The organism is Streptomyces pimonensis (assembly GCF_041380215.1).
GTDB lineage: Bacteria > Actinomycetota > Actinomycetes > Streptomycetales > Streptomycetaceae > Streptomyces > Streptomyces pimonensis.
The window spans coordinates 1-110790 of sequence record NZ_JAHWZY010000003.1; the positions used below are offsets into that span (position 1 = coordinate 1).

Here is a 110790-nt window from a genome sequence, read left to right on the forward strand (position 1 = left end):
CTTCGGGGGGTGCTGCGTAGGCTTGGGTCGTCGCCACGGTGGGGTCCGCGAGAGTGGGCGAAGCCCTCCCTCTGCCACCTGACGGGGCGTCAGAGAAGTCAGCAAGTGGTCAGCATGAGTCCTGAAAAACCTGGGGAAAGCTGCCCGGACATGCGACTCGTTGTAGGGTGTCGAAACAGCCCTTGACCTGCAAAAACGCAGGCAGGGAGCCTACTTGTGGGAGTGCCCCGATGTTGCGTACAATGTTCAAGTCCAAGATCCACCGAGCCACCGTCACCCAGGCCGACCTGCACTACGTGGGATCCGTGACGATCGACGCCGAGCTGCTCGACGCCGCCGATCTGCTGCCCGGGGAGCTCGTGCACATCGTCGACATCACCAACGGGGCACGGCTGGAGACGTACGTCATCGAGGGCGAGCGCGGGTCCGGGGTGATCGGGATCAACGGGGCCGCCGCCCATCTCGTCCAGCCCGGTGATCTGGTGATCATCATCAGTTACGCTCAGGTGACCGACGCCGAGGCGCGGGCGCTGGAACCCCGGGTGGTGCACGTGGACGGCGACAACCGCATTGTGTCCCTGGGGGCCGACCCGTCCGAGCCGGTGCCGGGGTCGGACCAGGAGCGCAGTCCGGGGGCCGTCACCATGGCCTGACCGGCGCGGACCGAGGCAGGAGCGTGACGCGGTCATGGGCGACATCGAGATCCGTGACGAGCGGGCGGCAGGCCGCCTCGAGGCGGTGGCGGACGGCGAGGTCGTCGGGCGGATCGAGTGCTTCCTGCTCGACACCCCCGAGCATGCGCTCGAGCCCGTGCACACCGTCGTCGGGCCCGCCCACGAGGGCAGGGGCATCGCGGGCTCCCTCGCCCGCGGGCCCTACGCCGTTGCCGCCCGCGGGGACGGCGCCGTCGCCCTGCTCTGCCCGTACGTCGCCGAGCGGGTCGAGTGCCACCCCGACCGGGCCCCGGCGGCCGGGCCGGAGCCGGTCCGGGCGGCGAAGGAGTGGCCGGCCGCGTCTCCCGGGCGTCTGTGAGGTCCACGTGCTCGCACTGCTGCACACCTCACCGGTTCACGTGCCCGTCTTCGACGCGCTGCGCGACGAAGCCCACCCCGGGCTGGAGCTGCGGCACGTCGTCGCCGAGGGCCTGTTGGAACGCGCCCGCGCCGACGGCCCCGCGGCGGTCGCCGACGAGGTGCGGACGAGGGTGCGTGAGACCGCCGACCGCGGCGCCCGTGCCGTGCTGTGCACCTGTTCGACCATCGGCGGGGTCGCGGAGGCGACCGCCGCCGGCGCCGGTGTCCCGGTGCTGCGCGTCGACCGGCCGATGGCGGCCGCGGCCGTGGCCGCCGGACCGGGCGTCGTCGTCCTCGCCGCCCTGGAGAGCACGCTGCGGCCGACGGCGGCGTTGGTCGAGGAGGAGGCCGCTCGTGCCGGACGGTCCGTCGAGGTGCGGACCGTGCTGGTCGAGGGCGCGTGGGCACGCTTCGAGGCGGCTGACCCGGCGGGGTACGCGCGCCGGGTCGCGGACGCCGCCGACGCGGTCACCGGCGCCGACGCGATCGTCCTCGCCCAGGCCTCCATGGCCCCGGCCGAGCGGCTCACCACGACCCGGGTGCCCGTGCTGGCCAGTCCCCGTCCGGGACTCGCCGCGGCGGCCCGCCTGCTCCACCCGGCCCCGCGCCGTCACGCGGGCGGGTGACTGGAGAGGCGGCCGTCGGGTAGGCGGGGGAGTAGTCCAGAGCTCATGCCGAGCGACAGGCCGGAGGACCCGCGCCATGACGAACCCGTATCCGGACCCCGTCCCGCCGGATCCGACCCCGGGGCCCGCCCCGGACCCGGACCCCTCGCGCCCCGGGCCCTACCCGGACCCCGCCCCTCCGCCCCCGCCGCCGGGTCCCGGTCCGGAGCCGACCCCGCAGCCCCCGGGACCGGGGCCGCAACCGCCCCCGCCGCATCCGGGTCCCCCCGAGCCGTCCCCCTCGCCGATCCCGCCGGGCCCCGAACCGGTGCCGAACCCGGAACCCGGCCCGCCGCTGAGCTGATCCGGACGCGGGAGGGGAAGCGGGGCGGTGGACGGCCGGCCGGTCGTCCACCGCCCCGTCCGGGGGCCTACGCCGAGACCTCCGACCGGCCCCCGCCCCACAGCGTGTGGAACGAGCCGTCGCGGTCCGTGCGCCGGTAGGTGTGCGCGCCGAAGTAGTCCCGCTGGCCCTGGGTGAGCGCGGCCGGCAGGCGCTCCGCGCGCAGGGTGTCGTAGTAGGCGAGGGCCGTGGCGAAGCCGGGGGTCGGCACGCCCTGGCGGGTCGCCGCGACCAGCACCTCGCGCCAGTCGTCCTGGGCGTCGGCGATCTCCCGGGCGAACGTCTCGTCCGACAACAGGCTCGGCAGGTCCGCACGGGCGTCGTAGGCGGCGCGGATGCGGTCCAGGAAAGCCGCGCGGATGATGCAGCCGCCGCGCCAGATGGCGGAGACCGCGCCGAGGTCGATGTCCCAGCCGTACTCCTCGCTGCCGGCCGCGATCTCGTGGAAGCCCTGCGTGTACGACACGATCTTCGACGCGTACAGCGCCTGCTCCACCCGGTCGGCGAACGCCGCAGCCTCCGACTCGTCCAGCGGAGTCGCCTTCGGGCCGGCCAGGGAGCGCGAGGCCTCGCGCAGCGCCGCGTGACCGGACAGGGAGCGCGCGAAGACGGCCTCGGCGATGCCGGACACGGGCACGCCCAGGTCGAGCGCGATCTGTACGGTCCAGCGACCCGTGCCCTTCTGCTCCGCCTGGTCCACCACCACGTCCACGAACGGCTCGCCCGTGGCCGCGTCCACGTGCGACAGCACCTCGGCCGTGATCTCGATCAGGTAGGAGTCCAGCCGGCCGGTGTTCCAGGTGCGGAAGATCTCCGCGATCCGCGCGGGGGAGTACCCGGCGACATCGCGCAGCAGCTGGTACGCCTCACCGATCAGCTGCATGTCGGCGTATTCGATGCCGTTGTGCACCATCTTCACGAAGTGTCCGGCGCCGTCCGGGCCGACGTGCGTGACGCAGGGGGAGCCGTCCTTCGCCTTCGCGGAGATCCTCTCCAGCATCGGGCCCAGGGAGTCGTACGACTCCCTCGGGCCGCCCGGCATGATGCTCGGCCCGTTCAGCGCGCCCTCCTCGCCGCCGGAGACGCCCATGCCGACGAAGTGGATACCCTGTTCGCGCAGCGCCTTCTCCCGGCGGCGGGTGTCCGCGAAGTGCGCGTTGCCGCCGTCGATGATCATGTCGCCGGGCTCGAGGAGCGGGGCGAACTCCTCGATCACCGCGTCCGTCGGCTTGCCGGCCTTCACCATGACGACCAGCCGCCGCGGTCGCTCCAGTGCCGCCACGAACCCCTTGGCCGTCTCGGCCGCCACGAAGTCGCCCTCGTCCCCGAACTCCTCCACCAGCGCGTGCGTGCGCGCCGCCGTCCGGTTGTGCACCGCGACCGTGTAACCGTTGCGGGCGAAGTTGCGCGCGAGGTTGCGGCCCATGACCGCGAGCCCGGTGACGCCGATCTGCGCTGAACTGCTGCTCATTGGGTGGCTCCTCACGACCTTGGTATCGGTACTGCCGGGTGTCGGTGCTGCCGGTCGACGCCCGTCGGTCCTGCCGTCGACCATCCTGTCGCGCCGCGCTTGCGTGCGCACGCGCGGGTCGTACGACGCCGCTCGGACACATACGTGCGGACGCCCCTCGCGCACTCGGCGGGGGGCGCGCACCCGCGTGCCCCCGCGGACGGGGGCACCCGCCCGCGCACGCTCCCCAGGGAGCGCCAACGGGGTGCAACGGGCGAAAGGTCCCGGCCACCTGGCGCATCCGCGCGGCCGATAGCCGTCTTGTCACGGCTGGTTGGCGCCGCTTACTTTTGCCCCTCCTGACGCATTGTCGAAGGGGACTTCCATGGCCGTGCGCGGCCGGCACCGCCGGTATCAGCCGAACAGGATCAACCGGGCCTCGCTCACCGTCACCGCGGGCGGGGCCGGAATGGCGCTCCCGCTGCTGGGGACCGGCGCCGCCCAGGCGGCCGACGTGCAGACCTGGGACAAGGTCGCCGCCTGCGAGTCCACCAACGACTGGGACACCAACACCGGCAACGGGCACTACGGCGGGCTCCAGTTCACCCAGTCGACCTGGGAGGCGTACGGCGGTACCCGGTACGCGCCGCGCGCGGACCTGGCCGGCAAGGACCAGCAGATCGCCGTCGCCGAAAAGGTCCTCGACGGACAGGGTCCCGGTGCCTGGCCGGTGTGCTCGGCACGGGCCGGACTGACCCGGGGCGGCGACACCCCCGACATCCGGCCGGCCGCCGACACGTCCGGCGGGAACAAGAAGAGCGGCAGGAGCGACAAGAAGGCCGGCGGGCCCTCGGTCGAGGACGTCAAGCCGCACACCACACCCCAGTCCCGCGCGGGCCGCGCCGAAATGTACACCGTGGTGCGCGGCGACACCCTCTCCGGCATCGCGACGGAGGAACGGGTCGACGGCGGCTGGCGGAAGCTGTACGGCGCCAACCGCTCCACCATCGGCGGCGACCCCGACCTGATCGTGCCGGGCCAGCGGCTCGCCCTGCCCGACGGAACGGCTAAGGCAGCCCGGAAACCGGCCGAGTCGGCCGGGAAGAAGACCGAGAGGGCCGAGAAGGAGGCTGAGGAGAAGGCCGGGAAGAAGACCGGGAAGAAGACGTCCCCCCAGCGCACCGAGGACCGTGCGGACCGCGCCGCCAAGACCACCGGCGATCTGGTCTCCCCGGTCAGCGCCGCGCTCGGCACGCCGTACCACAAGGCCGGATCCGCCTGGTCGAAGGGCTACCACACGGGCGTCGACTTCCCCGTCCCCACCGGCACCTCCGTGAAGTCGGTCGGGGCCGGCACCGTCGTGAGCGCGGGCTGGGAGGGGTCGTTCGGCTACCAGGTGGTGGTCCGGCACACCGACGGCCGCTACAGCCAGTACGCGCACCTGTCGGCGATCTCGGTGAGGAACGGGCAGTCCGTCGGTGCCGGCCAGCGCATCGGCCGTTCCGGTTCGACCGGGAACAGCTCAGGCCCGCACCTGCACTTCGAGGTGCGGACGGGGCCCGGATTCGGAACGGACATCGACCCGGTCGCCTACCTGAGGGCGGGCGGCGTCAGGATGTGACCCGCGTCCTGCGCCGGTCCACCGTCGGCACGTACGGGCCGCCGTAGAAGGACGCGTACGACACCAGTGGCACCGGGGCGGAATCCGCGGCGTCCGACACGCCCCCCGGTGCCGGCGACCGTACGTCCCCGGGGAGTTCGAGTGCGGCCAGCAGCCGCTCGGCGGGGCCGGCGGCCGGACGGTCGCCGGCCGCCGCGGGAACCGTCTCGGGCACGGGCTCCGGCACGAGTGCTTCCGCCGCCCGCGCCTCCTGGTTCTCGCGCGTCAGCCGCTCCGTCGTGAGCAGGATCAGGCCGCCGGCCGCCACCACGCCGCAGCCCAGGGCGAGCGCCGTGCCCGCCGTGCCGTAGCGGAAGGTCTCGCCGAACATCGTGATGCCGACCGCGGCCGCCACCACCGGGTTCACCACCGTCAGCGTGGCCAGCGGGGCCGCCAGCCCGGCGCCCCGGTAGGAGGCCTGGGAGAGCAGCATGCCGGCCGTGGCCAGGACGCCGATCACCGCCAGGGACGGCAGGTTTGCCGCCGAGACCCCGCCGGTCCAGTCGACCGCGACGGTCTTGGTGAAGACGGAGGACATGCCGAACGCGATGCCGGACGCGGTGGCCAGCAGGATGCTGCGCACCGCGGGGTGCCGGTGCACGGCGCGGGCCGCGACCATCAGCGCCACGACCGCCCCGGCCGTCCCCAGCGCCGCCGCCACCCGCTGTGCGGTGTCCAGCGACTGGACGTCGGACGCGCCGACCAGGGAGAGCAGCCCCGCGAGGCCCACCGTCGCCATGACGGCACCGCGCCACGCGGTCGCCCCGGCCTTCCGGCCGAAGAACAGCGCGGCCATGGGCAGGGCGAACACGATGGTCAGCGCGCCCAGGGGCTGGACGAGGCTCAGCGGACCGTGGGCGAGCGCCACCACGTGCAGCAGTCCGCCGAGGCCGTTGAGCGCGACCGCCGCCCACCAGCCCGGCCGGCGCAGCGGTGCGAACTGCTGCGCGCCGGGTGAGTCCACCGCGACCTGCTCCTGCACGATCGCTCCACCGGCGTACGCCACGGCGGAGACGAACGACAGCAGCACGGACAACGCGAGGGCGCTCATCGGCTGCTCCTCTGCGCGGGGCCGGGGCGGTGCACCCGGCGCGGCGAACGGTCGGCTTCCATGACCAACACGATGCCGTGCCGGAGTGTTCCCGTCGTCGTCCCCGAGCACCCAATGAGTCCTACCGCCGATGGAGTACGACGGTGGCCCCGTCATCCTCAGGGTGGGCGCCCCCGGGCGCAGGGCCCCTGGCCGCCGTCCCCCAGGGGCCTGGTACTACTGCACGTCGTGGACCTCGACCCGTCTCTCACCGCCCTGCACCGCCTCGGTGGTTTCTTCGTGCTGCGCACGGCGGGAACGGCCGGCCGTTCCCTGCCCACGCTCGCCCAGGCGTACGGGCCGCGCCCCCTGGACGTCCGGGGCGACTTCCTGACCTCGCGGGTACGCCGGGTCGCCGGCGCCCTGGGCGCTCCCGAGGCGCGGGTCGCCGCGTCGGTGGCCCAGCAGGGGCTCGCCGCCCGCCTGTGGTCCGTGGCCCTCGGCTCCGCCGTCCTCTACGGGGCGGTCCCCGACCTCGCCCCGCCGCTGCTGCGCTGGGACCCGGAGGGCAGCGCCCCCGACGACCTGTGGCTGACCGAGGTACGGCCGCTGCCCGGCGACGCGGCGACGATCGCGGAGCTGGTGCTGCACGGCCACCTCGAACTCCTCGCCGCGGCCCTGCGCTCCCGCCACCGCCTCGCACCGGGCCTGCTGCGCGGCAACGCCGCCTCCGCGCTCGCGGGCGCCGCCCGGGAACTGGACCACTGGGGGCGCAGCCACGACCGTACGGACGTCGCAGCCCGCGCCGCCTCCCTGACGGCCGAAATCCTCGCGCACCCCCTGCTCACCGGTGCCGGGGACCTGGCGGGCACCGTCTTCCGGCGCCGCAGCTGCTGTCTGTACTACCGGGTGCCGGGCGGGGGCGTCTGCGGCGACTGCTGCTTCGCACGACCGCCCCGATCTTCCCCACGCGCCCCGTCCGGGTGACCATGAAGGTCGACGTCCGCTCAGACAGGGGGTTCACGGTGCGAGTGGGACTGCTGACGCGGGAGTACCCCCCGGACGTGTACGGCGGCGCGGGGGTCCATGTGGAGTTCCTCGCCCGGGAGCTGCGGTCCCTGGTGGACCTGGAGGTGCACTGCTGGGGCGAGGGCAGGACGGACGGTGTGCTGCGCCACCGCCCCTGGGCCGCGCTCGACGGAGCCAACGACGCGTTGCGCACCTTCTCCGTGGACCTCGCCATGGCCGCCGCGCTCCAGGGCCGCGACCTCGTCCACTCCCACACCTGGTACGCGGGCCTCGGCGGCCACCTCGCCAAGCTGCTGTACGGCGTTCCGCACGTGATGACGGCCCACTCCCTGGAGCCCCTGCGCCCCTGGAAGGCCGAGCAGCTCGGCGGCGGTTACGCCCTGTCGAGCTGGGCGGAGCGCACCGCCGTCGAGGCGGCCGACGGAGTGATCGCCGTCTCCGGTGCGATGCGCGAGGACATCCTCGCCTCCTACCCGGCCCTCGACCCCGCCCGGGTGCACGTCGTGCACAACGGCATCGACACCGACCTGTACCGTCCCGACCCCGGCGCCGACGTCCTGGACCGGATCGGCCTCGACCGCTCCCGCCCGTACGTGCTGTTCGTGGGCCGGATCACCCGGCAGAAGGGCGTGCCCCAGCTGCTGCGGGCGGTGCGCGGCATCGACGCGGCCGCGCAGGTCGTGCTGTGCGCCGGCGCCCCGGACACGCCCGGGATCGACCGGGAGTTCCGTGAGCTGTACGAGGAGCTGAGCCGGGTCCGCGCGGGCGTGCACTGGATCCCGCGGATGCTGCCGCGGCCCGAGGTGATCCAGCTGCTGACGCACGCCGCCGTGCTCGTCTGTCCCTCGGTGTACGAGCCGCTCGGCATCGTCAACCTGGAGGCCATGGCGTGTGGCACGGCGGTGGTCGCCTCCCGGGTCGGCGGGATCCCCGAGGTCGTGGCGGACGGCTCGACGGGGGTACTGGTGGACGCGGACGACGCCTTCGAGACGGGCCTGGCGCGGGCGCTCGACTCGGTCCTCGGCGACCCGGAGGCGGCACGGCGGATGGGTGAGGCGGGGCGGGAGCGGGCCGTCACCGAGTTCGGCTGGGAGGCGGTGGCCCGCCGCACGGCCGGGCTCTACGAGGAGATCCTCGAACAGGCTTAGTCCCGCCCGTCCGGGGCAGTCTTGGGGAAATTCGGCGTGAGGGGAGCGGCCATGCGTCGTGGTGGTCCTTCGGTCCTGGGAATCGTGCTGGCGGGCGGGGAGGGCAAGCGCCTGATGCCCCTCACGGCGGACCGCGCCAAACCGGCCGTCACCTTCGGCGGCACGTACCGCCTGGTCGACTTCGTGCTGTCCAACCTCGTGAACGGCGACATCCTGCGCGTCTGCGTGCTCACCCAGTACAAGTCGCACTCGCTGGACCGGCACATCACCACCACCTGGCGGATGTCCAGCCTGCTCGGCAACTACGTCACCCCGGTCCCCGCCCAGCAGCGCCTCGGCCCGCGCTGGTACCTGGGCAGTGCCGACGCGATCCTGCAGTCGCTGAACCTGGTCCACGACGAACGGCCGGAGTACGTGGCGGTGTTCGGCGCCGACCACGTGTACCGCATGGACCCGCGCCAGATGCTCGCCCAGCACATCGAGAGCGGGGTCGGCGTCACGGTGGCGGGGGTACGGGTGCCGCGCTCGGAGTCCTCCGCCTTCGGTGTGATCACGCCGGGCTCGGACGGACAGTCCGTGGACCGCTTCCTGGAGAAGCCGACCGATCCGCCCGGACTGGCCGACGACCCCGAGTGCGTGTTCGCCTCCATGGGCAACTACGTCTTCACCACCAAGACGCTGATCGAGGCCCTGCACCGGGACGCCGAGGACGAGGACTCGGTGCATGACATGGGCGGTTCGATCCTGCCCCAGCTCACCGAGCGGGGCGAGGCCGCGCTGTACGACTTCAGCGCCAACCACGTGCCCGGCGAGACCAGCCGCGACCAGGGCTACTGGCGGGACGTCGGCACGCTGGACGCGTACTACGAGGCGCACATGGACCTGATCGCCGAGCGCCCCGCGTTCAACCTCTACAACCGGCAGTGGCCGATCTACACCCACTCCGGCCAGCTCTCGCCGGCCCGGTTCAACGCGGGCGGCATGGCGAGCGAGTCGATCATCAGCGCCGGCTGCCTGATCCGCGGACAGGTCACCAGGTCCGTGCTGTCGCCGGGCGTGGTCGTCGATCCGGGGGCCGTGGTGCAGGGCTCGGTGCTGCACGACAACGTGCACGTCGGGCGGGGCGCGGTGGTGCGCGGCGCCGTGCTCGACAAGAACGTCGAGGTGCCGCCGGGAGCGACGATCGGCGTCAACCCCCAGCGGGACGCCGAGCTGTACACGGTGTCCGAGGGCGGGGTGATCGCGCTCGGCAAGGGGCAGCCGGTGCCGTAGACGCCGGTGCGCGGGCCCCGGCCGGCCGCGGCCACCGGGGCCCGCGTCATGTCATTGGGCGCATGACGGAATCCGTGCTGTCGTGTCGCCCCGTCCTCCGGACGGCCCTCCCCGACCAGGGCTTGCGCACCGCGCCCGCCGGTGAGGCCCTCGCGCACGACCTGAGGGCCCACAAGGAGCCCGGCTTCGACCCGGCCCGTGAGCACATCGAGGTCGAACCGGACCGTTGGCCGCACTGGGCCGGCCGGCTCGGACCGCCGGTGTGGCAGGACACGCCCGCCCCGACGGCCGGGAGGAACCCGAGCACGGAGGCCCGCGCCCGCTACGGGTGCGGGATGGAGCAGGCGCTCGACGGACACATCAGCAGCCCGTCGATCGTGATGCGGGTGACCTTCGACGAGGGCCGGGGTCAGTACGACCCCGGCCGCATCGCCGAACAGGCCGAGGCCGGGCCCCCGGACCGGCTGGTCGACAGCCGGTCCGGGCACGGCCTCGGCGCCGACGGGGACGCAGGCGACGTCATGGACGAGCACGCTCACCCCGGTCCCGCGCTCCGGCCCGCCCGGACGGCAAGCACGCCCCGGTCGGCGGTGAGTGCGGCGGCCCCGGCCCGGCGGCGTCCGGACACGCCTGGTCCGCGCAGCGGTCGTGCGTCGACGTCGCCCCGGCGACCTGCGCCGACGGCCACCTCACCCGGCCCGGCGAGGTGCGCGCCGGTGTGCCGGGGCGGCAGCGGAGCCGCGTACACCCCGCTCACAGGAGTCGAGGGCGAGCTCCACGGTCCGCTCACCCACGACGGCGAGTGATGAAGCCGGACGTGGCCCGGGTGAAGGCCGCCCACGAGGCCCTCGTCCGGGACGCCCCACGGCACCGCCCGCGGGCTGCCCGGTACCGGAGGGCGCCACGCGATGAACCGTTCCTCCGGTGGGCCGCGCCCGTCCGGGTGGCGTACGCCGCTCCGTCAGGCGGCGATCGTGCCTCAACAGCCCCTTCCCTCACCGCGGTCCCGCTCCTCCTGCCGCACCGGCGAAAGGAGTGAAGACATCACATGCTGTTAACTATGAGTAGCCAGATCGTACTTGACCGTAATCGGCCGGGAGCGATTGACTGCTGATCCATTCCCGTCGTCACGCGAGGCCCCGCCCATGACCGCAGATCCGCTCGCCCCTCTCGACCTGGCGTTCTGGAACATCGAGTCCGCCGGTCATCCCATGCACCTCGCGGCGCTCGGCGTCTTCGCCTCCCGCTCGCCCTCCGCGGGGGCCCACGCCGCCGATCTGCTGGCGTCCCGGGCCGCCGTCGTACCCGGACTGCGCATGCGCATCCGCGACACGTGGCAGCCGCTCGTCCTGCGGAAACCGCTGTCGGCGCTGCGCCGCACCTGGCCCGCGCCCGGCGAGCCGCTGGCCGCCGCGCTGCGGCAGCCGCTCGCCTCCGTCCTGCGTCGGTCCCTCGCCTTCGGCGGCGCCATCCGCGAGCCCGACCCCGGCTTCGACCCCCTCGACCACGTCCGGCTGCACCCGCCGGCCGCCGACTTCCACGCCGCGGCCGGCCGGCTCATGGGGTCCCCGCTGCAACGCACCCGGCCGCCCTGGGAAGCCCACGTGCTGCCAGGGGAGGACGGTCTCTCCTTCGCCGTCCTGTTCAAGTTCCACCACGCCCTCGCCGACGGACTGCGGGCCCTCACCCTGGCCGCCGCGCTGATGGACCCGGTGGACCTGCCCGCGCCCCGGCCCCGCCCCGCCGGGCCCCCGTGCGGCCTGCTGCCCGACGTGCGCGAGGTGCCCGTCCTCGTCCGGGACGCCCTGTCCGACGCGGGCCGGGCCCTGGACATCGGCGCCGCCGTCGCCCGCTCCACCCTCGACATGCGCTCCTCGCCCGCGCTGACCTGCGCGCCCAGCGGCACCCGCCGCACCGCCGGCACGGTGATCGACCTCGACGACGTGCACCGCATCCGCAAGAGCGCCGGCGGCACCGTCAACGACGTACTGATCGCGGTCGTCGCCGGCGCGCTGCGCCGCTGGCTCGACGAGCGCGGCGACGGCAGCGAGGGCGTCGCCCCGCGCGCCCTCGTCCCCGTCTCCCGGCGCCGGCCGCGCACCGCCCACCCGCAGGGCAACCGGCTCTCCGGGTACCTGATGCGGCTTCCCGTCGGCGAGCGGGACCCGCTCGCCCGGCTCACGCGGGTGCGCACCGCCATGGACCGCAACAAGGAGGCGGGCCCGCACCGGGGCGCGGGCGCCGTCGCCCTGCTCGCCGACCACGTGCCGCCGCTCGGTCATCGGCTCGGCGGACCGCTGCTCGGCCAGGCGGCCCGGCTCTGGTTCGACGTGCTGGTCACCAGCGTGCCGCTGCCCGGCTTCGGCCTGAGGCTCGGCGGCGATCCACTCGGCGCCGTCTTCCCGCTCGCGCCGCTGGCCCCCGGCCACTCCCTCGCGGTCGCGGTCTCCACCTACCGCGGGCACGTCCACTACGGCCTGGTCGCCGACGGCGCGGCCGTCCCGGACCTCGACCTGCTGGCCCACGCGCTGACCGAGGAGGTGGCGGCACTGACCGCCGTCTGCGATCGCTGAGGGACGCGGTTTGGTGCTGCGGCCCGGCGCTGAAGTAAAATCCCCCGTTCGACAGCGGACGCGAACGGAGCGCCGCGAGAAGCAGAGCGGGAAACGGCAGCGGCGATGACGGTGACACAGGACGGCCCCGGGGCCACGGACGCGGCGGCACACGGGCCCGGCATCGACCCGGAGCGGCTGGCCGTCTGTCTCGGCGTGCTCGAGGAACTCGACAAGCTCGACGTCGACCACCCGGACGCGATCCTGGTCCGCCGGGCCACCTCGCACATCTACCGCACGGTCAAGCAGCGCCGCCGCCAGGAGCGCCGGGCCGCGAAGACCGCCCACGACAAGGCGGTCACCGAGGCCACCGCCACGGGCTCCGCCGAGCGCATCGACGACGAGACGGAAGGCATCCTGCCCTCCTCCCGTGTCGAGCCCGGCAAGATCGCGGGGATACTCCAGCGCCCGCGCTCCTGCTACACCTGCAAGACCCGCTACGTCGAGGTCGACTACTTCTACCACCAGCTCTGCCCGGAGTGCGCCGCCGAGAACCGGCAGCGGCGCGACGCCCGCGCCGACCTCACCGGCAAGCGGGCGCTGCTCACCGGCGGACGCGCCAAGATCGGCATGTACATCGCGCTACGGCTGCTGCGCGACGGCGCCCACACCACGATCACCACGCGCTTCCCCAGGGACGCCATCCGCCGCTTCAAGGCGATGGACGACTCCGCGGACTGGATGGACCGCCTGGAGGTCGTCGGCATCGACCTGCGCGACCCCGCCCAGGTCGTCGCGCTGGCCGACCGGGTCGCGGAGCAGGGCCCGCTCGACATCCTGATCAACAACGCCACCCAGACCGTACGCCGGCTGCCGTCCGCGTACGCGGCGCTCGTCGAGGGCGAGAGCGCCCCGCTGCCGGCCGGTGAGCTGCCCGCCCACCACGTCATCGGCGCCTTCGGCTCCGGTGCGGTCGACGGGCTGACCGCGCTGCCCGTCGGCGTCAGCGGACTCGACGCGCAGAAGGTGGCCGACCTCGCCCTGGTCGCGGGCAACGCCAGCGTGGTCCGGCACCGGGACGGCACCGCCATCGACGCGGGCGGCCTGCTCCCCGACGTCGTCGACACCAACACCTGGGTCCAGACCATCGAGCAGATCTCCCCGGTGGAGCTGCTGGAGACCCAGCTGTGCAACTACACGGCGCCGTTCATCCTGATCAGCAAGCTGCGTCCGGCGATGGCCGAGGCCGCGCGCCGGGCGGCCGCCGGACGCGCCTACGTCGTCAACGTCTCCGCGATGGAAGGCGTGTTCGACCGCGGCTACAAGGGCGCCGGGCACCCCAACACCAACGCCGCCAAGGCGGCCATGAACATGGTGACGCGGACCAGCGCGCAGGAGATGTTCGACACCGACCGCATCCTGATGACCTCGGTCGACACCGGCTGGATCACCGACGAGCGCCCCCACTTCGACAAGCTGCGCCTCGCCGACGCCGGTTTCCACGCCCCGCTCGACCTGGTCGACGGCGCGGCCCGCGTCTACGACCCGATCGTGCGCGGCGAGGCGGGCGAGGACCTGTACGGCGTCTTCATGAAGGACTACGCGCCCGGCCGGTGGTGAGGGCGGCGGCCCGGGGCCGTCAGTCGACCATGCCCAGCCGGGAGCGGCGCGCCGCCAGCAGCTCCAGCACGGTGCGCCAGTCCTCCAGGACTCCGGCGTCGAAGCAGGCGGTGCGGGCCTCCTCGTCCGCCGCGCGCAGGGCGAGGAGGGCGTCGTCGGCAGGTAGGTCGTGCCGGGCGTGCCGGAGGACCAGGTCGGCCACCCGCTCGCCGAGCAGAGCCCGTACCGCGTCCGCCGCACGGCCGGCCGCGGCCGCCGGTTCGCCCGGCCACAGCAGCCGGCCGACGGGCCGTACCAGGCCCGCCACCTGGAGTTCCTTGTCCGCGGGCCGGCCGCGGCGCAGCAGTGCGGCGGTGCGCAGGGCGTGGTCGTGCGCGTCGGCCGGGGCGCCGTCACCGCCTCCGGCGTCCCACGTGCCCCGGCACGCGTACAGCAGGTCCATCAGCTCCTCGACGGTGCGCAGCTCCATGCGCCGGTCCTCCCGGGAGTAGGCCGTTGCCGTGCGGCAGCAGACCATGACGAGCTTGCGTACCGGTCAACAGGACCTGAACTGCGCCCCGACCACGGGAACCGGTCGAAAGCGCCGACGCCCGTGTAATTCGAACGAGTGACGACAGCCAGCCGCTTCGATACGGAAATAGGAGCATATTCCCGCCCGTCGAGCACTGTCCGACTCATGTTTGTTACCGTCGGTTTTCGGCGCCATCGAGCGGGGCCCCGCTCATTTGGTTAACCTGGTCCGGACGGACAGCAGGCAGGGTTCCATCCGCACCCACGGTCCGTCATGGGACCAGCCGGTTCACCACGGCCTGCTCTCCCTCGAGTCGCCGGCACCACGGCGTCCGAACGGTTCTCCATCCGGACCCGAACGGACGTCGGACGCCAGGCGCAGGGCCGACGCAGTACGTCCCGAGGGTGACCGACACATAAGGAGTGCGCGGTGACACCGGAGCAGACGAAGAGCGACCAGCGCCCCGAGGAGCGCGCGGAGCGCGCCGCCCGCCGGCCGGGGGAGCTCGGCTTTCTCGACGTGTGGGCCCGTTCGGCCCCGATCCGCCTCGCTGGCTACGAGGACGACCTCGCCGAGCCCCACATCCTGCCCGGCGTCGACTGACGGGGCGTGCGGGCGGGGCGCGCTGCCGTGGCTACGGCCGGACGTAGGGCCGGGTCATGATCTCCATGTTGTGGCCGTCCGGGTCGTCGAAGTAGGCGCCGCGCCCGCCGAAGAGGTCGTTGACCCTGCCGGGCTCGGTGTGGCCCGGATCCGCGTAGTAGGTGACCCCGGCCGCGTCGAGGCGCGCGATCATGGCGTCGAACCGCTCCTCGGGCACCAGGAACGCGTAGTGCTGGCTCTGGACCGGCTCGTCCCGCTTCTCGTAGTAGTCGAGGGTCACGCCGTTGCCCAGATCGACCGGCAGGAACGGGCCGAACGGGGCGCCGACCTCGAGTCCCAGTATCCCGGCGAGGAACTCGGCGGAGTACCGGCGGTCACTGGCGTAGACGGCGGTGTGGTTCAACTGGACGTGCTGTGCTGCGGACATGGCTGGAATCGTCTCCGGTGTCGGTTTCCATGGTGGGAGGGGACACACGGAGGGGGCGGGCCACGGGCCCCCGTCCGGCCGCGCACGCGCGGGGGCGCGCCCCGCACCGGCCTCACACCGAGGCCGGGAGCACCTTACGTGTACGGCCCACGGCCGACCCGGCAGTCATACGTCCGACCCTAGGCCCTCGCGTTCGATCACCGCAATGCCGTTCCGGTCAGGCCTGGGTGTGCTCGCCCCCGCCGTGGCGTGCGGTCGACTCGTTCTCCTGGGCGAGCCGGCGCAGGGCCATCAGCGCCGGTTCCAGGAGGAAGGTCAGGAGCACCGCCCGCTCGGCCTTCTCCAGGGGATCCGTGACCGTCTCCAGGTGGTCGAGGTCGTGCCGGGCCGTCCGCTCCGCGAGTTCGGCATAGGGGAGGAGTGTCTCCCAGTCGTACGCGATGCCCAGTGAGCGCAGGGTCCGCAGCGTCTCGTCGACGGCCTGCCGGGCCGGGTTCTGCTCGGAGACCGACCAGCCCATCGCATCGACCAGGGCGGCGGCCTCGGGGGCCGATCCCGCGGGGGGCCTGCCCTCGGCCGCATCCGGCGTGCCGCTCTCGGGAGGCCGGATGCCGAAGGCGATGCCGAGCAGTTGATGCAGGTCGGTCCGGTGCTCGGTCATGGCGTCCAGGACGCTTCTGGCCGAGGCGACGGACAGGCCCCGTACCCCTGTCAGCGCGCGGATCAGGCGGAGCCTTCTGAGGTGGGCCTCGTCGTACTCGGCCTGGGTCGCCGCGGTGCTCCGGCCGGGCGGCAGCAGCCCCTCGCGCAGGTAGTACTTGATCGTCGCGTTGGGCACCCCGCTGAGGCGGCTGAGCTCCGAGATTCTCACGTGTCCTCGCCCTCCCTCTGGAAAATGGATAGTTGTACTGTCTAATATAGATAGCCTGACTATCTAATTATGGAGGCGAGACTACCGTGCCCACCCTTCCCTGGATCACGCCGCATCCGGCGGGTCCCGACACCACCCACGCCTTCGTCATGGCCTCCCGCTTCGAGGTGCGGTCGTTGAAGGACGTCCCGCGCTTCTTCCTGAAGTCCCTCTCCGCCTGGGGCCAGGTCCGCAGGGCGCCCGGCGCCCTCGGCGCCTCCCTGGAGGCCCGGCCGTTCGGCAAGGTCTTCCACACGCTGTCCGCGTGGGAGAGCCGGGACGCGCTCCACGCCTACGCCCGGACCGAACCGCACAAGAGCATCATGACCGGCCTGCGCGCGACGATGCGCGACTCGACGTTCACCTTCTGGGAAGTGCCCGTCGACGCGCTGCCGGTCGACTGGGACGACGCCAAGCGCCGCATCGAGGCCCAGGCGCGGGCCGGCGCCCCGGGCGGGCACGGCACCGCCCACTGAACGGCGGCCCGCGCCTCGGGCACGGCCCCGGCACGCCGTGCCCGAGGCCCGGGCCGGGCGGACCGTGGAGGCGGTCGTCGGTCTAGGCTTCCTGAGGGGGCGGTGCGCGGGGCCGGTGAACCGGTCCCCCGAGCGACGGCCCACCGGGGCCGGCGGCGGCAGCGGTGACGTCGTCGGCCGCTTCCACGAGGTCCCCGCGTCCCCCGCTCGACGGCGGCCGGAGCGCCGTACGACTGCCCCCTTCCGGATGATGACGCCGCGGCCGGACGGGTCCCACCGGCTCAGTCCCTCAGCCGGCCGCGCAGCCACTCCTCCACCGCGTCCACGTGCGTGGCCGCCGCCGCCCGTGCCGCCTCCGGGTCGCGGGCGGCCAGGGCGCGGTGGATCGCGGCGTGTTCGCGCCGGGTGCGGGCGAAGGCGCCCTCCTCCTGGTAGCCGCGCCAGACCCGGGCCCGGAAGGTGCGCGAGGACAGGCCCTCCAGGATCGCGGCCATCGTCGCGTTCCCCGCCGCCGCCGCGATCTCGCGGTGGAAGGCCAGGTCGTGGGCGAGGATCTCCTCCGGATCGTCGGTGGCGTTCATCGCCGCCAGGTGCTTCCCGACCTCGGCCAGCCGTTCCGGGGTGATCCGCGCGGCGGCCAGCGCGGTCGCCGTCGACTCCAGGACGCGGCGCACCTCCAGCAGTTCGACCAGGCGCGGCCCCCGGGACAGATCGGCCACCACGCCGAACGTCTCCAGCAGGTCCCCGGCCTCCAGACGGGTGACGTAGATGCCCGAGCCGTGCCGGGCCTCGACCACGCCCAGCGCCGTGAGCGCTCGGATCGCCTCCCGCATCGAACTGCGGGAGATGCCCAGCCGGGCGGCGAGTTCCCGCTCGGTGGGCAGCCGCTCACCGGGCTCCAGCTCGCCCTCCCGGATCATCGCCGTGATCCGCTCGATGGCGCGCTGCGTCACCGTGCCCTTCCGCGGGGCCGTCTCCTCCACGCCACTCCTCCACTCGCCCGGTCTGCCGCAGTCTAACGACGAGAGTGGTCCGACCACTAAGGGCCGAAAGTCGCACGATTTATGTACAGGGGCTGTTGTGCTCGCCAAGTGGTCTGATAAATATGCGGCCGTGCTCCGGATTGACGCCCTACCGTCCCCGTCGCCCACCGAAAGGTCCTCCGTGCCCCCGCGACCCGCTCGCATCACCGCCGTCGACACCTACGACGTCCGGTTCCCCACCTCGCGCGAACTCGACGGCTCCGACGCGATGAACCCCGACCCCGACTACTCGGCGGCCTACGTCGTGCTGCGCACCGACGCCGCCGACGGACACGAGGGGCACGGGTTCGCGTTCACCATCGGGCGGGGCAACGACGTCCAGGTCGCCGCGATCGAGGCGCTCCGCGGCCATCTCGTCGGACGGTCCGCCGACGAACTCTGCGCCGACCCCTCCGTCCTGAACCGCGACCTGACCGGCGACAGCCAGCTGCGCTGGCTCGGACCCGAGAAGGGCGTGATGCACATGGCGATCGGGGCCGTCGTCAACGCCCTCTGGGACCTGGCCGCCAAACGCGCGGACAAACCGCTGTGGCGCCTGCTGGCCGAGGCCGACCCCGCATGGCTGGTCCGCCAGATCGACTTCCGCTACCTCACCGACGCCCTCACCCCCGAGGAGGCCCTCACCCTCCTGCGCCGCGGCCGGGAGGGCGCCGAGGGACGCACCGCCCTGCTGCTGGAGCGCGGCTACCCCGCCTACACCACCTCACCCGGCTGGCTCGGCTACGACGACGAGAAACTCACCCGGCTCGCCGTGCGGGCGGTCGCCGAGGGTTTCCGCCAGATCAAGCTCAAGGTCGGCGCCGACCTCGACGACGACCTCCGGCGCTGCCGGGCCGCCCGCGCGGCCGTCGGACCGGACGTGCGCATCGCGGTCGACGCCAACCAGCGCTGGGACGTGGACGAGGCGATCCGCTGGACCAAGGCCCTCGCGGAGTTCGACCCGTACTGGATCGAGGAGCCCACCAGCCCCGACGACATCCTCGGCCACGCGGCGGTCCGCCGCGCCGTCGCCCCGGTGAAGGTGGCCACCGGCGAGCACGCGCAGAACAGGATCGTCTTCAAACAGCTCCTCCAGGCCGGCGCCCTCGACATCGTCCAGATCGACGCCGCCCGGGTCGGCGGCGTCCCCGAGAACCTCGCCGTCCTGCTGCTCGCCGCCAAGTACGGCGTCCCGGTGTGCCCGCACGCCGGCGGGGTCGGCCTGTGCGAACTCGTCCAGCACCTGTCGATGTTCGACTACGTGGCCCTGACCGGCACCACCGAGGACCGGGTCATCGAGTACGTCGACCATCTGCACGACCACTTCCTCGACCCGGTGGTGATCCGCGACGGCCACTACACGGCGCCCCTCGCACCGGGGTTCTCCGCCGCCGTGCGCCCGGAGTCCCTGGCGCGCTACACCTATCCCGGCGGCGGCTTCTGGGCCGCCGACCCCGACACGCAGAAGGACGAGGAGCGGACCGCATGAGCGACTTCGAGGGCCTGACGGCCCTGGTGACCGGCGGCGCCTCCGGCATCGGCCGGGCCACGGCGGACCTCCTGGCGGAGCGCGGCGCCACTGTGGCCGTGCTGGACCTCGACCCGTCGACGGTCGACGGACCCCTCACCGGACACCGCGCCGACGTCACCGACGACGCCTCGGTGCGTGCGGCGGTGGCCGCCGCCGTCGACGGCCTGGGCGGCCTCGACGTACTGATCAACAACGCCGGCGTCGGCGCCCGGGGCACCGTGGAGACCAACTCCGACGAGGAATGGCACCGCGTCTTCGACGTCAACGTCCTCGGCATGGTCCGCACCGCCCGCGCCTGCCTTCCGCACCTGCGCGCCTCCGGGCACGCGGCGATCGTCAACACCTGCTCCGTCGCCGCCACCGCGGGCCTGCCCCAGCGGGCCCTGTACAGCGCCACCAAGGGCGCCGTGCACTCCCTCACCCTCGCCATGGCCGCCGACCACGTCCGCGAGGGCATCCGCGTCAACTGCGTCAACCCGGGCACCGCCGACACCCCCTGGATCGGCCGGTTGCTGAACGCGGCCGACGACCCGGCCGCCGAACGCTCCGCCCTGGAAGCCCGCCAGCCCACCGGCCGCCTGGTCTCGGCCACCGAGGTCGCCGGCGCCATCGCCTACCTGGCGAGCCCGCTGTCCGGCGCCACCACCGGTACGGCCCTCGCGGTCGACGGCGGCATGCAGGGACTGCGGCTGCGCCCGGAGCCCCGGTGAACCGCCGTCGGCTCGGCCGCAGCCGCGTCGAGGTCACCGCCCTGGCCTTCGGCTCCGCCGGAATCGGCAACCTGTACGCCGAGGTCGGCGAGGAGGCGGCGTACGAGGCGGTACGGGCCGCCTGGCAGCGAGGTGTCCGTTACTTCGACACCGCCCCGCACTACGGCATCGGCCTGGCCGAACGCCGCCTCGGCGCGGCCCTGCGCGAGCACCCGCGCGAGGAGTTCACGGTCTCCACCAAGGTGGGACGCCGTCTCGAACCCTCCGACGCCGGCGGCGACGACCTCGCCCACGGCTTCGCCGTCCCCGCCACCCACCGCCGCGTCTGGGACTTCAGCGCCGACGGCGTACGCCGTACCCTGGAGGCGAGCCTGGAACGCCTCGGACTGGACCGCGTCGACGTCGTCTACCTCCACGATCCCGACGACCACGCCGAACAGGCCTTCCGCGAGGGCTACCCGGCCCTGGAAAGGCTCCGCGCGGAGGGCGTCGTCGGGGCGATCGGCGCCGGCATGAACCAGACCGCGATGCTCACCCGCTTCGTCCGCGACACCGACGTCGACGTCGTCCTGTGCGCCGGCCGCCACACCCTGCTCGACCACAGCGCCCTGACCGACCTGCTGCCCGCGGCCCTGGAGCACGGCACCTCCGTCGTCATCGGCGGCGCCTTCAACTCCGGCCTGCTCGCGGACCCGAGGCCGGGAGCGACGTACGACTACACCCGGGCGCCCGCCGAGTTGCTGGACCGTGCCCTGCGGCTGAAGGAGGCCGCCGAGCGGCACGGCACCACCCTGCGCGCCGTCGCCCTGGCCCACTGCGCCGCCCATCCGGCGGTCGCGAGCGTGCTGGTCGGCGCCCGCTCGGCCGCCGAGGTCCACGACTGCGCCGACCGGTTCGCGGCCCCGGTGCCCGCGGCCCTCTGGCGGGAGCTGCGCACCGACGGCCTGCTGCCGCCCGAGGAGGAGCTGCCGTGACCGTCGACGCGCACCACCACGTCTGGGACCTGTCCGTCCGCGACCAGGACTGGCTCACCGGCCCCGGACTGCGGCCGCTGCGGAGGAACTTCGGCCTGTCCGACCTCGCCCCCGAGACGAGCGCGGCCGGTGTCGACCGCACCGTCCTGGTGCAGACCGTCACGGTCCCCGAGGAGACCCCCGAGCTGCTGGCCCTCGCCGAGGCGCACGAGCCGGTCGCCGGGGTCGTCGGCTGGACCGACCTCGTCCGCCCCGACATCGCCGACGAACTGGCCCGGCTGCGGGCGCTGCCCGGCGGACGGTACCTGAAGGGCGTCCGCCACCAGGTGCAGGGCGAACCCGATCCCGGATGGCTGCTGCGACCGGACGTCCGGCGCGGACTCGCCGCCGTGGCCGACGCAGGTCTGGCCTACGACCTCGTGGTCCTGCCGCACCAGCTGCCGGCCTGCGTGGCGGCGGCCGGATCGCTGCCCCGGCTCACCTTCGTCCTGGACCACCTGGGCAAGCCGCCCGTCGCCTCGGGCGCGCGCGAACCCTGGGCGTCCGACGTCCGCGCTCTGGCCGCCCTGCCCAACACGGTGTGCAAGCTCTCCGGCCTGGTCACCGAGGCCGACCCGGCCTCCTGGACGATCGACGACCTGCGCCCGTACGCCGACGTCGTGCTGGACGCCTTCGGCCCCGGCCGGCTGATGTTCGGCTCGGACTGGCCGGTGTGCACCCTCGCGGCGTCGTACGGCGACGTCCTCGCCACCGCGCGGGCGCTGACCGACGGCCTCGACGCCACCGAACGCCATCAGCTCTTCGAGACCACCGCCACCCGCGTCTACGACCTGTGAGTCGTCCCCGTCAGCCGGGTCGGCGGCAGGAACTCCCGCACGTACGTCCGCTCCCAGCACGCGCCCGTCTCCCGCAGCTCCCGCCACGTCGTGTAGCGGTAGCGGAAGAGGCGGGCGCGGATGTGCCGGGGCGGCGCGTCCGCGGGGAACGGGGAGCGGCGCAGCAGCCTCAGCGTGTCCCGGTCGCCCTCCAGCAGACGTTCCACCAGCGCTCCGAACCAGGGACCGGCGTACGCGGGCGACAGCGCGGCGAACCACATCAGCCAGTCGAGCCGCAGATGGTACGGCGCGAACTGCCGCGGCCAGCGCCGCGGATCGCCCGGCTTGCCCCTGAACTCGTACTCCCGCCAGCCGGAGTCCTTCCGGGGCACCTCGGCCGCCGTCCCCTCCACGACCACCTCGTACCGGATCCGGCTGACGCTGCCGAACGCCCCGTAGGTGTTGACCAGGTGCAGCGGGTCGAAGGAGCGGTTCATCACCTGGCGGCGGGAGAGCATGTTGCGGACCGGCCGGTGGCTGAGGCCGAGCAGCAGCGCGGACACCGCGAGGACGACCACCACGTACCACAGCGGCGCGTCGGACACCGCCGGCGGAGCGGAGGGGAACGCGACCGCCGGCAGGGCCAGCACGATCGTGATCCAGTTCAGCCAAGCGAAGTTGCCGGACAGCACCAGCCACAGCTGGGTGACGATCATCAGCGAGGCGGCGACCGTGGCGACCGGCTGCGGGGCGAACAGCAGGAACGGCACGACCAGCTGGGTGACATGGTTGGCGGCCACCTCGATCCGGTGCAGCGGCTTCGGCAGACGGTGGAAGAACCAGCTCAGCGGGCCCGGCATCGGCTGGGTCTCGTGATGGTGGTCCAGGCAGGTGAGTTTCCGCCAGCACTCGTCGCCGCGCATCTTGATCAGACCCGCGCCGAACTCCACCCGGAACAGGACCCACCGCAACAGGAACAGCACGACGACGGGAGGCGCCACCTCGTCGTTGCCGAGGAGGACGGCCAGGAACCCGACCTCGAGGAGCAGTGACTCCCAGCCGAACGAGTACCAGGTCTGTCCCACGTTGACGACCGACAGGTACAGCGCCCACGGCACCAGCCACAACAGCATCCCGCCCCACAGCGGAAGCAGCGAGTCGAGCCCCGCCAGCAGCGCCGCCGACACCGCGCAGCCCGCCCAGGCGCACACCGCGAAGAACCGGTCCGAGTAGTGCCGGTGGAACAGGCTCGGCGACCTCCTGAACGGCACCCGCTCCACGAAACGCGGCACCGGCAGCATGCCGCGCTCCCCGATCAGCGCGCGGAACTGCAGCGCCGTCGTCAGGAACGCGACCAGATACAGCCCGGCCAGCGCCCGCTGGAAGACCAGCCGGCCCGTCCAGTACTCGGGTGCGGTGAACCACTCCACGGCCGTGCTCCCTCTGCCTCGCCCCGCCGGGACCTCCGTGACTCTCCGTATACCACCGGGCGGGCCGTGCAACCCGCGGGCCGGGGGCGTCCAGCGGTCGAAGAATCGCGTGAACCCTGGCAAGGTGGGTCCATGGCTGATCGGGGAGCGAGCCCCCTGTCTCTCCCGGACGACTGGCCGGACCACCCGGACCCGATCCTGGCGCTCAACCGCATGGGCGGTTTCGACTGGGACCTGGACGCCGGGGTGATGCAGATGGACGCCCAGGCGCACGAGATCTTCGACGTGCGCCCCGACGAATACGACGACAGGCCCGAGTCCCTGAGGCGCAGGGTCCCGTCCGGCGAGGCCCTGCGCCTGGACACCGTCGTGTCACAGGCGCTGAAGGACGGCAGCGAGAACTACGGTGCCTACTTCCGCGTCCGCCGCCGCGACGGCTCCCTGCGCTGGACCCACACCCAGGGGTACATCCGCCGGGACGACAGCGGCCGGCCCCGCCGCATCATCGGCATCGTCCGGGACGCCACCCAGGAGCTCGGCGACAGCGAGGCCAGGCGCGAACAGGCCGCCCAGGAGGACGACCGCCGCCGGCAGACCAACGTCGTCCAGCTCACCACCGCCGCCCTCGCCCACGCGCGCACCGTGCAGGACGTCATCGACGTCCTCAAGGACACCCACGGCCTCGCCCATCTGGGTGCGACCAGCCTCGTGGTGGGTCTGCTCGAGGCGGGCAGGATCCGGCTCATCGCGGAGGGACCGGAGGGCAGCCTCATACCGGGCACCGAGGTCACCGGGATCGACGAGCCGTACCCGATGAGCGAGGCGGTGCGCACCCTCAGCCCGTGCTTCATCGATTCACCGGAGGAGTTCGCCGAGCGCTATCCGCAGCTGTGGCAGGGCCTCACCGGCCTGGACATCACCTCGGCGGCCTATCTGCCGCTGATCGTCCAGGCCCGTCCCATCGGCGCGATGGGGCTGCTCTACAGCGACCGGCACGGTTTCTCCGCGGAGGAGCGCAACATCCTCATCGCCCTGGGCAGCAGCATCTCCCAGAGCATGCAGCGTGCGATGTTCTACGAGCAGGAGATGGACCTCGCCCGGGGGCTGCAGCAGGCCATGCTGCCGCGCACCATCCCCAGCGTGCCCGGCGCCGATCTCGCCGTGCGCTACCGCGCCGCCACCGTCGGCGGCTCCCTCGGCCGCGACATCGGCGGCGACTGGTACGACCTGATCCCGCTGCCGGGAGGCCGGGTGGGCGCCGTCATCGGCGATGTCCAGGGCCACGACACGCACGCCGCCGCCGTCATGGGCCAGCTGCGCATCGTGCTGCGCGCCTACGCGGCCGAGGGCCACGCGCCGGCCACCGTGATGGCCCGTGCCTCCGTCTTCCTGGACGAGCTCGACACCGACCGCTTCGCCACCTGCCTCTACGCCGAGGTCGACCTGTCCACCGGTGTGCTCCAGGTGGTCCGGGCCGGCCACCTCGACCCGCTGGTGCGCCGCACCGACGGTTCCTGCCGGCGCGTTCCCGTCCCCGGCGGGCTGCCGCTCGGCCTGTCCGCGGAGTTCGGGCGGCTCGACTACCCGGTCGGCACGATGGAGCTCGATCCCGGCGACACCCTGCTGCTGTGCACCGACGGCCTGGTCGAGCAGCCCGGCGCCGATCTCGACGACGGCATGGAGACCCTTTCGGTGCTGATCGCCGTCGGCCCCGACGACGTACGCGACCTCGCCGACCGGCTCATCGACGTGGCCGAGGAACGCGATGGCGGCGACGACGTGGCGCTGCTCCTGCTGCGCCGCCGCGCCCTGGACGGCGCGCGGCCCGGCGGCCGGCTCAAACAGCGGGTGGCCCCCGGCGATCCGGAGGCGCTTGCCGAGACCCGGCACGTGATCCGCACGGCGGTGGGCGCCTGGGACGCGGGGGACCGTGCCGACGAGATCGAGCTGGTCGCCGACGAGATGATCACCAATGTGCTGATGCACACCGAGGGCTCCGCGATCGTCACCCTCCGGGTCCTCACCGGCGCCGAGCGGCGCGTGCGGGTGGAGGTCGAGGACTCCTCCAGCGCCCTGCCGCGCCGCCGGGAGGCGGGCGAGTCGGGCGTCTCCGGGCGGGGCCTGCTCCTGGTCGAGATGCTCACGGACGTATGGGGCGTGGAGGCGCGCGGCGGCGGCAAGTGCGTATGGGGCGAGTTCGTGGTGGCCAGGGGCCTCGACCGGGCCTGAGCACGCGCGGAGGCCGCACCGTGTGGAGGGCGTGCCGTCCCGGGGGCCGGAGGGACCCGGAGCGGCCCGTCCGCCGACGTCCCCGGCGGCGCTCCTGGCGCGCGCCGGAACTTCCCGGGGCGGCAGGAGCGGTCCGCCGGTGCACGGCCGCGCCGGCGAGGCCCGCCCGGTGCGTGGGGACGCCGTCCGCGGTCCTTCACCGGGGCTTCAGCGCCACCAGGCTCTCGTCCTGCGCCGTGCGCACCTCGTAGCGGGCGGATGCCCCCGGGGCGCATGGCGGAACCGCCGAGGATCGTGGTGGGGCGGGCGTCGTGACGGGGTACGCTCCAGCTGCTCGCCGTCTCCTCGGAGCCGTCCCGGCCGATCACCACCAGACGGCAGGTGCGGGGGCCTGCACCGTCCTTGACCCCGATCTCCAGGGCGCTGCCCCGGGCCTCGTCCCCCGTGGTCGCCCGCGCCCACACCCCGGACCGCTCGTCGGCCGCCGCGATGCGCACGGCACCCCCGCCGTCGGCCCGCGCCGTCATCGCGATCGCCGGCGCGGTCACCGCGAGCACCACCGAGGCGGCCGGCGCCGGCAGCAGCCGGCGACGCCCCGCGCGGTTGCGGGCCGCCACTTGTGACAGCAGCCGGTCCAACATCTCCGAGCCGGGCCCGGGCGGCGGGTGCACCAGCCGCGGAGCGGAACTCCGGTACAGCATCAACTGGCGTGCCACGGGCCCGGATCCGGTGGCCCGGACAGCGCACCGGGGGCACTCCACGAGGTGGCCCTCGAAACGGAACGCGTCCCCCTCGTCCAGCACGCCGGGCGCGTAGGCGCCGACGTCGCGATGCCTCTCCAGGGACCTCATGCCGAATCCTCGTGCCGTTGGGTACGGGTGGGGTTGCTCCTTGCCCCCACCGGTACGCACCGGGCAGCCGAATCACTCAGGCGACGTGCCGGATCGCAACCGGGGGATCCGGAGCCGAACGGCCCGTGGACCGGCCGGATCGGCGAGGAACCTAGAAGAGATGGATGGCGAGGTGACCGAGCGGCAGCCCGAGCTGCCACGCCGGCGTCCACACCTTGGGTCCCTCGTCCTCGCCGGTCACCGCGCCGCCGCCCGGCACCGCGTTCAGATCGGGCGCCAGCAGCTCCGTCTCGCGCAGCCAGCGCCACGCCTCCCGGGCCAGCTCCAGGCCGGGGTCCGGCGCGTTCCGGCCGGCCGCGGCGGCGTCCGCGGACAGGTCCCGCAGGCGCTCCTGCACCCACTCCTGCCACGGCTGGTCGTACGCGGTCAGCGACAGCCAGGTCTCCAGCCGGGTGACCACCCGGATGCCGGACAGCTCGCCGTCGGTGTCGGACAGGAACACGGTCAGCGCCAGCGCGTCCCGTCCCGCGCGGAACTCGAAGGACGTCGGCGGCATCAGATCGCCGCTGCGCAGCAGTTCGTCGGCGATGTACTCGGCGTACAACCAGGCCATGGGGACGGTCAGTCCACCGTCGCCGGTGCCGTCCGTGCTCTCTCGACCTCTGTGCAGCATCCCTTCCTGCCTTCCTCCGGTGCGTGCGCGTCGCCCGAACCCGGGCCCCCGGTCCGGAACACGGATGGGGACAGCCGATTACCCGACCGGGGTGGTCGGCAAGGCGCTTTACAGAGGTTTGACTCGACGGCCGGTTTCACCGCATGTCGGAGGCGTACCCGGGAAGCACCCGGCGCAGGGCGCGCAGCGCGTAGTACGCGCGGGACTTCACGGTACCGGGTGGGATTCCGAGGGCCGTCGCGGCTTCCGCCACACTCGCCCCCTGGAAGTACACGAGCACCAGGACTTCACGGTGCTCCGGAGTGAGTGTCTTCACAGCCTCGCGGACGTCGAGCGCGGCCGCGGCCCGTTCGGCGTGGTCGGAGATCACACGGGCGTTCTCCAGCACGGCGTCCCCGACCTCGGCCGGCCGGGCCTGCCGGGCCCGTCGTGCGTCGATGGCGAGTCGCCGCCCCACGGTGAGCAGCCAGGGCCGTACGGAGTCGAAGTTCTCGGCGCGCAGGGCCTCGGGATGCTGCCAGGCGCGCACCAGGGTCTCCTGGACCAGATCCTCCGCGCGCTGCCGGTCCCCGTCGCAGAGCCGGAGCAGCAGCGCGTAGAGGGGCCGGCCGTGCTCGCGCTGCAGTGCGGCGAGCTCGTGCTCGGCGGTCGTCCCGTTGATGAGTGTGGTTCCGGCCGTCATGGCCGTATGGCAGCGCACGGCGCGACGCGGGGACAGGGCGTGCGCAGGGACGTGCGGCGGACGGTCGATCGCGTCGACGAACGGTTCGACGAACGGTCGAGACGGCCTTTCACGCACACCGGACGGCCCGAAGAGCGTGTCGGAACGAGGCCGGGAGCGAGGCGGCTTCTCACCCGTTCGTCCATGAATGTGACCGCAGTGGGGTGAAATGATGATCACACGCAGCCGGTGGGCGGCCCTGTTCCTCACCGTCGTCCTCGCCGCGGCGCCGCCTGTCAGGCCCGTGACCACCGACCGCCGGAACCGGGGCGTCCGGCCCTTTCCGTGACGGGGCCCCGCGGCTTCACCCCGGTCACCCGGGGGACGTGCCGGCCCGCGACTCGATCACCGGACGCGCTCGCGCCGACGCGGGCGGTACCGGGTACGACTTCCGGCCGATGCTCTCCGGTGTCCGCTCCGTCGTGGACTTCGCCGATGTGGCGTCGTGTCCCATGGGGACCGTGTACGGCCCGGGCGGCGATCGCACCGGCCACCCCCTCCTCGCAGCCCTGCCCGAGGCGGCCCGCCGACTCGCCGCCACCGGCTACGACAGCCGCTCCACCTCCTCCGGCCACTTCCCGGACGACGGCGCCGAGGGCATCCGCCGCACCCTGCCCCTCTGCGGAACGGTCATCGGCCCGTCGCGGTGCAGCAGGGCCGGTACGGCGCGTACGCCCACGGACAGGCCCTCGGGACCTGCTCCACGCTGCGCCGGGCGCGCCGGTAGAGGGGTTGACCAGGTCCTACACCTCGGTGAGGCGACGGCCGAACTTGTCCGGGGGAGAGGGGGCCATGTCCTTCGTCCCGCCCCCATGACACCTTGGCCGTCATGAGGGCTCCTTCGGATCTGCGCTTCCAGGGTGCGCTCCAGCCGCGTGCCACGCCGACCTCCGCCGTCTCGACGCGGTCGACGGGCGTGCGGCAAAGGACACCCTCGCCCGCCCGGAGCCCGGGCACGCGCCTCACCTCCTCCCGGTCCGCACACGGCTGACGGCCGGTCACGATGTCCCCGGGGCACCGCCGGCGGAGGCCACCACGCGCACCGCGGACACACGCGTACGGGACTACGGCACCACCGTGACCGGCCACCGGCCGGCCTTCACCAGCCGTACCGCGACCGAGCCGACGAACCGGTGGCCCGCCTGCTCGGAGGCGCCCACCACCACCGCGTCCGCCCTGAGGCCGTCGGCCGCCTTCACCAGTCCGTTGTAGGGGTCGCCGCGAAAGGTGTGGAACTCCCAGCGGATGTCGAAGACGCCATCGGTCCGCTTCATCGCGTCCCTGACCTGCGCCACCAGGTCCTCGGCCACCTCCTCGGTGGTGTCGGCCACCGGCGCGCCGAGCGCCGCTCCCGCGGCCAGCACCGGCTGCACGTACACCAGGGCGAGCAGCGCGCCCTGGCGGCGGGCCAGACCGGCGGCGTACGCCGCCGCGCGCAGGGAGGAGACGGAGCCGTCCACGCCGGCCACGATCACCTTCGGACCGTCCGTGCCCCGTTCGAACCGATGGGACTGCTGTTCCGTCACAGCAGCGAGGCTATCGGAGTCCGGCGCCCCGGCCCCGACGCGTCCCTCGAGGTCCGTCGCCCGCACTGCGCCGGCCGGGTGAAAACATGCCGCCACGCCGGTGTCGCTGAGGTGGGTCGGGTCTCCGCGGGGCGACTGATGAGTCATGCAGAAGGATCATTTGCTGACCCGGCGCCGGGCGCTGCTCGCCGGCGCCGTCCCCCTGGGCGCCGCCGGTGTGGCCGCGGCGTTCGCGCCGGGCACCGGGAGGCGGACCGCGCCACCGCCGGCCGCCGGCGCCCGGGCGGCCCGCCGCCCGCTCAGGCCCTCCGAGTACCGTCTGAAACCCCTGACCGGCTACGGCCCGCCGCACCCCCCGCACGGCAGGACGCCGGTGCGGCACGAACCGCTGCTGCGCGTGCCCGGACACGGCCGCACCATGGTGCTGAGCTTCGACGACGGGCCCGACCCCCGTTACACCCCGCACATCCTCGACACCCTGGCCCGGTACGAGGTGCGGGCGATGTTCTTCGTGTGCGGGGAGATGGCGGCCGGCCACCGGGACCTGCTGGCCAGGATGGCCGACGAGGGGCACGTGGTCGGCAACCACACCTGGACCCACCCCCTGCTCACCCGGCTGCGGCGGGCCCGGATCCGCTCCGAGATGGAACGCACCAGCGACATCGTCGAGAAGGTCTGCGGCGAGCGCCCCGCGTGGTTCCGCGCACCCTACGGCGCCTGGAACCGCGCCGCCTTCCAGCTCGGCGCCGAACTGGGCATGGAATCGCTGGCCTGGACGGTGGACACCCTCGACTGGACCGAACCCGGCACCCGCACCATCGTCGAGCGGGTGACGGACGGCGCCGCCCCCGGCGTCGTGGTGCTCTCGCACGACGCCGGGGGCGACCGCTCGCAGAGCGTGCGGGCCCTGCGCACCTATCTGCCCGGGCTGCTGGACTCCGGTTACCACCTCACGGTGCCCCGCCGGCAGTACGTCTGAGCCGGTCCCGCCCGGACGCGGAACCGCTCAGCGGACCCCGGTCAGACGGGCGAAGACGACCACGTTCCCGTCGTAGCCGCTCTGCGGGGAGAAACCGCCGCCGCAGGTGATGACCCTCAGTTCCGCGGTCCCCCTGGAGGCGTAGACCCGGTCGCCGGGGAAGTCGTTCTTCGCGAAGACCTCGACGCCGTAGATCTCGAACACGGCGGTCCTCCCGTCCTTGCGGGCGATCTCGACGCGGTTTCCCTTCTGCAGCGCCCCGAGCCCGTAGAACACGGCCGGTCCCTGCGCGTTGTCGACATGGCCGACGACGACCGCCGTGCCCTTCTCGCCCGGTGAGACGACGCCGGTGAACCAGCCCGCCAGATTGGGGTCCTGGGGCGGTGGCGCGTCCACCCAGCCCTCCGCGTCCAGACCCACCGGAACGACGGGCGCGTCCACCTGGATCGCCGGGATCACGACCCGGTCCGGGACCGCGTACGGCAGCGGTCGCACCGCGTCGGCCGTGACGCCGCCGGACGTCCGGCGGCCGGTGGCGGCCGCGGCGGCCGGCTGCGGCGGGCCCTCGTCGAACTCCCCCGAGCCGTTCCGGATGAGCGCGAGGCCGGTGAGCAGGACCAGCGCTATCACCCCCCAGGGGGCGCGCCTTTTCCGCCGTACCTCCCATTCGGCTTCGGCCGGCTCGAAAGCAGACATTCGCCTTCCCCTCTCGACACGGCCGTCGCCGTACCACTCGCGCATGACGGAAACGCTAAATGCCGCACGCGCAACCGGCGACGGGTCGGCGGCGAACGGGTGGCTCCGGCGCGACCGGTGCGCCATCCGGGGCGGTACCGGACGAAGATTTTCTGACGGTCCGTGACCTGCGGTGATATCCCCTCTCGGGGTTTTCCGCACGGGTTCGCCTCACCGGTACGGACCATTCCCGAAATGCGGGTGTGCGCAGGGCAACTGAGGGTTTTTCCGGGAGGCGCTTTCTCGCCGATCGACCGGGAACGGGACCCGGGGCGTCTTCCGCGGAGGATCACATGCGCAATCCACGTGCCCTGGCGGCCGCCGGCGCCGCGGTCGCCGTCCTCGGGGTCGCCGCCCCGGCGGCCGTCGCGGACTCCGGCCGGGTGCCCAATCCGTCCAACATCGTCGCCCTGCCCGGCGTCATCGCCCGCGGCGGCCAGCTGACCATCACGGTCGACGGCTGCCCCAACGGCGGCACGGCGACCTCCAACGCCTTCCCCCGGACCAATCTGACGCCCATCAGTGGCGCCAACGACACCTCGAGGGGCACCGCCACCGTCGACGACGACGTCCGTCCCGGTCCCTACGACATCACGGTCCACTGCTCCGGCCGGAGCCTGACCCGGCCGGCGGCCTTCACCGTCATCGGCGGTGTCCGGGGTGGTATCGGCGGCAGCAGCACCAGCGGGGCGACCCCGACCGACGTGGCCATCGGCGGGGCCCTGGTGGCCGCCGCGGTCGTCGGCGGGGGCGTCTTCTGGACGCGTCGTCGCGCCGAGAAGCGGATCTGAACCGCTGTCTCCCTCAGGGCCGCCGTTCCGCACGAGTGCGCACGCCGCTCGCCCCGGATCCCGCGGGATCCGGGGCTGCGCTCCGCTCCCCGCGGGTGGTGTCAGCCCTCGATGTGCGGGAAGTGCCGCAGGAACGGGTCCGCCGACGCGGCGAGCCCCCGGCTGTAGGGGGCGTCGAAGTCCCAGATGAGGAAGAGCAGGAAGGCGATCAGCGCCGAGAACAGCCCGGCGAGGACCATCTCCCGGGTGGTGCGCCGGATCTGCAGCGCGAAGATCATCCCGATGGTGACGACGGCCCCGGTGATCAGCCCGAACCACACCACGCCCGGCATGGTCTCCCCGGTCGACTCGGCCCGGGCGCTGCGCGCCTGGTCGGCGGCGGCCACCTGGTCCACGAGCGGCTGGTAGGCCTGCGCCTCGAAGTCCGTCCGCGGCTGGTAGTCGGTGACGTCCCGGCGGACGCGGTCGAGGAGTTCGGCACCGCGTTCGGTGACCCGTCCGTCGTCGGCCATGGTCCGCCACTCGGTGGTGACGACGTGTCCGACATAGGCGTTGACATCGTCCCGGATGCGGTCACGCACCTCGGTGGGGTAGACCCGTACCCGCTCCGAGATCTCGTGCAGTGCCACCGCCTCCGCCCGTACGTGCTCCTGGGCGGCGCTGCGTCCCTCCCAGACGCCGGCGATGGCGAGACCCAGGACGATGGCGTACACCACGCCGATCCACATCGTCATGTACTCGATGACGTCCGGGGTCTCGCTGGGATCCTCGTCGTCGGCCGCCCTGCGGTGCCGTACGAGGGTGATGACCACCACGACGACACAGGCGGCGAGCATCGCGAGGGTGAGAACAAGCCATTCCGACAAGGGATGCCTCCAAGAGAGGTTCGGGGCGGTCCGGGGGCTCAGCGCGGACGCAGCGCGGCGACGGCGACGACAGCGGGCGTCGTGATGAGCAGGACGAAGGTGAGCGGCGACGTGGCGCCGCCGGAGGACCGCCGGACCGGGGCCGCGCGGTACCGCGGGTAGTGCACGGGCGTCACGGACGGCCGCGGCTTCGGCGTGACCGACGGCGTCGGGGCCGGTGAGGGCGGCGGCGAGGGGCGCGGTGAGGGGGGCGGCGAGGGGCGGGGGCGCGGCGGGGCAGGAGCCGGCGTCGGCCGGGCGACGGGCGGTGCCGGACGGGCGGCCGGTGGGGGCGGTGGCACGGTCGGCGGGGTCGGGCGGGGCTTCGGCGGAGGCGGTGGTGCGGTCGGCGTGGGCTCGGGCGGGGGCGGTTTCGGAGGGGGCGTGGGCGTGGGCGTGGGGGTGGGAGTGGGAGACGGCGGCGGTGAGCAGAACGGGGGGTCGGTCCAGGTGAGGTGACCCGCGACCGCCACCGCCTTTGTGCCGCCCGGCCCCGTCGAGGCGTACGCGCAGGCGTCGGCCACGGCCGTGCCGGGTGCGCCGACGACCGTCCAGATCAGCGTCGCCGCGGCCAACGCGCGTGCGGTGGTGTGGGATTGGGTCGGTACGTGTGCTTGCACGACGGAGATCATGAGTCGTGAGCCGCCGGGCCGCGCCCGGGATCCCGATGATTGCCCCGAAGGAGTTAACAAAAGAAATCCGGGCCACCGGTGAACACGATCCGTGCCTCCGTGCGTACCCATCGTCGAGCGGCGGCACAGCAGGGCGCTGCAGAACCCCTGCGACGATGTGGAGTCGACGATGAAGACCTCCTGGCGGACCGCCTCGTCGGCGGCGAGCGCCGCGGTGGTGCTGGCCCTGACCACGGCGTGCGGGCAGGAAAGCCCGCCGCCCGCCTCCAGCCAGAACGTCGGCACCACGGCCGGGGCCGGGGACGTCGGCAGTATCGGCGCGGGTCAGGCGGGGGTGGCGGCGCACGGGCGTCGGCGAACTCCTCCGGCACCGCGGGCGAGCCGGACGTCTCCACCAGCGCCAGGTTGGGCGAGGTGGTGACCGACAGCCTCGGGCCGACCCTGTACCGCTTCGACCAGGACACCGTCGAACCGCCTGCCTCCAACTGCGAAGGACGACTGCGCCAGGACCTGGCCGCCGGTGCCCGCCGACGACGCCACGGCCGGCGAGGGGATCGACGAGTCGCTGCCCGGGGAGGTCGTCCGGGCCGACGGCACCAAGCAGCTCACCGTCGCCGGCTGGCCGGCCTACCACTACGCCAAGGACGTCGACGCCGGTGACGTCAAGGGCCAGGGCCAGGGCCAGGGCGTGGGCGGCAAGTGGTACGCGCTGAACCCCGAGGGCGAGAAGGCGCAGGTGGCCGGCCAGCCCGGGCTGTCCACCCGTGAGGACCCGAAGCTGGGCGAGATCGTCGTCGACCGGAACGGCATGACCGTCTACCGCTTCATGAAGGACGAGGCCTGGCCGGAACCCGTCTCGGCCTGCGCCGGCGCCTTCTGGAGAAGTGGCCGGCGGTGCCGCCGGTCGACGTCGACGACACCGGGGGTATCCAGGAGAAGGGCTACATGACCTTCACCCGTCCGGACGGCGCCGAGCAGCAGACGATCAACTGCCGGCCCGTCTACACCTTCGCCGGTGACAAGGCTCCCGGCGACACCAATGGTCAGGGCGTCGGCGGCACCTGGTACGCCGTGCGGCCCGACGGAAAGCCGGTCGGCGCGCCGGAGAAGTAGCGGCCTGCCCGGGGCGTCGTCCACTCCGGACGCCGCCGGCCCCGTGCCCGCCCCTCCGCGAACTGCGGAGGGGCGGGCCTTTTTTGCCGTGATTCACCGGTACCCGTGGAATCATCGGAACCCTTCTCCGCGTACCTCTCGGCGTGTCGGGACTCTCCGGAATGCCGTGGACACATGTCGTCACGCTTTCCCGGGGGAGCGCCGAATGGGCACGTGCCCCTGGCAGTGACCGGGAACGGACGGTCAATTTCCGTTTGGGGTCGCTCCTTTGGCGGGCGATCAGTAGCCTCTGCTCGAACACCGGATCGCCTACGCCTGGAGAGATACATGGAGCGTCCCGCCTGGGCCCCGCGGAGCATCGACATCTCGGTGCCCAGCGTCTCCCGGATGTACGACTACTACCTGGGCGGTTCGCACAACTTCGAGGTCGACCGGGAAGCGGCCCGCAGGGCCATGGAGTTCATGCCGGGCCTGCCCAAGATCATGCAGGCGAACCGTGCCTTCATGCGGCGGGCGGTGCGTTTCGCGGCCGGTGAGGGCATCACCCAGTTCCTGGACGTCGGTTCCGGCATCCCGACGTTCGGCAACGTCCACGAGGTGGCGCGGGTCGCCGTACCGGACGCACGGGTGATGTACGTCGACCACGACCCGGTGGCCGTGGCGCACAGCCAGGCCGTTCTGGAGGGCGACGACGGCACGGGCGTCGTCGCCGCGGACCTCCGCAAGCCGCGGGAGATCCTCGGCAGCCCCGAGGTGCTGCGGTTGATCGATCTGAATCGACCAGTGGCGCTGCTTCTCGTTGCGATACTGCACTTCGTGGAAGACACGGACGACCCGTACGCGGCGGTGGCCGAACTGCGCCAGGCCCTCGCGCCCGGCAGCATGCTCGTGCTCACCCACGCCTCGTACGAGGGAGTCCCGCTGCCGGTGGAGCGGGCCGAGGGGGCGGTGGACGTGTACCGGGACATTCGCAACCCGCTGGTCATGCGCACGCGCGACGAGATCGCGCGGTTCTTCGAGGGGTACGACATGGTGGAACCCGGACTGGTGCCGATGCCGCAGTGGCGGCCGGACACCGCACCGGAGGACGAGGATCCCTACGCGTTCTCCGGTTTCGCGGGCGTGGGGCGTACGGCGTGAGCGCGGAGCCGGACGGGCCGGAGGACAGACTGCGCCGGTTCGCGACGATCTGGAGCCGGGCGGTCTTCCCGGTGACCTCGACGTCGGCGACCCGCTTGGAGTTCGAGGAGCTGCTGCTGCCGCTGGCCCGGCTGCTGAGCGAGGCGCTGCGGGCCCGGTCGTTCGACCCGGAGGCGGGCCGGGCGGCCGGCGCCGCGCTGGTGGAGGCGCACTGCACCGACCCGGAGGCGCTCAGCCGGACTCTGGACTGCGTGGACGCCTATCTCGTCCTGTACTGCGGCGGGGACGGCGACCGGGAGGACCTGCGGGCGCGCTCCGGCAGGCTCCAGAACGCCATGGCCGCCGGGTTCGCGCAGGCGCTGCGCGAGCGGACGCTGGCCGAGCAGGAGGCCGTCGCGCAGGCCGCGCTGGAGGCCCAGGGCGTGGTGGCGCAGGCGCTGCACGCCACCGAGGCCCGGTTCCGGGCGGTGTTCGAGGGCGCGGCCATAGGGATCGGCATCGCCGACCTGGAGGGCAACGTCCTGCAGGTCAACGGCGCGCTGCGGCGCATGTTCGGCCTGTCCGAGCAGGGCCTGCGCGTCCGCAACGTCAAGGAGTGGGTCCACCCCGACGACGCCCCGCAGACCTGGCGGCTCTACGACGAACTGGTGAGCGGCGAGCGCGAGCACTACCACCTGGAAAAGGCGTTCCACCGCCCTGACGGAACGGTCCTGTGGACCAATCTGACGGTGTCCCTGCTGCGCGACGCCGACGGCGACCCGCAGTACCAGCTCGCCCTCATGGAGGACACCACCGAGCGGCGGCTGCTCAACCTCCGGCTGCGCTACGAGGCCACCCACGACGCGCTCACCGGGCTGCCCAACCGGACGTTCTTCTTCGAGCGGCTGGAGAAGGCGCTGGGCGCCGGTGAGGGCCAGCGGTTCGGCCTGTGCTACCTCGACCTGGACGGCTTCAAGACCGTCAACGACAGCCTCGGCCACGCGGCCGGCGACCGGCTGCTCGTCGAGGTCGCCGACCGGCTGCAGGCCTGCGCCACCGCGTCCGGCGAGATGGTGGCCCGGCTCGGCGGCGACGAGTTCGTGGCGCTGACCACCGGCCCCGACACCGAGCGCACCGTCGACGAACTGGCCGCGCGCATCATGAACGCGCTGCTCGCCCCGATCAGTGTGGACGGCCGGGAGCTGACCGTGCGTGGCAGCATCGGCGTCGTCGAGGGACCCGCAGGGGAACGCAGCGCGGCGGAGGTGCTGCGCAGCGCCGACATCACCATGTACCGGGCCAAGTCGGCGGGCGGCAACCGGTTCGAGCTCGCCGACCCGGAGGCCGACGCCCGCGCCATCACCCGGCACGGGCTCACCACGGCGCTGCCGACGGCCCTGGACCGGGGCGAGTTCTTCATCGAGTACCAGCCGCTGGTGCACCTCGGCGACGGCAGCGTCCGGGGCGCGGAGGCGCTGGTGCGCTGGCTGCATCCGCAGCACGGGGTGCTGTCCCCGGACCGGTTCATCCCGCTCGCCGAGCACACGGGGCTGATCGTTCCGCTGGGCCGCTGGGTGCTGGAGCAGTCGGTGCGGCAGGCCCGTGAGTGGCGGGACCGGCACGGCGGTGAGGCGCTCGGGCCGCTGCGCATCAACGTGAACCTGTCGCCCTGCCAGCTCACGCATCCCGGACTGGTCCAGGACACGGTGGAGATCCTGGAGCGCACGGGTGTGGAGCCGGACGCCCTGTGCCTGGAGGTGACGGAGTCGGCGCTGATCGGCGCGGACGACGATCTGCTGAAGCCGCTGCGCCGGTTGGCGGAGATGGGCGTCGACATCGCGCTGGACGACTTCGGCACCGGCTACTCCAACCTGGCCAACCTGCGCCGGCTCCCGGTGAGCATTCTGAAACTGGACCGCTCCTTCACCCAGAGCATGCAGCAGTTCCCGGCCGACCCCGTCGACCTGAAGATCGTCGAGGGGATCGTCTCCCTGGCGCACAGCCTCGACCTGGCGGTGACGGTGGAAGGCGTGGAGACGGGGGCCCAGGCCGAACAGCTCCGCGTCCTCGGCTGCGACACGGCCCAGGGCTGGTACTACGCCCGCCCGGGCCCGCCCGACCGCCTGCACGAGCTGACCCTCGTCGACGCGACGGGCTAGCCGCCCGGCGGCTCGGGGCGGGCGGGCCGTGGCTGATCGCGCAGTTCCCCCGCGTCCCTGGGGAGGCTGCCCCCGCGGACGGGGAGGGGCCGGGAAACGGACCCGGAGTTCACAGAGGCGGGCGCCTCGGGCCGGTGCTGCGCGTACGCGGAGACGCCGCCGGGCTGTCCGGTCGCCCGGGCGGCCCGGTGAACGAGCCGTCGGAGACCACCGGCGTCCTCCTCGCGCCCGATGTGGTCCACCTCGTGTACGGGACCGGCTCCGACGGCCGGCGGGCCCGCCGCGGTTCCGTGCGGCGCAGCATGACGAGGGGACCGGCCGGCGCCCGCACCGCCACCAGGTCACCCCGGTGCCGCCGGGTGTCGCCCGCGCCCGGTGCGGGCGGCGTCGAGGGCCACTTCCGTGACTTCTCCCTGCCGCTGTGCGAGGTGATCGGCCGGCCGGGCGTCGAACGGGTCGTCGCCGTGTCCACCGTGGGACGCGGCGTCGCGAGGAACGCCGGGCCGGTGTCCGCCTCACTGGCCGTGGACGACCGGACCGCGGCGGCCGTGCGGTGCCCGGGGCGGCTCGCTCACCGCTCCAGCAGCATCCGCTGCAGCTCGCGGGCCGCGCGGGGCGGGGCCACATCGCTGCGGTGGGCCAGGGCGATGGCGCGGTGCAGGCCGGGGCGGGCCAGCGGGGTGACGCGCAGTCCGTGGCCGGAGCGGGCGGCCACCATCCGCGGTACCACCGCCACCCCCAGGCCCGCCCGTACGAAGCCCAGCACCGCGTCCATCTCGCCGCCCTCCACCGCGAATCCGGGCTCGAAGCCCTCCGCCCGGCACGCCGCCACGGTCAGCTCACGCAGGTCGTAGCCGTGCCGGAACATCACCAGGCGTTCGCCCTCCAGGTCGGCGATGCGCACGGTGCGCCGGCCCCGTCCCGGCCGCGGGGCGTCCGGGGAGGAGACGACCACCAGATCCTCGCGCAGCAGTTCCACCGTGGTGAGCGCGGGGGAGGGCGTCGGCAGCGGCAGGACCACGAGGGCGAGGTCGAGGGCGCCGCGGGCCAGCTCCCGTACCAGGTCGTGCGAGCCGCTCTCCTCGATCAGCAGCCGGACGCCCGGGTAGCGGTCGTGGAAGGCGCGCAGCACGTCCGGCAGCAGTCCGGTGCACAGGCTCGGCGTCGCGCCCAGCCGCACCCGCCCGCTGCGCAGCTGCGCCACCTCCTGCACCTCGTGCCGGGCGGTGTCCGTGTCGGCGAGGATCCGCCGGGCCAGCGGCAGCAGCGCCTCGCCCGCGTCGGTCAGCGTGATGTTGCCGCGCGCCCGCCGGAACAGATCCGCCCCCAGCTCCCGCTCCAGCGCCCTGATCTGCTGGGACAGCGACGGCTGCGCGACGTGGACCAGCTCCGCGGCCCGGGTGAAGTGCCGGGTCTCGGCGACGGCCACGAAGTACTGGAGCTGCTGGAACTGCATGCACCCAGCATAGGCTTTACCTATCGGAACAAGCCGGACCATGTCTTGGACCGATAGGGCCTTCAGGCCCTAGCGTCTGGTGCCATGGCTCTGGCAACGCGGACGGACCGGCGGCCGTCCATGGCACGCACCGTGTGGGACTCGACCGTCGGCAAGAAGACAGTGATGGCGGTCAGCGGCCTCATCATGCTGCTCTACCTGGTCGCCCACATGATCGGGAACCTGAAGATCTTCTTCGGGGCGGGCGAGTTCAACCACTACGCCCACTGGCTGCGCACGGTCGGCGAGCCGTTCATGCACGAGGAGTGGACGCTGTGGATCGTCCGTGTCGTCCTCGTCGTCGCCGTGATCGCCCACGCCGTCTCCGCCTACCAGCTCAGCCGCCGCAACCTCAGGGCGCGCCCCAGCAAGTACGTGCACAAGAAGGCACGGGCGAGCTACGCCACGCGCACCATGCGCTGGGGCGGCGTCATCCTCGCCCTGTTCATCGTCTGGCACCTGCTCGACCTGACCACCGGCACCGTGCACTCCGGCGGCTTCGAGACCGGCAAGCCCTACCAGAACGTCGTGGACACCTTCTCCACCTGGTACGGCAACGTCATCTACATCGTCGCGATGCTCGCCGTAGGCCTGCACATCCGGCACGGCTTCTGGAGCGCGGCCCAGACCCTCGGCGTCGGCAGCCGCACTCGCGACCGCGCCCTCAAGACCACCGCCAATGCCCTCGCGCTGCTGCTCACGGCCGGCTTCCTCGCCGTTCCCGTGGGCGTCATGACCGGAGTGGTGAGCTGACCATGACTTCCTACACCGAGTACACCACCGGCGAGCCGATCGCCGACACCAAGGCCCCCGCGGGACCGGTCCACGAGCGCTGGGACAAGCGCCGCTTCGAGGCCAAGCTGGTCAATCCCGCCAACCGGCGCGGCAAGACCGTCATCGTCGTCGGCACCGGCCTCGCGGGCGGTTCGGCCGGTGCCACACTCGCCGAACAGGGCTACCGCGTCGTCCAGTTCTGCTACCAGGACTCCCCGCGCCGCGCCCACTCCATCGCCGCGCAGGGCGGCATCAACGCGGCGAAGAACTACCGCAACGACGGCGACTCGGTCCACCGCCTGTTCTACGACACCGTCAAGGGCGGCGACTTCCGCTCCCGCGAGTCCAACGTCCACCGCCTCGCGCAGATCTCCGTCGAGATCATCGACCAGTGCGTCGCCCAGGGCGTGCCCTTCGCCCGCGAGTACGGCGGACTGCTCGACACCCGCTCCTTCGGCGGCGTCCAGGTCTCCCGTACCTTCTACGCCCGCGGCCAGACGGGCCAGCAGCTCCTCCTCGGCGCCTACCAGGCGCTCAGCAGGCAGATCGCGGCCGGCAACATCGAGATGCACCCGCGCACCGAGATGCTCGACCTGATCGTCGTCGACGGACGGGCCCGCGGCATCGTCGCCCGGGACCTGATCACCGGGAGGATCGACACGTACTTCGCGGACGCCGTCGTCCTCGCCAGCGGCGGCTACGGCAACGTCTTCTACCTGTCGACGAACGCCATGAACTCCAACGCCACCGCGATCTGGCGGGCGCACCGGCGCGGCGCCTACTTCGCCAACCCCTGCTTCACCCAGATCCACCCCACCTGCATTCCGCGCACCGGCGACCACCAGTCCAAGCTGACGCTGATGAGCGAGTCGCTGCGCAACGACGGCCGGATCTGGGTGCCGAAGGCCAAGGGCGACACCCGCCCGGCCGACCGGATCCCCGAGGACGAGCGCGACTACTACCTGGAGCGCATCTACCCCTCCTTCGGCAACCTGGTGCCCCGCGACATCGCCTCCCGCGCCGCCAAGAACGTCTGCGACGAGGGCCGGGGCGTCGGTCCCGGCGGACAGGGCGTCTACCTCGACTTCGCGGACGCGATCAAGCGGATGGGCCGCAAGGCGGTCGAGGCGAAGTACGGCAACCTCTTCGACATGTACCAGCGGATCACCGACGAGGACCCGTACCGGGTGCCGATGCGGATCTACCCCGCCGTGCACTACACGATGGGCGGTCTGTGGGTCGACTACGACCTGCAGACGACGATCCCGGGCCTGTTCGCGATCGGCGAGGCCAACTTCTCCGACCACGGAGCCAACCGCCTCGGCGCCTCCGCGCTGATGCAGGGCCTGGCCGACGGCTACTTCGTCCTCCCGGCCACCGTCAACGACTACCTGGCCCGCAACCCGCACCAGGACGAGGTCACCGACGAGCACCCGGTGGTACAGGAGGTGCTGGCCGAGACCGAGGACCGGCTCAACCTGCTGCTGGCCGCGGACGGCGACCGCACCCCCGACTCCTTCCACCGCGAGGTCGGCGAACTCATGTGGGAGTTCTGCGGCATGGCCCGCACGGACTCCGGGCTGCGCAAGGCCCTGGAGCGCATCCCGCAGATCCGCCAGGAGTTCTGGCGGCGCATCAAGGTCCCGGGCACCGGCGAGGAGTTCAACCAGTCACTGGAGAAGGCCAACCGCATCGTCGACTACCTGGAGCTCGCCGAGCTGATGTGCCTCGACGCGCTGCACCGCGCCGAGTCCTGCGGCGGCCACTTCCGCGAGGAGTCCCAGACCCCCGACGGCGAGGCCGCGCGCCGGGACGACGCGTTCTCCTACGCCGCCGCCTGGGAGTTCACCGACACCGGCGAGGCCCCCGTCCTGCACAAGGAAGACCTGGTCTTCGAGTACGTCCACCCCACCCAGCGGAGCTACGCATGAAGCTCAACCTGCGCGTCTGGCGGCAGAAGAACGCCGACGCAGACGGCGCCATGTCCACGTACGAGGTGGACGGCATCTCACCCGACATGTCCTTCCTGGAGATGCTCGACACCCTCAACGAGGAGCTCATCCTCAAGGGCGAGGACCCGGTCGCCTTCGATCACGACTGCCGCGAGGGCATCTGCGGCGCCTGCTCGCTCGTCATCAACGGCGACGCCCACGGTCCCGAGCGCACCACCACCTGCCAGCTGCACATGCGGTCCTTCGAGGACGGCGACACCATCGACGTCGAGCCGTGGCGGGCATCCGCCTTCCCGGTGGTGAAGGATCTGGTGGTCGACCGGTCCGCCTTCGACCGGATCATCCAGGCCGGCGGCTACATCACGGCGCCGACGGGCTCCGCGCCGGAGGCGCACGCGACGCCGGTGCCCAAGCCGGACGCGGACCTGGCGTTCGAGCACGCCGAGTGCATCGGATGCGGGGCGTGTGTCGCGGCGTGCCCCAACGGGGCGGCGATGCTGTTCACGTCGGCGAAGGTCAATCACCTCAATGTGCTGCCGCAGGGGGCGCCCGAGCGGGAGACGCGGGTGCTGGACATGGTGGCGCAGATGGACGAGGAGGGGTTCGGAGGGTGCACCCTCGCAGGGGAGTGCGCCACCGCGTGCCCCAAGGGGATACCGCTGACGTCCATCACCGGGATGAACAGGGAGTGGCTGCGGGCCACCCGCAAGGCGGGCAAGCGGTAGTACCGCGTGGTGCGCGCCGGGTGACGTACCCGCGGGTGCGTCGTGGCCTGTCGCGCCCATGCGGAGGAGCCCGCACGACGTCACGCCCCGCGCCCCCTCGGGGCGCTTCACCGAACGTTCGCCGAAAGGTGCGGACGGGCGGGGCCGGGAGAGGTGCTCCTTCCGGCCCCGTCTCGCTTCTCGCTCCTGGCATTCAGCAGCTCCACACCCGCACTCCCGGCTCCGGTCACGTACACGCCAACCCGGGTCGGAAGAACAGGAGTGTCCCCACTCCCGCTCCGGTGCGTGATCAGGAGAGAGCCATGACCGGCGTACTGACCGTCGACCACCCCCCGCGGCCCGCCACTCCCACCCGCTACACCGTCACCCTCGCCCGCGACGAGGAGGACGTGCGTGCCGCCCAGCGGTTGCGGCACGAGGTCTTCGCGGGGGAGATGGGTGCTCTGCTGGCCACCCCGCAGCCGGGGCTGGACGTCGATCCCTTCGACGCGTACTGCGACCATCTGCTCGTGCGGGAGGAGACCGGCGGCCAGGTCGTCGGCACCTACCGGCTGCTGCCGCCGGAGCGCGCCGGGATCGCCGGACGGCTCTACGCGGAGGGCGAGTTCGACCTGTCGGCCCTCGACGCCATACGGCCGTCCCTCGTCGAGGTCGGCCGTTCCTGTGTGCACCCCGACCACCGCGACGGCGCGGTCATCGGGCTCATCTGGGCCGGCATCGCCCGCTACATGACCGACCGCGGCCACGCCTGGCTGGCCGGCTGCTGCTCCATCCCCCTCGCCGACGGGGGCGTGCTCGCCTCCGCCACCTGGGACCGGGTGCGGGAGAGGCACCTCGCGCCGGAGGAGTACCGGGTGCGTCCGCTGCTGCCCTGGTCGTCGAGGACCTCGGTGCCCGCCGCCCCCGGTGAACTGCCCGCCCTGCTGCGCGGCTACCTCCGGCTCGGCGCCTGGGTCTGCGGCGAGCCCGCGCACGACGTGGACTTCGGTGTCGCCGACCTCTACGTGCTGCTGCCGATGAACCGGGTCAACCCCCGTTACCTGCGGCACTTCCTCTCCCTCGCCCCCGCCCGATGAGCGTCTGGCTGCCGGGCGCGCCCTGCACTCCGCGGGGCTGTGTGGAACCGACGGCGTCCGCGGGGGCCGTACCGCTGGCGGTGCTGCGGCTGACGGCGGTGGGTCTGCTGGTCCTCGCCGGGATCGCGTTGCTCCCGCTCGGGCGGCGGATCCCGGCGGGCGCGGTGCGCCGGTGGTGCCGGTGGATCGTACGGGCCGTCGGCGTCCAGGTCCGCGTCGACGGGGCCGCCGTGCCCACGGGCGGACTGCTGCTCGTGGCCAACCACATCTCCTGGCTGGACGTACCGCTGCTCGCGGCGGTCCGTCCGGCCAGGATGCTGGCCAAGACGGAGATACGGCGCTGGCCCGTGGCGGGGGCCCTGGCGGCGCGCGGCGGCGTGCTGTTCATCGACCGTGACCGGCTGCGCGCCCTGCCGGACACGGTCGCCGCGCTCGCCGGGGTCCTCCAGGGCGGCGCGGCGGTCGTGGCGTTCCCGGAGGGCAGCACCTGGTGCGGCCGGGCCCGGGGGTACTTCCGCCGCGCGGTCTTCCAGGCGGCACTGGACGCCCGGGTCCCGGTCCAGCCGGTGCGCATCGGCTACCGGGGTGTACGCGGAACCCCGGCCACCGCACCGGCCTTCGTCGGCGACGACACGCTCCTCGCCTCGCTGTGGCGCGTGGCGTCGGCCCGTGGAGTGGTCGCCGAGGTCGAGGTGGGAGCTCCCCTCCCGCCGGGCAGCCACCCCGACCGCCGCTCCCTGGCGCGCGCGGCGCAGCCGGAGGCGGTGGCGGCACACGAGGGCGGTCACCGCGAATGAGCGCTGTGGAAAATTAAGTACTTTTCATCATTTATGTACCGTTTCCGTCAGGTGATCCGGGAGAACCGGTGAGGGGCGACCTTCGAAAGGAGGGTGATGAAAGATGATCACCCGCGAAGAGATCTCCATGCTGCTGGACCACCCCGTCTACGACGGGGACGGGAACAAGGTGGGCGACGCGAAGCACGTCTTCCTCGACGACGCCAGTGGACGCCCCGAGTGGGTGACCGTCAAAACGGGCATGTTCGGCTCCAGCGAGTCGTTCGTCCCCATCCGCGACGCCGCCCTGGTGGAGGACCACCTCGAGGTCCCCTACCCCAAGGACAAGATCAAGGGCGCTCCCAGCGTCGACATCGACGCGGGCGGCCACCTGTCGACGGAAGAGGAGGACCGCCTGTACGACTACTACGGCATCGACTGGGGCTCCGTGCTGGCCGAGCCCGGCGAACGCGACCGGTCCCCCGGCATGGGCACGCCGGGAGCCGCCGGTGCGGCGGGCACGGCCGGCCCTCGGGGCGACACCTCCCGGACGACGCCGGACACCGCCACGACCGCGGGCACCGCGGGCCGCCGGAGCGAGGCCCGGACCCGGGGACACGGCGACGACGCCATGACCCGCTCCGAGGAGCACATGCGCGTCGGCGTCGAGCGACACGAGACCGGACGGGCCAGGCTGCGCAAGTACGTGGTCACGGAGGAGGTCCAGCAGACCGTGCCGGTGCGCCACGAGGAGGTCCGGGTGGAGCGCGAGCCGATCACGGACGCCAACCGCGACGAGGCCATGTCGGGTCCGGCCTTCAAGGAGGACGAGCACGACGTCACGCTGTACGAGGAGCGTCCGGTCGTGGAGACCGAGGCGGTGCCGGTCGAACGGGTCCGGATGACCACGGAGGAGAAGACCGCCGACGAGACCGTCCGCGGTCAGGTCCGCAAGGAGCGCATCGAGGCCGAGACGGAGCTGGACGAGGAGTCCGGCCGTCGTGGCCGTGACGTCCCCCGCCGGGGACGCGAGTAGTACCGCCCCCGATCCCGACGCGCGCCGGTGTCGTCTCACCGGCGCGTCGCCGTGCCGCCGTCCAGTCCGGCGATCGCGGCGAGCCGCCGGTAGGAGTCCAGCAGCGCCTCCCGGTCGTGAGTGCTGGTGGTGACGAGCACCTCCTGTGCGCCGGTCTCCTCCAGCACCGCCTCCAGCCGCTGCACCACCTCCTCCTCGGTGCCGGCCAGTTGACCGCCGAGCCCCGACTCGTAGAAGCCGCGCTCCTTGGCGCTCAGGGAGAGCGCCTCGACGCGCTCGGCGGGCGGCAGCGGCGGAAAACTGCCGTGGGTCCGGGAGTGCGCCGCCGACCAGGCCTCCGGGATCAGCAGCCGCCGGGCCTCCTCGGGGGTGCCGGCCACGGCGACCGTGCCGGAGACGACCACGTACGGCTCGCTCGCCCACTCCGAGGGACGGAACCGTTCGCGGTAGCGGTCGATGCCGCGCCGCATCCTGTCCCGGTCACGGAGGTCGCCGATGACCATCGGCAGGCCCGCGCGGGCCGCGATCGTGGCGCCCTCGCCCATGGCGAGCACGAACGGCGGCACGGCCAGACCCTCGGCGGGCCGGGCGCGCACCCCGGTGGGGGAGGCGCCCCGGAACCAGCCGAGCAGCTCGTCGAGCTGGGCCGCGAAACCCTCCGCGTCGTCCTTGCCACGCCCCAGCGCCCTGCGCACCCCGTCGGTGAAGCCGACCGACCGGCCCAGACCCATGTCGACGCGCCCCGGGAACAGCGATTCCAGCACCCCGAACTGCTCGGCCACCACCAGCGGCCGGTGGTTGGGCAGCATGACTCCGCCGGTGCCGACGCGGATGGTGCGGGTCGCCCCGGCGACGGCGGCCGCCAGCACGGTCGGCGCCGAACCCGCGACCCCCGGCACCCCGTGGTGCTCGGCGACCCAGAACCGGTGGTAGCCGAGCCGCTCCACCTCCCGCGCCAGGCCGACGGTGTCCCGCAGCGCCTCGGGGGCGGTGTGCCCCTCACGGATGCGGGAGCGGTCGAGGACGGAGAAGCGGGCCGAGCGGATCACGGAACTCATACCGGGTTCAACACCCGCCGGCCCCCAGGATTCCGCACGCCCCGTGGCTAGGCTGGGCGGTGTGACCGACCGCGACGAGCGGCCGCTGGCCGTGTTCGACCTCGACAACACCCTCGCCGACACGGCGCACCGGCAGCACTTCCTGGAGCGCAGGCCGCGCGACTGGAACGCCTTCTTCGCCGCCGCGCCGCAGGATCCGCCGCTCGCCGAGGGCGTCGCACTGCTCCGGGAGAGCGCGCGGGAGTGCGAGATCGTCTACCTCACCGGGCGGCCCGAGCGCTGCCGGCGCGACACGCTGGACTGGCTCGAGGCCCAGGGGTTGCCCGAGGGGGACCTGTACATGCGTGGCAACGCCGACCGCCGGCCGGCCCGCCACACCAAGCTGGCGGTCCTGCGCCGCCTCGCCCGCACCCGGGACGTCCGCGTGCTCGTGGACGACGACGAGCTGGTCTGCCAGGACGCCCGGCGGGCCGGCTTCACCGTCCTCCCCGCCCGCTGGACGGCCCCGTCCGGGGAGCTGGAGGACGCGCAGGAGCGGGAAGGGCGCACCTGAGCCGGCCCCGGTCCCGCGCCCGGCTCAGTCCGACTCCTCCAGCCGGAAGCCGACCTTCAGCCCCACCTGCCAGTGCGCTACCTGCCCGTCCTCGATATGGCCGCGCACCTGGGTCACCTCGAACCAGTCCAGATTGCGCAGGGTCCGCGAAGCGCGTTCGACGCCGTTGCGTACGGCCTGGTCGACGCCGTCGGGCGAGGTTCCGACGATCTCGGTGACCCGGTAGGTGTGATTCGACATGCGACTGCTCCTCTCACGTCACTCCACCGTGCCCCACACCGCGGCGGAGCGCGAGGCGTCGGTCCTGTTCGCCCGGCGGCCTTGACCCACGCATTGGTCCATACCAAGGTGCCGGGCTCCCGCCCGAGCACCACTCGCCCTCCACGCCGGGCCCCGTCCTGTCCGTCAGACAGAACAGGACCCTCGTGAGACGCCGTCTGCTCGCCCTCGTCTGTGGGTCCGCCTCCCTGCTCAGCGGCTGTGGACTGATGCCCGGCGACGCCGAACGGAGCACGGTCACCGTGTGGCCGATGCGGCACAGCGCCTCGCAGGAGTACCTGGACCGCTTCACCGAGGGGTTCGAGCGCGAGCACCCCGAACTCGACCCCGACCTCCGCGTCCAGGAATGGACCGGCATCGGTGAGAAGGTCCAGAAAGCACTGGCGACGGACGAGGAGGACGGTCCCGACGTCATCGAGGTCGGCAACACCCAGGTCGCCACGTACGCGGAGGGCGACGGACTGCTCGACCTCCCTCTGGAGTCCATGCACGACTGGGGCCGCGACGACTGGCTGCCCGGCCTCGCCGAACCCGGCCGGTGGGGCTCCCAGCAGTACGGCATCCCCTGGTACGCGGCCAACCGCGTCGTCGGCTACCGCAAGGACCTCTTCCGGCAGGCCGGCGTCACCGCCCCGCCGAAGACCCGCGACGAGTGGCTCGCCCTCACCGAGAAGCTCGACACCGGCGACGACCAGGGCGTCTACCTCGCCGGACAGGACTGGTGCGCACTCGCCGGCTTCATCCGGGAGGAGGGCGGAGACCTCGCCGAGGAACGGGGCGGGGTCTGGCGGGGCACGCTGGACGGCCCGGCGGCGCTGCCGCGGCATGGACTTCTACCGCAGGCTCCAGGCGCTCGGCGACGGACCGGTCGACGCCGACGAGGAGCATCCGCCGCAGGCGGACGTGTTCGCGCGGGGCGGGACCGCACAGATCGTGGCCGTACCGGGACTGGAGCGCGCCGTCGTCGAGCAGAACCCGCGTCTGGCGGACGAACTGGGCTACTTCCCCGTCCCCGGCAGGGCCGCAGGCAAGCCCGGTGCCGTCTTCACCGGCGGGTCCGTCCTCGTGGTCCCGGCCAGGACCGACGCCGAGGAGGGCGCCGTCGAGGGCGTCGCCGCGCTCACCGGCGCCCGGTGGAACACCGACCTGGCCCGCACGATGAACCACGTCCCCAACAAGGCGGGACTCGCCGGGTCGGTGGCGGGGGAGGAGGGGGTCGCGGCCATGGCGGCCGGAGCCGTACGGGGCCGGGCGACCCCCGGCACCCCCGGTGGGCCGCGGTCGAGGCGGACAACCCGATCAAGGAGTACATGACCGAGGTGCTCACCGGGGCCGACCCGGCCACGGCGGCCGAGCGCGCCGCGCGCCGCATCACCGGGGCCCTGGCCTTCGACTAGGGCGGCACGGCGCCTTCGTCAGCGTGCGACGCTCAGCGACAGCGCGAACCGTCCTTCCCCGTCCGTCCACCACCGGGCCGGTTCCAGCCCCGCGGCCGTCAGTTCCGCGCGCACTCCGTCCCGGCGGAACTTCGCCGACACCTCGGTGCGCAGTTCCTCGCCCGCCGCGAAGTCCACGGAGAGCCCCAGGGAGGGGATCTTCACCGTCTGCGCGGTACGGGAGCGCAGCCGCATCTCGATCCACTCGTGCCCGGCGTCCCACAGCGCCACGTGGTCGAAGGCGTCCGGGGCGAAGTCGGCGCCCAGCTCCCGGTTGACGACGGTCAGGACGTTCTTGTTGAACGCGGCCGTCACCCCGGCCGCGTCGTCGTACGCCCGGACCAGCACCCGTTCGTCCTTCACCAGGTCCGTGCCCAGCAGCAGGGCGTCGCCCGGGGCGAGCAGGGCGCGGACGGAGGCGAGGAACGAGGCGCGTTCGGCCGGCAACAGGTTGCCGATGGTGCCGCCGAGGAACGCCACCAGCCGCGGCCCCGGCGTGTCGGGCAGGGGCATCCCGGCGGTGAAGTCGGCGATCAGCGCGTGCACCTCCAGTCCCGGCCGCTCGGCGGCCAGCGCCTGCCCGGCCAGGGCGAGGGCGCTCCCGCTGACGTCGACGGGGACATAGGTGTGCAGCCCGGTCAGGGCACCGACCAGGTGCCGTGTCTTCTCCGAGGAGCCGGAGCCCGGTTCGACCAGGGTGCGGGCGCCGGACACCGCGGCGATCTCACCGGCGCGGGCGCGCAGGATCTCGCGCTCGGCGCGGGTCGGGTAGTACTCGGGCAGCGCGGTGATCTCCTCGAACAGCTCGCTGCCCCGGGCGTCGTAGAACCACTTGGGCGGCAGCGTTTTGGGGCTGCCGGTCAGGCCCTCGCGGACGTCGGCGCGCAGGGCGGCGCCGGTGGCGTCCTCGGGCAGGGTGCGGGTGAGACGGAACGGACTCACGTGCGGGGCTCCCTCGGAGATGCGGGTGCGTCGGCGGGCGTCAGGGGGTCGCCGGGCTCCTTGAGCGGGGTCAGCAGGACGTCGGTGCGGCTCGCCGCGAGCAGGGTGCGGTCGGGGACCTCGCGCCAGTGCGGATCGTCGTCGTAGGGCTCGGAGGCCACGACGGTGCCGCCGCCGGTCCGGGAGAGGTACCACAGCGTGTCGCCCCAGGCGGTCGCGGTGACGGTGTCGCCATCGGCGAGCAGCAGGTTGAGCCGGGCCCCGGGGGCCGCCGCGGCGACCTCCAGGACCGTGTCGGCCAGCGCCCGCCCCTCCTCGTCACCGGCCCGCAGCCGGGCGAGCACCAGCGCCCACACGAACGCGGAGTCGTTGCGGGCCTCCAGCGACAGCACGTCCCCGGCGGCCAGGGACGGGACCAGCGGCGCGAGCGAACCCGGCCAGCCCGGCACCGCCCCGTTGTGACTGAACAGCCAGGTCCCGGCGGCGAACGGTGCCGCCGCGGCCTCCGCGTCGGCGCCCGGCAGGGTCGCGTCCCGCACGGCCGCGAGCAGCGCCCGGGTCCGTACGACACGGGTGAGGTCCGCGAACGACGGGTCGGCCCAGACCGGCCCGGCCCGCCGGTACCGGGCCGGTACCGGATCGCCCTCCGCGTACCAGCCCACACCGAAGCCGTCGGCGTTGACCGTGCCGTACCGCTGCCGCCGGGGCGCCCACGACTGACGGTACAGACCGTGCGGCGGCCGCACGAGCAGCTCGCCCAGCGGCTCCCCGGGGCCCACGTACGCCACGTGCCGGCACATCAGGCCTCCTCCGAGCGTGCCGTGCGGAACCCGGAGAAGATCTGCCGCCGGACGGGCAGGTCCCAGTTGCGGAACGTTCCCCGGCAGGCCACGGGGTCCACGGCGAACGAACCGCCGCGCAGCACCTTGTGCTCCGGCCCGAAGAAAACCTCCGAGTACTCCTTGTAGGGGAACGCCCTGAACCCCGGGTACGGCAGGAAGTCGCTCGCCGTCCACTCCCACACGTCGCCGATCAACTGCCGCACCCCCAGGGGGGACCCACCCGCCGGATGGCTCCCGGCGGGCGCCGGCCGCAAGTGCCGCTGGCCGAGGTTGGCGTGCTCGGGGCCGGGGTCGGCGTCGCCCCACGGGTAGCGCATCGAGCGGTCGCCGACCGGGTCGTACCGCGCCGCCTTCTCCCACTCGGCCTCGGTGGGCAGCCGACGCCCGGCCCAGCGGGCGTAGGCGTCGGCCTCGTACCAGCACACGTGCAGCACCGGCTCGTCCGGCGGCACCACCTCGGTGACGCCGAACCGGCGTCGCAGCCACTGCCGGCCGTCCCGGCGCCAGAACAGCGGCGCGGTGAGGGAGCCGCGGCGGACGTGGGCCCAGCCCTCGGCGGTCCACCAGCGGGGCTCGTCGTAGCCGCCGTCCTCGATGAACGCCTGGTACGCGGCGTTCGACACCGGAGTGGTGTCGATGCGGAAGGGCGGCACCTCGCGCCGGTGCGCGGGGCGTTCGTTGTCCAGCGCCCACGGCTCGTCCGAGGTGCCCATGGTGAACGGGCCGCCCGGGACGAGGACTTCGGACGGGCCCGTGAACAGGGGCACCGGCTCCGGGTCCGGGGCGGACAGCGCCCGTGGTCCCTCCCGGAGCTGATGGGTGACCAGCATGGTCTCGTCGTGCTGCTGTTCGTGCTGCGCGATCATTCCGAAGGCGAAGCCCGCCTCGGTCAGCCGCGTCCCGTGGAACGCGGCGCCCTCCAGTACGTCAAGGGCACGGCCGCGCACGTCGGCCGCGTACCGGCGGGCCTCCTGCGGCGACAACAGCGGCAGGCCCGGTCGTTCGGCGCGCGGGTGCTCGAAGGCGTCGTACAGAGTGTCGATGTCGGGCCGTATCGCCTCATGGCCGGCGACGGCCCGCAGCAGCCACTGCTCCTCCTGGTTGCCGATGTGGGCGAGGTCCCACACCAGCGGCGACATCAGCGGCGAGTGCTGGGCGGTCAGCTCGGGACCGTCGACACAGCTGGTGAGCAGCGTGGTGCGGTCCCGTGCGGTGATCAGCGAGGCGACCGCGCGCTCGCGCAGGGCTTCGGAGTCGAGGGCGGGGCCGGTCATGAGGGGGCGTCCTTCCCGTACGGGTGCGGGGGGTGGGGGCGCGTGCCGCCGGCCGTCGTGTGCAGCTCGTCGAGCAGGTCGTCGGCCGGGCAGCGGCCGCGGGCGACATAGCGGTCCCGGTACGTCCCGACCGCGTCGACCACCTCGGTGGCGGCGCCGAGCCGGGGCAGGGCGCGCAGCGCCGCCGCGAAACAGCAGGCGGCCACCTCGCGCAGCTCCGGGTCGGCCGGTCCGGCGCGGGCCGCGTCCCGCCAGAGCGGATTGTGCGGGGCCGGCCTGCCGTGGGCCCGTTCGGCCAGCGGCTTCACCGCCCGGTAGGCGGTCTCGGTGGCCTCCGGGTCGTCGAACAGCGCCGCGACCACGGCCAGCGGCACGATCCAGCCGTCGTCACCGGGCTGCGCGTCGATCATGCGCAGTTCCAGGTGGCCGCGCGGCCGCACCGGCGGGAACAGGGTCGTGGCGTGGTAGTCGAGGTCGTCCCGGGTCGGCGGCCCGGGAGCGCCGGACCTGATCCACTCCCGGAAGGTGAGGCCCCGGGGAACGTCCCACGGCCCGCCGTCACGCCGTACGCACATCACGGGTGCGTCCAGGACGTGCCGGGCCCAGGCGTCGCGCGGGTCGGCGTCCAGCACGGGGGCGCCCGCCCGGCCGGTTCCGATCTGCGCCCAGCGCAGCTGGCGGGTGGACAGCCAGCCGGTCGGCCGGTCATCGGCGGCCGGGGAGTTGGCGAACACGGCGACCAGGACCGCGCCCAGCTGGTGCGCCAGCCACCAGCGTCGTACATGGCCGAGCGGGCCGCGCTCCTCGTACCCGGCGTCCACGCACACCTGCACGGAGGCGGAGGCGCACATCATGGCCCGGCCGGCGGGGCCGGTGCGGTCGAGGCAGGCCTCCATGGCGTCGTAACGCGGCTCGCGCAGGAACCGGCGGGGGCGGTGCCAAGGGTCGTGGCCGAAGCCGGCGAGGACCAGGCCGTCCTCGCGCAGCACCGCGCGGACCGCGTCCAGGTCGGCGGAGACGGTGCCGACGCACTCCATCAGGGAGGCGGCGGGCGGCGAGCTCAGTTCCAGCTGGCCGCCGGGCTCGATGGTGAGCGCCGACCTCAGGGGCACGGCCCGCAGAGCGGCGTAGGCCGCTTCGAGTCGTTCGGGTGACACGGGGAGCCGCGGGTCCCGCAGCTCGTGGACGAGCCATTCCACCTCGACACCGAGGAGGCGCGGCGGTCCGGTCTTGAAGCAGATGCCCCGGACCAGGGCCTCCGCCCCGGCTTCCGTGACAGGGGGAAGCGGCTCGGCACAGCCGCCTGCCGAATCGGACATGCGGGGATCCTCCTGAGGTTCCGCCATGCCACCGGCCCCGGGTCTTCGCGGCCCCGGCCGGCATCAACCCGTCCACCCAAAACCTTCGCGTCGGCGGGCACAAGGGCGCCTGGCGGGGCGCCCCGGTCCGGCCGTCCATCCGCCCGGCCTGTTCCCGGGGGGTTCTCCGCCCGTTTCCCGGGCCTTCCGGAGGCGGAAACTCCGTTGCGGCGCGTCACCAGCATCGCTCAGGATGCCTGCACGAGCACGACGAGCGAGACCGCGCTGTGCGTGGTCACGGCGGCTACGGGGGTGGCGCCGTGAGCACGCGCCTGCGCGGCACCGCCCGCGAGACGAACGGAGCGTAGCCGGAGCGAAGGGGGGCACCCCGGGCCCGAAGGGCTACGGGGGAGGATCGTGGCGGCGGGCGCCCACCGCGCACCCGGCGGCCGCCAGGTGTCCGTCGCGGCGGCGGCCGGGGAAGCTGCGGCTCTTTGTGATCGAGAAGGCTGCTGGCCTGTGCGAACGGCTGGGGCTTCGCCTCGTCGGGTCTGGCTGCCTTCACCGTGATCCCCTGTTGCTCCCCGCTCGATCCGGTGCGTTCGTGGTGCGCAACCGTCATCCCCGCTTCGGCCGTACCTACCGCCTCTGCGCCCTGGAGCGTTTCATCAGCGCAGTGATCCGTGCAGGATCCGCCTGACCGTTCAGCGCGGCCACGAGATCGTCAGGACACAGCTCGTAGAGGTCCCCCCACCATCGACGTCCTCGGTTGTCCCAGATCCGGTATCCACCCGGCACACCCCGGGCTACGTAGCGTCTCCTACTCACAGTCCCCCGGTTCCCGCCGTCGTTCCTGCCCTGCTTCCGTATGCACGCGCTGGCACGATGGCCTCGTGACTGACCTCGGGCACATCACGACAGAGATCATGGCGTACTACCGAGCACTCGATGAGAGGGCCCCCTGCGGCACCACTCCCGCCACGCCGACGAGGAGAGCGGCTTGTGGTACTTCGAGGCCGTATCCGACCGCGGCGAGTTGATCGTCCTGTGAAGCGGCAGCCACCCCCGCATCGTTCCTGCTCTGGGCAGGATCCGTTCGAGGACGGACCCCAGGTGCGTTCCGCCTGGTGGTACTTCGACGCCTCCGTCACGGCCCGACCGGCTCGCGCAGGGCGTGGCGGCGTACGAAGGGAGCAACAGCGAGAAGGGCGTCGGGCAGGCCCCGATGCCGCCGTTCGCCAACCCGGAGCCGGCCTCGGTTCCCGCCGGGGTACCGGGCTCTCTGGCGCGGACCGGCGGCGACCTGTATGCGGCCGTCACCAGCGTGGCCGTCAACGCCTGGATGGCCGGCCGCATCAGCGGCGAGGACGGCTGCACCGGCTGCGACGACAGCCGCGGCCCAGCCGGCGACTGGGAAGCCCGGATGCGTACCCTCACCGAGTTGCAGCCGAACATCACCAAGTGGTTCGACCGCGACGTGTGGATCCGCGCCGTCAACGACGCGGGCCACGCCGTCACCCGACGCTGACGTCAACGCGCAGGGACGGGCAGAACGCCAGGGACGACCAGCTGCCGTGCGTACGGAGTGGCCACGGGCTCCATCTGGATGCCGGTGCGCAGCGGCTTGGTCACGTCCGCTGGAGTGGTGTACCGACGGCCACTCGGTGATCTCCGTCTCGGCCTCGGGGCCGACGAGCTGGCACGCCGCCATCCGCGGCTGATCCCCTGCACGATCTCCGGGTACGGCACGAGCGGCCCCTGGGCCGGCCGCAAGGCGTACGACCTGCTGGTGCAGTGCCAGACAGGCCTGGTGTCGCTGACCGGAACACCGCAGGGGGCGGCCCGCACCGGCATCTCCGTCGCCGACATCGCCGCCGGGATGTACGCGTACAGCGGTGTGCTCACCGCCCTGTACACCCGCGCCACCACCGGCAGGGCGCACCCGGCGGAGGTGTCCCTGTTCGAGGCGCTCGCCGACTGGATGGGCCAGCCCACCTACTACACGCGCCACGGCGGCGCCCAGCCCCCGCGTCTGGGCACCCAGCACGCCACCATCGCCCCGTACGGCACCTACCGGGCCGCGGACGGACGCGAGGTGCTGTTCTCCGTCCAGGACGAGCGCGAGTGGGCGGCCCTGTGCGCGGAGTTCCTCGGCCGGCCGGAGCTGACCGACGATCCGCGCTTCGCCACCGGATCCGACCGGGTGGCCCACCGCGAGGAGCTGAACGCGGTCATCGCCGAGCGCTTCGCCCGCGCTGACACCGACGAGCTGCTCGAGGAGTTGGAGGGGATCGGCATCGCCTGCGCCGGGGTCGACGACGTCGCCGCGTTCCTCGCCCCCCCGGTGCTCGCCGCCCGCGACCGCTGGGCGAGGTGGCGGTACCGGGCGGAACCGTGGAGGCGCTGCTGTTGCCCGCGGGCCTCGCGGGTCTGCAGGCCCGCATGGACCCGGTACCGGCCGTGGGCGAGCACACGGAGGCGATCCTCATGGAACTGGGCCGCTCACCCGGGGAGATCGCGGCACTGCGCGCGGACGGGGTCGTCTGACCGTGGCTACGTCCGCCGTGGGTGCAGCGCGTCCAGCACGTCCTCGTCCGTCAGCTGGTCGAACTCCTCGTACCACTGGCCCACCGCCATGAACGCGGCCGGCTCGTGCGGACAGACCACCTCGTCGGCCTCGGAGCGCATCAGCGCGACGCCCTCCCTCGCGCCGACGGGAACGGCCAGCACGAGGTGTCCGGGGTCCTGTGCCCGCAGGGCGCGCAGCGCGGCGCGGGCGGTGGAACCGGTCGCCAGTCCGTCGTCGACGACGATCACGGTCCGTCCGCGCAGTTCGGGAGCGGGCCGGCCCTGGCGGTAGCGCTGTTCGCGGCGGCGCAGTTCGGTGCGTTCGCGTTCGACGACGGGCGCCAGGTCGGCCTCGCCGAGGCCCAGCCGCGACAGGGCGTCCTCGTCGAAGAGCGGAACCCCGTCGCCGGCCATCGCGCCGACGCCGAACTCCTCGTGGAAGGGGGCGCCGATCTTCCGTACGACGAGGACGTCGAGCGGGGCGTCCAGCGCCCGGGCGACCTCGACGGCCACGGCGACGCCGCCGCGGGGCAGCGCCAGCACCACGGGGTCGGGCAGGGCCCCCGCGTCCTGCCTCTCCCGCAGCCGTGCGGCCAGTTCGCGGCCGGCCTGCCGACGATCACGGAACCGCATGACGGATGCCCCTCCCTCCGCACCGGAGACGGCACCTGAGGCACCTGATCCGCACCCGTGTACCCCGCTCCCCGGCATCCGAAGCGCCCGGCGCCCGCATGGGTGCGCGGTCGTCGGGCACGCGGGTTCCATGGTCGGTGACACGGGCGGTTACGGGCAGGCGCGGCGGCCGGAGGAGAGCGGGCACCGGGCGGTGGTGCAGGAGGACGAGCTCCGGATCGAGGTGTGGGCGACGAGCCGGGAGAACTGTCTGGCGGAGGCGGTGGCGGCGATGGTGGAGTGCTTCGCCGACGTCTCCGGGGTGCGGCCGACGGGAGTGGGCCGCGTCCGGCTGGCCGGGGCCAGTGACGACGATCTGCTGGCGGCGCTGCTGGACGAGGTCCTGTACCGGTTGGAGGAGTACGGCCAGGTACCGGTCGACGTGGAGGCGGACGGGACCGAGGACGGTCTCGACGTACGCCTGGCGGTGGCCGCCCTGGCGGACGTACGGATCACCGGCCGGATGCCGACGGCAGTGGGCTGGGAGGACCTGCGGATCCACCCGGGGCCGTACGGCTGGACGTGCGCGCTCACGGTCGACGGATGACAGCCGTTCCGGAACGGCCGCTCCGGGGGCCCGAGGAACGAGGACCCGGGGCGCCGCCCCGGGCACGGACGGACAGGGCCGGCGGGGCGGGAACCCGGCCCGCCGGCGAGACCCCCGGCGTCGGGAGGACCCGCGCTCAGTGCGTGGGGGCCGCCGCGCTGATGTCCGCCAGGGCGGAGTGCGGGTCCTCCGTCGCGGCGAGGTCCCCGAGGCTCACCATCCCCACCGGACAGCCGCCGCGTTCCACCACCGGAAGCCGTCGCACGGCGTGCCGCCGCATCAGTTCCACGGCGTGATCGGTGGTGTCCTCGGGGTCGAGTGTCACCAGGGGCGGACGCGTGCACAGGGAACCGACCGTCGTGGCCTCCGGGTCACGGCCCTCCGCGACGCCCCTCAGCACGATGTCACGGTCGGTGAGCACACCGAACAGATCGCAGTCGTACGCGACGAGGACGTCGCCGATGTCCTGCTCGCGCATCAGGCGCGCGGCCCGCGCCACCGTCGTCATGGGCTCGACGGACGCGGTGTCCGCGGACATCACGTCCCGTATCCGTGTGGTCATGGGCACCTCCCGGTACGTGGCCGGCCTGGACTCCCCGTGCCGCCGCGTAGCCCGTTGCGCGGTGCGTAAACCAGCCGGGGCGAGGGCGGGCGCGGGGCACGCCCCCCCTCGCCCCGGCTGCACGGCTGCGGGAACCTCCCCGGTGACACCGTTCAGTGGTGAGCGCCCGCGGCGCCTCCGTGCCTCATCCGACCGGTGACCGGCGCGCGACGCAGCGCCGAGGGTCCTGGACAGCGGGCCGACGGTTGTCGAGCGGATGCCCGGGCGCACGGCCCGCCCGAAGGCGCCCCGTCAGGACGGGACGCCGTCCCCGCCCTCCGCCTCGACGGCCTCGTCCACGCGCCGGGCCGCCCAGGCCAGGAACTCCCGTACCGCCGCTCCGGGCAGCGTCGACACGGACTCGCGGGGGCGTCCGAAGCTGCGCAGCGCGTCCGTGACCAGTGGCCGGAAGTCCGCCTCCGAGGCGGCGACGATCCCGGCCGCCCCGCGCTTGGCGAACCAGCGGCCGGTGCGGCAGTACACCACGGAGCGGCAGCCGTTGAGCCCCCGGTTGTCGGCCGCGTGTCCCTCGCCCTCGGCGTGTTCCCGCACGGAGGCGTGGAGCGCGGTGAGCACGGCGGCCCGCTCCGGTGCGGCGATCACGTCCCGTACCGGCCCGCCGAACAGCGGGAGACCGGCCTGGTGGGTGACGGAACGGTCGAGGACGTACCAGAACGCGGGCGACTCCTCGGGGCCGTGGCTGACCCTTTCGGGCAGGGACGGTCCGGTGTTGAGGTCCATGAGGTACCCGGCCCCGCCGCAGGGACGGCCGGCGAAATCGGCCGGGTACACGACCAGTTCCAGTCCGGCCGCGGGACAGGGCGGGGTGGGGTGGGCCAGCGCCCCGGCCATTTCGGACAGGGCACGCCGGGAGAGCGAGCGGTCCACCACGACGGTCACGTCGACGTCGCTGCGCCCGTGCCGGTAGCCGCCGAGCGCGGGGGATCCGACGGCGAGGACGCTCACCAGGCGGGGGCCGCAGACGGCGCGCGTACGGCGGACCAGTTCGTCGAGGTAGTGACGGACCTCGGGGGGCGGGGCGGGAGTAGGGCTCATGGGGCCAGCGCCGGCCCGCGGGTACACGTCAGTTCCACAGTTCGTCGCTGTCGCACACCTGCGCGCCCATGTTGCGTTCCATCATCCGCAGGGCGGCGTCCGCGAGGTCGGCGTGGATGTGGGCGACGGCGTCACGGGGGACGGTCACGTCGAAGTGGCGGATGTGCGCGTCGAGCGACGAGTAGAGGACGCACTGCTCCGTGACCTGGCCGCACAGCACGAGCCGGTCGACACCCTGCTGGTTGAGCAGATAGCCCAAGGGGGTCTCGAAGAAGATCGAGTGCCGGGCCTTGACGACGAAGAGGGAGGAGTCGTCCGGCACCAGCGGTTTCACGAGGCGCGCGTGCGGTCCCGACAGGACCTTGTCGAGCAGCTCGCCGTGGTGGGAGCGCCACTCGCCGAAGTTGTCGTTGACGTAGATCACCGGCACGTCCCGGCGCCGCGCCCGTTCCAGCAGGGTGGAGACGACCGGTACGACCGACTCCGCGGAGGGGATCAGATGCTCGGCGTCCGGGTGGTCGTAGGTGTTGATCATGTCGATGACGATCAGCGCGCTCTTGCCCATGTTCCCAGGGTTCCACCCCCGGGGGAGATCAGACATGTTCACTCGCACACACGGCCACGGCGGCCTCCTTTGGTCCAGGGCCGTCCGGCCCTGGACCCGGCGGGATCCGCCGACGACGATGGAGGAATGATCCACAGCGAGGGCTTCCGGTCGCTCGGCCGCCAGGAGTGCCTGCGCCTGCTGGCCGAGGTGCCGGTCGGTCGCGTCGTCTACACCCGGCAGGCGCTGCCCGCCGTCCAGCCCGTCGGCTTCGTCCCGGACACGGATTCCTCCGTGGTGCTGTGCACCTCGGCCGCCTCCGGTCTGGTCCGGGCGGTCGACGGCGTCGTGGTCGCCTTCGAGGCCGACGCCTTCGACGCCGGGAGCCGGTCCGGCTGGAGCGTGGTGGTCACGGGCCGGGCGGCCGTGGTGACCGACCCGGCCGAGCACGAACGCCTGCTGCGGACCGGGCCCCGCTCATGGGTACCGACGCACGACGGGGTGTTCGTCCGGATCGAGGCCGAGATGGTCACGGGCCGGGAGCTCGTGGGACTGCCCGGGCCCGGCTGAATTGGTGCCCCGCCGGCGGGGCGTCGTCCCGCCGCCCCGCGGAGGCCGCGTTCGGCGGGCACGTCGTTTCAGGAGCTGCCCGAACGGCGCCGGACCGTGTCGCGGGGCCGACGGAGACCGTCCGTGCGTCGACCGCCGTCGTCGCGGCGGACCGGAGCCTTCGTGCTCGGCTCGGACGGCGCCGGGGCGGTGCGCATCCCGGCCTCCTGGACGCGCCCGGTCGGCTTCGAGCCGCAGCGCGGCCGGCTCTCCAGCCGGCCGCGAACCGCGCTCCCGCCGGAGCCGCCGCTCACCGCCGTGCCCGCCCGGCTGTGCTCCTGGACGCGCGCCCGGCTCGTCGGACCGGCCGGGAAACCGGCCCTGTCGGGCCGCATTCCCTCGGCGTGCCACGCGGAGGCGGTGCCGCGCCGGCGTATCGGCGGGTTCTCCACCGGCCGGCCGGTCCGGCTTCACGGAGCGTCCGCGGGCCTGCTGCGGGAGACGATGCGGGCGCCGCGGCCGTCGACGGCACGGACCTGGAGCGAACCGCAGCCGCAGCGGGTCCACACCGTGCTGCCCGTCGCGGTGCCGTGCCGGGAGACCACCTGGAACGGCTCGGCACCGTCCGGCCACCCGCAGTACGGGCAGAACGTGCCGGTCGTACCCGTGGTGCCGGTCGTGCTGGTCATGGTGACTCCTCGGATCCTCGATCACAGGGGTGCGCTGTCGATTGTCGCGACACAGCAAGGGTGCTTCGTACCTTCCGTACACGTCCAGGTTGACTTTGTGCACACCATCGTTAAGCGTGAACTTCATGATTGATCTGCGTCGGCTGCACGTCCTCAGGGCGGTCGCCCACTACGGCACGGTCACCGCGGCCGCCCGCGCGCTGCACTTCACCCCGTCCGCCGCCTCCCAGCAGATCCGTCAACTCGCCCGCGACCTGGACGTCGACCTGCTGGAGCCGCAGGGGCGGGGGGTGCGGCTCACCCCGGCCGCCGAGAGCCTGCTGGCGCACGCCGACGCGATCCAGGCGCGCTGGGACCAGGCCGAACGGGACCTGAGCGCCGACCAGGGCGCCCCGGCCGGGGTGCTGCGTGTCACGGGGTTCCCGGTGGCGATCTCGGTGCTGCTGGCGCCGATGGCCGTCCGGCTGGGCGAGCGTCATCCGCGGTTGTCCGTGCGGATCGCGGAGGCGGAGGTGACGCGGAGCTTCGACCTGCTCTTCGAAGGGGCCGTCGATCTGGCCGTCGTCGAGTCCACCCCGCGCAACCCGCCGCTGAGCGACACGCGGTTCGACCAGCAGCCGCTGCTGGACGACCCGTTCGACCTGGTGGTCCCGGCGGTGCATCCGCTGGCCGGGCACGAGCGGATCGACCTCGCCGAGGCGGCGCGCGAGCCGTGGATCGTGCCGGTGCCGGACAGCCCTTGCCGGCCGCACGTGCTGGCCGCGTGCGGTGCGGCCGGCTTCGCCCCGGACGTCGTCCACCACGCCTGCGACTGGAACGTCACCGCCCATCTCGTCGCCCACGGCCTCGGCGTCGCCCTGATTCCGCGCCTCGCCCGTCTCGCCCCGGACCTTCCGGTCACCCGTGTGCACTGCACCGGCAACCCGCGCCGCAGACTGCTGACCTGCACCCGCGGCGGCGGCCACGCCCGCCCGGCGGTGGCCGCCGCCCTGTGGGAGCTGCGCGAGCTGGCGCCCACGGCGGTCGCCTGAGAGCGGGACGGCGGCCGGCCTCCCCGACACGCGGGCGTCCGTGCGGGCCACCGGAGGCGGCGCCGGCGGCCGGGGCCGTGGCGCCCGCGTGGGGGAGGGCGGAGCCGACGGGTGGTCCGTCCACCGGCGGGCCGGCGTTCCTGCCGGTGCGCTACCGTCCCGGCGCCCCGGTCCGCAGGCCGTCCATGACCAGGTCCAGCAGCCGGGTGGCGCGCGGCTGCCAGTCCTCGGCGGGATCGAGCTGCCAGAGGCCGCCGATGGCGAGGACGAGGTCGTCCGCGGTCACCCCCGGACGAATGGATCCGGCCTCCTCACAGCTGCGCAGCAGGAGTTCCGCCGCCTCGGTCACCGAGCTGTGTCCCGGCTTCGCCGGGCTTCCCGGCCCGCTGGCGGCCTGTCGGATGGCGTCGGCCAGTCCGGCCTTGGCCATGGCGAAGCGGGCGAGTCCGTCCATCCACTCGCGCAGCGCGCAGTCGGGCTCCCGCGTGCTCAGCAACTGCGCCGCGCTGTCCGCCACCTGCTGCATCTCGTACCGGTAGATCTCCATGACGAGCGCCTCACGGCTGGGGAAGTTCCGGTAGAGCGTGCCCTGCCCGACGCCCGCCTTCTTGGCGATCACGCTCAGCGGGGTGTCCGCCGCGCGCGTGAGTTCGATGAGGGCCACCTCCAGGATGCGCTCGCGGTTGCGCTGCGCGTCCGAGCGCAGGGGCGGTGTCGTGCTCCGCGGTGTCCGCGCGCACGGGCGCGCGTCCTTCTCGTGCTCCACTCGTCCTCCTCCCGGACCGTGACCGAAACCCGTACTTGAGAACCGGACAGCTGTCCACTACGTTCTTGGGGTAACGGACAGCTGTCCGTTTCGTGTCCATCGTATCGGTGGACACGGACGGCGCGGGACGCCCGGTTCCATGTCCTCGACGACCGGTGCGTTCCCGGTGCCTCCCTTTCCTCCGCGCGGTCCCGAACACTCCACGTTCCTCACGGCCCACCCCCCCCATGTCATCGACTCGTCCGCCTTCCAGATCCCGAAAGAAGGCTGCCCATGGCCCCCTCGACGTCCAGCAGCGTCACCCTGGACATCAACGGCGAGAAGCACACGCTGTCCGTCGACCACCGCACCACCCTGCTCGACGCCCTGCGCGAGCACCTGGATCTGACCGGTACCAAGAAAGGCTGCGACCAGGGACAGTGCGGTGCCTGCACGGTCCTGGTCGACGGCCGCCGCACCGTGTCCTGCCTGCAACTGGCCGTCGCGTCCGACCGGCGCGAGATCACCACCGTGGAGGGCCTGGCCGACGGGGACCGGCTGCACCCGGTGCAGCAGGCCTTCCTCGACCTGGACGGCTTCCAGTGCGGCTACTGCACCCCCGGCCAGATCTGTTCGGCCGTCGCCGTCATCGAGGAGCACGCGGCGGGCTGGCCCAGCGCCGTCACCGGGGACGTGCGGCCCGAAGCGGGACCGCCGCCCCTGACCCCAGAGGAGATCGGAGAACGCATGAGCGGCAACCTGTGCCGTTGCGGCGCGTATGTGCAGATCGTCGAGGCGGTCGCCCGCGCTGCCGCGGAGCACCGCGGCGAGACCGGGGAGGCCGCAGCATGAGGGAGTTCGACTACCGGCGCGCCGACGACGTCCCGGGTGCGGTGGCGCTGCTCGACGCCGACCCCGACGCCCGCTACCTCGGCGGCGGCACCAACCTCGTCGACCTGATGAAGAGCGGTGTCGAGCGCCCGGCCCGGCTCGTCGACGTCCGCGCCCTCCCGCTGGACCGGATCGAACCGGCCGGCGACGGCGGGCTGCGCATCGGCGCCACCGTCACCAACAGCGACCTCGCCGCACACCCCGGGATCCGCCGGAACTACCCCGCCCTCGCCCAGGCCGTACTCGCCGGCGCCTCCGGGCAGTTGCGCAACATGGCCACCGTCGGCGGCAATCTGCTCCAGCGCACCCGCTGCGGCTACTTCACCGATGTGACCAGGCCCTGCAACAAGCGTGTCCCCGGCAGCGGTTGTCCCGCCGTCGAGGGCGAGCACCACAACCACGCCGTCCTGGGAGCCTCCGACCACTGCGTGGCCGTCCACCCCTCCGACATGGGTGTGGCGCTGACCGCGTTCGACGCGGTCGTCTCCTATGAAACCGCCGACGGACCGGGGGAGTCGCCGCTGGCCGACTTCTACCTCCCGGTGGGTGACACCCCGCACCGGGAGACCGCCCTGCCGCCCGGCGCGCTCATCACCCACGTCACCCTGCCGCCCGCGCCGGTCGCCGCCCGCTCGCGCTACCGCAAGGTCCGCGAACGCGCCTCGTACGCCTTCGCGATCGGCTCGGTCGCCGCCGCCCTCGACGTCGGCGGGGGAGTCGTGCGCGAGGCCCGCCTCGCCCTCGGGGCCGTGGCGTCCCGGCCCTGGCGGGCCCGCGCCGCCGAACGCGTGCTGAACGGCGCCCCGGCCACCGCGGAGTACTTCACGGCGGCGGCGGACGCCGAACTCGCGGCCGCCAGGCCGCTGCCCGACAACGGATACAAGGTGACCCTCATGCGCAACCTCGTGGTGGCCGTGCTGTCCGAACTGGCCGAGGAGGCCGCCCGATGACCACCGCGACGACGGCAGGCGCCGTCGGTACCGCGCACACCCGCGTCGAGGGCCGCGACAAGGTCACCGGAGCCGCCCGGTACGCCGGCGAGGTCCCCTTCGCCGGCCTCGCCCACGGCTGGTTGGTGCTGTCCACCGTCGCCCGCGGCCGGATCCTGTCCGTCGGGACCGAGCCGGTGCTCGGCATGCCGGGTGTGCTCACCGTCCTGCACCACGGGAACGCCCCGCGTCTCGACACCGACTACATCGGCATGCTGGGCGTTCCACCGGACCCGACGGCCGCGGTCTTCCAGAACGACCGGGTCCCGCATGCCGGCTGGCCCGTCGCGCTCGTCGTGGCCGAGACGCCGGAAGAGGCCCGGGAGGCCGCCGAGGTGCTCGTCGTCACCTACGAGCGGGAGCCGCACGACATCGGGCTCTCCGCCGGCCGCCCGGACGCCTACGCGGCGGACGGGCACCTGCCCGCGGTGACGGAGAAGGGTGACCTGGAGGCCGAACTCGCCACCTGCGCCCACGTGGTGGACGTGGAGTACACCACGCCCGAAGAGCACCACGCCATGATGGAGCCACACGCGGCGACCGCCCTGTGGGACGGCGGCCGGCTCGAGGTCGTCGACTCCAACCAGGGCACCACCTGGGTCGCCGACGAGATCGCGCGGATGTTCTCACTGGAGGCGTCCGCGGTGCGGGTGCGCTCCGAGCACGTCGGCGGCGGCTTCGGCAGCAAGGGCCTACGGGCCCACCAGGTGTCCGCCGTGATGGCCGCGACCGCCTTGCGGCGGCCGGTCCGCGTCGTCCTGACGCGACGACAGATGTTCTCGCTCACCGGCTACCGCAGTCCCACCGTCCAGCGGGTCCGGCTCGGCGCCGGCCCCGACGGCCGGCTGCGCGCCCTCGAGCACCGTTCGCTGAACCAGACGTCGACGGTCTGGGAGTTCGTCGAGCCGAGCGCCGGTGTGGCGCGTGTGATGTACGACGCCGACGCCCACCGCACCTCGAACGAGGTGGTACGGCTGGATGTGCCGTCCCCGACGTGGATGCGCGGGCCGGGCGAGGCGCCCGGGTCGTTCGCGCTGGAGGCGGCGCTCGACGAACTGGCCGAGCGGTGCGGCATCGACCCGGTGGAGCTGCGGCTGCGCAACGACCCCGAACGCGGCCCGGTCTCCGGGCTGCCGTTCGCCGGCCGTAACCTCGCCGCCTGCTTCCGCGAGGGCGCCCGCCGTTTCGGCTGGGCGGGCCGCGACCCGCGCCCGGGGACGCGCCGCGAAGGGCGCTGGCTGCTCGGCACCGGCACGGCCGCGGCCTCCTTCCCTTCGGGCGCCCTTCCGTCGACGGCCGCGGTGACCGCGGAGGCGGACGGCACCTACACCGTGCGGATCGCCGCGGCCGACGTCGGCACCGGGGCGCGCACGGCGCTCACCCTGGTGGCCGCCGACGCGCTCCGGGTGGCGCCCGACCGGGTACGGGTGCGCATCGGCGACAGCGACTTCGGCCCGGCGGGGATCGCGGGCGGCTCCACGGGCACCCGCTCCTGGGCCTGGGCGGTCACGGCCGCCGCCGAGGAACTGCGCGGCCGGCTCGTCCCCGGAGGCGCCGTGCCCCCGGAGGGCGTCACCGTACGGTCCGACACCACCGCCGCCCTCGGCGCCCTCGCCCCGAGGGAACGGCACTCCTTCGGGGCGCAGTTCGCCGAGGTGGCCGTGGACGTCGCCACCGGAGAGGTGCGGGTGCGCCGGATGCTCGGCGTCTTCGCCGCGGGCCGGATCGTCAACCCGCTCACCGCGCGCGGTCAGCTGGTGGGCGGCATGACCTGGGGCATCTCGATGGCCCTGCACGAGGAGGCGGTCCGGGACCGCGCCTTTGGCGGTCTCTACGGCGCCGATCTGGCCGGTTACCACGTCGCCACCCACGCCGACGTGCCGAAGGTCGAGGCGGACTGGATCGACGACCCGGACCCCGACGACCCCGTCGGCATCAAGGGCATCGGCGAGGTCGGCATCGTGGGCGCGGCGGCGGCCGTCGCCAACGCGCTCTGGCACGCGACCGGCGTACGCCACCGGAACCTGCCCATCCGTCCGGACCGGGTGCTGCGGGCGGGAGGAGCGGATGTTTGACATCGCCGGCGAGCTGCACCGCTGGCTGACCGAGGGCCGGGAGTTCGCCGTGGCCACGGTGGTGTCCGTGGGCGGCAGCGCGCCGCGCGGGCCCGGCGCCGCCCTCGCCGTCGACCGCGGGGGCGCGGCGATCGGCTCGGTGTCCGGCGGGTGCGTGGAGGGCGCGGTGTACGACCTGTGCGCCCAGGCCCTGGAGGACGGCGAGACCCGTGTCGAACGGTTCGGGTACAGCGACGAGGAGGCCTTCGCCACCGGCCTGACCTGCGGTGGAGTCATCGACATCATGGTGAGTCCGGTCGGCGTGCAGGCGCCTGTCCGGCCGGTGCTGGAGGCGGCGCTGTCGGCCGTCCTCCGGGGCGGACCGGGAGCACTGGCCCGGGTCGTCCGGGGCCCGGCGGAACTCCTCGGCAGGGCCCTGTTCGTCCACCCGGACGGGTCGTACGAGGGTGGCCTCGGCGGCGCTCCCGAACTGGACCGGACGGCGGCCGGGGAGGCCGGGGCGCTGTGGGGGGCCGGCCGCGCCGGCACGGTCGCCGTCGGGGAGGACGGGACGCGCTGCCCCGGTGGTCTCACCCTGTTCGTGGAGTCCTCGGCGCCGCCGCCCCGCATGATCGTCTTCGGGGCGGTCGATTTCGCGGCGGCGCTGGTGCGGGCGGGCAAGTTCCTCGGCTACCACGTCACGGTGTGCGACGCGCGGCCCGTGTTCGCGACCGGGGCCCGCTTCCCGGAGGCCGACGAGGTCGTGGTCGACTGGCCGCACCGCTATCTGCGGGGCACCGGGACCGACGCGCGCACGGTGCTGTGTGTCCTCACCCACGACGCGAAGTTCGACGTACCGCTGCTGAAGGCGGCCCTGGGCCTGCCGGTGGCGTTCGTCGGCGCGATGGGCTCGCGGCGCACCCACGCCGACCGCGAGCGCCGTCTGCGCGAGGCGGGCGTGGGCGAGCGGGAGCTGGCCCGCCTCCGTTCCCCGATCGGCCTCGACCTCGGCGCCCGCACCCCCGAGGAGACGGCGCTGTCGATCGCGGCGGAGATCGTCGCCACCCGCCGGGGTGGCACGGGCGTCCCCCTGACGGGCTCGGACACCCCGATCCACCACGAGGAGCGGAACGCGCCGGCAGTCGCCTGAGCCCACGCGGAGGGGGCCGGAGCGATGCGGCTCCGGCCCCCTCGCCGTGCGTGCCGGGCCGGGGCCGGAGGCGGTGCTCCGGCCCTCGCGGGGTGGGCTCAGACGGCTGCCGGCGCGTCGATGAGGCCGTGGAGACGGGTGATGACCTCGGTCAGCTGGCCGACGACCTCGCTGTCGTCGGCCGGGTGGGTCTCGGCGAAGCGGGTCACCGAGCCGGGGATGGAGAGCTTGATGTCCTCGATCACCTTGCCGCCGGCAATGCCCACGGCCTTGCGGGCCTCGTCCTGCGCCCAGACGCCGCCGTACTGGCCGAAGGCGGTGCCGATCACGACGACCGGCTTGCCGTTGACGGCGCCGGCGCCGTAGGGGCGGGACAGCCAGTCGATGGCGTTCTTCAGGACGGCCGGGACCGTGCCGTTGTACTCGGGCGTGAAGAGCAGCAGGGCGTCGGCGCCCGCGGCGGCCTCGCGCAGCGCGGCGGCGGCGGCCGGGACGCCGCCCTCGACGTCGAGGTCCTCGTTGTAGAAGGGGATCTCCGCGAGCCCCTCGTAGAGCGCCACCTCGGCACCCGCGGGAGCGAGCTTGACTGCGGCCTCGGCGAGCTGGCGGTTGTGCGAGCCGGCGCGGAGGCTGCCGACGAGGGCGAGGATGCGAACAGACATGGGAGAACTCCAGGGGGGATGCCGAAATACTGCCGAAACAATCCGGACCGAGGTCCGTTTATCCGTTGTAGCACTTGAACCGGACTGCGGTCCAGTTTCTTCCCGATGCTTTACGCTGGCTTCATGTCCGCCGCGCCGCCGCCAGCCCCGGCACCCCAGGACCCCGCACAGCCGCAGGAGTTGCTGCAACTCGGCACCGACCCCGACGAGCCCTGCCTGCGCGCCGACGCCGCACGCAACCGGGCCCGCCTGCTGGAGGCCGCCGCGCTGCTCGTGGCCGAGCGCGGGGCCGACAGCATCACCATGGAGGAGGTCGCGGCGGCGGCCCGCGTGGGCAAGGGGACGGTCTTCCGCCGCTTCGGCGACCGCACCGGTCTACTCACCGCCCTCCTCGACCACTCCGAGAAGAAGTTCCAGGCCGCCTTCCTCACCGGCCCCCCGCCGCTCGGGCCGGGCGCGCCCCCGGCCGAGCGGCTGCGCGCCTTCGGCCTCGCGACGCTCCGCCGCACGGCCGAGGAGCTGGAACTGCAACTGGCGGCCGAGCCGGGAGCGGGCCGCCGTTTCACCAGTCCGCCCCGCCGCGTACTGCGCCACCATGTGACCCTGCTGCTGCGCGAGGCGGTCCCGGAGGCGGACTGCGAAGTCCTCGCCCACACGCTGATGGCCCAGCTCGACCCCGCCCTGATCCACCATCTGATACGGCAGTGCGGCATGCCGCCGGAGCGGCTGGAGTCCGCGTGGCTGGACCTGGTCGACCGGGTGACGGGCCCGGCGGCCGTCCGCTGACGAGGTGTCAACTCCCCCGGATGATCGACCGGTTACGGCTTCTGCGAGGATGCCGTACGTCATGGTGCAGATAACGAACACGCCCGCGCCCCCCGCACCGGCACGCTCCGTACCCACGAGCGCCGATGTGGCCCGCCTGGCCGGCGTCTCGCGTGCGACCGTCTCCTACGTCCTGAACAACGCCGGTGCCGTCCGGATCAGTGAACCCACCCGTCGCCGGGTCCGCGAGGCCGCGAGGGAACTCGGGTACGTGCCGCACGCGGCGGCCCGCAGCCTGCGCGCCGGACACAGCCGCACGGTCCTGATGCCCGCGCCCGCCTTCCCCGTCGGGCCGCTCTACAGCCGGTTCATCAACGATCTCCAGGCCTCCCTCGCCCGCCTCGACTACACGGTCGTGCAGTACGGCACCGTCGGCCTGCACGACGACGAGGCCGCCCGCGCCTGGGCCGAGCTGAGGCCCGTGGCGGTCCTGGTGCCCGGCTCCGGGCTCGGCCCGCGCGGCGTCGAGGTGCTCAAACGCTCCGGGGCGCGGGCCGTGGTCACCCTCGGTCCCGAGCCCGTCGAGGGCGCGCACGCCCTGCTCATGGACCACGACGTCGTCGGACACAGCGCCGGCGCCCATCTCCTCGACCGGGGCCGCCGCCGGATCGGCGTGGTCGTTCCCGGGGAGCCCGGCCTGGAGGCGTTCTCCGCGCCCCGCCTGGCCGGCGTGCGCGCCGCCCTGCGCGGCACCGGCGCCACGGTCACCGAGCTGCCGCTCGCGCTCGACGAGGGCGCCGCCGCCCGGCTGGCCGCCCGCTGGCGCGCGCTCGGTCTGGACGCCGTGTTCACCTACAACGACGAGTACGCGATGCTGCTGATGCGCGCGCTCCAGGACGAGGGGGTCCGCATCCCGGAGGAGACCGCCGTACTGGGCGCCGACAACCTGATGCTGGGCCGGCTGCTGCGGCCCCGGCTGAGCACCGTCCACCTCGAACTGCCGGCCGGCCGCGAGCTGGCCGGACTGGTCGATCGCGCGGTGCGCGACCCGGCCGCGGCACCCGGGGCGCACAAGGTGCTGGGGGCCTCGGTGATACGGCGCGAGTCCAGCTGACAGGCGCGCGGGGCCGTGCCGAGACGCGGCTGCGCCATGGGGACGCGAAGGGGTACCGGGGCGAGCACCCCCGGTACCTCCGCCCGGGGTGCCGCCTCCTCCGGAGGCGCGGCCGCGGCCGTCTCAGGCGTCCGGCGTCTCGCCCTGCTGCGCCTGCTGCTCGGCGATCTGCTTGCGGACGTCGTCCATGTCGAGCTCGCGGGCCTGCCCGATGACGTCCGTCAGAGCGGCCTCGGGCAGCGCACCCGGCTGGGCGAACACGGCGACCTGGTCGCGCACGATCATCAGCGTCGGGATCGACTGGATGCCGAAGGCCGCGGCCAGTTCCGGCTGCGCCTCGGTGTCCACCTTGCCGAACACCAGGTCGGGGTTCTCCTCCGCCGCCTTCTCGTACACCGGTGCGAACTGGCGGCACGGACCGCACCAGGCCGCCCAGAAGTCGATCAGTACGAACTCGTTGTCCGTGACCGTCCGGTCGAAGTTCTCCTTGGTGAGCTCCACGGTGCTGCTCATCGCGCGTTCCCTCTTCCTGGGTCGGGTCGGTCCGTCGGCACAACACGGCCGGCCGGTCACGTATTCCGCGCCCCTACCCGTGTGGCCCCGGGGCACACCACCCACCAGACTGACGCCATGACGGAAACGCAATCGACGCAACCGGAATCAACCGCCTACGACGTCGTGGTGCTCGGCGCCGGGCCCGTGGGGGAGAACGTCGCCGACCGCACCCGTGCCGCCGGGCTGACCACCGCGGTCGTGGAGAGCGAACTGGTCGGCGGCGAGTGCTCCTACTGGGCGTGCATGCCCAGCAAGGCCCTGCTGCGCCCGGTCGTGGCCCGGGCCGACGCCCTCCGCGTCCCCGGTCCGAGCCGGTCCGTCCAGGGGCCCCTGGACGCCGACGCCGTACTCGCCCGCCGGAACTCCTTCACCTCCGACTGGAAGGACGACGGCCAGGTCCGGTGGCTGGAGGGCATCGGAGCCGACCTGTACCGCGGTCAGGGCCGGCTCACCGGTCCGCGCACCGTCGCGGTCGCCGGCGCCGACGGCGGCCGGCGGGTCCTCATCGCCCGGCACGCCGTCGCCGTCTGCACCGGCAGCCGCGCCCGGCTGCCCGACCTGCCCGGACTCGACGGGGTGCGGCCCTGGACCAGCCGCGAGGCCACCAGCGCGCAGTCCGTGCCCGGCCGGCTGGTCGTGGTCGGCGGCGGGGCCGTCGCCACCGAGATGGCCTGCGCCTGGCAGGCCCTCGGCTCACGGGTCACCGTCCTCGTCCGCGGCGGGAGCCTGCTGAACCGCATGGAGCCGTTCGTCGGCGAGATGGTCGCCGAGGCGCTCACCGAGGCCGGCGCGCAGATCCGCACCGGCACCTCCGTGAAGTCGGTGACCCGGGAGAACGGCACGGTCCTGGTCACCACCGACGGCGGTGACCGGATCGAGGCCGACGAGATCCTCTTCGCCACCGGACGCGCCCCGCGCACCGACGACATCGGCCTGGAGACGGTCGGTGCGGAGCCCGGCTCCTGGCTCGCCGTCGACGACAGCCTCCGCGTCACCGGCCACGACTGGCTGTACGCCGTCGGCGACGTCAACCACCGGGCCCTCCTCACCCACCAGGGCAAGTACCAGGCCCGGATCGCGGGCGCCGCCATCGTCGCCCGGGCCGCCGGGGAGCCCGTACAGGCGCAGGACTGGGGCGCGCACGCGGCCACCGCCGACCACGCCGCCGTCCCCCAGGTCGTCTTCACCGACCCGGAGGCGGCCTCCGTCGGCCTCTCCCTGGCCGAGGCGGAGCGGGCGGGCCACCGCGTCCGAGCCGTCGACGTCGACCTGTCCTCGGTCGCCGGCGCCGGTCTGTACGCCGACGGCTACAAGGGCCGGGCCCGCATGGTCGTCGACCTCGAGGAGGAGATCCTGCGCGGCCTCACCCTCGTCGGCCCCGGCGTCGGCGAGCTCATCCATGCCGCGACCGTCGCCGTGGCCGCCCGGGTGCCGATCGCCCGCCTGTGGCACGCGGTTCCGTCCTACCCGACGATCAGCGAGGTATGGCTCCGCCTCCTGGAGGCGTACCGGGACGCCTGAAGCGCAGTGGCTCAGGCCGTCGGGGGCCCGGCGTGCGCCGGAGTGGCCCCCGAGCGGCGCAGCAGCTCCAGTTCGGCCGTCCGCTGCCGCACGTTCACCGTCGGCGTGGAGGCGACGGCGAGGAACACCAGCAGCGTGCCGTATCCGCCGACCACACCGGCCGCCGTCCCCAGGGTCTCGGAGCTCACCGCGTCCACGCCCGGCCGGCCGGCCGTGTCGTGCATCGAGTGGAAGGTCATGATGATCACCACGCCCAGGAAGGCGGACAGCAGCGTCGCGAGGAACCGTCCGGGGCGCTGCCGGATCGACCGCAGGGCCAGTACGAACACGGCTCACGCCCTCGCCGTCATGTCGTCGCCCAGGTGCGCCAGCCGCTCGGTCACCGCGTCCATCCGGCCGGCGAGACGGCCGTCCGCGAGGAACAGCACGCTGTCGGCGCAGGAGGCGGCGACCGGGTCGTGCGTCACCATCACCACGGTCCGCCCGTGCACCCGCACCGCCTGCCGGAGCAGCGCCGGCACCTCTCGCGCGCTGCGCGTGTCCAGGGCCCCGGTCGGCTCGTCCGCGAAGATCACCCGGTGCTCGGCGACCAGCGCCCGCGCGATGGCGACCCTCTGCTGCTGGCCGCCGGACAGCTGGCCGGGCCGGTGCCCGAGCCGGTCGCCCAGACCGACGGCGGTCAGGGTCTCCCGGGCCCGCTTGCGGTCCACGCGCCTGCCGGCCAGCTTCAGCGGCAGCACCGTGTTCTGCGCGACGGTCAGCGTCTCCAGCAGGTTGTACTGCTGGAACACGAACCCGATCCGTCCGCGCCGGAACTGCGTCAGCTCCGTCTCGCTGCCACCCGTCAGCTCGGTCCCGTCCACCCGCACGATCCCGCTGTCCGGCCGGTCCAGACCCGCCGCACACTGCAACAGCGTCGATGTGCCCGAGCCGGACGGCCCCATCACCGCGGTGAACGTGCCCCGCTCCAGGCCGAGCGTCACCCCGTCGAGGGCGGTCACGCAACCGTCCCCCGTCCCGTAGGACTTGGTGACCTCGACCAGGCGCAGTGCCTCGGGGGCGGGTCCCGGGCCGTGGTCGTGTCGTGCCCCGCTGCGCACCATCGTCATCTCCTCCGTCCGGCACGTCCTGTGCCATGCCGACGACGCTACGGAGGAGAGGGCCGCACCACACGGGGCGCAGAACCCGTATCGGGGGGGGGTGGGGTCAGGGGCACCCCCCGGAGGGGTTCACCCGACCAGCACGACCTCCAGCGTGCGCGGGCCGTGCACGCCCTCCACCCGGTCGAGTTCGATGTCGCTGGTCGCCGACGGGCCGGAGATCCAGGTGAGCGGGCGGGCCGGGTCGAGTCGTTCGAGGGCCCGGGGGACGGAGGAGACGACCTGGTCCGGGACGCGCACCACACAGATGTGGTGGTCGGGGACGAGGGTGATCCGGCGCCGGCCCTGGTCGGGGGAGCCGTCCAGCACGATCGTGCCGGTCTCGGCGACGGCGACCGCGCAGGCGGTGACCACGCTGTCGACCCGGTCCAGCTCGTGCGGGGTGCTCTCCGCCCGGTCCGCGACCCGCGTCACCTCCGACCCGGCGAGCCACTCCTCGTCCAGACCGGGCGGAACGAGCACCGACGACGCGCCGCGCGCCGCGAGCAACCCGGCGACGACCCCGGCCAGCCCGGCCGCGTCCGTGCGGTGCACGATCGCCCGGTAGTCGGCCAGGTTCTCCGCGAGGAGGTCCACGGTCTCCTCGGCGGTGCGCTCACCGTGCTCGCGCAGATAGCCGCGGGCGACCGCCCGCTCGTACGGGGTGTCGTCCCCCGGCACGTCGGCGAGGGCACGCCGCACCCGGCCCAGGATCCGTTCCCTGCTGCTCACTTCGCCGCTCCCTTCCCGCTCTGCGTACGCTGCCACCAGTCCCGGAACGGTTCCGCCGGTACCGGCGGCAGATCCCGGGTGCCGCTCCACGCGCGGCCGGGTCCCGGCAGGGTGCGCGGATGGAGACGACGGGTGCGTGAGGCGAGGCGCTGGCCGGTGCGCAGGGCTCCGGGGTAGGTGAACGCCCAGCGGGCGGCGCGCATCGCGGCGCGCTCGGCGGCGTGCCCCTTGGCCGGCTTGAGCACCACCTTGTTGCCGCCCCGTGTCGCCTCTCCGCCCTGGACCACCCGTTCCCGCAGGTGCACCAGCACCTCGGGGATGTCGATGGCGACCGGGCACACCTCGTAGCAGGCCCCGCACAGCGAGGAGGCGTACGGCAGGGAGGCGTCGATCCCGCTCCCGGTGCCCCGTAGCTGGGGGCTGAGGATGGCGCCGATCGGCCCCGGGTAGACCGAGCCGTAGGCGTGGCCGCCGGCCCGCTCGTACACCGGGCACACGTTCAGGCAGGCCGAGCAGCGGATGCAGCGCAGCGCCTGCCGGCCCACCTCGTCGGCGAGCGTGTCGGTGCGGCCGTTGTCCAGCAGGACCAGGTGGAAGCTGCGCGGGCCGTCCTCGTCGGTGGTGCCGGTCCACGTGGAGGTGTACGGGTTCATCCGCTCGGCGGTCGAGGAGCGCGGCAGGGTCTGCAGGAACACCTCCAGGTCCTGCCAGGTCGGCACGATCTTCTCGATGCCGACGACCGAGATCAGCGTCTCGGGCAGGGTCAGGCACATCCGCCCGTTGCCCTCGGACTCCACCACCACCAGTGTGCCGGTCTCGGCGATCATGAAGTTGGCGCCGGAGACGCCGACCTTGGCGCGCAGGAACTTCTCCCGCAGGTGCTGCCGCGCCGCCTCGGCGAGTTCGGCGGGCGTGTCCGTCAGCCCCTCCGGGGCGGGGCGGCCCCACTCGCTCATCTCGCGGGCGAAGATCTCCCGGATCTCCCCGCGGTTGCGGTGGATCGCCGGCACCAGGATGTGCGAGGGCCGGTCCCTGCCCAGCTGCACGATCAGTTCGGCCAGGTCGGTCTCGTAGGCGGCGATGCCCTCCGCCTCCAGGGCCTCGTTGAGGCCGATCTCCTGTGTGGCCATCGACTTGACCTTGACGACCTCCGACTCGCCGGTCGCCTTCACCAGTTCGGCGACGATCCGGTTGGCCTCGTCGGCGTCGACGGCCCAGTGCACGGTGCCGCCCGCCGCCGTCACCGACTCCTCCAGCTGCTCGAGGTAGCGGTCGAGGTGACGGAGCGTGTGGTCCTTGATCCGCTTGCCGGCCTCGCGCAGCTCCGCCCAGTCGGACACCTCGGCGACCGCGGCGGCGCGCTTGGCGCGGATGGTGTGCGTGGCGTGCCGCAGATTGCCGCGCAGGGTGGTGTCGCGCACGGCGTCCCGCGCTGCCTCGGGAAACGCCGGGTGGGCGGGCGGGGGAAACACAGGCATTCCTACGAACGTTCCACTCATACGGCCGGCTCCTCCTCTGTGCTCGCCAGGATCTCCGCGATGTGCACCGGCCGCACGCCGGTCCGCAGCCTGGTCATCGTTGTGCCGATGTGCATCAGACAGGAGTTGTCCGCCGCGCACAGCACCTCGGCGCCCGTCGACTCGGCGTTGCGCACCTTGTCGGTGCCCATCGCCGCCGAGACGTCGGAGTTCTTCAGGGCGAAGGTGCCGCCGAAGCCGCAGCACTCCTCGGCGCCCGGCAGTTCGACCAGCTCCAGCCCCTTCACCGCCCGCAGCAGCTGCCGGGGCCGCTCGCCGAGGCCCAGCCCGCGCAGTCCGTGACAGGTCGGGTGGTAGGTCACCTTGTGCGGGTAGTACGCCCCGACGTCCGTCACCCCCAGCACGTCCACCAGGAACTCCGTGAGCTCGTACGTCCTCGGCACCACCGGCGCCAGCGCCGCCGCGAGGGTGTCCCCGCGGCCCTCCGCCCGGGCCCGCTCACCCATCCGCGGATACAGCTCCCGCACCATCGCCCCGCACGACCCGGACGGGGTCACGATCGCCTCGTAGTCCCTGAAGACATCGGAGAAATGCCGGGCGAGCGGTTCGGCCTCGTGACGGTAGCCCGTGTTGTAGTGCGCCTGACCGCAGCAGGTCTGCGCCATCGGGAAGTCGACGTCGACGCCCAGCCTGGTCAGGAGTTTCACCACGGCGCGCCCGGTGTCCGGATACAGCGTGTCGTTGACACAGGTCAGGAACAGTGCGACACGCATCGCGGCTCCTAGTGAGATCGATCATCGGGTGGATGCAGGGTAGTGGGGGAACGGGGACCCGGGGGAGAGCGTGTCAGCCCCGGGCCAGCCGGGCCTGCGCCGCCTGCCACCGCTGCGTACCGCCGCGCGGTTCGTACCGCGTCAGCAGTTGCGTGCGGGTGAGCAGCCGCCGCATCCCGGCCAGGTCGCCGACCAGGCCGTGGGCACGGGCCTGCACCAGCACGTTGCCCAGCGCCGCCGCCTCCGTCGGCCCGGACACCACCGGCAGCCCGCAGGCGTCGGCGGTCAGCTGGCACAGCAGGGCGTTGCGGGTGCCGCCGCCCACGATGTGCACGACGTCGACCGACTGCTCGGCGAGCCGCTGCGCGTCGGTGACGGCCCTGCGGTGGGCCAGCGCCAGCGAGTCGAGGATGCACCGGGTGGTCTCGGCGGGCGTGGCCGGAACCGGCTGTCCCGAGGCCCGGCAGGCCTCGGCGATCCGCTCCGGCATCCGCCCGGGCGCGAGGAACGCCGCGTCCCCGGCGTCCACCACCGACCGCAGCGCCGGCACTCTGCCCGCGTCGAGGAGCAGCGCGCCCAGATCCGGCTGCCCCCAGGCCCGCAGGCACTCCTGGAGCAGCCACAGGCCCATGATGTTGCGCAGGTAGCGGACCGTGCCGTCCAGCCCCAGCTCATTGGTGAAGTTGGCGGCCCGGCTCTCCTCGGTGAGCACCGGCGCGTCCAGCTCCAGGCCGGCCAGCGACCAGGTGCCGGTGCAGATGTACGCGAACCGCTCGCCGTTCGCCGGCACGGCGGCCACCGCGGACGCGGTGTCGTGCGAACCGACCGCCGTCACCGGAACCGGCCCGGCCAGTCCGGTCTCCTCCAGTACCTCGGGCCGCAGCACCCCGGCCGCGTCCCCCGGCCGGCGCAGCGGCGCGAACAGCGAGAGGTCGATGCCGAGGCGCTCCGCGAGGCCGTGCGCCCAGTCGCGGGTGCGCGGGTCGATCAGCTGGGTGGTCGAGGCGTTGGTCAGCTCCGTGCCCTGCTCACCGGTGAGCCAGTACGTCAGCAGGTCGGGAATCATCAACAACCGTTCGGCCTGCATGATTTGGCCCGAGTCACGGGCCGCCGTCAGCTGGTACAGCGTGTTGAACGGCGCGTACTGCAGACCGGTCGCCGCGTACAGCTCCTCGGCGGGCACGGCCGCCCAGACCTTCTCCGCGATTCCGTCGGTGCGGCTGTCGCGGTAGTGCACCGGGTTGCCGAGCAGCGCCCCGTCCGCGTCCAGCAGTCCGTAGTCCACGGCCCAGCTGTCGATGCCGACGGAATCCACCGCGCCGGCCCCCTTCAGCCCGTCCAGCACACCGGCGTACAGCCCCAGGACGTCCCAGCGCAGCCCCTCGGGCACGCGCACCGGGCGGTTGGGGAAGCGGTGGGCCTCGGTCAGCTCCAGGCTGTCGGGGCCGACGCGGCCGACCATGACGCGCCCGCTGGACGCGCCGAGGTCGACCGCGGCGTAGGACTTCACGGTGCTCATCGCAGGAAGGCGGCGGCGACGCCGGCGTCGACCGGGACGTGGAGTCCGGTGGTGTGGGTGAGGTCGCCGCCGGTCAGTGCGAACACGGCGTTCGCCACGTGCTCGGGCAGCACCTCGCGCTTCAGCAGCGTCCGCTGGGCGTAGAACTCGCCCAGCTTCTCCTCCGGCACCCCGTAGACGGCCGCGCGCTTGGCGCCCCAGCCGCCCGCGAAGATCCCGGAGCCGCGCACCACACCGTCCGGGTTGACGCCGTTGACCCGGATGCCGTGCTCGCCCAGTTCGGCGGCGAGCAGGCGCACCTGGTGCGCCTGGTCGGCCTTGGTGGCCGAGTAGGCGATGTTGTTGGGGCCGGCGAACACCGCGTTCTTGGACGCGATGTAGACGATGTCGCCGCCCAGCTCCTGCGCGGTCATCACCCGGGCCGCCTCGCGCGATACGAGGAAGGAACCGCGGGCCATGATGTCGTGCTGGAGGTCCCAGTCCTTCGCGGACGTCTCGAGGAGCGGCTTGGAGATCGAGATGCCGGCGTTGTTCACCACCAGGTCGACCCCGCCGAAGGCGAGCACGGCGGCCTTGAAGGCGTCCGCGATCTGCTCCTCGGACGTCACGTCGACGGTCACGGCGACGGCCTTGTCGGAGCCGCCCAGCTCCTCGGCGACCTGCGCGGCGTTCTCCCCGTTCAGGTCGGCGACGACGACGCACGCGCCCTCGGCCACCAGCCGCCGGGCGATCGCCCTGCCGATCCCGCTGCCGGCGCCGGTGACGAGCGCGACGCGCGTCGCGAGCGGCTTGGGCTTCGGCATCCGCTGGAGCTTGGCCTCCTCCAGCGCCCAGTACTCGATACGGAACTTCTCCGACTCCTCGATCGGCGCGTACGTGGAGACCGCCTCGGCCCCGCGCATCACGTTGATCGCGTTGATGTAGAACTCGCCGGCCACGCGCGCGGTCTGCTTGTCCTTGCCGAAGCTGAACATGCCCACGCCCGGCACCAGCACGATCGCCGGGTCGGCCCCGCGCATCGCGGGGGAGCCGGGCTCCGCGTGCCTGGCGTAGTAGGCGGCGTACTCCTCGCGGTAGGCCGCGTGCAGCTCCTTCAGCCGGGCGACCGCCTCGTCCAGCGGGGCGGACGGCGGCAGGTCGAGGACGAGCGGCCGGACCTTGGTGCGCAGGAAGTGGTCGGGGCAGGAGGTGCCCAGCGCGGCCAGCCGCGGGTGCTCGGCGCGGGCCAGGAAGTCCAGTACGGCGTCGGAGTCGTCGAAGTGCCCGACCTGCGGACGGTCCTGCGAGGCGACGGCACGGACGTACGGGGCGAGGGCGGCGGCCCGCTCCCGGCGCTCCCCCTCGGACAGCGCCTCGTACCCCTCGATCACCGGGCCGAACGGCTCCGGCCGGCCGTGCTCGGCGAGGAACGCCTCGGCGGTGCGGATGATGTGCAGCGAGTTCCGCTCGCACTCCTCGGAGGTGTCGCCCCACGCGGTGATGCCGTGCCCGCCGAGCACACACCCGATGGCCTGCGGGTTGGCCTTCTTCACGGCGGCGATGTCCAGCCCGAGCTGGAAACCGGGCCGCCGCCAGGGCACCCACACCACGGTGTCGCCGAAGCAGTCGGCGGTCAGCTTCTCCCCGTCGGCCGCGCAGGCGAGCGCGATCCCGGAGTCGGGGTGGAGGTGGTCCACGTGCGCGGCGTCGACGAGCCCGTGCATCGCGGTGTCGATCGACGGGGCCGCACCGCCCCTGCCGTGCAGGCAGTAGTCGAACGCGGCGACCATCTCGTCCTCGCGCTCGACGCCCGGGTAGACGTCGGTGAGCGCCCGCAGTCGGTCCAGTCGCAGCGCGGCCAGCCCCGCCTCGGCCAGCGTCCCGAGGTCGCCTCCGGACCCCTTGACCCACATCAGCTCGACGTCACCCCCGGTGACGGGGTCGGTCTCGGTGCCCTTGGCGGAGGTGTTGCCGCCGGCGTAGTTGGTGTTGCGGGGATCGGCACCGAGCCGGTGCGATCGGGCGAGCAGAGCGGCGGCTTCGGGATGGGTTGCCATGAACGTCCAGTCCTTACGTGAAAGAGGGTGAGTGCGTGTCCCCGAGGGCGCGGGGCGGTATCGGTGTGCGGCTCCGCCGGGTGGGCGCGGTCGGCCGCGAACAGCCGGCAGCCCGCGACGGACGGAGCCCGGCAGACGCTCACGCGCCCCAGCCGGCCTGCTCCCCGCCGACCCGCTCGGCCACGATCCTCTCGGCCCATCCGGACCGCCGGTAGGCGGAGACGGGGTCGGGGTCCAGTCCCATCTCCTCCCGCACCTCGCGCAGCAGCGGACGCACGTCCGTGTTGTACGCGTCCATCAGCACGGCGTTCGCCTCGAGCACGTCCCCCGAGGCCTGCGCCTCGCCCAGCGCCGCCCGGTCGACCAGCAGCGCCTTGGCCGTGGCCTCCTGGACGTTCATGACGGAACGGATGATCGCCGGGATCTTCGCCTCGACGTTGTGGCACTGGTCGAGCATGAACGCCACGTCGGAAGTGAACCCGCCCCCGCGGATCACCTCGTACATGATCCGGAACAGCTGGAACGGGTCGGCGGCGCCGACCATCAGGTCGTCGTCGGCGTAGAACCGCGAGTTGAAGTCGAACGCGCCGAGCTTGTCCTCCCGCAGCAGCGTCGCCACGATGAACTCGATGTTGGTGCCCGGAGCGTGGTGGCCGGTGTCGACGACGACCTGTGCCTTCGGGCCGAGCTTGAGGCAGTGCGCGTAGGCGGTGCCCCAGTCCGGCACGTCCGTCGTGTAGAACGCCGGCTCGAAGAACTTGTACTCCAGCAGCATCCGCTGGTCGTCACCGAGCCGCTCGTACACCTCGGCGAGCCCTTCGGCGAGCCGGTCCTGCCGCGCCCGGATGTCGTCCTGGCCGGGGTAGTTCGTCCCGTCGGCGAACCACAGCTTCAGGTCCTTGGAGCCGGTCGCGTCCATGATGTCGACGCACTCCAGCAGGTGGTCGACGGCCTTCCTGCGCACCGCCGGGTCCGGGGCGCAGATGCTGCCGAGCTTGTAGTCGTCGTCCTGGAAGGTGTTGGAGTTGATCGCCCCGAGCTTCACCCCGCGGTCCTCGGCGTGCCCGGCCAGCGCCGCGTAGTCCTCGACCTTGTCCCACGGGATGTGCAGTGCCACGGTCGGTGCGACACCCGTGAACGCGTGCACCTGGGCGGCGTCGTCCAGCTTCTCCTGCGGGGTGCGGGGGACGCCCTGCTGCGCGAACACCTTGAACCGGGTCCCCGAGTTCCCGTACGCCCAGGACGGCGTCTCCACGGCCTGTGTCTTGAGAGCGGCTTTCACCGCGGCGAGCTCGGTCACGACAGGGCTCCTGTGACATCGGGTCGTAACGACCACTGAATGAAACGATTCAGAACGGGAAGCTATGGGTCTCCGGAAGGGGTGTCAACCCCTGTGGCGAAGACCGTCCTCCGTGACCAGGCCGAGACCTGAAGGTGTCGAAAGTTTTTCGATCAGGACCCATTGACGTGACATGCGTCTCGCGCCTAACGTCCCGGCAACCCAGTTGAAACCTTTCACGATGTCGCGAGGGCTTTCCCGCCGACGTCGTCGAGGAGCCCTTATGACCCACCCGTCCGACACGGGTCCGGCCCCGGTCCTCGCGCTGAAGGGCATCTCCAAGTCCTTCGGCGCGGTCCGCGCCCTGCGGGACGTCTCCCTGGAGCTGTTCCCCGGGGAGGTGCACGCCCTCGCCGGCGAGAATGGAGCCGGCAAGTCGACACTCATCAAGACGCTCGCCGGGGTGCACCGCCCGGACGCCGGCCAGGTGCTGCTCGACGGCGCCCCCGTCGTCTTCCACGGCCCCGGTGACGCCCGCGACGCCGGCATCGCCGTGATCTACCAGGAGCCCACGCTCTTCCCCGACCTGTCGATCGCCGAGAACATCTTCATGGGCCGACAGCCCCGGCGGGCGCTCGGCCGGATCGACCACCGGGCCACCCACGACGCGACCGCCGCCCTGATGAAGCGGCTCGGAGTCGAGCTCGACCCGGACCGCCCGGCCCGCGGTCTGTCCATCGCCGACCAGCAGATCGTCGAGATCGCCAAGGCGCTCTCCTTCGACGCCCGCGTCCTGATCATGGACGAGCCCACCGCCGCCCTCACCGGCAGCGAGGTCGCCCGTCTCTTCGGCGTCGTGCGCACCCTGCGCGAACAGGGCGCCGCGGTGCTGTTCATCTCCCACCGGCTGGAGGAGATCTTCGAGATCTGCCGGCGGGTCACCACGCTGCGCGACGGCGCCTGGGTCTGCAGCGAGCCGCTGGCGGGCATGACCGAGGACGACCTGGTCCGCCGCATGGTCGGCCGCGACATCGAGGAGCTCTACCCCAAGCAGGAGGTGGCGCCGGGCGAGATCGCCCTGAGCGTGCGCCGGCTGACCCGTGAGGGCGTCTTCACCGACGTCTCCTTCGACGTGCGGCGCGGTGAGATCGTCGGCCTGGCCGGACTCGTCGGCGCCGGGCGCACCGAGGTCGCCCGCGCCGTGTTCGGCGTCGACCGCTGGGACGCCGGCGAGGTGGAGGTCGACGGGCGCAGGCTCACCAGCGGCGCCCCGTCCACCGCCATGGCCGCGGGCCTCGCCCTGGTACCCGAGGACCGTCGCGCCCAAGGCCTGGTGATGGACATGTCCATCGAGCGGAACATCGGCCTCACCGGACTCCGCACGACCGTGAAGGCCGGCCTGATGGACCGCGGCGCCGAACGCAGCCGCTCCCTCGACTGGGCCGTCAAGCTCCAGGTCAAGTACGCCAGGATCGCCGACACGGTGAACACCCTGTCCGGCGGCAACCAGCAGAAGGTCGTCCTCGCCAAGTGGCTCGCCACCGGGCCGAAGGTGCTGATCGTCGACGAGCCCACCCGCGGCATCGACGTCGGCACCAAGGCCGAGGTGCACCGGCTGCTGTCCCAGCTCGCCGCCGACGGTGTCGCCGTCCTGATGATCTCCTCCGACCTGCCCGAGATCCTCGGCATGGCCGACCGCGTGCTGGTGATGCACGAGGGCCGGCTCACCGCCGAGATCCCCCGCACCGACGCCACCGAGGAGAACGTGATGGCCGCAGCCACGGGGAGGGCCGCCGCATGACGGTCGCCGCTCCCGAAGAAGCCCCCGTCGCCGGGGCGCCGAAGGCCGGCGCCACCCGGCTGGTGGACCGCGTCTTCAAGATGCGCGAACTCGCCATCCTCGTCGTCCTCCTGGTGATGATCGCCGTCACCCAGGCCGGCAACAGCGAGTTCCTGTCCGAACAGGGCATCAAGGACCTGCTGCTGAACGCGACCATCCTGGTCCTGGTCGCCACCGGCCAGTCCCTGGTCGTCATCACCCGCAACGTCGACCTGTCCGTCGGCTCCACCCTCGGCATCAGCGCCTTCGCCGCCGGTCTCCACCTCCAGGACGGCGGGCACCCGGTCGTCGCCGTCGCGCTCGCCGTCCTGCTCGGCATCGGCTTCGGACTGCTCAACGGCCTGCTCGTCAGCCTCGGTCAGGTCCCCGCGCTCGTCGTCACCCTCGGCACGATGTACATCATCCGCGGCATCGACTCCATCTGGGTCGGCTCCCGCCAGATCACCGCCGCCGATCTTCCCGGCGGGTTCGTCGACTTCGGCTCCGGCGGCGTCTCGGCGGTGCCGTACCTGGCGCTCATCGCGCTCGCGGTGCTCGTGGCGACGGCGTACTACCTCAAGCACTTCGGCGGCGGACGCGAACTGTACGCGCTCGGCTCCAACCCGGAGGCCGCCCGGCTCGCCGGCATCCCCGTCCGCAAGCGGATCCTCGCCGTGTACACCTTCTGCGGCGCCCTCGCCGGCCTCGCGGGCGCCATGTACCTGGCCCGGTTCGGCAACGTCGACTCCGGCACCGGAAGCGGCTACGAACTCACCGTCGTCAGCGCGGTCGTGGTCGGCGGCGTGATCTTCACCGGCGGCTCCGGCAGCGTCTACGGCGCGGCGCTCGGCGCGCTGCTGCTGACCTCCGTCAACAGTGTGCTGCCCGCCCTCGGCGTCAGCTCCGTGTGGGTGCTCGCCATCAACGGCATCCTGCTCGTCCTCGCCATCGCGGTCGACCGGCTCGTCGCGCTGCGCGTGGCCTCCGCCCTGAAGAAGAGGAACGCCCGCCATGCCTGAGTCCCTGACGCGTGCGAGCCGCCGGTCCGCCTCGTTGAGGTGGGACACGGCCGTCGGCGCCCTGCTCGTCGTGGTCCTGCTGCTGTCCTTCACCACCGTCGACGGCTTCGGCAACGCGCTCAACCTGTCGTTCCTCATCGGCAACACCCTGCCGCTCGCGCTCATCGCCCTGCCCATGACCCTGCTCGTGGTCTCCGGCGAGATCGACCTGTCCGTGGCCTCCACGGCCGGTCTGTCCGGCGCGGTGATGGGCGCCCTGTGGAACCAGGGCATGGCCATCGAGACGATCATCCCGATCTGCCTCGTTATCGGCGTCGTCTGCGGCCTGGTCAACGGCCTGCTGGTGACCCGCCTCGGGCTGCCGTCCCTCGCCGTCACCATCGGCACGCTGGCCGCCTACCGGGGCATCGCGCAGATCGTGCTCGGCTCCGACGCGGTGACCGACTTCCCCGCCCCGTACCTGGACTTCGCCGCCGGACGCATCGGCGACACGTTCGTCCCGTACGCCCTGCCGCCCTTCCTGGTGCTGCTCGCCGTCGCCGTCGTCGCCCTGCACGCCACCCCGTTCGGCCGGTCGCTGTTCGCGATCGGCGCGAGCGAGGAGGCGGCCCGCTTCGCCGGCATCCGCGTCAAGCGGCAGAAGCTGGTCCTGTTCACCCTGACCGGTCTGATGGCCGCCCTCACCGGCGTCTTCTGGGCGTTGCACTACGCCAGCGCCCGTTACGACAACGCCACCGGCCTCGAACTCTCCGTCGTGGCGGCCGTACTGCTCGGCGGCATCGACTTCGACGGCGGCAAGGGCACCCTGGGCGGCGCGATCGCCGGTGTGTTCCTGCTCGGCGCGCTGCAGAACGTGATGAGCCTCCAGGACGTCTCCGCGCAGTCGCAGATCGTGGTCACGGGCGTGCTGCTGGTGCTCTCCGTGCTCGGACCGCGTGTCGCCCGGCTGATCGCCGTCGCGAGGGCCGGACGCCGGGCAGCCGCGTCACCACCGGCCGCCAAGGCCCCCGCTCCCACCCCCTGAACCCTTCTCGCCCTCCAAGGAACCCACCATGCGCAAGGCATCCATCCGCCGCACCTGGGCGGCCCTCGTCGCCGTCACCTCGCTCTCCCTGGCCGCCACCGCCTGCGGCGGCACCACCAAGGAGGACGTGAGGAACGAGGGCGGCTCGGCGGTCTCGGCCGGCAAGGCCGACCCCGACGCGGCCACCAAGAAGGGCCTGACCGTCGGCTTCCTGCCCAAGCAGGTCAACAACCCCTACTTCACCACCGCCGACAAGGGCGGCGAGAAGGCCGTCAGGGAACTGGGCTCCACCTACAAGGAGGTCGGCCCCTCCAGCGCCACCGACACCGCCGGCCAGGTCTCCTACGTCAACACCCTGACCCAGCAGCAGGTCGACGCCATGGCCGTCTCCGCACAGGACCCCGGCGCCCTGTGCACCGCGCTCAAGCAGGCGATGAGGAACGGCATCAAGGTCGTCACCTACGACTCGGACACCACCGCCGACTGCCGCCACGCCTTCATCTCGCAGGCCAGCGGCGAGGACCTGGGCCGCACCGAGGTGCAGCTGCTCGCCGAGCAGATCGACTACAAGGGCGAGATCGCGATCCTGTCCGCCGCGCAGACCGCGACGAACCAGAACGCCTGGATCGAGTTCATGAAGGACGAGCTCGAGGACCCCAAGTACAAGGACATCAAGCTGGTCGAGGTCGCCTACGGCAACGACGACGCCCAGCAGTCCTTCCAGCAGACCCAGGGCCTGCTCCAGGAGCACCCGAACCTGAAGGGGATCATCTCCCCGACCACCGTGGGCATCAAGGCCGCCGCCCAGTACCTGTCCGGCTCCAAGTACAAGGGCAAGGTCAAGCTGACCGGCCTCGGCACCCCCAACGACATGCGCAAGTACGTCAAGAACGGCACCGTCGAGGCGTTCGAGCTCTGGGACCCGGCCAAGCTCGGCGAGCTGGCCGCCCGCACCGCCGTCGCCCTGGCCTCCGGCCAGATCACCGGCAAGGAGGGCGAGACCTTCGAGGCCGGCGCGCTGGGCGAGTACACCATCGGCAAGGACGGTGTGATCAACCTCGGCAAGCCCACCGTCTTCAACGCCGAGAACATCGACCAGTTCGACTTCTGATCCCGTTCTGGTCCCGACCGTCCCTGGAGGAGCGGTACTTCATGCAACGCGTCTGTTTCCTGCTCAAGGTCCGACAGGACCGGATCGCCGAGTACCGCGAACGCCACGCCGCCGTGTGGCCCGAGATGCGCGAGGCGCTCTCGGCCACCGGCTGGCACAACTACTCCCTCTTCCTGCGTGACGACGGTCTCCTCGTCGGCTACCTGGAGACCGAGGACTTCGAGGCGGCCAGGGCCGGCATGGAGGCCACCGAGGTCAACGGCCGCTGGCAGGCCGAGATGTCCCCCTTCTTCGAGTCCCTCGACGGCTCCCGGCCGGACGAGGCGATGAAACCACTGACCGAGGTCTTCCACCTCGCCTGACGACGGAGCCCGCGATGGGACGACGCACTCCTCTGGCCGGCGCACTCCTCGGCACCGCGGCGGCCCCCGCCCTCCCCGCGGCCGTATCGCCGCCGCCTCCGCGGCCCCCGACACACCGACCGGAAGCCGCTGTACGACGGCGCCGGACCGAACGCCTTCGGCGAGGCGGTGATCGACGAGACCCGCGCCGCCCGGGACGGGGTGCTGCCGGTCATGTACCGGGAGAAGTCCACCGGTACGACACCCTCGCCCCTGTGCGTGGCCGACGTCAGGCCGCCCGTCCGTGACCGCTCAGGGGCGGTGCTGCCGGTAGTGTGATGGCCCGCCGCGCCGCCCCCTCTCCCTGGAGGTCCCTGCCCGATGGCCCAGTCGGTGGGTATCAAGGACGTCGCCCGCGTCGCCGGAGTGTCCGTCGGCACGGTCTCCAACGTGATCAACCGCCCGGACACGGTCGCCGCCGAGACCCGGGCGCGGGTGCTGTCCGCCATAGACCGGCTCGGCTACGTCCGCAGCGAGTCCGCCCGTCAGCTGCGGGCCGGCCGCAGCCGCATCATGGGCCTGCTCGTCCTCGACATGGGCAACCCCTTCTTCGTCGACGTCGCGCGCGGTGCCGAACGCGCCGCGCGCGAGGCCGGGCTCGGCGTGATGGTCTGCAACAGCGCCCAGGACCCGGGTGAGGAGGCGGAGTACCTCTCCCTCTTCGCCGAGCAGCGGGTGCGGGGCGTGCTGCTCACCCCGGCGGACGCCACCGGCCGCAACATCGAGGCGTTCCGCCGGCACGGCATCCCCTTCGTGCTGGTCGACCGGGTCGCCGAGGGAACCACCGAGTGCTCGGTCTCCGTGGACGACGTGGCGGGTGGCGCACTGGCCGTGCGGCACCTCGTCGACGCCGGGCACCGTTCCATCGCGTACGTCTGCGGCCCGCCCGGGCTGAACCAGGTCCGGGACCGCCGCACCGGCGCCCTGAACGCCCTCGCCGAGGCCGGACTGGGCCCCGACCGTCTGCGCGAACTGCCCACCGAGCGGCTCGACGTCGCCGCCGGGCGCGACGCGGGCGCCCGCCTCCTCGGACTCGCCGACCGGCCCACCGCCGTCTTCTGCGCCAACGACCTGCTCGCCCTCGGCGTGCTCCAGGCGATGTACGCGGCCGGCGTCGGCGTCCCCGACGACCTCGCGATCGTCGGCTACGACGACATCGAGTTCGCCGCCGCGGCGGCCGTGCCGCTCACCTCGGTGCGGCAGCCCGCGGTCACCATGGGCGCCCTGGCGGCCGAGCTGCTGCTGGAGGAGACCGGGAGCGGTGGCGCCGCCGCACCGCACGAGCACCGCCGGGTCGTCCTGCGCCCGGAACTGGTGGTCCGGCGCTCCAGCCTGGCGGCCCGTTGACGGACGGTCGGCAGGAATTCCGTGATCCCGGGCTCGTTGGCCGGACGAACATGTGCTGAACTGGGTCACGGCCCGACAATCCTTTCGTCCCTGGAGCCCCGTTGTCCGTCAGTTACCGCCAGCCCGGAGTGGTCCTCACCGACCGCCGGTTCACCGTGCCCCTCGACCACGACGACCCCTCGGGGGAGACGATCGAGCTGTACGCGCGTGAGGTCGTCGCCGGCGACAAGGCCGGCCAGGACCTGCCCTGGCTGCTCTACCTCCAGGGCGGCCCCGGTTTCGGGGCGAACCGTTTCGTGGGGAAGCCCGCCTGGCTCGGCCGCGCCCTCGAGGAGTACCGCGTCCTCCTCCTCGACCAGCGCGGCACCGGCCACTCCACCCCCGCCAACCGGCAGACGCTCCCGCTGCGCGGCGGCCCCGCCGAACAGGCCGACTACCTCACCCGCTTCCGCGGTGACTCGATCGTGCGGGACTGCGAGGCCGTCCGTCCCGAGGTGACCGGCGGCGCCCCCTGGACCGTGCTCGGCCAGAGCTTCGGCGGCTTCTGCACCGTCACCTACCTGTCCCTGGCGCCCGAGGGCCTGGACACCGCGCTCGTCACCGGCGGCCTGCCCTCGCTCGACGCGCACGCCGACGACGTCTACCGGGCCGCCTACCCGCGCGTCGAACGCAAGGTCGCCGCGCACTACGCCCGTTACCCGCAGGACGTCGAACGCGCACGCCGTATCGCCGACCACCTCCTGACCCACGAGGTCGTCCTCCCGAACGGCTACCGGTTCACCGTCGAGGCGTTCCAGTCCCTCGGCCGGATGCTCGGCGGCGGCGACGGCAGCCACCGGCTGCACCACATCCTGGAGGACGCGTTCGTCCGCACCCCGGGTGGGCCCGCGCTCTCCGACGCCTTCCAGGAGCAGGCGCAGGGCCTGCTGTCGTTCGCCGGCCATCCGCTGTACGCGCTCGTCCACGAGGCGATCTACGGCCAGGACGCCCGGCCCACCGCCTGGTCCGCCGAACGCGTGCGGGCCGAGTTCCCGCGGTTCGACGCGGCCAAGACGCTCGCCGGCGACGAGCCGCTGCTGTTCACCGGAGAGACCATCCACCCCTGGATGTTCGACTGCGACCCCGCGCTGCGCCCGCTGCGCGAGACCGCCGAACTGCTCGCCGCGCGCACCGACTGGACACCCCTGTACGACCCGGCGCGCCTCGCCGCCAACGAGGTCCCGGTCGCGGCGGCCGTCTACCACGACGACATGTACGTCGACACCGCCCACTCCCTGCGCACGGCCCGCGCGATCCGCGGCCTGCGCACCTGGGTCACCGACGAGTTCGAGCACGACGGAGTCCGGGCCGGCGGCCCCCGCGTCCTGGACCGGCTGCTCGCCCTGGCGCGCGACGAGGTGTGAGCCGGGAACCGGGCGGGATGCCGGTGCGGCGGGTTAGTCTGCGGTCATGACCGAGCCGACGATCAGTCAACTCCCGCCCTTACCCGACGACTGGCAGCGTGCCCTGGCCGTGGTGGCCCACCCGGACGACCTCGAGTACGGCTGCGCGGCGGCGATCGCCTCCTGGACCGACGCCGGCCGTGAGGTCTCCTACGTCCTGGCGACCCGCGGCGAGGCGGGCATCGACACCCTGGAGCCGGCGAAGTGCGGCCCGCTCAGGGAGCGGGAGCAGCGGGCGAGCGCGGCCGTGGTCGGCGTGTCGGAGGTCCGCTTCCTCGACCACCCGGACGGGGTCGTCGAGTACGGCCCCGTGCTGCGCCGGGACATCGCCGCCGAGATCCGCCGGTACCGGCCCGAGCTGGTGATCACCCTGAACCACCGGGACACCTGGGGCGGCACCTACTGGAACACCCCGGACCACCTGGCCGTCGGGCGGGCCACGCTCGACGCGGCCGGTGACGCCGGCAACCGGTGGATCTTCCCGGAACTGACCGAGCGGGGCCTGGAACCCTGGGACGGCGTCCGCTGGGTGGCGGTCGCGGGTTCCAGCACCCCCACGCACGCCGTGGACGCGTCGGCCGGGCTGGAGCGTGCGGTCGCCTCGCTGCTCGAACACCGGACCTACATCGAGGCGTTGACCGACGAGGACCCGGAGGAGTACGCGCGCGGGTTCCTGACGGGGAACGCCGAGGAGGCGGGCAAGCGGTTCGGCGGCCGGCCGGCGGTCTCCTTCGAGCTGTTCCCCCGGTGAGCCGCGTGGTCGGCGACGAGGAACTGCTGGCGGAGCGCTTCGAGGAGCACCGCGGGCATCTCAAGGCGGTCGCCTACCGCATGCTCGGCTCGCTGACCGAGGCGGAGGACGCCGTCCAGGAGGCCTGGCTGAGGCTGGGCCGCACCGGCACCGGGGACATCGGCAACCTCGGCGGCTGGCTGACCACCGTGACCGGCCGGATCTGTCTGGACCTGCTGCGTTCACGCGCCGCGCGCCGCGAGCAGCCGATGGACGAGACGTTCGTCCCGGACCCGGTGATCGGGCCTCTCTCCCAGGCGGACCCGGAACAGGAGGCGCTGCACACCGACTCGGTGGGCGTGGCGATGCTGGTGGTGCTGGAGACGCTGGAGCCCGACGAGCGACTGGCGTTCGTCCTGCACGACATGTTCGCCGTGCCGTTCGACGACATCGCCCCGGTCGTGGAGCGCAGCCCGGCCACGACCCGCCAGCTCGCCAGCCGGGCCCGTCGCCGGGTACGGGAGGCGACCCCCTCCTCCGAGCCCGACCTCGGCCGGCAGAAGCGGGTGCTCGAAGCGTTCATGGCCGCCGCGCGCGGCGGTGACTTCGAGGCTCTGGTCGCCGTCCTCCACCCGGACGTGGTGCTGCGGGCGGACGCGGGCGCACTGGTCCGCGGCGTGGCCGGGTCGAGGACCCTCCGCGGCGCGAGGACGGTGGCCGAGTCGGCGCTCATGTTCGCGCGGTACACCGCGATGGCCCGGACGGTCCTGGTCAACGACGCGCTGGGTCTGCTCAGCGTGGTGGACGGCCGCGTCCACTCGGTCATGTCGGTCACCGTCGCCGACGGCCGGATCACCGGCATGTACATCCTGTCCGACCCCGACCGCCTTCAGCGCTTGGAGGCACCGAGGAACTGACCTCCGCGATCCGAGGGCAGTCGTGCCTCCCTCAGCGCCTCAAGGGCCGGGAAGTGCCCCAGGGCGGCACGGGTGGGCCGGGGGCATCGCTTTCGGGCAGGCACCCCGCACGCGCCGGGCTGCGCGCCTCACCCCGACAGGACCCGGGCTCCGCCTGGACTCGCGCCGTGGGCCGACGCTCCGGGCGCAGTCGCAGACCCTCCGGCGTGAGCTGCTCCGAACCCGGTTTCCTCCATGGATCCGCGCCGTTGTCAGTGGGGTCCGACAGGTTGGCCGTGCCGGCTGTGACCCTGTGATTGCGGTAGGGGGCGGGTCCGGGGTGATGCGCGTCTGCGAGGTCCTTGCTCGTGCGCAACGGTGCCTTGCAGGAGCGCCGGGTCCACCGGCGGGCGCCGGCCGCGCAGGAGCGGCGGGTCCTGGCCGCGCTCGTGGAGGATTCCGAGTCCGGCCCCGTCCTCGATGCGTGGCCGGACACCCGGCTCACCGTGCGCGGCGGGCCGGCCTTCACCGCGGGGGGCCGCCTGGAGTGGCCGCGCGGCTCGGAACCGGTCCGCGAGCAGATGCGCGACCTGTGCGCACGCGCCCTGCTGGGCGTCCTCACGTCCCGGAGGTCCTGGTGAGGATCACGTCGCCCGGTTGGCGCACACCCCGATCTTCGATAGGTTAGGCAAGGCTTACCTAAGAGGAGGTTCGGGGATGGCTGACGACACGCACGGCTGGACGGCCGCGCCCGGTGCGGCGGAGCGGGCCCGCTCGGTGCTCGCCGCCGCATGGTCCTGCGCGGTGACCGCGGAGGGCGCCCGGGAGGAGCTCGTCGGCGCGCACGGCGTGACCGACGACGGACGGGTGCTGCTGCACGTGCCCGAGGACAGCGCCCTGATCGCCGCCGCGATCTGCGCGCCCCGCGGCGAGCCGTCCGCCGTACTGGAGTTCGCCGACGTGGCACCCGTCCCCGTGCGCGATCGCATCCGTGCCCGGCTGTGGCTGGCCGGCTGGTTCGCCGCGCGGGACGGACACCTCGTCCTCCAGCCCACGCGCGTGGTGCTCCGGCAGCCGTCCGGCGCCCTGGTCGTCGACGTCGACGAGTTCGGCGCCGCCGCCCCCGACCCGCTGGCCGCCGCCGAGGCCCGGCTGCTGACCCACCTCGCCGACTGCCACGCCGACGCGGTCGAACGGCTGACCCGACTGGTCGACCACGGCAGCCTGCACGGGGCGGTCCGCGTCCAGCCGCTCGCCGTCGACCGGCACGGACTGACCCTGCGCATCGAACGCCTCCGCACGAGCGGTGACGTACGCCTGCCGTTCCACGCGCCCGCCGACGACGTCTCCCAGCTCACCGAGCGCATGCACGTGCTGCTCGCCCAGGCGAGCGCCGCCTCCTGCCCCCGTGCGCTGCAGCGGCAGCGCACGGACGGCGACGGATGACGCGCAGGCCCCGCGGTGTCCGGGCGTCTCCGGCCGAGTACGTCACCGGGGGCGGGGGGATGCGCCACGGCGCTTCCGGCGCAGCCGCTCCCACAGCCTGGTGAGCCGCGGCAGCCGCTCGCGCTGCGCCTGCGAGTGCCGGTCGAGTTCCTCGAACAGCCGGCGCGTGCGGTGCTCGGTGTCCATCTCGTCGAGGATGCGGTTGACCTCGGTCAGCACGGCGCCCAGCAACTGCCACTGGCGCGCGTCGCGCCGGGCCTCCTCGAAGAGCAGCCGGGCCAGCTTGTCGCGAGTGGCGGCCGCCTGCCGCAGCTGGGAGGAGAGCCGTTCCTCCGCCGACTCTGCGTTCGCGCTCACGCTCGTGGTCACCAGCACCGCGAAGCTGACCACGGCGTCCGCGATCTCGGACAGCAACTGCTCGAAGGCGGCGCCCGTCTCCGGCTCGAACAGCCGTTCCGGATCGCGCGCCTTGGCCAGGTCGGTCAGCGTGCGCGCCAGCACCCGCAGCACCACCGTGCAGATCTCCAGCGTGTCCAGGCCGGTGCGCAGCACCACCCGGTGCAGCAGGCCCTCGCGCACCCGCGGATTGAGCCGCAGGCTGTCCTCCGCCTGCCGGAGATCCGCGTCGACCTGGGTGATGTCGTGGTCCAGGCGGCGGGCCTCGTGCAGCCGGGCTGCCGCGCGGTGCGGGGGCGTACGGCCCGCCGCCTCCTCGCCGATCCGCAGCATCAGCTGCCGCACCCGGCGCGCCAGCTCCTCGATCGACTCGCCGGCCTCCTCCACCCACACGGGCGGGGCGAGCAGGAGGTTGAACCCCATCCCGACGAGCGCCCCGATCAGCGTCTCCACGATCCGGGCCCAGGCGGTGTCCCCGTGCGTGGTCACGCCGAGCACCAGCATCGCGCTGATCGCCACCTCGGGCACGAACTCGTTCACCCGCACCAGATGGCCGACGATCAGCGACGCCAGGATGAGCAGGCCCAGACTCCACCAGGTCAGACCCACCAGGAGGCTGAAGAGGATCGCCACGACGACGCCGGTCACCACGGAGTTCACCCGGCGCATCCCGGTGGTGAGCGTGGAGTACAGGGTGACCTGGACGACGAGCAGCGCCGTCAGCGGCGCGGTGAGCGGCGCGGCCTCCGGACTCAGCCGCAGCGCGATGACATAGGAGAGCGTAGCCGCAGCGGTCGACCTCACCATCTGCACGGTCACCGGGTCCCGGTGCCGCTTGACGAACTCGAAGGCAGGCGCGGTCATCTCACGTACCACTTGCATCCTCGGACGGTTCCCCTTCCCCGGACGCATCGAACGTGTTCACCTGCGACGACAGCCCCCCGGCGGAGGACGGGCCGTTCCTACAGCTTGTCGAGGAAGGCGAACAGGTTGCCCCTGGTGCGGGCGATCTGTTCCTCCAGGGTGAGGCTCTCCTCGAAGCGGGCGCCGGTCTCCGGGACCTTCCTGCCGCGCAGGTAGAGGGAGCAGGCGAGGTCGGTGCACATGTAGGCGCCGACCGAGTTGCCCTCACGGCCGGCCGGGCCCGACTTGCGCGCCGTCATCAGGGCGACGCCGCCGCGCGGATGGGTCGTCAGGCACAGGGAGCACATGCTGCGGTGCAGGAAGCCGCGCTGGGCGGGCTGGAAGCGCATGGCCACCCCGACGAGGCGGTCCTCCCGCTCGGTGACGAGATAGCTGCGGTCGGGTGCGCCGGGATCGCGCCAGCCCAGGAAGTCGAGGTCGTTCCAGGGGCGCTCGCCCAGGTCGCGCGGTACGGCCAGCCGCTTGGCCTCACCCTTCGAGCAGTTGACGAACGAACCGCGGATGTCCTGCTCGGTGAGTGTTCTCATGGGGGGCTTCTCCCGGCGTGCTCTTTCGAAACCTAGGGGGTCTAGGTTTCTGGGCCAGGCTAGATATCCGGCCTCGGGGGGAGCCAACGATTTTCCCGGGGCGTGCCCGTCTGCACCGCCTCCGAGGTCGCCACCGCGGTCGAGGGGATGGTGCGGCACGCCACCGAGATGAAGACCCAGGGCAATTACGTCGACTCGCGCGACCAGTCGGAAATCGGCTCCGGCCCGACCCGGCTCCTGGGCCACGACCTGCTGCCCCGCATCGAGCAGACCCGAACGCATTCCCATGGGCGGCTGGGCCGGCCCCCGGCTCGGCTCCCGCTTCCTGCCGTCCGTGCACCGGCACGCTCCGTCGTGGCGCTGCGCCACCCGGCCGGGAAGGTGACGATCGGACCGGGCCGGCTCGGCCCCGACGCGGTCACCGTCGGTGCCGCGGTCCTGCCGATCGCCGACTTCCTCGCCCGTGGCGGCCGCCGCCCCGACCCGGACCCGCAGCCCCGCCGCCCGCCTGGCACACGGCCCTCCGGGAACACGCCCCGCACCAGGAACACCCGTGCGAGCCCCGCGAGCCGGCCCGGACCGGCGGTGCCCGCCCCCCTGCCCGGCACGGGGTCACGCGGGAACGCGCCCCGCGTCGGGGCGGCCCCGCCCGGACCGGCAGGAAGGCACCGCCGACGGGAACCGGTCCGAGCCGGAGGACGGACCCCGGGTCCGTCCGCGCGGCCCGGTCAGGCGGACGACTCGTCCGGCACCGGCTGCTGCGGGTTGTCGGACGCCGAGTGCGGGGCGCCCTTCCGCCCCGTGCCGGCCTCGTCCGTGTCGGGGACGTCGGGCTCCGGCTCCTCCGGCTCGTCGGCCTCGTCCTCGCTCTTCCGCTCCGCGGCGCCCGGCGCGACCTCCCAGGGGTCCTCGCCGGCGCCGGCCTGCTGATCCGGCAGGTCACGGGGGACGCCCGCGCCGTTCTCGCCGGGCCCTTCGAGGCGGTGGTCGGTCACGGCACTCTCCCTTCGTTCGTGCGCTGACTCTCGCGGATACCTCCGCGAGGACGGGTGAAACCCGGTGCTCGGCCGACCTCGCGGTCCCGCACCGGTTCCGTGTCCTCCCCGGCGCCCTGCCCCCTGCTCGGCAGAGGCCCCTCCACCACCTGCGTCGCCGTGTGCTCCGGCCGCCGGCCGGGCTCCAGGCGCGCACGCGTGCGGTCCGTGACGAGATCGGGCCGGTCCGAGGCCAGGTCCACCGCCGGCCACTCGGCCCTCGGGGCGGCAGGCCGGGGATCCGCCGTGCCAGGCCCGGTACGGAACCGATCTCCGGTTCCTGCGGGAGGACCCGCACCACGCTGGTCCCGACATTGCCGGTGGCACCCGTGACGACGACCCTCGTGCCTGCTGCGCTGCTCACCTTCCCGCTCTCCTCGGCCGCCTGCTCCGCGGAACGGGCCGAGTACCCCTCGGACGGAGGCGTGCACGCCCGTCGGACGTCCCGGAGCGGGCGGCCGCCCCGCCACGTCCTGTCCGGAGCCGGGCGACGCCGGGTGACGGCAGGAGAAAGCCCCGACCGCGACGGGGGAATCACGGCCGGGGCGGCTCGGTGGTGGGCGCGGACGGCGGTCGCCTCTCGGCGAAGGGCACCACAGGGCTTCAGTCGAACGATCGTCCCTGTGGGCGAATGGTGAGGCCCGGGGACACTGTCCCATCCGCACCCACGGTCGGTTCAACGGAGAACCGCCTGCGGGTGTTCCGCGCCCGGCCGCTCGTGGGCGTGACGTGTGTCACCGGTCCCGGGCGCCGCCGTCGAGTTCGGCCCAGAGGTTCTCGGCCTGGAGCACCAGCGTGCCCAGGACGGCCGTCCGCGTGGCGCCCCGTCCGGCCTGTTCGCGCAGCCCGTCCTGGAGTTTCTCGTGCAGGTCCCGCATCACCGCCTCGGTCCGTTCGTCCAGGAGGGCGTCCGCGCGCGTGCCCGGGTCCAGCAGCCGGTCGGCCTCCGCGTGGCAGGCGTCGCCGATCAGCTCCAGCAGTTCCCCGTAGCAGCCCAGTACCGCCGGGTCCGGCGCGGCGGGCGTACGGTCCTCGTCGGCGGCCACCGCGAGTGTGCGGGTCAGCGCCGTGACATGTCCGGTGACGCGGCTGAACCGCTCGTCCTCGTCCTCCGGGGGCAGCGCCTCCGTCGGTGCCCGGTGCAGGGCACGCAGGACGTCCGAGGTCAGCCGCAGGCTCTCCCTGCTCCAGCTGCGGGCCGAGCGCAGCGCCTCCAGGCGGTTCTGCAGCCGCGTCGCGGCGTCGAGCCGGCCCGCGGCGGTCTGCGCGTCCCACTCGCCCCCGCGCAGATCCCCGGCGACCGCGTGCAGCACGTCACCCGCCTCGCGGGCGAGCGCCGCCAGGTTCTCCCGTACGTCCCGCAGATGGACCGGCGGCAGGATCAGCGCGTTGACGGCGATGCCGATGACCGCGCCGAGCGCCGCCTGTCCCAGCCGGTGCCCGACGGCGGCCGCGCTCACCGTTCCCGTGGCGATCGTGAAGACGGCCGTGGTGGCGGCGTAGATGCCCTGGTCGCCGAAGCGCGGCCAGTTCGACAGCAGCACCAGCACCGGCACGGACAGTGCCAGGGCGCCCGTGGTGTCGCCGGTGACCGCCTGCGCACCCGATGCCACGAGGGCTCCCACGCAGATCGCCGTGAACTGCCGAGCCCCCTGCACCAGCGAGCTGTACACGGTGGCCTGCACCAGGACCAGCGCCACCCAGGGCGCCATCAGCGCCATCGGGTCGCCGAGCCACACCTGTGCCAGCAGCCAGGCCAGCAGGGCCGCCCCGGCGGCCTTCAGCGACTGGACGAACAGGTCCCGCTCCCGCCCGGGGCCCCGCCACACGGCCCGCGCCGCCCGGCCGACGGATTGCGCGTCCCACCGCACGGCCTCCCGCACCCGCGCCACCAGGGCCATCCGACCCCCGGCGTCACCCTGACCGCTCTCTTCCCTCACACGTGACATGCCCCGCGGGTATCCCGGCCTCGGGGGATCTCATGCCAGGGGACCGTCCGACAGCGATGCCAGGAGGTGCGCCGGGTCGTCGTAGACCGCGTCCGCGCCGGCCTCCTCCAGGTCGGCGCGCGGGATGCCGCCGCACAGCACGCCCACGCAGCGCACACCGGCACGGCCGCCCGCCCGCATGTCCCACACCGTGTCACCGACGAACACCGCCCGTTCCGCGGGCACCCCGGCCAGCTCCAGGGCGTGCTCGACGGGCTCCGGAGCGGGCTTGCCCTCCGCCACGTCGTCGGCGCTCGCCGTCGCGGCGATCACCTCGTCCGCGTCGATCGCCCGGCGCAGCGCGCTCAGCTCGGCGCCGCCCGCCGAGGTGGCGAGCACCACCGTCCAGCCGTTCCGGTGCAGCCGCTTCAGCAGCCGGCCGGCGTCCGGCAGCGCGGGCAGGCGGTCGAAGTACTGTCCGTACAGCGCCTTGTGCGCCGCGCTCAGCTCCTCGTCCCGGCCGGTGTCCCGGTCCTCGCCCAGCAGGTGGGCGAGCAGGTCGGAGGAGGCCAGCCCCACGGCCCGGTGGACGGCGTGCATCGGCACCCGGTGACCCGCCTGCCGGAGGGCCTCCCACCAGGCGGTCACATGCAGGTGGTTGGTGTCGACCAGAGTGCCGTCGACGTCGAACACGGCCGCCCGTTCCATACGCGGTCCCTTCTCGTCCTCTCGCGGGCGGTACGGGTACCACCTCGGCCGCCCGCCACTCCGGGGGACACCGTCCGTGTCGCCGGTCCGTCCGCGGACCGGGCGGTGGCCGTCCGGCCCGGCTGCCGCCCTCCCGGACGGTGCCGGTCCCCGCGAACCCCTCGTCCGCGTCGAGCCGCGGCCGTCGGCCGGCCCGCCCGGCTCCGGGGGTGCGCGGGCCGTGGTACGGCCGTACGGCGGACGCGGGGGTTGGCCCTCACGTGTGCGGGTACTGCGGTGCCTCGCACCCGACCGCCGACGGCCAGGAGGCCCGTATGTCCGTCCCCACCACTCCGAGCAGCAGGGTTGCCGTGATCACCGGCGCGGACTCCGGGATCGGCCGGGCCACCGCCGTACGCCTGGCCGCCGCGGGAATGGACGTGGGCATCACCTGGCACAGCGACCGCGAGGGCGCCGAGGAGACGGCGCGGGAGTGCCGGGCGCACGGGCGGCGGGCCGAGGTGGCGCCGTTGGACCTCACCCGGCTGCCCGCCGCCGCGGGCACCGTCGACGAACTGTGCGAGCGCCTGGGCCGCGTCGACGTCCTGGTCAACAACGCCGGTACGGGCACGATGACGCCCTTCCTCGACCTGGAGCTGTCGAAGGTGCGCGAGGTCCTCGACGTCGATCTGATCGGCCCGTTCCTGTGCGGGCAGAAGGCGGCACGGCACATGATCCGGCAGGGCGACGGGGGCCGCATCGTCAACGTGACGTCCGTGCACGAGCACCAGCCCCGCGTGGGCGCCGCGCCGTACTGCGCCGCCAAGGGCGGTCTCGGGCTGCTCACCCAGGTGATGGCGCTGGAGCTCGCCGAGCACGGCATCACCGTCAACGCGGTCGCCCCCGGTGAGATCGCCACGCCCATGACCGGCCAGGAGGACACCGACCCGCGCACCGAGAGCCGCCCCGGCGTCCCCCTGGGACGGCCCGGCGACGCCCGCGAGGTCGCCGCGGTCATCGCCTTCCTCGCCGGGCCCGACGCCTCGTACGTCACCGGCGCCTCCTGGAGCGTGGACGGCGGAATGCTCCGGATGGGTCCGCAGGCCGGGTCGCACCTGACGGGCGACGACTGGCGCCGGCCCTGAACGGCGGCGCGCCCGCCCGCCGCGTCCGCGCCGTTCGCGCTCTACCCTCGAGGCATGACCGAAAGCGCGAGCCCTTACATGTCGCATCCGCGGATCATGGTGCTCGGGGTACAGCCCGGGACTCCGCCGTTCCGGATCGTGGAGATCGACGGTCAGGTGGTCGGCGAGGCGAAGACCGTCACCGACGTGCTGCACGCCGCCGCCGCGTTCGGGATCACCGTTCACGACCTGGACGACCCGGACGTGGTCCGTTGGGTGGGCGGCGACAAGTTCACCTGGACCCCGCACGGCGCCCCACGCGCCGGCGGGCGGCCCTGACCCCCGGAGCCGCGCCCTCTGGGGTCAGGCCCTCGGGCGGCGCGCGTGCACGGCCCGGCTCAGGCGGCGGCCCAGGAGCAGGTAACCGAGCAGCGCCCCGCTGGTGTTCAGGATGACGTCGTCGATGTCGAAGGCGCGTCCGGTCACCAGGGTGCCCTGCGCGAACTCCACCAGCAGCATCACGACGGCCGTCAGCACCAGCACCCGCAGGAATCCGCGCGTGCGCGGTGCGACGACCGGCGCGAGCACGCCGAAGGGCACGCCGAGCAGGATGTTTCCGCCGACCTGACGCACGGCGTCCCGCAGCGCGGGCTGGTCCAGATAGGCTCTCAGCGAGCGGCCCGGACGCAGATTGGTGTGGGTCAGCGCCTCCGAGGCGGGGGAGGGGTACAGGGTGAGCCGGGCCAGGACCGCGGCGAAGGCGACCATGAACACGAAGGCGCACAGCATCGCCAGCAACCGCGGGAGCAACGGCAGCGGGCGCCGCCCCGGACCGCCCTCCGCGGTGCCGTGCGCGGACGGTCGCGGACGCCGTGGGAGCAGGGAGCGCGGACGCGGGACGGCGCGGGCCATTCTGTCCTCCAGTTGTCAACTTCCGTAGGTCGTAAGCCGGTTGCTCTCGGCCTTGTGGGTCAGTCGCCGTAGCTGACCCGCACCTCCACGAAGCCCAGGGAACGCAGCAGCCCCTCGAGCATCTCCGTGGTGTTGGTCTCGGCCCGAGCGGTGAGGCCGCTCTCCTGCGCCGCGTCACCGATGTGCCGCACGGCGAGCTTCTGCACGGCCTGTTCGCTGTTGGGATTGTCCGAGAAGAGGTCGCCGAGCCGGTCGAACAGCCCGCGCTGCTTGGACACGGCGTAGGAGCGCTCGGGGTCCAGGGCGGGCTTGCCCAGACGGGCGTGGGGCAGCCGCAGCGTGGCGGACGTACGGTCCTCGTCGACCCGTACGTCGTCCTCGTCCAGCTTCCCGAGGTCGACGTAGGCGTCGACGGTGCCCGCGCCCACGTACAGCGTGCGGCTGCCGCGGACGGCGTCCGGCAGGAACTTCGCGTCCTTCTCCAGGTCCACCACCACCTGGAAGTTGCCCGAGGCGGCGTCGTAACGGCTGATGTCCTGGATGGACTCCAGCAGCGCGGGCCCGGAGCGGTCCTCGGTCTCCGTGCCGAACACGTCCTTCAGGCCCGGCAGCAGGCTCAGCCGGATCCCGGCGAACAGCACGACGAGCAACAGCACCACCGCGCCGAGCGCCTTCACCCACCCGGGCGAGCGCGCGATCGGTCCCTTCACGGGAGTCGTCATGGCGACGGCCCTCCTTCCTCCTGACCGGATTCCCCCCGGGTCCCCGTGCAGACAGGGAAGTTCGGGGGACGGACGACCGCACCGGGAGCACGGAGGGGCGCACGGCGGGAGCCGGGCCGCGGAAGCGGTGGTCAGAGCGGGCCGGAAGTGGACCCGGGCTGTCCCAGGGCCGCGTCCAGAGTGGGCCACGGCGGCATCAGACGGGACGTGCCGGTGATCCGCAGCATGCGCAGGGTCAGCGGGTGGGTGCACACGAGGCGCAGCCGGCCGGGGCCGTCCGCGACCCGCTGCCGGGCCCGGTACAGCAGGCGCAGTCCGGAGAGGTCGAAGAACTCTACGCGGGTCAGGTCGATCACGATCCGGGCGTCCGGTTCGGCGGTCGCCATGTCCAGGTGCGGGACGATCTCCGCGGCCGCGGCGATGTCGATCTCGCCGCGGAGCTCCAGCACCGTGTGTCCCCGGTCGTGGCGGACGCGCAGATGCCGGGTCAGCGGCGCAGGTTCGTACCGCACGACGCCATCGCCTCCAGCCTGCTCCGTGCAACGGGGGGAGCGGATCGGCCCCAACACCAGTTCATTCCCTGCAAGTTACCTTCGATCGAGTGCATTTGAGCATGCTCGATTGACATATGTCTTCGAATTGCGACCAAGTCCTTTCGGGCCGGTCGACCGGTCCCGGAAGGCGTCGCCGGAGAGTGACGGAATCCTCACTTCGGGCAGTGGTCGAAGTTGATCCGCGGGGTCGTCGACCCGATAAGCTCCCTGTCAGTGCCGCGAGTTGACCGACATCACGACGGGTTGCCTCGTGGTGCGTCCGCGTGAGTGCGCCCCTTTTGCACGCTCCCCCTTGCACACCCCCATGTTGCTTCGAAGGATGCAGATGGAACTCGCCACTCCGCCGACGGCGGTGCGGGCCCCTGTCGCCTGGTACGGCTGGTGGCTGATGCCGCTCGGCCTCGGCGGCGGGACGGTCGCCGCCGCGTCGATGGGCTCGGACCGGATCACCACGGCCGTCCTCGGCGCCGCCGCGACGGCCGCCTGCTCCGTGTGCGTACGGCTCGTGCTCCGGTACCGGGTCCGGCTCCTGCGCACGGAGGAAGCCCACCGCGCCTCGCAGGCCGAGCACACCCGGCGGTGGCAGCAGCACATGGCGGACCAGGAACGGAAGTTCACCACCGAACGTGCAGAAAAGGAGAAGGAGTTAGAGGAGCAGCTGGCCGAACGGACCAGGACCTACGAGGCACGGCTCGCCGAAGAGACCGAGGCCCGGCAAGAGCAGCTGGCCCGCCAGCTGTCCGCGGTCGCCCGCCTCGCCGACGAACAGCTCCCGGAGGCGATCGGACGGCTGCGCGCCGGCGACGCCATCGACGACCTGCTGCCGAGCGTCGACCGGCGCGCGAACGTCGGCGCCGACCTCCAGACCGAACTCCGCAAGCTGCTGCGCACCGCGTTGATGGGCCTGGAGGAGGAGTTCGACCGCTCCACCTCCGCCGAACAGGCCGTCATCAGCATCGGCAACCGCATCCACGTGCTGACCAGCAAGCTCCGCGGCCGGCTGCACGAGATGCAGGGCGAACACGGCCGGCTGCCCGCCGTCGCCCGGGGACTGATGGAACTCGACCAGGAGATCGGCCCCGCCGACTGCCTGGCCGCCAGCATCGGCGTCCTCGGCGGTTCCGACCGGCCCGGCAGGCAGTGGCAGGAGCCGCAGCGGCTGCTGAGCGTGGTGCGCGGCGGCATCGGCCGGATCAAGGACTTCCACCGCATCCAGCTGAGCCGGCTCCCCGAACTCGGCGTGGACGGCGGACTGGTGGACCACCTCACGCTGATCTTCGCCCATCTGCTCGACAACGCGGCCCGCTACTCGCCGCCCTCCGAACCCGTGGTGGTCTCCGGCCGTGAGGTCCCCAACGGCGTCGGCATCGAGATCCAGGACTCCGGCAAGGGCCTGAGCGAAGAGAAGAAACGCGCGGCCGAACACGCCCTCGCGGGCACCGCGCCCGGAGCGGGCATCGGCGGCATCACCGAGGACGCCAACATCGGACTGCGGGTCGTCGGCATCCTCGCCCGCCGCTACGGCATCCGCGTCACCTTCGCGGACTCCCCCTGGCTCGGGACCTCCGTAGTGGTCGTCGTACCGCACAAGTACTTCAGCCCGCTGCCCACGGCCGCCGTGGTGGAGAGCCCCGGCGCCGAGAGCGGCCCGACGTCGCCGGCCGCCGTCGCCGGACCGGCCCCGGACGAATCCGCCGGGTCCGCCGACACCACCCCCGGCGGGCTGCCCCGCCGCCGCAGGCGGACCGACGCGGACGACCCGCGGCCCGCCGAGCCTGCCGGACCCGTGACGGTCGCAGCCGTACCGCCGGACGCCTCCTTCGCCGGCCTCGCCGCCTTCGCCACCGCCGGACGCGCCGGCGGCCCGGCGCCCCGGACGTCCGGCGACCCTGACACCCCCACCGGACGTGAGTCCACCGAGCACCGCACCGAAGAGAGCGACCAGACCACATGACGCAGCAGGGAACCGACGTGAGCTGGGCGCTCCGCGACCTCGTCGAGAGCATCCAGGAGATCCGCTTCGCCCTCGTGGCCTCCAGCGACGGCAAGGCCATCACCTCCTACGGGGCGGACGACCCCGACGACGTCGACCGCTTCGCGGCGGTGGTGGCCGGCCTCCAGGCCCTGGCCCAGCCGGTCGCCGAGCAGTTCCCCGCCTACGCGGGACAGCTGCGGCTGGCGATGATCGAGGTCGACGGCGGTCACCTCTTCGTGGTCCGCGCCGGTGTGGAGACCTACCTCGGCGTCCTCGCCCGGGAGGGGCTGGACCAGGGCCTGCTCGGACACCAGATGAGGGACCTCGCCCGCAGAATGGGCGAACTGCTCGGGACCACTCCGCGCCTGGAGGAGCACTCTGGATGAGTGCTCCCCGCCGGCCGGCGGACCCGTCCGGTCTCGAGCGCTACTACGTCCTCACCCGGGGGCGCAGCGGACCGGGCGGTGCGGCGGCCGGCCTCGACGTGGCGACCCTCGTCGTCTCCCGCCCCGGCCCCGCCCCGGGTCTTCAGCACGAGCACGAGGAGATCGTCCGGCGCTGCCGTGAGCCGCTCTCGGTCGCCGAACTCGGCGCCCACCTCGGGCTGCCGTTCAACATTCTCGCGGTGCTGCTGTCGGACCTGCTGGACGCGGGCCGGATCGAAGCCCGTGACCCCATCCCGGCACACGTCGCCGGTCGCGGGCCCGACCTCGCGCTCCTTGAGGAGGTACTCAGTGGACTTGAAAGGCTTTGACCGGCCCGGCCGGCAGGGCGGCGGGGACATCCGCTCGGTGAAGGTGATGATCGCCGGCGGCTTCGGCACCGGGAAGACCACCATGGTCCGCTCGGTCAGCGACATCAGGCCGCTCACCACCGAGGAGACGCTCACCCAGGCCAGCGCCGGTGTCGACGATCTCGTCGGGGTCACCGACAAGTCCCAGACCACCGTCAGCCTGGACTTCGGCAAGATCGGCCTCAACGACAGCCTGATGCTGTACCTGTTCGGCACGCCGGGCCAGGAGCGGTTCTGGTTCCTGTGGAACGGGCTGTTCAAGGGGGCACTCGGCGCAGTCGTCCTGGTGGACACCCGGCGGCTGGCCTCCAGCTTCCGGGCGATCGAGGAGATGGAGCGGCAGAAGGTGCCGTTCGTCATCGCCCTCAACGTCTTCCCCGACTCCAGGGACTTCCCGGTCGAGGAGATACGGGACGCCCTGGACATCCCCGCGCACATCCCGGTGGTGTCCTTCGACGCCCGTGACCGTGCCTCCAGCCGTGACGTGCTGGTCGCCCTGGTCCGGCACCTGAAGGAACGCTCCGCCGTCGCCGTGGAGTCCCGATGAACGGCCCCGACACCCCCCGCGGCTGCCCCGTCGCCCACCACGGCGCCGAGCTCACCCGGCTGTACGGGGCGGAGGCGGCCACCGACCCGGCCGGCATCTACGAACGGCTGCGCAAGGAGCACGGCCCGGTGGCGCCCGTGCTCCTGGAGGGCGAGGTGCCGGCCTGGCTGGTGCTCGGCTACCGGGACGCCCGCCGGGTGCTGGACAACCCCCGCCAGTTCACCCGGGACGCCCGCGTCTGGCGGGACCGGGCCGACGGCCGCGTCGACGAGAACTCACCACTGGTCCCGATGCTCGGCTGGCGTCCCGACTGCGTCTCCCAGGACGGCGAACCGCACCGCAGGCTCCGCGCGGCCGTCACCGACGCCCTCCAGGCGGCGGCCGGCCGCGGCATCCGCCGGCACGCCACGCACTACGCCAACAAGCAGATCGACGCGTTCGCGGGGACCGGGCGCGCCGACCTGGTGCGCGACTACGCCGAGTACCTGCCGATGCTGGTGCTCAGCCGCCTGCTGGGGCTGCCCGAGGCGGAGGGGCGCGACCTGGTCGAGTCCTGCGCCCAGGTCCTCAAGGGCGGCGGGAGCGCCGTCGCCCACGACGCGCGCATCCAGGAGATCCTCGGCGAACTCGTCGTGCGCAAACGCTCCGAGCCCGGCAGCGACCTCGCCACCGCCCTGCTGGAGCACCGCGCCGGCCTCGACGAGGACGAGGTGGTCAGCCACCTGCGTCTGGTGCTGATCGCCGCGCACACCACCACCAGCAACCTGCTGGCCCGGGTGCTGCAACTGGTCCTCACGGACACCTCGCGGCTGTCCGGGCTGATCAGCGGCCGGCTGAACGTCTCCGAGGTGGTGGAGGAGGTCATGTGGGACAACCCGCCGCTGGCCGTCCTGCCGGGCCGCTTCGCCGCCAGTGACCTGGAACTCGGCGGTCACCGTGTCCAGGAGGGCGATCTGCTGGTGCTGGGGCTCGCCGCGGGCAACCGGGACCCCGAGATCCGGCCGGACGCCGGAGTCTCCGTCCAGGGCAACCAGGCGCATCTGGCGTTCAGTTCGGGCCCGCACGAGTGCCCCGGACAGAACATCGGACAGTCCCTCATCGAGGTCGCCGTCGACGTCCTGCTGCACCGGCTGCCCGGACTGCGGCTGGCGGTGGAACCGGGGGAGCTCAGCTCGACCGCCTCCACCTGGGAGTCCCGGCTGGACGCCCTGCCCGTCGAGTTCGGCGGGTGACGTCGCCGCCCGGCCCCGGCGGCCGGGCGGCGCGGCCGTCTCACACGGTCAGCAGATCGTCCACGGAGCCCCGCCCGGCCTGTTCCGCGGTGGCCACGGGGCCCTCCTTCACCGCCGCGTAGCGGCCGGTGGTCAGCGCCCACTCGTAGTTGCCGTTGATCCAGTGCCGGATGGCCTCCACGCCCCGGCGCACCCGGTCGCGCTCGTCCGCGTCCAGCCCGAGCTCGTCGCACATCCGCGGCACCCGCTCCTCCAGTTCGAGGTACTCCGCCAGACGGGCGGTCGTCATGCCGTACGCCTCGGCGGCGGCCTCCTCCCAGGAGCAACCCCGCTCCCGGTGCAGGACGGCGATGAGGTTGTGCCCGTCGCCGCGGCGGCGCTCCCGCTCGAAGGAGTGGACGTCGTTCATGAACCCGATGGTGTCCGCGGCCAGATCGCGCAGCCGCTCCATCAGCGGATGTGCCATCGCCTGCGCCGGGACCTCGAAGCCGCGGCTGCGCTCGCCCGCGTCGATGCTGTGGTGGATGCCGACAGTACGGCGCCGGAAGACCGCGTACTCCTCCAGGCCGAGTGTTCCGGCCAGCCCCCGGGCGGCCAGGTCGACCTCCTCGCAGTGCGCCACCAGGAACCGCCCCCAGGAGGCCGCGAACCGGGTCTGCCAGGTCAGGGACATGCCGTCCGAGAGGCGCGCCCAGACCTGGGCCCAGGCCAGCGTGATGGGGCAGGCGACCCTGGGTGCGCTCCCCACCGGCCGCAACGGGGTCACGATCAGCTCCCGGGCCACCTCGGCTATGCGGTCGGCGCGGTCGGGCCGCCCGGCGTCGAACTGGTCGTCGAAGAGGAACGCGAGCGAGAACCAGTTCATCAGGACGACCAGGTCCTCCGCCGAAGCGTACGGGTACGTACGGGCGGCGGCCTGGGGCAGGTCCCAGGACCGGTACTCCTCGAAGCCGGCCCGGCTGCGGACCAGGTCCGTCTCCCGCACCCAGCGCAGATGGCGTGCCCGCGCGTACTCCAGATGGTCGCTGACGGGGGTGTCGAAGGGGAGGTCGAACCGTACGTCCTGAGACATGTGTTTCCTTTCGGGAGACGGAACGCGGAGTCCCTCGCCCTGCGAGCGGGCGGTCGTGAGGACAACCGACCGCACACTCGAACCAGGTGTCAAAATAGGCAAGTTGAATCGAGAAGAGCTACGAGGATGCCTCAAGGTCGAAAAATCTACACCGTGAAGGCCGGTGATCTCCGCTACTACGCGCACGCGTTGGGAAGCGTACGTTCGCACGTCACCACAAGTAACTTGTCACGGAGTCCGGTTGAATCGGACGAGTGGGGATATGCGGCATGCACAGGGCGGGGCAGGAGCGCCCCGCGCCCCGGACTCCCGCGGAGGAGACATGACCCTGGTGACGGCCGGCGTGGTGGTGCTCGACTGTGCCGAACCCGAAAAACTCGCCGATTTCTACAAGGAGTTGCTGGGCGCGGAGGACGTCGACGCCCACGTCAACCGGGTGGAGATCCGGACCGGCGACGGTTTCCGGCTGGCGCTGCGCCGCGATGTGAACGCGACCGCCCCGAGCTGGCCCCGCCCGGAGAACTCCCTCCAGGCGCACCTGGAGTTCGTGGTGGACGACCTGGACGCGGTGGAACGCCTGATCGTGAGTCTCGGCGGGCGTCCGGTGGACACGGGCGACACCCCGGGACCCGCCGGGGAACGCGGCTACGCCGACCCGGCGGGCCACTCCTTCACCGTCCGCCGGGGCACGCCGACGGCGCCGAAACAGGGCTGACCCGCCGTCGGGGGACGGCGGGCCTGCCGTACGGACGCGTCAGTCGCGGCCACCCTTGTCCGGGACCGGCCAGGTGCCCGTGGAGCGTTCGATGGCCTTGGCGCCGGCCCGGTCCACGGCACTGCGCACCACCGCGAAGAGGGCGCCCTGGATCGCCGCGGCCAGCAGGATCTCACCCAAGCGCCGGTCGCGGTCCAGCGCGTCCGGCGCGTTGTCCTCGTGCCGGATCACCTTCCAGGCCTTCTGGAACGCCATCCCCGCCACGGTGCCGCTGGTCCAGCCCAGCACGAAGCCGATCGGCTTGTACGCCATGGGCAGCTTCTTCTGCGCCTTCTTGCTCTTCTTCGCCACGTGGGCCTCCTTGAGTCGGCTGCGTCGTCTCGTCGGTGATGGGTCGTCGATGAACGGGTCGCCGGTCAGGGGCGACCCGGAGCCGGCACCTCCTCGCCGGGCCGCACCGGACCGGGCGGAGTGCCGTCCCCGAACGGCCGACCGCCCAGCTCCGCCCGGTGGTGGGGCGCCGTCCAGCCGGACAGGTCGGGACCGAGGGGCACGATGCCGGACGGGTTGATGCCGGTGTGCACCAGGTAGTAGTGCCGCTTGATGTGGTCGAAGTCCACGGTGTCCCCGAATCCGGGCGTCTGGTACAGGTCACGGACGTACGCCCACAGCACCCGGTTCTCCGTCAGCTTCCACCGATTGCACTTGAAGTGGCCGTGGTACACCGCGTCGAACCGCACCAGCGTGGTGAACAGCCTGATGTCCGCCTCGGTGATGGTGTCGCCCACCAGGTACCGCTGCCGCTCCAGCCGCTCCGCCAGCAGCTCCAGCCGCCGGAACAGAGCCGTGCACGCGGCCTCGTACTCCTCCTGGTCCGTGGCGAAACCCGCCCGGTACACGCCGTTGTTGACGTCCTGGAAGACGTCCGCCGCCAACGCGTCGATCTCGTCGCGCCGTTCCTGCGGATACAGGTCGGGCGCCCCCTCGCGGTGCAGGGCCGTCCACTCGGTGGCGAAGTCCAGGGTGATCTGCTGGTAGTCGTTGGTGACCAGTTTCCCGCTGGGCACGTCCACGACCGCCGGCACGCTCACCCCGCCCGGGTAGTCCGTCTCCCGCCGGTCGTACGCCTCGCTCAGGTACCGGATGCCCAGAACCGGGTCGCGGCCGCCCGGGTCCAGGGCGAAGCGCCAGCTCCGGTCGTCCTGCAGCGGATCCGTGACGGCCAGGGACAGTGCGTCCTCGAGGCCGAGCAGCCGCCGGGACACCAGCGCCCGGCTCGCCCACGGACAGGCCCGGCTCACGACGAGCCGGTAGCGCCCGGCCTCCACCGGCCAGCCGTCCCGGCCGTCCGCGGTGATCCGGTCCGCGAAGTGGGCCCTCGACCTCTTGAACTTCTTCCTGCCGTACGAACTGTTGCCGCCGCCCCCGTCGTCGCGGCCCATGGTGCCCTCCTCGTCGCCGTTCGGATGTCCCTGTGACCGCGTTCCCCGTTTTCCGCCGACGGCACGGTGTGGCGTGGGCCGACCGGGGCAATCGGCCGAGCGTGAGTACTCGATCGGATCGCAGAACCCGGATCACGGTGCTGGTGGCGCTCGCCGCCAATCTGGTGATCGCCGTCGCCAAGGCCGTCGGCGGACTGGCCGCGTCCTCCCCGGCGTTGCTGTCGGAAGCGGCGCACTCGATCGCCGACAGTTTGAACGAAGTGTTCCTGCTGGCCGCGCTGCGGCGCAGCCGGCGCCCGGCCGACCGCCGCCACCCGTTCGGCTACGGCAAGGAGCGGTTCTTCTGGTCGCTGCTCGCGGCCGTCGGGATCTTCGTGATGGGCGGCTGCTTCTCGTTCTACCAGGGCGTGGAGGCGCTCAGGGGCGGGAGCGAGGAGGACCTGGACGGCTATGTCGCCGGACTGGTCGTGCTCGGCGTCGCCCTGCTCGCCGAGGGCGGCTCCCTGCTGCGCGCCCTGTACCAGGTGCGCAGGCAGGGCGGTCTGAGCAGCGGACTGCGTGATCCGGCGCTGCGCACGGTGGTCGCCGAGGACGGCACCGCGGTGGTGGGCGTCACCCTGGCCGTCGTGGGCATGGTGCTGCACATGATCACCGGACAGGTGGTGTGGGAGGCGTCCGCCTCGCTCGCCATCGGCGCGTTGCTGGTCTACGTCGCCTTCCGGCTCGGACGCGACGCCCGCGACCAGCTGATCGGTGAGGCCGCCGACCCGCGGGCGAGTGACCGGATCCGCGAACTGCTGTGCGAGCAGCCCGAGATCGACAGTGTGGAGGCGCTCTTCACCATGAAGACGGGCCTGGACACCGCCCTGGTGGCCGCCCGCGTCGACCTGGTGCCCGGCATGGACAGTGAGCGGGTGGAGAAGGTCGCCGTACGCATCAAGCGGTCCATCGCCCGTGAGGTGCCCGAGGCGGACCAGATCTTCCTCGACGTCACGGAACGGGGGGCCCTGGAGGCACGGGAGGCGTGGGAAAGCCCCGCCGCGACGGGGGAACGCGGCGGGGCCTGACGCACGGCTGCCCGGCGGCCGGTGCTTCATGCGCACCGGGACGGAGATTTCTCCCTCCGTCCGCCGGGCCCGCATCCGTCAGTCCTGTTCCCGCCGCTCCAGTACGAAGACGGGGATCTCACGGTCCGTCTTCTCCTGGTAGTCGGCGTACGGCGGATACGCCGCGACGGCGCGCTTCCACCACTCGGCCTTCTCCTCACCGGTGACCTCACGGGCCGTCATGTCGAACTTGGCCGGCCCGTCCTGGAGCTCGACGTGCGGGTCGGCCTTGACGTTGTGGTACCAGACCGGGTGCCGGGGGGCGCCGCCCAGCGAGGCGACCGCCGCGTACCGCCCCTCGTGCTCGACCCGCATCAACGGGGTCTTGCGCAGCTTGCCGCTCCTCGCCCCCCGGCTGGTCAGCACGATGACGGGCCTGCCCTGCAGGGTCGTCCCCTCCGTGCCGCCGGAACTCTCGTACAGCTCCACCTGTTCGCGCACCCACTGCGTCGGACTGGGGTCGTACTCGCCTTGGAGAGGCATGGCATCCGTCCCGTCGTTCTCGCGTACTGCGGTTGAGTCGATCACCTCTGCAACACCACCGCACGCCGGATTCATCCGAACCGGTTCCGCGGGCCGTCAGGCGGGCGCCACCGCCATGCGGACCGTGAGGGCCGTCATCACACTCCGGACGCCACCGCGGCGGCGCTCGGTTCGGCGGTGCGGCGCCGGGACGCCGAGCGGTCCGCGGGCCCGGCGGCCGTCGGGGACCGGTCGTGCGCGGAACCGGTGGCGTCGCCCGGGACGGCGCCGCGCGGGGAGTTCCCGGTGGTCCGTGCGGCGAACGCGGAGGGCTGCGGGGAAGAGTCCGCGGTCCCGCTCCCGGTGCCGCGGGAGGCCGGCGCGCCCAGCAGGACCAGCGCACCCGCCGCCACCACCACCGTCGTGTGCCGTGATGCGTCCGCCAGGGTCCACCTCGTGTCACATCTCGTCCGCCAGGGCCAGTTCCGACCAGATGGTCTTGCCCTCGGCCGTGTGCCTGCTGCCCCAGCGCTGGGTGAGCTGG

The 110790-nt window shown here is 73.1% G+C and carries 111 protein-coding genes and 9 pseudogenes (1 of these 120 only partly in view); 67 read left to right on the top strand and 53 right to left on the bottom strand.

Annotated features, from left to right (window positions below; genetic code table 11):
* Positions 1–230: 230 nt before the first annotated feature.
* The 3 genes from panD to KYY02_RS04095 are packed head-to-tail and all read left to right on the top strand — an operon-like array spanning position 231 to position 1699.
* On the top strand, positions 231–653 hold the full coding sequence (panD, locus tag KYY02_RS04085; protein ID WP_371236020.1) for an aspartate 1-decarboxylase: 423 nt from the start codon (positions 231–233) through the stop codon (positions 651–653).
* Between the two features lie 34 nt (positions 654–687).
* A complete protein-coding gene (locus KYY02_RS04090) occupies positions 688–1032 on the top strand; it encodes a GNAT family N-acetyltransferase (RefSeq protein WP_371236021.1) in 345 nt (114 codons plus the stop codon).
* 7 nt (positions 1033–1039) lie between these two features.
* Positions 1040–1699: an aspartate/glutamate racemase family protein gene (locus tag KYY02_RS04095; RefSeq protein ID WP_371236023.1), complete on the top strand. Its 660-nt coding sequence runs from the start codon at positions 1040–1042 to the stop codon at positions 1697–1699.
* 410 nt (positions 1700–2109) lie between these two features.
* Here KYY02_RS04095 and gnd read toward each other — a convergent pair whose 3' ends face one another.
* A complete protein-coding gene (gene gnd, locus KYY02_RS04100) occupies positions 2110–3552 on the bottom strand; it encodes an NADP-dependent phosphogluconate dehydrogenase (RefSeq protein WP_371236024.1) in 1443 nt (480 codons plus the stop codon).
* A 364-nt stretch (positions 3553–3916) separates the two neighbouring features.
* Here gnd and KYY02_RS04105 point away from each other — a divergent pair, with 364 nt between their 5' ends.
* Complete coding sequence (locus KYY02_RS04105) at positions 3917–5152, top strand: transglycosylase family protein (protein ID WP_371236026.1); 1236 nt, start codon at positions 3917–3919, stop codon at positions 5150–5152.
* On the opposite strand, the gene KYY02_RS04110 is transcribed toward KYY02_RS04105, so the two are convergent.
* On the bottom strand, positions 5142–6242 hold the full coding sequence (locus KYY02_RS04110) for a DMT family transporter (RefSeq protein WP_371236028.1): 1101 nt from the start codon (positions 6240–6242) through the stop codon (positions 5142–5144). The two genes, KYY02_RS04105 and KYY02_RS04110, sit on opposite strands and share 11 nt — an antisense overlap.
* Before the next feature lie 228 nt (positions 6243–6470).
* Here KYY02_RS04110 and KYY02_RS04115 point away from each other — a divergent pair, with 228 nt between their 5' ends.
* The 6 genes from KYY02_RS04115 (at position 6471) to KYY02_RS04140 (ending at position 13842) form a co-directional block, all read left to right on the top strand.
* Positions 6471–7208: a (2Fe-2S)-binding protein gene (locus KYY02_RS04115; protein WP_371236029.1), complete on the top strand. Its 738-nt coding sequence runs from the start codon at positions 6471–6473 to the stop codon at positions 7206–7208.
* A 38-nt stretch (positions 7209–7246) separates the two neighbouring features.
* Positions 7247–8398 (top strand): glycogen synthase, encoded by a 1152-nt coding sequence (gene glgA, locus KYY02_RS04120; protein ID WP_371236031.1) that lies wholly within the window; start codon positions 7247–7249, stop codon positions 8396–8398.
* Between the two features lie 51 nt (positions 8399–8449).
* On the top strand, positions 8450–9670 hold the full coding sequence (gene glgC / locus KYY02_RS04125) for a glucose-1-phosphate adenylyltransferase (protein ID WP_371236032.1): 1221 nt from the start codon (positions 8450–8452) through the stop codon (positions 9668–9670).
* A gap of 62 nt (positions 9671–9732) precedes the next feature.
* Positions 9733–10476, top strand: a complete 744-nt coding sequence (locus KYY02_RS04130; RefSeq protein WP_371236033.1) for a hypothetical protein — start codon at positions 9733–9735, stop codon at positions 10474–10476.
* Between the two features lie 339 nt (positions 10477–10815).
* Positions 10816–12243: a wax ester/triacylglycerol synthase family O-acyltransferase gene (locus KYY02_RS04135; RefSeq protein ID WP_371236034.1), complete on the top strand. Its 1428-nt coding sequence runs from the start codon at positions 10816–10818 to the stop codon at positions 12241–12243.
* Between the two features lie 105 nt (positions 12244–12348).
* Positions 12349–13842 carry an SDR family NAD(P)-dependent oxidoreductase gene (locus KYY02_RS04140; protein ID WP_371236035.1) on the top strand — a complete coding sequence of 498 codons (1494 nt, stop codon included), beginning with the start codon at positions 12349–12351 and terminating at the stop codon, positions 13840–13842.
* A 19-nt stretch (positions 13843–13861) separates the two neighbouring features.
* Here KYY02_RS04140 and KYY02_RS04145 read toward each other — a convergent pair whose 3' ends face one another.
* Positions 13862–14311, bottom strand: coding sequence for a hypothetical protein (locus tag KYY02_RS04145; protein WP_371236036.1), 450 nt, complete (start codon positions 14309–14311; stop codon positions 13862–13864).
* Positions 14312–14782: 471 nt separating this feature from the next.
* On the opposite strand from KYY02_RS04145, the gene KYY02_RS04150 reads away from it, so the two are divergent.
* Positions 14783–14956 carry a hypothetical protein gene (locus KYY02_RS04150; RefSeq protein WP_371236037.1) on the top strand — a complete coding sequence of 58 codons (174 nt, stop codon included), beginning with the start codon at positions 14783–14785 and terminating at the stop codon, positions 14954–14956.
* Between the two features lie 31 nt (positions 14957–14987).
* Here the strand turns inward: KYY02_RS04150 and KYY02_RS04155 are convergent, their stop codons facing one another.
* The gene (locus tag KYY02_RS04155; RefSeq protein ID WP_371236039.1) at positions 14988–15383 is read right to left on the bottom strand and encodes a VOC family protein; all 396 of its coding nucleotides are present in this window, start codon (positions 15381–15383) and stop codon (positions 14988–14990) included.
* 217 nt (positions 15384–15600) lie between these two features.
* Positions 15601–16254: a MerR family transcriptional regulator gene (locus KYY02_RS04160; protein WP_371236040.1), complete on the bottom strand. Its 654-nt coding sequence runs from the start codon at positions 16252–16254 to the stop codon at positions 15601–15603.
* Between the two features lie 86 nt (positions 16255–16340).
* Between KYY02_RS04160 and KYY02_RS04165 the strand changes: the two genes are divergently transcribed.
* On the top strand, positions 16341–16769 hold the full coding sequence (locus KYY02_RS04165) for a DUF3291 domain-containing protein (RefSeq protein ID WP_371236041.1): 429 nt from the start codon (positions 16341–16343) through the stop codon (positions 16767–16769).
* A 281-nt stretch (positions 16770–17050) separates the two neighbouring features.
* On the opposite strand, the gene KYY02_RS04170 is transcribed toward KYY02_RS04165, so the two are convergent.
* A complete protein-coding gene (locus tag KYY02_RS04170) occupies positions 17051–17752 on the bottom strand; it encodes a FadR/GntR family transcriptional regulator (protein WP_371236042.1) in 702 nt (233 codons plus the stop codon).
* Between the two features lie 181 nt (positions 17753–17933).
* Here KYY02_RS04170 and KYY02_RS04175 point away from each other — a divergent pair, with 181 nt between their 5' ends.
* Genes KYY02_RS04175 through KYY02_RS04190 form a run of 4 tightly spaced genes read left to right on the top strand, consistent with a single transcriptional unit; the run spans position 17934 to position 21842 of the window.
* Positions 17934–19280: an enolase C-terminal domain-like protein gene (locus tag KYY02_RS04175; RefSeq protein WP_371236043.1), complete on the top strand. Its 1347-nt coding sequence runs from the start codon at positions 17934–17936 to the stop codon at positions 19278–19280.
* Positions 19277–20032, top strand: coding sequence for an SDR family NAD(P)-dependent oxidoreductase (locus KYY02_RS04180; RefSeq protein ID WP_371236045.1), 756 nt, complete (start codon positions 19277–19279; stop codon positions 20030–20032). The genes KYY02_RS04175 and KYY02_RS04180 overlap by 4 nt, the downstream gene beginning before the upstream one ends.
* Positions 20029–21006: an aldo/keto reductase gene (locus KYY02_RS04185; RefSeq protein ID WP_371236046.1), complete on the top strand. Its 978-nt coding sequence runs from the start codon at positions 20029–20031 to the stop codon at positions 21004–21006. The genes KYY02_RS04180 and KYY02_RS04185 overlap by 4 nt, the downstream gene beginning before the upstream one ends.
* Positions 21003–21842 (top strand): amidohydrolase family protein, encoded by an 840-nt coding sequence (locus tag KYY02_RS04190; RefSeq protein WP_371236047.1) that lies wholly within the window; start codon positions 21003–21005, stop codon positions 21840–21842. The genes KYY02_RS04185 and KYY02_RS04190 overlap by 4 nt, the downstream gene beginning before the upstream one ends.
* Here KYY02_RS04190 and KYY02_RS04195 read toward each other — a convergent pair.
* Positions 21830–23251 (bottom strand): lipase maturation factor family protein, encoded by a 1422-nt coding sequence (locus tag KYY02_RS04195; protein WP_371236048.1) that lies wholly within the window; start codon positions 23249–23251, stop codon positions 21830–21832. The two genes, KYY02_RS04190 and KYY02_RS04195, sit on opposite strands and share 13 nt — an antisense overlap.
* Positions 23252–23383: 132 nt before the next feature.
* Between KYY02_RS04195 and KYY02_RS04200 the strand changes: the two genes are divergently transcribed.
* Entirely contained in the window at positions 23384–25480 is a 2097-nt protein-coding gene (locus KYY02_RS04200; protein ID WP_371236050.1) for a SpoIIE family protein phosphatase, read from the top strand.
* A gap of 196 nt (positions 25481–25676) precedes the next feature.
* On the opposite strand, the pseudogene KYY02_RS04205 reads toward KYY02_RS04200, so the two are convergent.
* From KYY02_RS04205 to KYY02_RS04215, 3 genes and pseudogenes are all read right to left on the bottom strand, one after another.
* A pseudogene (locus tag KYY02_RS04205) lies at positions 25677–26331 on the bottom strand (zf-HC2 domain-containing protein).
* 151 nt (positions 26332–26482) lie between these two features.
* On the bottom strand, positions 26483–27004 hold the full coding sequence (locus tag KYY02_RS04210) for a hypothetical protein (protein WP_371236052.1): 522 nt from the start codon (positions 27002–27004) through the stop codon (positions 26483–26485).
* A 136-nt stretch (positions 27005–27140) separates the two neighbouring features.
* Positions 27141–27686 (bottom strand): sigma-70 family RNA polymerase sigma factor, encoded by a 546-nt coding sequence (locus KYY02_RS04215; protein ID WP_371236053.1) that lies wholly within the window; start codon positions 27684–27686, stop codon positions 27141–27143.
* 365 nt (positions 27687–28051) lie between these two features.
* Between KYY02_RS04215 and KYY02_RS04220 the strand changes: the two genes are divergently transcribed.
* Positions 28052–28558, top strand: a complete 507-nt coding sequence (locus KYY02_RS04220) for a CapA family protein (RefSeq protein WP_371236054.1) — start codon at positions 28052–28054, stop codon at positions 28556–28558.
* Between the two features lie 231 nt (positions 28559–28789).
* Here KYY02_RS04220 and KYY02_RS04225 read toward each other — a convergent pair whose 3' ends face one another.
* Positions 28790–29251: a universal stress protein gene (locus KYY02_RS04225; protein WP_371236055.1), complete on the bottom strand. Its 462-nt coding sequence runs from the start codon at positions 29249–29251 to the stop codon at positions 28790–28792.
* A 145-nt stretch (positions 29252–29396) separates the two neighbouring features.
* Here KYY02_RS04225 and KYY02_RS04230 point away from each other — a divergent pair, with 145 nt between their 5' ends.
* Positions 29397–30230: a polysaccharide deacetylase family protein gene (locus KYY02_RS04230; RefSeq protein ID WP_371236056.1), complete on the top strand. Its 834-nt coding sequence runs from the start codon at positions 29397–29399 to the stop codon at positions 30228–30230.
* 27 nt (positions 30231–30257) lie between these two features.
* On the opposite strand, the gene KYY02_RS04235 is transcribed toward KYY02_RS04230, so the two are convergent.
* The gene (locus KYY02_RS04235; protein ID WP_371236057.1) at positions 30258–30926 is read right to left on the bottom strand and encodes a class F sortase; all 669 of its coding nucleotides are present in this window, start codon (positions 30924–30926) and stop codon (positions 30258–30260) included.
* A 332-nt stretch (positions 30927–31258) separates the two neighbouring features.
* On the opposite strand from KYY02_RS04235, the gene KYY02_RS04240 reads away from it, so the two are divergent.
* Positions 31259–31756, top strand: coding sequence for a hypothetical protein (locus KYY02_RS04240; protein ID WP_371236058.1), 498 nt, complete (start codon positions 31259–31261; stop codon positions 31754–31756).
* A gap of 101 nt (positions 31757–31857) precedes the next feature.
* Here KYY02_RS04240 and KYY02_RS04245 read toward each other — a convergent pair whose 3' ends face one another.
* Both KYY02_RS04245 and KYY02_RS04250 read right to left on the bottom strand, forming a co-directional pair.
* The gene (locus tag KYY02_RS04245) at positions 31858–32622 is read right to left on the bottom strand and encodes a bestrophin-like domain (protein ID WP_371236059.1); all 765 of its coding nucleotides are present in this window, start codon (positions 32620–32622) and stop codon (positions 31858–31860) included.
* A 38-nt stretch (positions 32623–32660) separates the two neighbouring features.
* Positions 32661–32789, bottom strand: coding sequence for a hypothetical protein (locus tag KYY02_RS04250; protein ID WP_371236060.1), 129 nt, complete (start codon positions 32787–32789; stop codon positions 32661–32663).
* A 673-nt stretch (positions 32790–33462) separates the two neighbouring features.
* On the opposite strand from KYY02_RS04250, the pseudogene KYY02_RS04255 reads away from it, so the two are divergent.
* The 3 genes and pseudogenes from KYY02_RS04255 (at position 33463) to KYY02_RS04265 (ending at position 37684) form a co-directional block, all read left to right on the top strand.
* Positions 33463–34406: pseudogene (locus tag KYY02_RS04255) on the top strand (SCO0930 family lipoprotein).
* Positions 34407–34733: 327 nt separating this feature from the next.
* Positions 34734–35546 (top strand): SAM-dependent methyltransferase, encoded by an 813-nt coding sequence (locus KYY02_RS04260; RefSeq protein ID WP_371236061.1) that lies wholly within the window; start codon positions 34734–34736, stop codon positions 35544–35546.
* A complete protein-coding gene (locus tag KYY02_RS04265; protein ID WP_371236062.1) occupies positions 35543–37684 on the top strand; it encodes a putative bifunctional diguanylate cyclase/phosphodiesterase in 2142 nt (713 codons plus the stop codon). Before KYY02_RS04260 ends, KYY02_RS04265 begins: the two co-directional genes overlap by 4 nt.
* Before the next feature lie 571 nt (positions 37685–38255).
* Here KYY02_RS04265 and KYY02_RS04270 read toward each other — a convergent pair.
* Positions 38256–39140 (bottom strand): LysR family transcriptional regulator, encoded by an 885-nt coding sequence (locus KYY02_RS04270; protein ID WP_371236063.1) that lies wholly within the window; start codon positions 39138–39140, stop codon positions 38256–38258.
* A 120-nt stretch (positions 39141–39260) separates the two neighbouring features.
* Here KYY02_RS04270 and KYY02_RS04275 point away from each other — a divergent pair, with 120 nt between their 5' ends.
* From KYY02_RS04275 to KYY02_RS04300, 6 genes are all read left to right on the top strand, one after another.
* The gene (locus tag KYY02_RS04275) at positions 39261–39932 is read left to right on the top strand and encodes a succinate dehydrogenase (RefSeq protein ID WP_371236064.1); all 672 of its coding nucleotides are present in this window, start codon (positions 39261–39263) and stop codon (positions 39930–39932) included.
* Positions 39933–39934: 2 nt separating this feature from the next.
* On the top strand, positions 39935–41884 hold the full coding sequence (locus tag KYY02_RS04280) for a fumarate reductase/succinate dehydrogenase flavoprotein subunit (protein WP_371236065.1): 1950 nt from the start codon (positions 39935–39937) through the stop codon (positions 41882–41884).
* Positions 41881–42630 (top strand): succinate dehydrogenase/fumarate reductase iron-sulfur subunit, encoded by a 750-nt coding sequence (locus tag KYY02_RS04285; protein WP_371236066.1) that lies wholly within the window; start codon positions 41881–41883, stop codon positions 42628–42630. The genes KYY02_RS04280 and KYY02_RS04285 overlap by 4 nt, the downstream gene beginning before the upstream one ends.
* A gap of 302 nt (positions 42631–42932) precedes the next feature.
* Entirely contained in the window at positions 42933–43706 is a 774-nt protein-coding gene (locus KYY02_RS04290; protein ID WP_371236067.1) for a GNAT family N-acetyltransferase, read from the top strand.
* Entirely contained in the window at positions 43703–44503 is an 801-nt protein-coding gene (locus KYY02_RS04295) for a lysophospholipid acyltransferase family protein (protein WP_371236068.1), read from the top strand. The genes KYY02_RS04290 and KYY02_RS04295 overlap by 4 nt, the downstream gene beginning before the upstream one ends.
* Positions 44504–44606: 103 nt before the next feature.
* Positions 44607–45518, top strand: coding sequence for a DUF2382 domain-containing protein (locus tag KYY02_RS04300; protein ID WP_371236069.1), 912 nt, complete (start codon positions 44607–44609; stop codon positions 45516–45518).
* 35 nt (positions 45519–45553) lie between these two features.
* Here the strand turns inward: KYY02_RS04300 and KYY02_RS04305 are convergent, their stop codons facing one another.
* The gene (locus KYY02_RS04305) at positions 45554–46576 is read right to left on the bottom strand and encodes an LLM class flavin-dependent oxidoreductase (RefSeq protein WP_371236070.1); all 1023 of its coding nucleotides are present in this window, start codon (positions 46574–46576) and stop codon (positions 45554–45556) included.
* 61 nt (positions 46577–46637) lie between these two features.
* Between KYY02_RS04305 and KYY02_RS04310 the strand changes: the two genes are divergently transcribed.
* The gene (locus KYY02_RS04310) at positions 46638–47129 is read left to right on the top strand and encodes a phosphatase domain-containing protein (RefSeq protein ID WP_371236071.1); all 492 of its coding nucleotides are present in this window, start codon (positions 46638–46640) and stop codon (positions 47127–47129) included.
* A gap of 24 nt (positions 47130–47153) precedes the next feature.
* Here KYY02_RS04310 and KYY02_RS04315 read toward each other — a convergent pair whose 3' ends face one another.
* Positions 47154–47369 carry a dodecin gene (locus KYY02_RS04315; RefSeq protein WP_371236072.1) on the bottom strand — a complete coding sequence of 72 codons (216 nt, stop codon included), beginning with the start codon at positions 47367–47369 and terminating at the stop codon, positions 47154–47156.
* Between the two features lie 185 nt (positions 47370–47554).
* On the opposite strand from KYY02_RS04315, the pseudogene KYY02_RS04320 reads away from it, so the two are divergent.
* A pseudogene (locus KYY02_RS04320) lies at positions 47555–48805 on the top strand (extracellular solute-binding protein).
* Between the two features lie 18 nt (positions 48806–48823).
* Here the strand turns inward: KYY02_RS04320 and egtD are convergent.
* The 5 genes from egtD to KYY02_RS04345 all read right to left on the bottom strand — a co-directional run bounded on the left by egtD (position 48824) and on the right by KYY02_RS04345 (position 54028).
* Positions 48824–49786, bottom strand: coding sequence for an L-histidine N(alpha)-methyltransferase (gene egtD / locus KYY02_RS04325; RefSeq protein ID WP_371236073.1), 963 nt, complete (start codon positions 49784–49786; stop codon positions 48824–48826).
* On the bottom strand, positions 49783–50586 hold the full coding sequence (gene egtC / locus KYY02_RS04330; protein ID WP_371236074.1) for an ergothioneine biosynthesis protein EgtC: 804 nt from the start codon (positions 50584–50586) through the stop codon (positions 49783–49785). Before egtC ends, egtD begins: the two co-directional genes overlap by 4 nt.
* Entirely contained in the window at positions 50586–51902 is a 1317-nt protein-coding gene (egtB, locus tag KYY02_RS04335; RefSeq protein WP_371236075.1) for an ergothioneine biosynthesis protein EgtB, read from the bottom strand. Before egtB ends, egtC begins: the two co-directional genes overlap by 1 nt.
* Positions 51899–53221 carry an ergothioneine biosynthesis glutamate--cysteine ligase EgtA gene (gene egtA, locus KYY02_RS04340; protein ID WP_371236076.1) on the bottom strand — a complete coding sequence of 441 codons (1323 nt, stop codon included), beginning with the start codon at positions 53219–53221 and terminating at the stop codon, positions 51899–51901. The genes egtB and egtA overlap by 4 nt, the downstream gene beginning before the upstream one ends.
* Before the next feature lie 618 nt (positions 53222–53839).
* Entirely contained in the window at positions 53840–54028 is a 189-nt protein-coding gene (locus KYY02_RS04345; protein WP_371236077.1) for a hypothetical protein, read from the bottom strand.
* Between the two features lie 346 nt (positions 54029–54374).
* On the opposite strand from KYY02_RS04345, the gene KYY02_RS04350 reads away from it, so the two are divergent.
* Both KYY02_RS04350 and KYY02_RS04355 read left to right on the top strand, forming a co-directional pair.
* A complete protein-coding gene (locus tag KYY02_RS04350; RefSeq protein WP_371236078.1) occupies positions 54375–54728 on the top strand; it encodes a hypothetical protein in 354 nt (117 codons plus the stop codon).
* Positions 54729–54872: 144 nt separating this feature from the next.
* Positions 54873–55747: pseudogene (locus KYY02_RS04355) on the top strand (CaiB/BaiF CoA transferase family protein); the annotation flags it as partial.
* Between the two features lie 6 nt (positions 55748–55753).
* Here the strand turns inward: KYY02_RS04355 and KYY02_RS04360 are convergent.
* Positions 55754–56401 carry a phosphoribosyltransferase gene (locus KYY02_RS04360; protein WP_371236079.1) on the bottom strand — a complete coding sequence of 216 codons (648 nt, stop codon included), beginning with the start codon at positions 56399–56401 and terminating at the stop codon, positions 55754–55756.
* A gap of 130 nt (positions 56402–56531) precedes the next feature.
* Between KYY02_RS04360 and KYY02_RS04365 the strand changes: the two genes are divergently transcribed.
* Entirely contained in the window at positions 56532–56987 is a 456-nt protein-coding gene (locus KYY02_RS04365) for an archease (RefSeq protein ID WP_371236080.1), read from the top strand.
* Between the two features lie 136 nt (positions 56988–57123).
* Here the strand turns inward: KYY02_RS04365 and KYY02_RS04370 are convergent, their stop codons facing one another.
* From KYY02_RS04370 to KYY02_RS04380, 3 genes are all read right to left on the bottom strand, one after another.
* A complete protein-coding gene (locus tag KYY02_RS04370; protein WP_371236081.1) occupies positions 57124–57549 on the bottom strand; it encodes a CBS domain-containing protein in 426 nt (141 codons plus the stop codon).
* A 291-nt stretch (positions 57550–57840) separates the two neighbouring features.
* On the bottom strand, positions 57841–58644 hold the full coding sequence (locus tag KYY02_RS04375; protein ID WP_371236082.1) for a translation initiation factor 2: 804 nt from the start codon (positions 58642–58644) through the stop codon (positions 57841–57843).
* A gap of 28 nt (positions 58645–58672) precedes the next feature.
* Positions 58673–59209 carry a cysteine hydrolase family protein gene (locus tag KYY02_RS04380; protein ID WP_371236083.1) on the bottom strand — a complete coding sequence of 179 codons (537 nt, stop codon included), beginning with the start codon at positions 59207–59209 and terminating at the stop codon, positions 58673–58675.
* A 126-nt stretch (positions 59210–59335) separates the two neighbouring features.
* On the opposite strand from KYY02_RS04380, the gene KYY02_RS04385 reads away from it, so the two are divergent.
* Both KYY02_RS04385 and KYY02_RS33890 read left to right on the top strand, forming a co-directional pair.
* The gene (locus tag KYY02_RS04385) at positions 59336–59758 is read left to right on the top strand and encodes a pyridoxamine 5'-phosphate oxidase family protein (RefSeq protein WP_371236084.1); all 423 of its coding nucleotides are present in this window, start codon (positions 59336–59338) and stop codon (positions 59756–59758) included.
* 165 nt (positions 59759–59923) lie between these two features.
* Positions 59924–60022, top strand: a pseudogene (locus tag KYY02_RS33890) (amidase family protein); the annotation flags it as partial.
* Between the two features lie 185 nt (positions 60023–60207).
* Here KYY02_RS33890 and KYY02_RS04390 read toward each other — a convergent pair.
* The gene (locus KYY02_RS04390; protein WP_371236085.1) at positions 60208–60426 is read right to left on the bottom strand and encodes a hypothetical protein; all 219 of its coding nucleotides are present in this window, start codon (positions 60424–60426) and stop codon (positions 60208–60210) included.
* A 125-nt stretch (positions 60427–60551) separates the two neighbouring features.
* On the opposite strand from KYY02_RS04390, the gene KYY02_RS04395 reads away from it, so the two are divergent.
* Positions 60552–61457 carry a LysR family transcriptional regulator gene (locus KYY02_RS04395; RefSeq protein WP_371236086.1) on the top strand — a complete coding sequence of 302 codons (906 nt, stop codon included), beginning with the start codon at positions 60552–60554 and terminating at the stop codon, positions 61455–61457.
* A gap of 151 nt (positions 61458–61608) precedes the next feature.
* Here KYY02_RS04395 and KYY02_RS04400 read toward each other — a convergent pair whose 3' ends face one another.
* Positions 61609–62223, bottom strand: a complete 615-nt coding sequence (locus KYY02_RS04400) for a TetR/AcrR family transcriptional regulator (RefSeq protein ID WP_371236087.1) — start codon at positions 62221–62223, stop codon at positions 61609–61611.
* A 273-nt stretch (positions 62224–62496) separates the two neighbouring features.
* On the opposite strand from KYY02_RS04400, the gene KYY02_RS04405 reads away from it, so the two are divergent.
* Genes KYY02_RS04405 through KYY02_RS04420 form a run of 4 tightly spaced genes read left to right on the top strand, consistent with a single transcriptional unit; the run spans position 62497 to position 67286 of the window.
* Positions 62497–63054 carry a 2Fe-2S iron-sulfur cluster-binding protein gene (locus KYY02_RS04405; protein WP_371236088.1) on the top strand — a complete coding sequence of 186 codons (558 nt, stop codon included), beginning with the start codon at positions 62497–62499 and terminating at the stop codon, positions 63052–63054.
* Entirely contained in the window at positions 63051–64043 is a 993-nt protein-coding gene (locus KYY02_RS04410) for an FAD binding domain-containing protein (RefSeq protein WP_371236089.1), read from the top strand. The genes KYY02_RS04405 and KYY02_RS04410 overlap by 4 nt, the downstream gene beginning before the upstream one ends.
* The gene (locus KYY02_RS04415) at positions 64040–66157 is read left to right on the top strand and encodes a xanthine dehydrogenase family protein molybdopterin-binding subunit (protein ID WP_371236090.1); all 2118 of its coding nucleotides are present in this window, start codon (positions 64040–64042) and stop codon (positions 66155–66157) included. Before KYY02_RS04410 ends, KYY02_RS04415 begins: the two co-directional genes overlap by 4 nt.
* Positions 66150–67286, top strand: coding sequence for an XdhC family protein (locus KYY02_RS04420; protein ID WP_371236091.1), 1137 nt, complete (start codon positions 66150–66152; stop codon positions 67284–67286). The genes KYY02_RS04415 and KYY02_RS04420 overlap by 8 nt, the downstream gene beginning before the upstream one ends.
* Before the next feature lie 98 nt (positions 67287–67384).
* Here the strand turns inward: KYY02_RS04420 and KYY02_RS04425 are convergent, their stop codons facing one another.
* Positions 67385–67948 (bottom strand): NAD(P)H-dependent oxidoreductase, encoded by a 564-nt coding sequence (locus KYY02_RS04425; protein WP_371236092.1) that lies wholly within the window; start codon positions 67946–67948, stop codon positions 67385–67387.
* 123 nt (positions 67949–68071) lie between these two features.
* Here KYY02_RS04425 and KYY02_RS04430 point away from each other — a divergent pair, with 123 nt between their 5' ends.
* Positions 68072–68734 carry a TetR/AcrR family transcriptional regulator gene (locus KYY02_RS04430; protein WP_371236093.1) on the top strand — a complete coding sequence of 221 codons (663 nt, stop codon included), beginning with the start codon at positions 68072–68074 and terminating at the stop codon, positions 68732–68734.
* 61 nt (positions 68735–68795) lie between these two features.
* On the top strand, positions 68796–69827 hold the full coding sequence (locus tag KYY02_RS04435) for a LacI family DNA-binding transcriptional regulator (protein WP_371236094.1): 1032 nt from the start codon (positions 68796–68798) through the stop codon (positions 69825–69827).
* Between the two features lie 123 nt (positions 69828–69950).
* Here KYY02_RS04435 and trxA read toward each other — a convergent pair whose 3' ends face one another.
* Entirely contained in the window at positions 69951–70340 is a 390-nt protein-coding gene (trxA, locus tag KYY02_RS04440; RefSeq protein ID WP_371236095.1) for a thioredoxin, read from the bottom strand.
* Between the two features lie 117 nt (positions 70341–70457).
* On the opposite strand from trxA, the gene KYY02_RS04445 reads away from it, so the two are divergent.
* Positions 70458–71903: a dihydrolipoyl dehydrogenase family protein gene (locus KYY02_RS04445; protein ID WP_371236096.1), complete on the top strand. Its 1446-nt coding sequence runs from the start codon at positions 70458–70460 to the stop codon at positions 71901–71903.
* A 35-nt stretch (positions 71904–71938) separates the two neighbouring features.
* Here KYY02_RS04445 and KYY02_RS04450 read toward each other — a convergent pair.
* The 8 genes and pseudogenes from KYY02_RS04450 to rhaI form a co-directional block, all read right to left on the bottom strand.
* A pseudogene (locus KYY02_RS04450) lies at positions 71939–72232 on the bottom strand (ABC transporter permease); the annotation flags it as partial.
* A 3-nt stretch (positions 72233–72235) separates the two neighbouring features.
* Positions 72236–73012, bottom strand: coding sequence for an ABC transporter ATP-binding protein (locus tag KYY02_RS04455; protein ID WP_371236097.1), 777 nt, complete (start codon positions 73010–73012; stop codon positions 72236–72238).
* Positions 73013–73132: 120 nt separating this feature from the next.
* The gene (locus KYY02_RS04460) at positions 73133–73774 is read right to left on the bottom strand and encodes a LutC/YkgG family protein (RefSeq protein WP_371236098.1); all 642 of its coding nucleotides are present in this window, start codon (positions 73772–73774) and stop codon (positions 73133–73135) included.
* Positions 73771–75273 carry a LutB/LldF family L-lactate oxidation iron-sulfur protein gene (locus KYY02_RS04465; RefSeq protein WP_371236099.1) on the bottom strand — a complete coding sequence of 501 codons (1503 nt, stop codon included), beginning with the start codon at positions 75271–75273 and terminating at the stop codon, positions 73771–73773. The genes KYY02_RS04460 and KYY02_RS04465 overlap by 4 nt, the downstream gene beginning before the upstream one ends.
* The gene (locus KYY02_RS04470; RefSeq protein WP_371236100.1) at positions 75270–76025 is read right to left on the bottom strand and encodes a (Fe-S)-binding protein; all 756 of its coding nucleotides are present in this window, start codon (positions 76023–76025) and stop codon (positions 75270–75272) included. Before KYY02_RS04470 ends, KYY02_RS04465 begins: the two co-directional genes overlap by 4 nt.
* Positions 76026–76098: 73 nt before the next feature.
* Positions 76099–77544: a rhamnulokinase gene (locus KYY02_RS04475; protein ID WP_371236101.1), complete on the bottom strand. Its 1446-nt coding sequence runs from the start codon at positions 77542–77544 to the stop codon at positions 76099–76101.
* The gene (locus KYY02_RS04480; protein ID WP_371236102.1) at positions 77541–79580 is read right to left on the bottom strand and encodes a bifunctional aldolase/short-chain dehydrogenase; all 2040 of its coding nucleotides are present in this window, start codon (positions 79578–79580) and stop codon (positions 77541–77543) included. Before KYY02_RS04480 ends, KYY02_RS04475 begins: the two co-directional genes overlap by 4 nt.
* A gap of 139 nt (positions 79581–79719) precedes the next feature.
* Positions 79720–80880, bottom strand: coding sequence for an L-rhamnose isomerase (rhaI, locus tag KYY02_RS04485; protein ID WP_371236103.1), 1161 nt, complete (start codon positions 80878–80880; stop codon positions 79720–79722).
* Between the two features lie 262 nt (positions 80881–81142).
* On the opposite strand from rhaI, the gene KYY02_RS04490 reads away from it, so the two are divergent.
* The 12 genes from KYY02_RS04490 (at position 81143) to KYY02_RS04545 (ending at position 92094) form a co-directional block, all read left to right on the top strand.
* The gene (locus tag KYY02_RS04490) at positions 81143–82660 is read left to right on the top strand and encodes a sugar ABC transporter ATP-binding protein (RefSeq protein WP_371236104.1); all 1518 of its coding nucleotides are present in this window, start codon (positions 81143–81145) and stop codon (positions 82658–82660) included.
* Positions 82657–83697, top strand: coding sequence for an ABC transporter permease (locus tag KYY02_RS04495; RefSeq protein ID WP_371236105.1), 1041 nt, complete (start codon positions 82657–82659; stop codon positions 83695–83697). The genes KYY02_RS04490 and KYY02_RS04495 overlap by 4 nt, the downstream gene beginning before the upstream one ends.
* On the top strand, positions 83690–84721 hold the full coding sequence (locus tag KYY02_RS04500; RefSeq protein ID WP_371236106.1) for an ABC transporter permease: 1032 nt from the start codon (positions 83690–83692) through the stop codon (positions 84719–84721). The genes KYY02_RS04495 and KYY02_RS04500 overlap by 8 nt, the downstream gene beginning before the upstream one ends.
* A 28-nt stretch (positions 84722–84749) precedes the next feature.
* Positions 84750–85832: a rhamnose ABC transporter substrate-binding protein gene (gene rhaS, locus KYY02_RS04505; protein WP_371236107.1), complete on the top strand. Its 1083-nt coding sequence runs from the start codon at positions 84750–84752 to the stop codon at positions 85830–85832.
* A 41-nt stretch (positions 85833–85873) separates the two neighbouring features.
* A complete protein-coding gene (locus KYY02_RS04510) occupies positions 85874–86194 on the top strand; it encodes an L-rhamnose mutarotase (protein WP_159537448.1) in 321 nt (106 codons plus the stop codon).
* Between the two features lie 168 nt (positions 86195–86362).
* Entirely contained in the window at positions 86363–86512 is a 150-nt protein-coding gene (locus KYY02_RS04515; protein WP_371236108.1) for a hypothetical protein, read from the top strand.
* A gap of 42 nt (positions 86513–86554) precedes the next feature.
* Entirely contained in the window at positions 86555–87580 is a 1026-nt protein-coding gene (locus KYY02_RS04520) for a LacI family DNA-binding transcriptional regulator (RefSeq protein WP_371236109.1), read from the top strand.
* Between the two features lie 101 nt (positions 87581–87681).
* Complete coding sequence (locus KYY02_RS04525) at positions 87682–88983, top strand: alpha/beta fold hydrolase (protein WP_371236110.1); 1302 nt, start codon at positions 87682–87684, stop codon at positions 88981–88983.
* 46 nt (positions 88984–89029) lie between these two features.
* A complete protein-coding gene (locus tag KYY02_RS04530; protein ID WP_371236111.1) occupies positions 89030–89773 on the top strand; it encodes a PIG-L deacetylase family protein in 744 nt (247 codons plus the stop codon).
* A 5-nt stretch (positions 89774–89778) separates the two neighbouring features.
* Positions 89779–90669: an RNA polymerase sigma factor SigJ gene (gene sigJ / locus KYY02_RS04535; RefSeq protein ID WP_371236279.1), complete on the top strand. Its 891-nt coding sequence runs from the start codon at positions 89779–89781 to the stop codon at positions 90667–90669.
* 347 nt (positions 90670–91016) lie between these two features.
* Positions 91017–91289, top strand: coding sequence for a hypothetical protein (locus tag KYY02_RS04540; RefSeq protein ID WP_371236112.1), 273 nt, complete (start codon positions 91017–91019; stop codon positions 91287–91289).
* Between the two features lie 76 nt (positions 91290–91365).
* On the top strand, positions 91366–92094 hold the full coding sequence (locus KYY02_RS04545) for a DUF2470 domain-containing protein (protein WP_371236113.1): 729 nt from the start codon (positions 91366–91368) through the stop codon (positions 92092–92094).
* A gap of 42 nt (positions 92095–92136) precedes the next feature.
* On the opposite strand, the gene KYY02_RS04550 is transcribed toward KYY02_RS04545, so the two are convergent.
* Together KYY02_RS04550 and KYY02_RS04555 are read right to left on the bottom strand one after the other, a co-directional pair.
* Positions 92137–93372, bottom strand: coding sequence for an aromatic acid exporter family protein (locus KYY02_RS04550; protein WP_371236114.1), 1236 nt, complete (start codon positions 93370–93372; stop codon positions 92137–92139).
* Positions 93373–93452: 80 nt separating this feature from the next.
* A complete protein-coding gene (locus KYY02_RS04555) occupies positions 93453–93941 on the bottom strand; it encodes an FBP domain-containing protein (RefSeq protein WP_371236115.1) in 489 nt (162 codons plus the stop codon).
* A 147-nt stretch (positions 93942–94088) separates the two neighbouring features.
* On the opposite strand from KYY02_RS04555, the pseudogene KYY02_RS04560 reads away from it, so the two are divergent.
* Both KYY02_RS04560 and KYY02_RS04565 read left to right on the top strand, forming a co-directional pair.
* Positions 94089–94163: pseudogene (locus tag KYY02_RS04560) on the top strand (hypothetical protein); the annotation flags it as partial.
* A gap of 46 nt (positions 94164–94209) precedes the next feature.
* Positions 94210–94480 (top strand): annotated as a pseudogene (locus tag KYY02_RS04565) (sugar kinase); the annotation flags it as partial.
* Between the two features lie 189 nt (positions 94481–94669).
* On the opposite strand, the gene KYY02_RS04570 reads toward KYY02_RS04565, so the two are convergent.
* From KYY02_RS04570 to KYY02_RS04585, 4 genes and pseudogenes are all read right to left on the bottom strand, one after another.
* Positions 94670–94936: a hypothetical protein gene (locus KYY02_RS04570; RefSeq protein ID WP_371236116.1), complete on the bottom strand. Its 267-nt coding sequence runs from the start codon at positions 94934–94936 to the stop codon at positions 94670–94672.
* Positions 94937–95139: 203 nt separating this feature from the next.
* Positions 95140–95339 (bottom strand): annotated as a pseudogene (locus KYY02_RS04575) (NAD-dependent epimerase); the annotation flags it as partial.
* Between the two features lie 370 nt (positions 95340–95709).
* Complete coding sequence (locus KYY02_RS04580) at positions 95710–96876, bottom strand: FUSC family protein (protein WP_371236280.1); 1167 nt, start codon at positions 96874–96876, stop codon at positions 95710–95712.
* Positions 96877–96954: 78 nt separating this feature from the next.
* Positions 96955–97611, bottom strand: coding sequence for an HAD family hydrolase (locus tag KYY02_RS04585; RefSeq protein WP_371236117.1), 657 nt, complete (start codon positions 97609–97611; stop codon positions 96955–96957).
* Between the two features lie 314 nt (positions 97612–97925).
* On the opposite strand from KYY02_RS04585, the gene KYY02_RS04590 reads away from it, so the two are divergent.
* Together KYY02_RS04590 and KYY02_RS04595 are read left to right on the top strand one after the other, a co-directional pair.
* A complete protein-coding gene (locus KYY02_RS04590) occupies positions 97926–98735 on the top strand; it encodes an SDR family oxidoreductase (RefSeq protein WP_371236118.1) in 810 nt (269 codons plus the stop codon).
* A gap of 54 nt (positions 98736–98789) precedes the next feature.
* Positions 98790–99053 (top strand): hypothetical protein, encoded by a 264-nt coding sequence (locus KYY02_RS04595; RefSeq protein ID WP_371236119.1) that lies wholly within the window; start codon positions 98790–98792, stop codon positions 99051–99053.
* 24 nt (positions 99054–99077) lie between these two features.
* Here KYY02_RS04595 and KYY02_RS04600 read toward each other — a convergent pair whose 3' ends face one another.
* From KYY02_RS04600 to KYY02_RS04610, 3 genes are all read right to left on the bottom strand, one after another.
* On the bottom strand, positions 99078–99626 hold the full coding sequence (locus KYY02_RS04600; RefSeq protein ID WP_371236120.1) for a VanZ family protein: 549 nt from the start codon (positions 99624–99626) through the stop codon (positions 99078–99080).
* A gap of 59 nt (positions 99627–99685) precedes the next feature.
* Positions 99686–100348: a DUF4230 domain-containing protein gene (locus tag KYY02_RS04605; protein WP_371236121.1), complete on the bottom strand. Its 663-nt coding sequence runs from the start codon at positions 100346–100348 to the stop codon at positions 99686–99688.
* A gap of 131 nt (positions 100349–100479) precedes the next feature.
* Positions 100480–100860: an anti-sigma factor antagonist gene (locus KYY02_RS04610; protein ID WP_371236122.1), complete on the bottom strand. Its 381-nt coding sequence runs from the start codon at positions 100858–100860 to the stop codon at positions 100480–100482.
* 367 nt (positions 100861–101227) lie between these two features.
* Here KYY02_RS04610 and KYY02_RS04615 point away from each other — a divergent pair, with 367 nt between their 5' ends.
* From KYY02_RS04615 to KYY02_RS04635, 5 genes are read left to right on the top strand one after another with little or no spacing between them, the layout of a single operon-like run.
* The gene (locus KYY02_RS04615) at positions 101228–102856 is read left to right on the top strand and encodes an ATP-binding protein (RefSeq protein ID WP_371236123.1); all 1629 of its coding nucleotides are present in this window, start codon (positions 101228–101230) and stop codon (positions 102854–102856) included.
* Positions 102853–103263, top strand: a complete 411-nt coding sequence (locus tag KYY02_RS04620; protein WP_030821389.1) for a roadblock/LC7 domain-containing protein — start codon at positions 102853–102855, stop codon at positions 103261–103263. The genes KYY02_RS04615 and KYY02_RS04620 overlap by 4 nt, the downstream gene beginning before the upstream one ends.
* Positions 103260–103631 (top strand): DUF742 domain-containing protein, encoded by a 372-nt coding sequence (locus tag KYY02_RS04625; RefSeq protein ID WP_371236124.1) that lies wholly within the window; start codon positions 103260–103262, stop codon positions 103629–103631. Before KYY02_RS04620 ends, KYY02_RS04625 begins: the two co-directional genes overlap by 4 nt.
* The gene (locus KYY02_RS04630; RefSeq protein ID WP_371236125.1) at positions 103612–104217 is read left to right on the top strand and encodes a GTP-binding protein; all 606 of its coding nucleotides are present in this window, start codon (positions 103612–103614) and stop codon (positions 104215–104217) included. The genes KYY02_RS04625 and KYY02_RS04630 overlap by 20 nt, the downstream gene beginning before the upstream one ends.
* On the top strand, positions 104214–105449 hold the full coding sequence (locus KYY02_RS04635) for a cytochrome P450 (protein WP_371236126.1): 1236 nt from the start codon (positions 104214–104216) through the stop codon (positions 105447–105449). Before KYY02_RS04630 ends, KYY02_RS04635 begins: the two co-directional genes overlap by 4 nt.
* 40 nt (positions 105450–105489) lie before the next feature.
* Here KYY02_RS04635 and KYY02_RS04640 read toward each other — a convergent pair whose 3' ends face one another.
* Positions 105490–106521: a 7-epi-alpha-eudesmol synthase gene (locus KYY02_RS04640; protein WP_371236127.1), complete on the bottom strand. Its 1032-nt coding sequence runs from the start codon at positions 106519–106521 to the stop codon at positions 105490–105492.
* A 322-nt stretch (positions 106522–106843) separates the two neighbouring features.
* Here KYY02_RS04640 and KYY02_RS04645 point away from each other — a divergent pair, with 322 nt between their 5' ends.
* Positions 106844–107236: a VOC family protein gene (locus tag KYY02_RS04645; RefSeq protein WP_371236128.1), complete on the top strand. Its 393-nt coding sequence runs from the start codon at positions 106844–106846 to the stop codon at positions 107234–107236.
* A gap of 39 nt (positions 107237–107275) precedes the next feature.
* Here KYY02_RS04645 and KYY02_RS04650 read toward each other — a convergent pair whose 3' ends face one another.
* Positions 107276–107587 (bottom strand): DUF4235 domain-containing protein, encoded by a 312-nt coding sequence (locus tag KYY02_RS04650; RefSeq protein ID WP_371236129.1) that lies wholly within the window; start codon positions 107585–107587, stop codon positions 107276–107278.
* Positions 107588–107652: 65 nt separating this feature from the next.
* Positions 107653–108678, bottom strand: a complete 1026-nt coding sequence (locus KYY02_RS04655; protein WP_371236130.1) for a glutathione S-transferase family protein — start codon at positions 108676–108678, stop codon at positions 107653–107655.
* Between the two features lie 137 nt (positions 108679–108815).
* Here KYY02_RS04655 and KYY02_RS04660 point away from each other — a divergent pair, with 137 nt between their 5' ends.
* Entirely contained in the window at positions 108816–109745 is a 930-nt protein-coding gene (locus KYY02_RS04660; RefSeq protein WP_371236281.1) for a cation diffusion facilitator family transporter, read from the top strand.
* A 78-nt stretch (positions 109746–109823) separates the two neighbouring features.
* Here the strand turns inward: KYY02_RS04660 and KYY02_RS04665 are convergent, their stop codons facing one another.
* The 3 genes from KYY02_RS04665 to KYY02_RS04675 form a co-directional block, all read right to left on the bottom strand.
* Entirely contained in the window at positions 109824–110267 is a 444-nt protein-coding gene (locus KYY02_RS04665; protein ID WP_371236131.1) for a nitroreductase family deazaflavin-dependent oxidoreductase, read from the bottom strand.
* A 137-nt stretch (positions 110268–110404) separates the two neighbouring features.
* Positions 110405–110659 (bottom strand): hypothetical protein, encoded by a 255-nt coding sequence (locus tag KYY02_RS04670; RefSeq protein WP_371236132.1) that lies wholly within the window; start codon positions 110657–110659, stop codon positions 110405–110407.
* 46 nt (positions 110660–110705) lie between these two features.
* On the bottom strand, positions 110706–110790 hold the end of the coding sequence (locus KYY02_RS04675) for a SpoIIE family protein phosphatase (RefSeq protein WP_371236133.1). It continues 2294 nt past the right edge of the window; 85 of the gene's 2379 nt are visible here — the last part of the coding sequence; its start codon lies off the right edge, out of view — the gene reads right to left on this strand; its stop codon occupies positions 110706–110708.

Coding starts and splice junctions, on each gene's coding strand:
- KYY02_RS04600 (WP_371236120.1), bottom strand. CDS start 99,626: ATGGCCCGCGCCGTCCCGCGTCCGCGCTCCCTGCTCCCACGGCGTCCG.
- KYY02_RS04375 (WP_371236082.1), bottom strand. CDS start 58,644: ATGAGCCCTACTCCCGCCCCGCCCCCCGAGGTCCGTCACTACCTCGAC.
- KYY02_RS04480 (WP_371236102.1), bottom strand. CDS start 79,580: ATGGCAACCCATCCCGAAGCCGCCGCTCTGCTCGCCCGATCGCACCGG.
- KYY02_RS04090 (WP_371236021.1), top strand. CDS start 688: ATGGGCGACATCGAGATCCGTGACGAGCGGGCGGCAGGCCGCCTCGAG.
- KYY02_RS04500 (WP_371236106.1), top strand. CDS start 83,690: ATGCCTGAGTCCCTGACGCGTGCGAGCCGCCGGTCCGCCTCGTTGAGG.
- egtB (WP_371236075.1), bottom strand. CDS start 51,902: ATGACCGGCCCCGCCCTCGACTCCGAAGCCCTGCGCGAGCGCGCGGTC.
- KYY02_RS04155 (WP_371236039.1), bottom strand. CDS start 15,383: ATGTCCGCAGCACAGCACGTCCAGTTGAACCACACCGCCGTCTACGCC.
- KYY02_RS04270 (WP_371236063.1), bottom strand. CDS start 39,140: ATGCAGTTCCAGCAGCTCCAGTACTTCGTGGCCGTCGCCGAGACCCGG.
- KYY02_RS04365 (WP_371236080.1), top strand. CDS start 56,532: ATGGTCGGTGACACGGGCGGTTACGGGCAGGCGCGGCGGCCGGAGGAG.
- KYY02_RS04105 (WP_371236026.1), top strand. CDS start 3,917: ATGGCCGTGCGCGGCCGGCACCGCCGGTATCAGCCGAACAGGATCAAC.
- egtC (WP_371236074.1), bottom strand. CDS start 50,586: ATGTGCCGGCACGTGGCGTACGTGGGCCCCGGGGAGCCGCTGGGCGAG.
- glgC (WP_371236032.1), top strand. CDS start 8,450: ATGCGTCGTGGTGGTCCTTCGGTCCTGGGAATCGTGCTGGCGGGCGGG.
- KYY02_RS04210 (WP_371236052.1), bottom strand. CDS start 27,004: ATGCTGCACAGAGGTCGAGAGAGCACGGACGGCACCGGCGACGGTGGA.
- KYY02_RS04130 (WP_371236033.1), top strand. CDS start 9,733: ATGACGGAATCCGTGCTGTCGTGTCGCCCCGTCCTCCGGACGGCCCTC.
- KYY02_RS04200 (WP_371236050.1), top strand. CDS start 23,384: ATGGCTGATCGGGGAGCGAGCCCCCTGTCTCTCCCGGACGACTGGCCG.
- KYY02_RS04370 (WP_371236081.1), bottom strand. CDS start 57,549: ATGACCACACGGATACGGGACGTGATGTCCGCGGACACCGCGTCCGTC.
- KYY02_RS04180 (WP_371236045.1), top strand. CDS start 19,277: ATGAGCGACTTCGAGGGCCTGACGGCCCTGGTGACCGGCGGCGCCTCC.
- KYY02_RS04445 (WP_371236096.1), top strand. CDS start 70,458: ATGACGGAAACGCAATCGACGCAACCGGAATCAACCGCCTACGACGTC.
- egtA (WP_371236076.1), bottom strand. CDS start 53,221: ATGTCCGATTCGGCAGGCGGCTGTGCCGAGCCGCTTCCCCCTGTCACG.
- KYY02_RS04140 (WP_371236035.1), top strand. CDS start 12,349: ATGACGGTGACACAGGACGGCCCCGGGGCCACGGACGCGGCGGCACAC.
- KYY02_RS04475 (WP_371236101.1), bottom strand. CDS start 77,544: ATGAGCACCGTGAAGTCCTACGCCGCGGTCGACCTCGGCGCGTCCAGC.
- KYY02_RS04490 (WP_371236104.1), top strand. CDS start 81,143: ATGACCCACCCGTCCGACACGGGTCCGGCCCCGGTCCTCGCGCTGAAG.
- KYY02_RS04555 (WP_371236115.1), bottom strand. CDS start 93,941: ATGAGAACACTCACCGAGCAGGACATCCGCGGTTCGTTCGTCAACTGC.
- KYY02_RS04470 (WP_371236100.1), bottom strand. CDS start 76,025: ATGCGTGTCGCACTGTTCCTGACCTGTGTCAACGACACGCTGTATCCG.
- KYY02_RS04465 (WP_371236099.1), bottom strand. CDS start 75,273: ATGAGTGGAACGTTCGTAGGAATGCCTGTGTTTCCCCCGCCCGCCCAC.
- KYY02_RS04240 (WP_371236058.1), top strand. CDS start 31,259: ATGCGCAATCCACGTGCCCTGGCGGCCGCCGGCGCCGCGGTCGCCGTC.
- rhaS (WP_371236107.1), top strand. CDS start 84,750: ATGCGCAAGGCATCCATCCGCCGCACCTGGGCGGCCCTCGTCGCCGTC.
- KYY02_RS04640 (WP_371236127.1), bottom strand. CDS start 106,521: ATGTCTCAGGACGTACGGTTCGACCTCCCCTTCGACACCCCCGTCAGC.
- KYY02_RS04655 (WP_371236130.1), bottom strand. CDS start 108,678: ATGGGCCGCGACGACGGGGGCGGCGGCAACAGTTCGTACGGCAGGAAG.
- KYY02_RS04645 (WP_371236128.1), top strand. CDS start 106,844: ATGACCCTGGTGACGGCCGGCGTGGTGGTGCTCGACTGTGCCGAACCC.
- KYY02_RS04595 (WP_371236119.1), top strand. CDS start 98,790: ATGACCGAAAGCGCGAGCCCTTACATGTCGCATCCGCGGATCATGGTG.
- KYY02_RS04110 (WP_371236028.1), bottom strand. CDS start 6,242: ATGAGCGCCCTCGCGTTGTCCGTGCTGCTGTCGTTCGTCTCCGCCGTG.
- KYY02_RS04665 (WP_371236131.1), bottom strand. CDS start 110,267: ATGCCTCTCCAAGGCGAGTACGACCCCAGTCCGACGCAGTGGGTGCGC.
- KYY02_RS04260 (WP_371236061.1), top strand. CDS start 34,734: ATGGAGCGTCCCGCCTGGGCCCCGCGGAGCATCGACATCTCGGTGCCC.
- KYY02_RS04390 (WP_371236085.1), bottom strand. CDS start 60,426: ATGACCAGCACGACCGGCACCACGGGTACGACCGGCACGTTCTGCCCG.
- gnd (WP_371236024.1), bottom strand. CDS start 3,552: ATGAGCAGCAGTTCAGCGCAGATCGGCGTCACCGGGCTCGCGGTCATG.
- KYY02_RS04455 (WP_371236097.1), bottom strand. CDS start 73,012: ATGACGATGGTGCGCAGCGGGGCACGACACGACCACGGCCCGGGACCC.
- KYY02_RS04635 (WP_371236126.1), top strand. CDS start 104,214: ATGAACGGCCCCGACACCCCCCGCGGCTGCCCCGTCGCCCACCACGGC.
- KYY02_RS04430 (WP_371236093.1), top strand. CDS start 68,072: ATGTCCGCCGCGCCGCCGCCAGCCCCGGCACCCCAGGACCCCGCACAG.
- KYY02_RS04590 (WP_371236118.1), top strand. CDS start 97,926: ATGTCCGTCCCCACCACTCCGAGCAGCAGGGTTGCCGTGATCACCGGC.
- KYY02_RS04625 (WP_371236124.1), top strand. CDS start 103,260: ATGAGTGCTCCCCGCCGGCCGGCGGACCCGTCCGGTCTCGAGCGCTAC.
- KYY02_RS04290 (WP_371236067.1), top strand. CDS start 42,933: ATGACCGGCGTACTGACCGTCGACCACCCCCCGCGGCCCGCCACTCCC.
- trxA (WP_371236095.1), bottom strand. CDS start 70,340: ATGAGCAGCACCGTGGAGCTCACCAAGGAGAACTTCGACCGGACGGTC.
- KYY02_RS04495 (WP_371236105.1), top strand. CDS start 82,657: ATGACGGTCGCCGCTCCCGAAGAAGCCCCCGTCGCCGGGGCGCCGAAG.
- KYY02_RS04510 (WP_159537448.1), top strand. CDS start 85,874: ATGCAACGCGTCTGTTTCCTGCTCAAGGTCCGACAGGACCGGATCGCC.
- KYY02_RS04530 (WP_371236111.1), top strand. CDS start 89,030: ATGACCGAGCCGACGATCAGTCAACTCCCGCCCTTACCCGACGACTGG.
- KYY02_RS04230 (WP_371236056.1), top strand. CDS start 29,397: ATGCAGAAGGATCATTTGCTGACCCGGCGCCGGGCGCTGCTCGCCGGC.
- KYY02_RS04275 (WP_371236064.1), top strand. CDS start 39,261: ATGGCACGCACCGTGTGGGACTCGACCGTCGGCAAGAAGACAGTGATG.
- KYY02_RS04435 (WP_371236094.1), top strand. CDS start 68,796: ATGGTGCAGATAACGAACACGCCCGCGCCCCCCGCACCGGCACGCTCC.
- KYY02_RS04295 (WP_371236068.1), top strand. CDS start 43,703: ATGAGCGTCTGGCTGCCGGGCGCGCCCTGCACTCCGCGGGGCTGTGTG.
- KYY02_RS04580 (WP_371236280.1), bottom strand. CDS start 96,876: ATGGCCCTGGTGGCGCGGGTGCGGGAGGCCGTGCGGTGGGACGCGCAA.
- KYY02_RS04215 (WP_371236053.1), bottom strand. CDS start 27,686: ATGACGGCCGGAACCACACTCATCAACGGGACGACCGCCGAGCACGAG.
- KYY02_RS04380 (WP_371236083.1), bottom strand. CDS start 59,209: ATGGGCAAGAGCGCGCTGATCGTCATCGACATGATCAACACCTACGAC.
- KYY02_RS04315 (WP_371236072.1), bottom strand. CDS start 47,369: ATGTCGAATCACACCTACCGGGTCACCGAGATCGTCGGAACCTCGCCC.
- KYY02_RS04395 (WP_371236086.1), top strand. CDS start 60,552: ATGATTGATCTGCGTCGGCTGCACGTCCTCAGGGCGGTCGCCCACTAC.
- KYY02_RS04545 (WP_371236113.1), top strand. CDS start 91,366: ATGGCTGACGACACGCACGGCTGGACGGCCGCGCCCGGTGCGGCGGAG.
- KYY02_RS04280 (WP_371236065.1), top strand. CDS start 39,935: ATGACTTCCTACACCGAGTACACCACCGGCGAGCCGATCGCCGACACC.
- KYY02_RS04305 (WP_371236070.1), bottom strand. CDS start 46,576: ATGAGTTCCGTGATCCGCTCGGCCCGCTTCTCCGTCCTCGACCGCTCC.
- KYY02_RS04385 (WP_371236084.1), top strand. CDS start 59,336: ATGATCCACAGCGAGGGCTTCCGGTCGCTCGGCCGCCAGGAGTGCCTG.
- KYY02_RS04420 (WP_371236091.1), top strand. CDS start 66,150: ATGTTTGACATCGCCGGCGAGCTGCACCGCTGGCTGACCGAGGGCCGG.
- KYY02_RS04145 (WP_371236036.1), bottom strand. CDS start 14,311: ATGGAGCTGCGCACCGTCGAGGAGCTGATGGACCTGCTGTACGCGTGC.
- KYY02_RS04300 (WP_371236069.1), top strand. CDS start 44,607: ATGATCACCCGCGAAGAGATCTCCATGCTGCTGGACCACCCCGTCTAC.
- KYY02_RS04415 (WP_371236090.1), top strand. CDS start 64,040: ATGACCACCGCGACGACGGCAGGCGCCGTCGGTACCGCGCACACCCGC.
- KYY02_RS04135 (WP_371236034.1), top strand. CDS start 10,816: ATGACCGCAGATCCGCTCGCCCCTCTCGACCTGGCGTTCTGGAACATC.
- KYY02_RS04620 (WP_030821389.1), top strand. CDS start 102,853: ATGACGCAGCAGGGAACCGACGTGAGCTGGGCGCTCCGCGACCTCGTC.
- KYY02_RS04585 (WP_371236117.1), bottom strand. CDS start 97,611: ATGGAACGGGCGGCCGTGTTCGACGTCGACGGCACTCTGGTCGACACC.
- KYY02_RS04520 (WP_371236109.1), top strand. CDS start 86,555: ATGGCCCAGTCGGTGGGTATCAAGGACGTCGCCCGCGTCGCCGGAGTG.
- KYY02_RS04235 (WP_371236057.1), bottom strand. CDS start 30,926: ATGTCTGCTTTCGAGCCGGCCGAAGCCGAATGGGAGGTACGGCGGAAA.
- panD (WP_371236020.1), top strand. CDS start 231: ATGTTGCGTACAATGTTCAAGTCCAAGATCCACCGAGCCACCGTCACC.
- KYY02_RS04605 (WP_371236121.1), bottom strand. CDS start 100,348: ATGACGACTCCCGTGAAGGGACCGATCGCGCGCTCGCCCGGGTGGGTG.
- KYY02_RS04360 (WP_371236079.1), bottom strand. CDS start 56,401: ATGCGGTTCCGTGATCGTCGGCAGGCCGGCCGCGAACTGGCCGCACGG.
- KYY02_RS04285 (WP_371236066.1), top strand. CDS start 41,881: ATGAAGCTCAACCTGCGCGTCTGGCGGCAGAAGAACGCCGACGCAGAC.
- KYY02_RS04405 (WP_371236088.1), top strand. CDS start 62,497: ATGGCCCCCTCGACGTCCAGCAGCGTCACCCTGGACATCAACGGCGAG.
- KYY02_RS04615 (WP_371236123.1), top strand. CDS start 101,228: ATGGAACTCGCCACTCCGCCGACGGCGGTGCGGGCCCCTGTCGCCTGG.
- KYY02_RS04550 (WP_371236114.1), bottom strand. CDS start 93,372: ATGCAAGTGGTACGTGAGATGACCGCGCCTGCCTTCGAGTTCGTCAAG.
- KYY02_RS04410 (WP_371236089.1), top strand. CDS start 63,051: ATGAGGGAGTTCGACTACCGGCGCGCCGACGACGTCCCGGGTGCGGTG.
- KYY02_RS04425 (WP_371236092.1), bottom strand. CDS start 67,948: ATGTCTGTTCGCATCCTCGCCCTCGTCGGCAGCCTCCGCGCCGGCTCG.